This is a genomic window from Phascolarctobacterium sp. (assembly GCF_030531065.1).
Classification (GTDB): Bacteria; Bacillota; Negativicutes; order Acidaminococcales; family Acidaminococcaceae; genus Phascolarctobacterium_A.
This window is the reverse complement of sequence record NZ_JAUNOQ010000002.1, coordinates 121624-236767: the sequence shown is the minus strand read 5'-3', so window position 1 is coordinate 236767 and position 115144 is coordinate 121624. Positions and strand designations below refer to the sequence as shown.

Here is a 115144-nt window from a genome sequence, read left to right as displayed (position 1 = left end):
TTTTGAGATTAAAAACTTATGAAAATTTTACTTGACTTTTATTAGCAGGTCTTTTACCAATTCGTCATCTAGAACATAATGTCTTCTAATGTGAAGCGCCCAGTCATCAAGGATAGCATCATCTATGACATAAGATAGCTTGTAACAGTTTAATAGCTGTTGATCTTCGAAAACCACTCCGTCCTCTAGGACAATCCAATTTACATATTGAGGTCTATTCATACTAAGCATCCTCTCGTTATTTTCCTATTATATGATGGTACTCGTTTAAATACTTACATGTAAACGATATTAATATAAGTATATTAAGTGCATTCATTTCATCGGTTGTTCAATTGACTTTGAGGGTATGCGTTGCTGGTTTCTGACTAAATGTAATATTGTCCCTAGTAACTTACTTCAAGCATGTAAATTTGCTGCGCTCGCCATCTGTTTTTATTGCGTGAAAAAGATCTAGAAATCGTTATTGGAAAACGCGGTTTGGAAAAGTGCTCTACCATATGTGATTAAACCAAAAAACTGATGGACACATTAAGCTAATACTTTTGTCACTTCAAACACGGCATTATACTTTTAATTGCTGTCGATCTAGGGTTTGGAGGTTTAATTTACATAAAAACGTTATGTTCTGAATTTGCGTTAATACGTAATAATCATAACACGATATAGCTAATTTGTCTAACTAATAATCTTATTTTAAGATTTTTGATTTTGTTTCAAGAATAAAGATTTTGGTATAAAATTACTTCTAACAAACCAGCGCTAGCGTAAACACTCTATAACACTCACACGGTTATTTCTTTGTTTATGCTGTGCACTTTTTGGATTCAACCCATGATACCGATTTTGTTCTCATTTTAGTAAATGTCCGCATTATATTAGCAGTTATTTGATTTCTGGTATTTCAGCTAGCTTAAGCCATTCACATAAACCATATCCCCGAGTTGCAGGTTAGTGATCGTCTGTACCAGGGCTGGAGAGTAGGTTCTGGACAGCCCTTGGAAAGCATGGAAAGCTTTAAAACCAGCCTGACGCGGCTGTGGGGCAAAACCGGCGTGCGCGTTGAATGGAGTATGCCTCCGGGAATGGCGGAAAATTTATAAGTGAAAAATAAAACGGCTGTCGGCGCTTGAAGCTGACAGCCGTTTTTGCATATATAGATTTTTGTTGCTCCGCTTTATTCCAAATAAGCGGCGACAATGACGCCGGTGTAATACGTATGCCAATCGTTGTCGGCGTAAAAGCGCTGCGCCAGCTCCTTATCGAAGCGCGCGGGAGCCTGCGTGTTGCTGTCGATAACGCGGCATTCCAAATGCAGGCCGCAGCCTTTGATAACGGGAGCGTTTACGCTTTGCGCCGGGATTGGCGTCAAGCCGGCAACGGCAAATTTATCGATGTCGCGCCCGGATGTTGAACCGCAAATTCCCAACGCTTTACTAAAGTCGCCGTTGATGGGCAGGCTGATTGTAAAATAGGGATTAGCGTCCAAAAGCGTTTTGCTGTAACGGCTTTGGCGCACCAAAACGGTGAAGACGGGCTGACGGCACATATAGCCCAACTGCCCCCAAGCTATGGTCATAGAATTTTGCTTGCCGTCGGCGGCAGTGTTTAAGAACACGCCCTTCAGCAGTCTTTTGAAAATGGTTTCGCTATAATCAAATACGTTTATATTTTGCATTTTCCTACCTCCTGCGTTTCACGCTTGCGCGCAAAGCTTTTCTATCTTTAATTATAGTACGTTTTGGCAAAGACGTTTGTGAATTTTCTGCGTTTGCTGGGGGCTGCGGCAGGGGCGCTTGATGTAATACTTTTACACGCTTGACTTTCGTATGAAATAATACTATACTGGAGCTAAAACAATATATGATTTCGTACTAAAGGAGCGGAGAATAAATGGCGGATGTTTTTAACGATTATAATAGGCAGATTTGCTTAGTATTCGCAGAAATTGAAGCGGCGCAGCATGAAGTAGCGCTCAAGCTTGGCCTGACGGACAGCGCGATGTTGATTTTGTATAACGTATATTTGGGCGGAGGATCCTGTTTGTTAAGCGACATTACGCTGTGGGCCAGCAAGCAGACGATAAATTCCGCGCTGCGCAAGCTGGAAGCGGAGGGCGTGGTGCGGTTGGAAATTTTTTCGGGACGCAAGAAACAAGTCGTTTTGACGGAAAAAGGACGCGAGCTTACGCAAAGCACAGTGCGGCGCTGGATCCAAAAAGAAAACGAGATTGCGGACGAATTGACGCAGGAGGAAAGAGATTTGTATTTGGAATTAACGCGGCGATATCTGACTGGCGTTAAGGAAAAATTGCGGGAATTATAATCATGGAGATTAAGCTTTCGGATCATTTTTCTTATTTCAGATTGCTGCGCTTTGCCGTGCCGTCGATAATTATGTTGATTTTTACTTCTCTGTACACCGTTGTCGACGGCTTTTTCGTTTCTAATTTTGTGGGCAAGGATTCGTTTACGGCGGTTAATTTTTCTATGCCTTTGCTCTTAATGCTCGGCTCCCTCGGCATCGTTTTCGGTAGCGGCGGCGGAGCGTTGATTGCTAAAACTTTGGGCGAGGGACACGGAGAAAAAGCGCGGCGTTTATTCTCTCTCATTATTTATACCTCCGTGGGCTGCGGCGTTTTGCTGGCGGCGCTGGGATTATATTTCCTGCGGCCTTTGGCGACCGCTTTGGGCGCACAAGGACAGCTTTTGGAAAACAGCGTCGTTTACGGGCGCATTATTTTAGCGGCGCTTCCAGCTTACGTTTTGCAGTACGAATTTCAGTGCTTGTTTCCGGTTGCCGAAAAACCGACGCTGGGCTTATATGTGACTATCGCTGCGGGGCTGGCCAATATCCTTTTAGACGCCCTCTTTATTATCGGTTTTGACTGGGGCTTGGAAGGCGCAGCTTGGGCGACTGCTGCCAGTCAGACAGTCGGCGGCCTGCTGCCGCTGCTGTATTTTGCTTTGCCTAATAGTAGCCTTTTGCGCTTGGGCAGCGCTGCTTTTGACTTACGCGCTTTGTTGAAGGTATGCAGCAACGGCGTGTCCGAATTGATGAGCAATATCGCTATGTCCGTCGTGGGTATGCTGTATAATTGGCAGTTGCTGCGCTACGCCGGAGAAGACGGGGTCGCCGTTTACGGCGTGCTCATGTACGTCAGCTTCGTTTTTTCGTCGGCGTTTATTGGCTATTCCTTCGGCGTCGCGCCGCTCATTGGTTATAATTACGGCGCGCGGCGGCACGAGGAGCTTAAAAGCCTGCTGCGTAAAAGCTTAGTCGTTATAAGCTGCTTTGCCGTCGCCATGTTCACGGCGGCGTTTACGCTGTCGCGTCAGGTAGCGCAAATTTTTGTAGGCTACGACGCCGACCTTTTGCAGCTCGCCGTGCACGCCTTTGCAATTTTTGCCTTTTGCTTTTTGTTTTCCGGTTACGCTATTTTTGCGTCGTCGTTTTTTACCGCGCTAAACAACGGTTTTATTTCGGCGACGATTTCCTTCATGCGAACTTTAGTGTTCGAGGTCGCCGCAGTGCTAATTTTGCCGCTTTGGTTCGGATTGGACGGCATTTGGTTTTCCTGCGTGGCCGCCGAGGTAATGGCCGCGACGTTGACGGTATTTTTCCTGCGGCTCAAGCGCAGGCATTACCAATATTAAAAACTGTGGACTGGTTTTATTTTTGGCGTTTGTGAATTTTTTGCGCTTATTGTTGCCAGCGGTAAGCGCGCGAGCCTTCGCGCGTCCACTGCAGCTGCCCTGTGGCTACGGCTTGCTCGTAGACGCTGATTTTATAAGCCAGCAGCGCTAAAGTTTGCGTAGTTTTTTCCTGCTGGGCAAGCAGCTTGTCGCGCTGCTTCTGCAAAAGCTGCAGACGCGCGTCGATTGTGGAGCTGCCGACCTGACACAATTTTACGTATTCGATGATCGCTTCGATGGGCAGTCCCGCGTTGCGCATACAAACAACCAGCTCGATCCAGACGCATTCGGACTCGCCGTAATTGCGGATGCCGCTGACGGTGCGCGGAACGGGCGGTATCATGCCGACGCGTTCGTAATAGCGCAGGGTGTCTGCCGAAATGTGGTATTTTTCGCTTACTTCTTTAATCGTCATGGCGTTACCCTGTTATTTCAGCTTGCTGTAATCTGCGTCCGCTACGGGCTCGCACCACTCGTTGCGCCCGTTTTCAGCGGGAACTTCGATTGCTAGATGCGCGAACCAGCTGTCGGGCGCGGCGCCGTGCCAATGCTTAACTCCTGCGGGAATGTTTACCACGTCGCCGGGATGCAGCTCGCGGGCGGGCTTGCTCCATTCCTGGTAATAGCCGCGACCGCCGGTGACGAGCAGGATTTGCCCGCCGCCCTTGTCGGCGTGGTGGATGTGCCAGTTATTGCGGCAGCCGGGCTCGAAGGTCACGTTGCCGATAACTACCTGCTCTAGCGACAGCATATTCAAATAGCTTTGCCCGACGAAATATTGGGCGTAAGCGTCGTTTTTCGCGCCTGTGGGAAAGACTGTAGAAAATTTTTCGTTAGCCATTTTATATTTTCATCACCTATTATAATATATTTGGACAATGAAGCCTGCTCTTATAGCAAGCTTCCTTTCCATAGCATGTCTTACATGAAATCAATCTACTTCAATCAATTCGTATTTATCGTTGCCCATTTTCAATTCGCGCATCGCCGTCAGCTGATGCAGACCATGGCGGCTTTCCATGCGCTCCACTAAATCGTGGTTGCTCGTCTGGGCGTAAACCAAATCTACAGAGGCTTGGTCGATGGCCAGAATATCAGTGGAAGCCAAGATGCCGATATCGGGAATCGTCGGTTCGGCCGCGCTCGTGCCCGCGCAGTCACAGTCCACGGACATACGGCGCAGCACGTTGATGAAAACGATGTGCTTGCCGAAGAAATCGATAGTTGCTTTCGCGGATTCGGCCATGTTTTCCATCAGGCGCTCCTTGGACGGCCAGGCGTTCCAATCGTCCGGCAGCTTGTCGGGCTCGACGCCGTGAACCTGCGCTTTGCCGATGCGTCCGTCGGCGCAGCCGATGGCGATATTTTTCATGGAGCCGCCGAAGCCGCCCATCGCGTGGCCTTTGAAATGCGTCAGCACCAGCATGGAATCGTAATTCACGATATTCTTGCCCATGGACACTTCTTTAAAATGCTTGCCGCCGCGCACCGGCAGATTAACCGTGCCCTCGGCGTCCATGATGTCCACGGGACAGAAGGTCCAGCCGTTGACCTTTAAGGCTTCCAAATGCCCTTCGGTAGTATAGCGGTCGCCCTGGTACAGCGTGTTGGTTTCCACAATAGTGCTGTTGGGGATGCGCTGCTGCAACGCTTTAACCATATCGCGCGGCAAAATATTGGGGCCGTGCTTTTCGCCGGTATGCAGCTTAATGGCTACCTTGCCGTAAATGCTTTCGTTAATCATTTCGTACAGCTTAATCAAATGCTGCGCGTCGATTTTTTTCGTAAAATAAACTTTGGCGTGCGAACCTTCTCCCGGAGCCGTCTTCACTATTTTCGTACTGCCGATGACCGGCGCTTGCGCAAACGCTTTATCCAAATCCAGCAAGCCTCCTACCGCCGCGCCGGCTACGGCAAAGCCGGCCGTTTTTAAAAATTCGCGTCGTTTCATAATGCGTGCCTCCTTTATATTTTCTGTATTTTAATCATACAACTTAGAGCACGCTTTAAGTCAAGAGGTTGAAAGGAAAATTCTTCGCTTATAAACCCAGCTTGCGCAGCCATTGAGCAACGTCGCCGGACGCGCTGCGGGCGCTGTTGCCGGACAGGCACAAGTAGTCGGTAAAGTTGGCGTTAGGCGCAAGCTTCGCCAAATCGCTTTGGCAACGCTGCACGCCGCCGCCGCCGTGCGTAAAGAACGGCGCTATGGTTTTGCCCTGCAAATTTACTTTTTCGACGAAGGTCGCCACGGGCATCGGGAAGCTGCCCCACCAGTTGGGATAGCCCAAGCAGATTACGTCGTAGTCGGCTACGTTGGGCAGATTATTTTTAATTGCGGGACGCGCGCCTGCCTGCTGCTCCTGCTTAGCTTGGTCGGTAGTCGCTTTATAAACTGTCGGATAAGCCGTTGCCGGAACGATTTCGTACAAATCGCCGCCGGTTTGTTTTTGAATTTCCTGAGCCAAAGCTCTGGTGTTGCCGCTCCAGGAAAAATAAGCGACGAGGACTTTCTTAGCGTTAGTTTTATTCATGGTTGCATTTGCTCCTTTCGTAGTAATATTAGTCGTCGCGGCGTTCGCCGCAGGCGCGGCTGTGCTGGAACCGCAGCCCAGGCAAATTGCCGCCATGCCGAGTAAAGAAAAACCGGTAGTTTTTAAAAATTCGCGTCGTTTCATAAAAATATTCCCCCTCTTTAGACATGAATGAAGATTTTCGCCAGCAGGATGCTGCATTCATACAGTGCGATCATAGGCAAGGCCAGCAGGCTCTGCGTAATGATATCCGGCGTGGGCGTAATCACAGCAGCAAGAATGAAGGCCGCCAAAATAATATGCTTATGATATTTTTGTAAGGTTTGCACGCGGACGAGCTGCAAGTAACATAAAAGCAGGACGACGAGCGGCAGGGTAAAGACGAAGCCGAAGGGCACGACGAGCATGAGCAAAAAATCCAGATAGCTTTCCAAGGACAGAAGCGGGCTGACCTTGCCCGCTGCAAAGCCAAGGAAAAATTCCAGACCGCGCGGGAAAACGAAATTATAGGAAAAGAGCATGCCGACGATTATCAAAACTAAAGTCAGGGGCAAGCACATCAGCGTGAAGCGCCGTTCCCTAGCGGTCAGCGCCGGGCTGACGAAGCGATAGATTTGGTAGAGGATGAACGGCGCGGCTAAGAGCAGTCCGCCCAGCAGCGCCAGCTTCATATAAATCATGAAGGCCTCGGCGGGGCGCATGTAATACAAATTGCCTGCCGCCGCCGTCAATATATCGACGATGCTTTGCACGTGGTAAAAGCACAGCAGCGACGCGAGCGCCCACGCCGCCAGACTGCGCAGCAGACAGCTGCGCAAATCCTGCAAATGTTCCGTCAGGCTCATATCCCTGTCGTTGGTTTGCACCTCCCAGGGATATTCGGGTTGCCGGTTATTGGGCGGCGTTTTCATTTTTTTGCTCTTTTGCTTCGGCGGCAACGGCTTCGTCCTTAGCGCTTTCCTTTTTTGCTTCGGGTTCGTCGGTATTCAGCGCGGTTTTAAATTCGCGCATACTTTTGCCGATGGCCTTGCCCACGTCGGGCAGCTTGCCGGGACCGAAGAACACCAAGCCGATAACTAAAATGAGCAGTAATTCCGGTAAACCGAGTCCAAACATGATGTGTTCCTCCTTGATTCTTATAAATTTTGTATTACCAAATTTTTATTGAACTTCTACCAAGCGGTAATGCCTGCGGCCTACGCCGAGCTGTTCGGCGTACTACAAGGTTGCTATATAATAGGAAAATATTTTTACAGCGTTTCCCTCCTGCGCGTTATTTTAAATTCGTCTTGAAGAATTGCTCCAGCTTGTCGAAGGGAATCTTATCCGTCTGGTCGTACAGGTCGCAGTGGTTAGCGTTCTTCACGACGTAAAGCTCTTTGGGTTCCTGCGCTTTAGCGTAAGCGTCGTCGGAAAAATATTTGGAGTGCGCGTTCTCGCCGACAATCATCAGCAGCGGACGCGGAGAAATTAAATCGATTAAGGCGAAGGGGAAGAAATTCATCGTCGAAGCGTCGCTGGTGTAGCGCAAGCCCTTGTAATTCGGATGCTCGCCGCGCTCGGTGCGGTAGTAATCGTAAAATTCTTTCGTTACTTCAGAAGTGCGGTTGTAGGTGCTTTCGTCGATTTTCTTAGGCGTGCCGACGCTGATGCGCGGATCCGCGCCTTCATATTCAGCCCAGCGCTGCTCGGCGATGGCCGCTAAATTTTTCTTGAGCTGTTCCTTGGAAATAGCGTCGTTCAGTCCCTGGCGTTTGGCGCGTCCCATGTCGTACATGCTGACGGTGGCGACGGCCTTCATGCGCGGGTCGATGGAAGCGGCGCTCACTACGAAGCCGCCGCTACCGCAAATTCCCAGGACACCGATGCGGTCGCGGTCGACGAAGGGCCGTGTGCCCATGAAGTCCACCGCCGCGCTGTAATCGTCCACATAAGTTTCGGCGGAAACCGTCAGGCGGGGCGTGCCGCCGCTTTCGCCGCTGTACGCCAGGTCGAACGCCAGCGTAATGAAGCCGCGGCTGGCGAGCTCCTGCGCGTAAAGACCGGAGGATTGCTCCTTAACGCCGCCGTAGGGATGGCCGACAATAACAGCGGCGTGCTTTTCCTGCAAATTCATTTTGCTGGGGTAATACATATCGCCGACGAGCACATTGCCGTAACGGTCGTGGAACTGCACCTTCTGCGAAGTTACGGCTGGGTTAGCGGCGAAGGTTTTGTAATTTTCCTTCAATATATATGTTTCGCCGTCGCTGTGCGCTTCGGCGGCAAAAGCGCCGAAGCACAAGCAGGTTGCGACTAAGAAAACGGCTAAACTTTTCTTTTTAAATTTCATAGCGCGTCGCCTCCTTTACTTCAACGCCGCGAATACCGCATCGTCCACAGGCTCCAGCCATTCGGTGGAAACTTCGGGGCCGGACTGCATGACGGCAAGATGCTGCATATAAGTTCCGGGAGCCGCGCCGTGCCAATGCTTCACATTTTCTGGAATGGTGGCGACTACGCCGGGAACGAGCTGCTGCGGCTCTTCGCCCCAAATCTGGTAATAACCGCGGCCGGATTCGGTGACGAGAATCTGGCAGGAGCCGTGGTGTTTATGCCAGTAGGTATGCGCGCCGTCGACGAAGGTGACGTTGGAAACGCCGACGTTGGCTTTCGCTAAAGGCGCGATAAAGGTTCTTCCGGTAAACCATTTTTCATAAGCGGTGTTGGGGCCGCCAATCGGGAAAACGGTTCCCGGCAATTTTTCCAGCTCCGCCTGCACCTGCGCTACGGGCGGGTAATCGTTAGCGGCTTCGGCTGCCTGCGCCGTGCCGACGGAAGCGTTCAGAGCGGTAAACATAATAGCGGGGATTAAAGCTGCCTGGAAAAATTTCTTAATCATGCTGGATTTTTTCATGGTGAGTCCTCCTCAAATTTTTATTATGCGTTTAACTTTTTATTTTAGAATCTCAAAGGTGACGTCGGCGTCGCCCGTGGTTTTAAAAATTTCTACGCCGCTGTCGATACGTCCCAAATGCTGGCGCGTAAAGCGCTCGCCGTTTTGCGCGTACAGGATAACGAAGCTGCCGCGCGGCGGCCAATAAATTATATCGCCCGTTTGGTAACCGTCGGAACGCAGCTCGTCCGTCGGTAAAGAGCCTGCACCGTAATGGTAGCACATTTCGCGTCCGTATAAATCCTGCATACGCAATGTCATGGGCATTTTTGCCAGTAACGCTTTAGTTGTGGAATTGTCCTCCAACGTCGCCGTCAGCGTTTGCCCGTTGACGGTGATTTTTATTTTATGCCGCGCCGTTGAGGTTGTTTTTATCGGCGCGGAAGCGTTTTGCTTTTCGCTGGCGGCGTTGGAGCTGGCGCAACCCAGTATGCCCAAAGATAACAGACCGGTTAGTAGTAAAGCGGTTAGCTTTTTCATGGTGCGCTCCTCCTTGGTTTTTATTTAGCGTCCGCTTGCGGCGGCACGATAGCGTCGATGGCGGCCAGCGCGTTCAAGGTGCGCGGATAGCCGATGTACGGCAACGCGATGGTGATGGCGTCCAGTAATTGCTGGCGCGTATTGCCTACGGTAAGATTACCGGCGACGTGCGCCTTGGCCTGAGCTTCGCAGCCTCCCAGGGTAATGATGGAAACGAAGGTAATCAACTCGCGCTCTTTGACGTCCAGCGCTTCGCGCGTGTAATAATCGCCGAAGCAGTTGGCGGAAAGATAGTGGCGGAAGTGTTTGGAATCCGGGGGAGCGGCGGCGTTGCCTTTGTCGATGGCAGGGAAGATGGCGCGTTGTACGGCCAGCCCCGCGTCGTGACGGGTTGCATCGCTTACCGTGCCTGCGTCGTCAATTTTTTTCACGCCGCAATCTTTAAACGCTTTGGTCAACGCGCACAGAGCGGCTTTAGCGCGGGTCAGCCCCACGTAGGGAGTGCAGTGGAAAATCGTTTCGCGCACCTGCGCGGGAGTAGCTCCGGCGCTCAATGCGCCGCGCACGTGCAGAGGAATTTCCTCCGGCGCGTTATTTGCGGTGAGCACGGCCAGCGTCAGCAGCTCCTGCTGCATGGGCGACATTTGCACGTGCGTATTAACGTCCGCATAGATAAATTTTTGCATGATTGCGTTTAATTCTTTGTCCTGGGGAACGATTTCTTGTTTGCCATTGTCGTAAAGCTGCGTCATAGCGGCGGCAGCCATTTCAGTTCTTGTTTGCGCCATAACTTGTTGACCTCCAATCATCGTAGACGTAGTAAGCAGCGTCGTCATTAAAGCGCCTAATAAAATTTTGCTAAACTTTTTCTTCATCGTCGATTTCATTGCGTCACACCTCCGGGATATTTTATTTTTCGTTTTATAAATTGAAGCCCAAGTCGTAAGCCTGTTTAGGAAAAGCCGTGCGCGCTATTTGCTCCTTCGTCGCGCAGCCCGGCGCTAAAACCGTGCCGCGGCTTTGCCAGCGCATGTAGCGGCACAGTGTTGCGTAAAATACGCGCAGACTGCGCATCGTTAAATCGTTATCGGAACCCGCCGCCGCCAGCAGCACCGCCTGCTTGTCGCTGATGCGCCCCGTGCGGGCGTAAAAGCGGTCGACGACGGTTTTGAGCTGCGCCGTAATATGAAAGTAATAGACGGGCGAAACCAACGCTATTAAATCGGCGTCTACTAGGCGCATAATCAATTCGTTTTCGATATCGTCTTTGTGAACGCACGACCCGTTCATACCGCAGACGTCGCAGCCCAGACAGGGGTGCGTATTTTTAAACGCGGCGTCAAAGCGAAAAACGTCGTGGCCTTTGGCCTGCGCTCCCGCGGCGAATTGTTCCGCCAAAACCGACGTCGTGCCGTCGCGGTGCGGACTGCCTGTTAAGAGAACTATTTTCATAATCTTTACCTCGCTTTACACGCTGCGGCCTAATTTATAGGCCTGGTCGGGAAATTCGCTGCGTTCGATGGCGCTGCGGTAGCCGCAGCCGTAGCCCAGCACCGCGCCCAAATCCTGCCATTGCATATACGAAACTAAACTTTGGTAATGGTCGACTAAAGCTTCGAACGTCCAGCCCGCGCTGTTGTAAGCCGTGGCCATCAGCAAGGATTTTTTGCCGTCGAAGCTGCGGTGGTGCGAGTAAAAACGGTCGATAACGGTTTTGAGCTGCGTGGACATACCGTAATAATATAGCGGCGTAACCAAGGCGATGATGTCGGCCTGCAAAAGTTGCGGCATTAAAGTTTTTTCAATCGCGTCGTTCAAAACGCAGGGGCCGCTACGCTGACAGGCGTTGCAGCCGCGACAGGGATTGATATCTTCAAAAGCGGCGTTAAAACGGAAAACGCTGTGCCCGTTCGCCTGCGCGCCTTCGATAAATTTATCAGCCAGCAACGCAGACGTGCCGTTGCGATGCGGACTGCCGGTAATTACGACGATGTTGCTTTTGCCGTTCGCCGCTGCGGTTTGCGTTGGCGCAGTCGGCTGCGCTGCCTGCGCGTCGGCCTGCGCTTCGCCCGGACTTTTGATGAGCGAAAGGCCCAGGCCGCTGACGAGCAGCGTACCGAACCCGGCGCTGGCAACTTTGATAAAATCGCGTCTATTCATAATATTGCGTCTCCTTGTTCAAATAAGCGCAGCACCCCAGCCACAGCACGGCGCACGCGCCGGCGATGCAGCTGCCGCCGCAGGAACCGCATGCGCCCGTGCAGTAAGGCAGCGTCGCGGAAATTTTGGGAGCTGCGGCAGCTAAGAATTGCGGATGAAATTTTACGAGAGCCTGCGGCAGTACGACGCTGCCCGCCGCGCCGCCGACTAAAAAGAGATTGCTTAAATCACGCTTCATGGTTCGCTTCCTCCTTGCTCATATTGCTGCGGTAAACGACGGCTTGCATGGGGCAAACCTGCTTGCACTGGCCGCAGACGATGCAGCGCCGGATATCGATAGCTGCCTTGCGGTTCTTGACGTCGACGGCCTGCATGGGGCAGGCGTTGGCGCATTTGCCGCAACCGACGCATTTGCTTGCGGCAACCTGCATTTTAAAGGGGCCGGGCAAATTTTGTCCGACGACGTGGCATAGGGAATTGAAAGCGCCGACGGGGCACAGCAGGCTGCAGTAGCCGCGGCCTCCCTTGGTGAAAAGTCCCAGCAGCACGTTGGCCAGTAAAAACGTGGCTAAAAGCGACGCGGAAAAACTCGCTATCGCGCCGGTATGCAGGTAGCCGACGAAAAGCTCTAAAGCGTAGTAATTACAGTAAGCGCAGGGCACTCCCAGCCCCGCCCAAACGGAAAAGAGAAAGCCGAGGAAGAAGCCGCAGCGTAAGGGTAGAAGCGGCAGGAGCTTTTTTAAATCTAATTGATATTTTAATGGAAGCAGCTTGCTTAAAAATTCGCTGAAGCCGCCGGCCGGGCACAGCCTGCCGCAAAACACGGGGCCGAACCACAGCGACGTAATCGTTAAGAGTAAGCAGAAGAAGAGCGACGTAGGCCCGCTGTACTGCCACTGCCCGGTTACGATATTCGCTAACGGAATGCGGGCGCAGGGCACGTGGATGGACGTAAAGCTTGTTTCAATTAAAAAATCTCGCGTCAGCCTGCTAAAGAACATAAACGGTTCGTAAAAGAGGACGAAGCCCAGCACATAGCCCGCCGCACGCTGCAATAAAAATCTTGTCTGCGTCATAATTACCTCCTGCGTTACTAATAGCATACAGCTTAAAGCTTACTTTAAGTCAAGCGCATTTTTCTTTACCGGTAAAAGAAAAGGTATGCAAATCTCTTTGCATACCTAAATTATAAAAGCTTTCGGTTTTGATGTCTAATACTTAAAATGTGAGCTTACTTCATGCTTAAAAAGCATTGAGCGAACTCGATGAATTTTTGTACCGTCGGACTGAAGTTAGCGCCGCGCCGCCAGGCCAAATACATTTCGCTGACAAGCGGCGGGTCGAGCGGGCGGAAGCAGAGCTCATCGGTATTTAAAACCGAAGGCTCGATGGTAAAGGCGTAATAGCGGCTGCGCAATACGATGATGATGACGTTGCCCTTCAAATTGCAAGTTCCGACGAATTTCATATTGGCGACGTTGCCGCTGAGCCAGTTGAAAACTTTATTGCGCGCCGAAAGCCGCGTCGGCGGCATCACGGGCAGATGCGAAAGGTCTTCGGGCGTTATCGCTTCTTTGGCGCTTAACGGCGAATCGGAGTGCATGAGGATACCCCATTTTTCTTTATACGGCAGCAGTAAAAAATTATAATTGGTAATATCGACGGGAGCCAGTAAAAGAGAGATGTCGAGCAGGCCTTTTTCCATTTTTTCTTTGAGAACGTCGGCGGTGCTGGTAAAAATGTCGAAGGTAACGGCGGGGTATTTATCCTGAAAGGCTTTGATTATATCGGCTAATAATTCCACCGTTTTATATTCTCCCGCGCCGAAACTGATATTGCCGCTGAGATTCGTTTCCTGGTCCTTGATTTCCTGTTCCGTTTTTTCAATCAGGGCGACGATTTCTTTGCCGCGATGCACTAATAAATCGCCCGCCGGAGTAAGCGCCAGTTTTTTGGAACTGCGATCAAGCAGCGCGACGCCCAAGTCTTCCTCCAGCTGCGTCAGCTGGCGGCTCAGCGTGGGCTGGGTGATGTGCAGGATGTCGGCGGCGCGGGTAATATTTTGTTCCTGGGCGACGGTCAGAAAATAATTTAAAATGCGCAGGTTCATGGTCGTGTCCTCCGTTATGCTTGTTAAGAAAATTATAGCGCGCAGGCCGCGGCTTGTAAATCTTAAATAAGCGCTTGCTATCAGTTATCTGCAACTAATTCGCCGCGTACTGTTCACAATAGCGGTGAATTTGTGATATAATAATACAGGTTATTTTTGCAAATCAAATTATGTGCTTATAGGATGGTGACAAAATGAAAGTATCTGCTGAAGACGTTAAGTACATCGCACAGCTTTCCCGTTTAACCGTTCCCGCATCCGAGATGGAAAAGTTTACGGAACAGTTCAACCAGATTTTTAACTATGCCGATATTCTTGAAAAAATTGATACCACCGGTATCGAGCCGACTCCCTACGTGCTGCCCGTCAGCAACGTACTGCGCGAGGACACGGTTAAAGAGGGCGTTTCTCACGAAGAAGCTCTGCTTAACGCTCCTGCCGTTCATAACGACGGCTTTAAGGTACCGCGCGTAATCGAATAAGAAGGAGGCACTATTGTGGAACTGTATAAACTTACGGCGCACGAGCTGCACGATAAGCTCGTCAATAAAGAAGTCAGCTCCGTCGAACTGACCAACGCTCTTTATGAGCGCATCGACGCAGTTGAAGACCAGGTTAACGCTTATGTAACGCTGGATAAAGAAAACGCTTTGGCCCAGGCCGCCAAGGTGGACGCTAAAATTGCCGCAGGCGAAGCTATCGCTCCGCTGGCAGGCGTTCCCGGCGCAATTAAAGATAATATCTGCACCAAGGGACTTTTGACTACCTGCTCCTCTAAAATGCTGAGCAACGTAGTTCCTATTTATGACGCGCACGTTATTAAAAAGCTGCGCGCTGACGAAACCATCTTTTTGGGCAAAACCAATATGGACGAATTTGCCATGGGCTCGACCACGGAAACGTCCTTCTTTGGCCCCACTCATAATCCCTGGAATTTAGAGCGCGTTCCCGGCGGCTCCTCCGGCGGCAGCGCTGCCGCTATCGCCGCAGGCGAAGCGATTTGGACGCTGGGCTCCGATACCGGCGGCTCTATTCGCCAACCGGCTTCCTTCAACGGCTGCGTAGGCATTAAACCGACCTATGGCCGCGTATCTCGTTACGGCTGCGTAGCCTTCGCGTCCTCCTTGGACCAGATCGGGCCTATCACCAGGGACGTAACCGACGCCGCTTTAGTTCTGAATACCATCTGCGGCAAGGATGAAATGGACTCTACCTCTCTGGACGCTCAGGTGCCCGACTTCACCAAGGCTTTGCTTGCCGACGTTAAGGGCCTGCGCATCGGCCTGCCCAAGGAATATTTCGGCGAAGGCATCGACCCCAAGGTTAAAGAAGAAATCGCCAAGGCCGTGAAGAAATACGAGGAACTGGGCGCAGAAATCGTCGAGGTTTCCCTGCCCCATACCGAGTATGCCGTAATCACCTATTACATTATTGCTCCCGCCGAGGCCAGCGCTAACCTGGCGCGTTACGACGGCGTGCGCTATGGCTACCGCAATATGAACGCTACCTCCGCTCCGGAAATGACTACCATGAGCCGTACCGAGGGCTTCGGTCTGGAGGTGCGCCGCCGCATTATGCTGGGTACCTATGTGCTTTCCAGCGGCTATTACGACGCTTACTACAATAAGGCTATGCAGGTGCGTACGCTTATCCGCCGCGACTTTGACGCCGCCTTTGAAAAATGCGACGTGCTGCTGACGCCGACCTCTCCTGTTCCGGCTTATAAGATCGACGGCAAGATGGACCCGCTGACCATCTATATGCTGGACGTAACCACGATTCCTGTAAATATGGCTGGCCTGCCCGGTATTTCCATTCCCTGCGGCTTTGCCGACGACGGCATGCCCATCGGTATGCAGCTGATCGGCAAGGTGCTGGATGAGGAAACCATTCTGCGCGCCGCTTATACCTTTGAACAGGCAACCGAATATCATAAAGTATTCGCACCGCTGGGAGGTAAAAAATAATGACTAAATATATTACCGTCATCGGCCTGGAAGTACACGCCGAGCTGAAAACTAAAACTAAAGCCTTTTGCAGCTGCTCCACCGCCTTCGGCAGCACGCCGAACACCCATGTGTGCCCCGTTTGCCTGGGCATGCCCGGCGCTTTGCCCGTGCTGAACAAGCAGGTGGTAGACTTCGCTATTAAAGCAGGTCTGGCTTTGAACTGCGATATTCAGAAGTTCAATAAATTCGACCGTAAAAATTATTTCTATCCCGACTTGGCTAAGAACTATCAGATTTCCCAATTTGATAAACCCATCTGCTTGGGCGGCCATATCGATATTAAGCTGAGCAGCGGCGAAAGCAAACGTATCGGCATCACCCGTATCCACATGGAGGAGGACGCCGGTAAGCTGAACCACAGCGGCGCTACCATCAGCACCTCTGATTCCTCTGCCGTCGATTACAACCGCGCCGGCGTACCGCTGATCGAAATCGTATCCGAGCCTGATATGCGCAGCGCCGAGGAAGCCCGCGCGTACATGGAAAACCTGAAAGCCATTCTGGAATACACCGACGTCTGCGACTGCAAAATGCAGGAGGGCAGCCTGCGCTGCGACGCCAATATTTCCATTATGCCCGTAGGCGCTAAGGAATTCGGCACCCGCGCCGAAATTAAAAACCTGAACTCCTTCCGCGCTTTGGAGCGCGCCATCAACTACGAGGTTGAGCGCCAGAAAGAGGTGTTGGAGGACGGAGGCCATGTGGTACAAGAAACCCGTACCTGGGACGAGGCCAACGGCGTAACCCTGTCCATGCGCTCTAAAGAAGAAGCTCACGATTACCGTTATTTCCCCGAGCCCGACCTAGTGCCCGTACAATTGGACGACGCCTGGATCGAGCGTATCCGCGCTACGCTGCCGGAGCTGCCGGCACAGCGTCAGGCCCGCCTGATGAGCGAGCACGGCCTGCCGGAATACGATGCTTCCCAAATCGTTTCCAGCAAGGCTATGGCCGAATACTTCGACGCTGCCGTGAAGAACGCCAAGGACAGCAAGGCTGTATCCAACTGGCTGTTGGGCGACGTTTCCGCTTATATGAATAACGAAGGCATTACCATCGCCGACTTCAAGGTAAGCCCCGACCATCTGGCCGAGCTTGTTAATTTGATTAAGGACGGCGTGCTGTCCAGCAAGCTGGCTAAAAAGGTCTTTGCCGAAATGCTCAAAGACGACGAAGCGCCGAAAGCGCTGGTTAAGAAGCTGGGTCTGGAGCAGGTCAGCGACGAGGGCGCCATTTTGAAATTAGTAGAAGAAACTCTCGCCGAAAACCCGCAGTCCGTTGCCGACTACAAGGCCGGTAAGGATAAGGCTATCGGCTTCCTGGTAGGCCAGATTATGAAAAAATCCCGCGGTAAGGCTAATCCGGGGATGGTTACGAAGATGTTAAAAGAAAAAATGCAATAAAAAGCGTTATAAGCACCGTTATGCTTTGTCGCAGCTTGTTTACTTGCTCGACGTACTTCTAGTACGCCGTCGCTGCGTAAACTGCGCTGCTTCGCGCCTTCCGGCACTTCTAACGCTTTTCGGAGAGAATGAGCGTCGTCGCCCTTCCCCGTATCTGATACTTTCTATCCCGGCTAAATTTAGCGTAAGAAGAATGTGATCAGCTGCGTAAACCGCGCTGCTTCGCGCCTTCCGGCACTTCTAACGCTTTTGAAGGCGCGAGCTAAATAGTCGTATAAATAAAAGGCAGAAGTTGAATTTGCGTTCAGCTCCTGCCTTTTTGCGTAGTCGGGAAGCAGAACAAAGCTGCCCTGTAAAGGATGGGGAATTGCCGTCAAGCGGTGGAAGGATTATAGTAACAAAACGATACTCGAAAAAGATGTTCGCAAAAAGTAAAGCGCGGGATAAAAGAAAAATCAATAAAGGGCGGCGTTTGACGTTTTTATCTTCTGCGCAGAGCGCAATTTTATGGTATAATATTATAAAATCATTCTCAAATGACGCAGAGGTAATTCATGGAAAAAGATATTTTAGAATACGTGGGCAAAAGCCTGTATCATATGCATGTATTAAAGGAAGTGAAGCGCTATCTTGTTTTTCGCGCACGTTGCCGCCTGCACAGCGGCGCGGTGAACGATATGCTGGAATTTTTTGACGCTACGCCTGCACGCTGGAGCTGGCTTAAAGGCACGCCGTCTTTGTTAGAGCAGACTACCCGCGCGTTCTTTTACAAGGGCTCGACCTGGGACGAACGCGTGGCTTTGGTAAAAAATCATATTTTGTTTTTGGAGCAGTATTTTCAGCCGGAGCTGATGAACAAATTGTACGGCGAGCATAAGCGCGTGGAGCTGTGGCACGATTCTTACGAGGATAAGCCGCTGACACTGAATCTGTGGTTTCATGCGGGACAGCGCAAGGAGGGCTGCCTTTCTTTGGCGTTGTTTTATGAAAACGAAGCCTTGTATCAGATTATGTTCTGGCTGGGGAAGGATGCCGCCGACGGCAAGCCGGCAATTTTTATCGGCGCTTTGCAGGGGCCGCAGAACGGCAACGAGCTGATTAAGGGCCTGACGAAAGCTTTTTTTGGCTACCGGACGAAGAATTTGATTTTTTACGGTATGCGCAGCTTTGCGAAAGCGTTGGGCGTCGAGCAGATTTACGCTGTGGCTAACGAGGGTTATTACGCTATGAACCACATTCGTGCGGACCGCAAGCTGAAAACGGACTTCGGTGCGTTTTGGCAGGAATGCGAGGGCAGCCAATGCTCCGACCGTCGTTTTTATGTGATGCCGACGGCAGAATACCGCAAATCCATGGAGGAATTGAAGCCGTCTAAACGGGCGCAGCACCGTCGCCGTTTCGCCAAGATGGACGAAATAGAGGCGTCGGTGGCAGCCGCTGTGGCTAAATATAAAAAATAAATTGTTTTAGCTTACCTGTAACCTACGGGCAAGCTATTCTTTTATTGTGGAATATGCTATAATGAATACGATATAGCTTACTCTGACAGGAGGTATGTAAATTGAAAAGAAAGCTTGCAACTCTTTTGCTGACTTTTGTGTTCTGCTTTACCATGGTCGTGCCTGGTTTTGCCAACGATGTAAATCTGCCAGTGGCTGATAAAATCGACGCTATGGAAAAGCTGTTGTACGGTACGGAGCAGAGCGGTTCCTTGATTCAGCGCATGGATAGTTTGGAGGACGACGTATACGGCGCTATAACCACGGACGCTATTTTGGATCGCGTGGATAATATGTACGATTATCTGGAAGGCACGCCGGAAAACGGCGAGGCTTCCTTTGCCACCAAGCTGAATGTGGTGGAGTGGCGCATGAACGAGAGTATGTCTGGCGGGCCGGCGAAGAATCGCGTCGAAGCAACAGAAAAGCTGCTGTTCGGCCAGGTGCAGACGGGTTCCCTTTCCGGCCGTTTGGAGGAGCTGCTGAAGCTTGCTTCTTATTCCGATGGCAATGTGCCGGTGCAGCAGGTTACCCTGCCGAAGGATTCTGTTTTTAAAATCGCTTTTACGTCGGAAATGAGCACCAAGATGAGCCGTCAGGGAGATACGGTGAACTTTAAGGCTGCGGATAATTTGTACGTCAACGACGTGCTGGTGCTGCCGAAGGGCGCGACCGGCGTGGGCGTAGTGAAAAAAGTTGTGCAGCCCGGTATTTTCGGTAAGGACGGGCGCATCGACATTACCTTTACTTATATTTACGGCGTCGACGGGACAAAAATTCCGCTGACCGTAGGCGAGCTGGCCAAGCAAAAGGCTGAAAGCATCGCGGGGGCTGCTGGCGTAGCCATCGGCGGCATGATTATTTTAGGACCCGTAGGCGTTGTCGGCGGCGCTTTCGTTAAGGGCAATTCCGTAACGATTCCCGTAGGCTGCGAAACCTATGTGCAGACTTCGGAGGACGTATCTTTGCAGGGCGTTGTTTACAGCGAATGATGACAGCGTATAAGCTGCCGTCTACCTAAAATCTCACAAAAACATTAAAAAAGCTCACTCTAAAAAAGTGGGCTTTTTATTTTTTTGTGGTATAATATTAAGTGGATTATTATGCAAATTTTTCTTATCTTACAATGACAAAGGAGCATACTCATGAAGAAAACATTTTTTGCAGCCGCTTTAGCGCTTAGCTTGTGCGTACCGACTTACGCTGCTCAATATACGAATTCCGAAGAAGATCGATATGAAAGCCCGGCTTTTGCCGATGAACTGGAGGAAAGCAACACCAATAAGAGCGTCAAGCCAAAGAAATCCAAAGAGCTAGAGAAAAATAGCGAGCCCGTACCTATCAATATGTCTGCCGACCATGCGGAATACGATAGCACCAGCGGCGATTTCCATGTCAGCGGTAACGTAGTTATCATTCAAGGTAAGGAAAAACTACTGACTACCTATGCCGTAGGCAATATGAAAACTGGCGACGTATGGCTGGAGCAGGGCGGCACGTTGGTGGAGCCCAACAGCACCATGAACGGGCAATGGGCGCATTATAATTTTAATACTAAAACCGGTGAAATTAAGCAAATTACCGGCAAGAGCATGAAGGATATTTTTGACGCGCCGCACGCTACCGTTTATCCTGATAAAATCGTCATGGACGAGGGCGGACGTTCTTCCCGTTGCCCGGCGGTTAAGCATCCGCCGTGCTTGTCGATTACGGCGAAAACCTTCGAAATCTATCCGCAGGAAAAAATGGTCGCTCACGACGTTAAAGTTTTTGTGCGCGGCAAGCATGTCTATTCCCGCGATTTATGGGTGAATAATTTAAACGACGACGGACAAACGAAAATTATGCCGCGTTTTGGTTACGATGGCAGCGACAACGGTTTTTACGCTAAATTGGAAGTAAGTCAGCCTGTGTCGGAAAAAACCATGGTCAGCGTGGACTTGCCGCAATATTCAAAGGCCGGCTTTAAGCCGGTGTATAAAGTGAGCCACGACGAGCGCAATTTCCGCATAAGCTATATGCATGGTTGGGATGAGGACGATGGCGATTGGTATAAAAAACAGAATACCTGGCGCTTCGACTACAAAAATCACCACATTATCGACGGCCTGCCTTTGAGTTATTCCGCTTATTACGAATACGGCTTGTGGAACAGGTGGGATCAGGACACCAACAGAAGTTATCGTAAAAGTTGGCATAAGGAATACGCCGTTTATTTGAACCACGACCCGATTTATTTATTTGATTCTAAAGATACTGTTTTGAATTTGACGGTTGGCAAGAAATGGGTAAATGAAAGCGCGACCGGCGACACACGTTCCACGGATATGTATTACGCAACGCTGGGACAGAAAATGGGGTCGCAATGGCGCACCTGGGTAGGTTATTATCGCGAAAAGGAAACCAGCACACTGTTTGATTTAGGGCAGCCGGATATGGAACGCGAGCTGCGCAACGGCTTGCAGTGGACTCCGGATAGCCGTAATATAATCAGCGTTATTAATCGTTATGATTTGGGACAACATGAAAATTATGAGACGGATTACCGCTGGCTGCATAAATTCTGCTGCTGGGCCTTGGAATTTACTTACGAGAAATCCTTTAATGACGACGACGATAACTCTTTCAAAGTAATGTATTATTTCTATAATCTGTAATGACGAGGTTAGCGATTATGCAAAAACTTATTGAGCAACGATTTTTAGACCATCTGGAAGTAGCGCACGCCGTGATGCGCAGCGGCATTTTACAGCAAATTGAAATTATCGCCGCTGAAATAAAAAAGGCTTTGGCGAACGGCAATAAGGTGATGTTCTGCGGCAACGGCGGCAGCGCCGCCGACAGCCAGCATTTGGCGGCGGAATTTGTCGGGCGTTTCCAAAAGGAACGCCGCGGGCTGCCGGCCGTCGCCTTGACGGTGGATACTTCTATTTTGACCGCCGTGGGTAACGACTACGGCTATGACAAGGTTTTCGCGCGTCAGGTGGAAGCTTTGGCGCAGCCCGGCGACGTTTTGGTGGGGATTTCTACCAGCGGCAATAGCGCCAACGTGGTGAACGCCATCGAGTTAGCCAAAAGCATGGGCGTATATTGCGTAGGTATGACGGCTGCGGGCGGCGGCAAAATGGCGGCGCTGTGCGACCAGTGCATTGCCGTACCGGCCAAGGTAACGGCGCGGGCGCAGGAAATGCATATTTTAATCGGACATATTTTGTGCGAGCTGGTGGATGGTGAATAAAGTGGCAGGCTTGGCTGTAACAGCTTTTTTAGCGGAGCATATCCAAAAATTAAAAATCGCCGTGATTGGCGACGTGATGCTGGACCGTTATTTTCACGGCGAGGTCAAGCGCATTTCCCCCGAAGCGCCGGTGCCGGTAACAAAAATCAACCGCATTAAATCGGTGCTGGGCGGCGCGGCCAACGTAGCGGCCAATCTGGCGCATTTGGAGTGCCGGGTGTTTATGGGCGGCGTTACCGGCGACGATGAGAACAGAGTGCTGCTGGAATGCTTGATGGCCGACGCCGGTATCGATTACAGCGGCCTGGCGAAAAGCGAGCGCCGCAAAACCATTACTAAGCTGCGCGTATTGGGCGGCAATCAGCAGATGCTGCGTCTTGATTTTGAAGAGACGGGCGATTTATACCCGGAGGAAATCGTGGCGCTGCGGCATTGGTTGGCCGGATTGCTGGACGATGGGCTGGACGGCATTATTGTGTCCGACTATGCCAAGGGCGTTTGCTCCGACGATTTTTGCCATTGGGTGATTAACGAGGGCCACGCTTATAATATTCCCGTGCTCATCGACCCTAAGGGCTCCGATTGGACGAAGTACGACGGCTGCGATTTTATTACGCCTAATTTAAAAGAAATGTGCGAGGCAGCAGGCTGCCAGCGCGATAACGAGGATGCGGCAGTTGTGGAAATGGCGCGGGTCGCTAAGGACAAGTATCATATAAAAAATGTAGTAGTAACTCGCAGCGAGCGCGGTATGTCGCTGATTAACGATCACGAGGTGCTGCACAGCCCGGCGACAGCGATCGAGGTTTTCGACGTGTCGGGCGCGGGCGATACGGTAGCAGCGACGCTGTTGGCCGGGGCGGCAGGCAGGCTGCCTTTGGAGGATGCTATTTACATGGCTAATCGCGCGGCGGGTATCGTAGTGGCTAAGGTCGGTACTTACCCAGTGCATCGCGACGAGCTGCTCAAGGATTTGCTGACGGAGGAACGCAAGCAGGGGCGGGGCTACCGCACGCTGAGCTGGCAGGAAATCGCTTCGCTGGCCGCTACCTGGAAGGCCTGCGGCGAAAAGATTGTTTTCACCAACGGCTGCTTTGATATACTGCATGTTGGTCATGTGACTTATTTGGAAAAGGCGCGTAATTTGGGCAAGCACCTGATTGTGGGCCTGAATACGGACGCTTCCGTGCGCCGCTTGAAGGGAGAAACGCGGCCCCTGGTACACGAGCTGGACAGGGCGCGCGTGCTGGCGGCGTTGGCCTGTGTGGACGCGGTGGTGCTGTTCGACCAGGATACGCCGACAGAGCTTATTGAAAAAATCCGTCCGGATATTTTGGTTAAGGGCGGCGATTATAAGCCGGAGGAGGTCGCCGGACGCGAATATGCCGGCGAGGTGCGTATTATAGAATTTGAAGACGGTTACTCTACTACCGGAGTAGTAGAAAAGATTGCTAACATGGTTAAGGAGGGCAAATTATGATTATTGTAACTGGCGGCGCCGGTTTTATCGGCAGCAATATTGTAAAGGGATTAAACGACCGTGGTATCGACGATATTTTAGTAGTCGATAACCTGACCAATATGGTGAAGTTTAAAAATATCCAGGGCCTGAAGGTACACGATTACATGGATAAGTACGCTTTCATGGACGCGCTGCAGGCCGGTAAATTCAATCATGAAAAAATCGACGTTATTTTCCACGAGGGCGCTTGCTCCGATACGATGGAGTACAATGGCAAATATATGATGGAAAATAATTTTGAGTATACGAAGAACGTGCTGCATTTTTGCTTAGACCGCAAAATTCAGCTGATGTACGCCTCCTCCGCTTCCACCTATGGCAGCGGCGCGCACGGCTTTAAAGAGGAGCCTGCCTGCGAGGAGGCGCTGAATGTTTACGCTTTTTCCAAGCTTTTCTTTGATAATTATTTACGCCGTTTGCTGCCTTCCGCTCAAAGCCAGGTAGTGGGCCTGCGTTATTTCAATGTTTACGGACCGCAGGAAAACCATAAGGGCAAAATGGCGTCCATGATTTTCCAAATGTATAATCAATGGAAGGCGGAGCATAAGGTAAAGCTGTTCGGCGAGTACGACGGCTACGGCCCCGGCGAGCAGACCCGCGACTTTATTTACGTTAAGGACGTGGTGAAGGTAAACTTTTATTTCTGGGAGCATCCGGAAATCAGCGGCATTTTTAACTGCGGTACGGGTCACGCCCATCCCTTTAACACGCTGGCGAAGGCTGTGCTGAAGCATTTTGGCAGCGGCGAGCTGGAATACGTCCCCTTCCCGGAAATTTTGAAGGGGAAGTATCAAAGCTTTACGGAAGCGGACGCTACTAATTTATTGGCCGCAGGCTATGACGGCGGCTTTACGCCTATTGAAGAAGCGGCTGAGGAATACTGCCAGCTGCTTGATAAGACGGGCGGCTATTATGTCTATGAAGGATAAGGCCGTATTTTTCGACAGGGACGGCGTGCTGAATGTGGACGTCGATTATCTCTATAAAATAGAAGATTTATGTTGGCTGGACGGAGCTAAAGCAGCGGTCGCCTATTTGACGGCTTCAGGTTATAAAATTTTTATCGTGACGAATCAGAGCGGCATTGCCCGCGGTTATTATACTGTGGAGCAAATGCAGGAGCTGCACGAATATATGCGGCGGGAGCTTGCCGCGGCGGGCGGAAAGATAGAAAAAATTTATTATTGCCCGCACCACAAGGAGGGCGTCGTGCCGGAATACAGCTGCGACTGCAATTGCCGCAAGCCTAAGCCGGGGATGCTGCTGCAGGCTTTTGCCGAATATGATATCGATAAAGCGCAGAGCTTTTTGATCGGCGACGGTCAGCGCGATGTGGAGGCGGCGGCAGCTGCCGGTATTAAAGGCTATTTGTTTAAGGGCGGCAATCTGCTGGAGTTTGTTAAAGGTATCCTTAATTAATTTCCGGCAGGATTGGAAGATAGTATGGGAATGGAATATAAAAATATTTTACTTATCAAAATGAGTTCATTGGGCGACATTTTGCATACGCTGCCTTTTGCAGCCGCTTTGCGGCAACGTTTTCCCCGGGCGCGCATAACCTGGCTGGTGCATCCGCAATTTGCAGGGTTCGTGCCCGACCCGCCGGTTATCGACGAGGTGCTGTATTTTGATAAGGTAAAATTTAATAAAATGGGTTTTGCCGACAAGCTGAAATATTTTTGTCAGATGCGCGCTTTGCTGCACAGTAAGCGCTTTGATTTGGTAATCGATATGCAGGGCTTGTTTAAAAGCGCGGTACTGGCGGCGATCAGCGGCTGCGATAACCGCATTGGCTATTGCGAAATGCGCGAGGGCAGCGGACTTGTCAGCAAGGCGATTTGCGGCAGCCATAGTAAGGCTCATGTCATCGAACGCTATTTGGATGTAGCCCGTTATTTGGGGGCGCATATCGACGAGCTGGACGATGTGCAGTTCCCCATGCCCGATTTAAGCAAAGAAACCGTTAGCGTGCAGGCGAAATTGCGGGAACGCGGCTGGCAAGGGGGCGCTTATGTAGTAATTGTGCCCGGCGCAAGGTGGAGCACAAAGGAGTGGCCTGTGGAGCATTATGTGGCGTTGGCGCAAAAAATTACTGCGGACGGCGCTGGTATCGTTTTAGCCGGCGGGCCTGACGATGCGGCTAAAGGGAAAACAATTGCTGAGCAATGCGCTTCTCCGTTGTTAATCGACATGACCGGGCAAACTTCCTTGCGGGAACTGGCGGCTCTGATTAAGGGCTGCAGCTTTTATATCAGCGCGGATACAGGCCCGCTGCATTTTGCCGCGGCTTTGAAAAAGCCCCTGGTCGCTATGTACGGCCCGACGAAGGCCGACCGTACCGGACCTTACGGCAGTATAAATTCCACGGTGTTGCTGTCGCCTGCCAAATGCGCGGGCTGTTTAAAGAAGCATTGCGACGACTGGCACTGTATGTATGATATTACGCCGGCAATGGTATACGAAATCTATCGAAAAAAGGTGAACGCTGATGGCTAAAGCGGTTGAGTTAGACGGTAAGAAAATATTAGTTACATTTTTAATGCACTTGGGCGATTTGACGCTGACCACGCCCTTTATTCATGCGCTGCGCAAGGCTGCGCCTGCGGCGCATATTACTTTTCTGGCGGACGAAAAGCTCAAGGACGTGGTTTTGCATAATCCTTATCTGGACGAGGTAATTACCATAGATAAAAAAGGCCGCGATAACAGCTTGCTGGCTTTGGCTGCCTGCGCCCGCCGTTTGAGTAAAATGGATTTTGACGTGCTGATCAATCTGCATCCCAACGAGCGCTGCTCTTTTATTTGCGCGCTGACTAAAACCAAACTGCGCGCAGGCACTACGCATACGCTGTTTAAACCTTTTTGGGATGCCTTTACGCCTTTGAACCGTAAGATTCACGCTGCCGATATGTATTTGGACGTCTTGACTCAGTTAGGCGTGCCAAAGCTGGAGCATAATGGACTAGAGATTTTTCCCAGCGAGGAGCATCTGCAGCATGCCGAGGAATTTTGGCGCGAGCACGGTGTGTTCGGCAGCGACAAACTGGTAGGCTTCAATATTGGCAGCGCGGTGGTGACTAAGCGCTGGGCGCCGGAGCGCTTTGCCAGGGTAGCGGATATTTTGGCGGGTAAGGGCTATAAGCCGGTATTCTTTGGCGGCACGATGGACGAAGAAATGGTGCAGGAGGCCGTCAGTTATATGAAAACAAATCCCGTCGTAGCGACGGGCAACTTTACTATCGGCGGTTTGGCGGCGGCTATGCGCCGTTGCAGTTTGATTATTACCAACGACAGCGGACCGATGCACGTGGCCATCAGCCAGAAGGTGCCTATCGTTGCCATGTACGGGCCGTCCAGCCCTAGGCTGTACGGGCCTTATACCGAGGACGCTCTTATTGTGACGGCTGAACCGCCGTGCCTGGGCTGCGCGAGCGGCATGAAGCACAAGTGCGACGATATGCAGTGCATGACGCGCTTGACGGTGGAGCAGGTAGTAGCGGCGGCGGAAAAAATGCTGGAAAAGCATGGTGCTGCCGATGCCTAAGCAGCTTGCTATTCACAGTGAAGTTTTGCTGCTGTGCGAGCGCAGGGAAATCGCGCAGTTTGTGCAGGCCTATATGCAGCATTTGCAGAAACAAAAAGTAGCTTTGCCGCAAAGTCAGTTTTTGATTTTTCGCAGTATGGAGCAACTTTCTGTTTTGGCTCGGCGCTTGCCCTTGATACCTGGCAGTGAGCGTGTGCGCAGAATTATTGTTTTGGCCGACGCCGGAAATAATTTAGAGGAGCGCAGAGAGCTGCTGGATATGGTACGCGGCAGCGCGTATTTTTCTAAAATACCTTATTGCGCGCATTTTTTCTTCCCTGGCAGATTGCAAGGAAAAAGATGGCGCAGCGGTTATCTGGAAGACTTGCTTTTGGAAGCGCTGCGGCCTGAAACGGCGGAAAGCGGCGAGTTTATAAATTTATATAATGTGTGTCAGGAGTACGTGGACAGCGTAAATAATTGTCGCGGGCAGGGAAATGGATTAGGTAACCGCAGCCGTCACGTATTGTGCGCGTATTTGGCGGCTACCGAAAAATATGCGGGAGCAAGCCTGGACGAGGCGGTTGCAGCGGGCGCTTTTGCTTTGGAGGGCGAAAGGTTCGCGTGCTTGCGGAAGTGTTTGGAAAAATTAGGTGAGTAAGGGAAGGATAATGGTGCAAGTTTTTGCTAGATTTTTTGAAAATTTGCAACAGGATTTAAAGGCATTTATTTATTGGTGTCTTGTTTTGACTTTGTTTCGTATCGGCTTTATTGCCGTATACAGCGGCCAGTTAGGCGGGGAATATGCGGAAGTACCTGTGGCTTTATGGCTGGGCCTTCGCTTAAGCTTAAAAACTGCGGGAATAGTTTGCCTTTTAGGTTTTGTAGTGGCGACATTGCCCAAAATATTTTTGCCGTTTTGGCCTGCGGCTAAAGTAAGATTTAGCTGGCATACCGTTGCGTTAGTATTTTTTGCAATATTATTTATGGCGCGGATTCCGTATTATGGAATTTTTAACGCGGCGTTTAACCTTATGCTGATTAACGGTGCGCACGACGATATTTATGCGATTATTGTTACTGCTATCAAAGAGTATCAGCTTTTATGGCGTTTACCGGTAGCAATATTATTGGGAGCGGCGCTTGCGGCGCTTTTAAAATTTATGCTGCAAACTGCGGTATTGCGATTTACGTCTGTGCATTATAAGCTTCCTGCTGCAGTTCTTACGCTAGCGGCTTTACCTGTAATATGGATTTTCGTGCGATACGGGGGGGCAATGTCTTATGCGGCGTCAATAAATTGGGAAAGCGCCGCGCGGCTCAAGTCCAATTTACTTAACGAAGCCGTTTTAGACGATGGGCAAGCTTTGTATCGCGTTTATGCTATTAAAAAAATTTTAGGAAAAATAAATAATGTGGATGTAAGCGAAGCGCAACTGCGCGGCTTTATAGCTGAAGCCGGCGGCAATGAAAAAGCTTCGACTATAGACGGCGCGTTTTTACGTACTGTAAATAAACCGCGCTTGCAAAAGCAGCCGTCTAACGTGGTCTTGCTGGTAGGCGAAAGTTTTGGCGTGTGGCCGTTTCTGCCAAAATTTAAAGATTTAGGCTTGGTGGATAATATGCTCGGTTTGCAAAATTCTGCGCAGGCGGCGCATATTGCAACTATGCTGCCCCATAGCGGCGGCACTATAGGCGCGCTTAACGGCTTACTGACCGGTTTGGCCGATACTAATTTATATGAAAATTACCAGCCGCGAAGTTTTCAAGATAAGTATGCTTCCGGTATTGGTTATATCATGCGGAGTTTGGGCTATAAAACAGTTTTTTGGTACGGAGGCTTTCCCGGCTGGCAGAATATAAAAGATTTTGCGCTGGCGCAAAGCTTTGACGAATTCTATTGCGCTGACGAGATTGGCTATAAGGGCGGCAACGCATGGGGCTGTCCTGACGAGTTGCTGTTAAAAAGCGTTGCCGGATATATGGCGCAAGAAGCGCCGCAGCAAAAAGTTTTCCATCTCATACTAACGACGAGCAATCATCCGCCGTACACATTGGATGTGGACGCTATGGGGTTCCCGCGCGCGGCGGTGCGCAGCAAATTGCCTGCCGATATCTCCAACGACGAAAAAACTTTAACGGAGATGGGACATATTTGGTACGCCGATAAAACCATGGGCGATTTTGTGTACCAAGCGCAAAGTATGTGGCCGGACAGTTTGTTTGTCATTACGGGCGATCATTCGGAGCGTTTTGACTTCGCCATAGAGCAGGATATACGCACTCGCTCGGTTATACCTTGTATTTTTTATGGGCAAGGCGTACAGCCTGAATGGTTCGGCGATAAATCCGTGGGGTGCCATATGCAGTTGGCGGGGACGCTGGCTGAAATGCTTGCGCCAAGCGGGTTTGCTTATACCGCTATATTGCCGAGTATGTTTACAAGCGGCCAATTGGTATTTAATCATTGCTTGTATGCGCAGAATGGCGCTATTGATACGATTGACAGGAAGGACAAGAGCACATGGGAATATTTTGACGTTAGACGCAGGGTGGGCGCCTGGAGAGTTTTAAAAGGTAACGGGATAGAGTAAATTCATTTTGAAAAAGTAAAAGCAGCGTAATGCGACAAAAGTGTAGCGCATTACGCTGCTTTTTAGGTTCTTTAACAAAGCTTAGAAAGATTCTCCCTAAAAGCAATTTGGAAGTGCAAATAATGGCGGTATGAAAAATTTTGACACACCATGCGCCCTATGCTAGACTATAATAGTTAAAGCGGATAAAATATACTGCCGTATGCTTATAATGCCATAAGAAACGGTAATATTTAAATTTAGAGTAAATTAATGCGGAGCTACTATAGTATATAACGATACTGGCGTCAGATATTATAGAAATAGAGAGAGGACTAACGCTCTATTTGCGTAGAGCCGAAGGTAAGGAAATGTTTAACCAAGAGGACTTTGCCAAAAACAAATTTATACTGAAAACCATAGAAATCAGCGCGTTAATGCCCCACCGTAATGCGCTATTGTCCATGCAACCCATGCAACCCATGCATATAGCTTTTAATATTGACGATAATTTTTTTATGCAGGCAGGCGTGGCGATAACGTCCATCTTAGAAAATAATAAGCGCAAGCCTTTCTTCTTTCATATTTTTTGCGACGGCGTGAGCGATGCAAACCTTGCTAAAATGCGCCGGACTGCTGAAAAATATGGAACGCAGATGCGCATTTATATTATGGATATGCAGCCTTTTCAGTCTTTCCATATTAAAACCAAGCATTTTTCGCGCGTTACCTATTTACGTTCGGTAATGCCTAAAATCTTACAGCCGCTTACGGATAAGTACCTTTATATGGACGCCGATATGATTTGCGTCGGCGATATCAGCGAGATAGAAAAAATTGATTTGCAAGACTATCCTTTCGCCGCCGCCAGTGAAACGCCGGAGGCGGTGAAATACAAAACGGAATTTTTGCATCAGAAAAGCGGCAAGCATTTTAACGACGGCCTGATGTGGATAGATATCAACGAATGGGAAAAGGAACGGATTACGGAAAAAGTATTTTCTTATCAGGGAGCAGACCCCAGCCGCTTTTCCGGACAGAGCCAGGATATTATGAATTTAGTTTTGGACGGCGAGATATTATTTATCGACCGCAAATTTAACGGCGGTTCGGATAAAGGCGTTTTGATTTATCATTTTACCGGGCGCAATAAACCATGGCAAATGGTTATCGGCGAAGGGGCGCGTTTGTGGCGGCATTATTTGGATGTGTCGTGTTGGGACAGCATTAAAGACCCTAATCCGCCCAAAGACCCTGCGCATTATTTTAACCATAAGCTGATGATGCAGCATTATAAAAGGGAAGGGCAGTACGGCGAGATGCTGAAAAGTTGTTTTTGGTATTCCTGGTTAAAAATAAGATATAAATTGGGCATATGAGAGGTAATTATGGAAAATATATTTATTACAGGCACGGCGGGCTTTATCGGCTTTCATTTAGCCAAAAGGCTGCTGGCGAAGGGCGCTAGCGTTATCGGTTTGGATAATCTCAACGATTATTATGACATCGGGTTAAAGCGGCATCGTTTAAGCGTTTTGCAGGGCTTTGCTGAATTTACTTTTATCAAAGGCGATTTGGCGGATAAGGCGCTTATCGATAAAATTTTTGCTGATTACAGTCCTCGCGTTGTTGTGAATTTAGCGGCGCAGGCCGGCGTGCGTTACAGCATTATCAATCCCGACGCTTATATCAATTCCAATATCATCGGCTTCTATAATATCTTGGAAGCCTGTCGCCATTCCTACGATGGAGGCGCATCCGGCGTGGAGCATTTGGTGTACGCTTCTTCCTCGTCCGTTTATGGCTCAAACAAGAAAGTGCCGTACAGTACGGACGATAAAGTTGATAATCCTGTGAGCTTGTACGCTGCGACGAAAAAGAGCAACGAGCTTTTGGCGCACGCTTATTCTAAACTCTACAATATTCCGTCCACAGGGTTGCGTTTCTTTACCGTTTACGGACCCGCCGGGCGTCCCGATATGGCTTACTTTGGCTTTACTAATAAGCTGCGCGCCGGTGAAAAAATTCAAATTTTTAATTACGGCAACTGCAAGCGCGATTTTACTTATGTGGACGATATAGTTGAAGGCGTTATCCGCGTTATGGCTAAGCCGCCCGCCAGGAAAACGGGCGAGGATGGTCTGCCGCTGCCGCCTTACGCCGTGTATAACATCGGCAATAACAGCCCGGAAAATTTGCTGGACTTTGTCGATATTCTGCAGCAGGAGCTGATTCGCGCCGCCGTGTTGCCGGACGATTATGATTTTGCGGCGCATAAGGAGCTTGTGCCCATGCAGCCGGGCGACGTGCCCGTGACTTACGCCGACACTTCGGCTTTGGAAAGGGATTTTGGTTTTAAACCCCACACGAGCTTGCGCGAAGGTTTGCGCAAATTTGCCGAGTGGTATAAAGAATTTTATATGAATAGTGAAGGAAACAAATAGCATGAAAAAATTTGAGAATTTGAAAATTGCGGTAGCCGGAACAGGGTACGTCGGCTTGTCCATCGCGACGCTTTTAAGTCAGCATCATCAGGTAACCGCCGTGGATATCGTACCGGAAAAGGTGGAGCTGCTCAATAATAAAAAATCGCCCATTCAGGACGAGTATATTAAAAAATATTTGGCGGAAAAAGAGCTACGCCTGACGGCGACACTGGACGCCAAAGAAGCTTATGCGGACGCTGATTTTGTAGTCGTCGCCGCGCCGACTAATTACGACAGCAAGAAAAACTTTTTCGATACCAGCGCGGTCGAAGCGGTGATTAAGCTGGTCATGCAGTACAATCCCAATGCTGTGATGGTAATTAAGTCCACGATTCCCGTTGGCTACACAGCTTCTATCCGCGAAAAGCTGGGTAGCAAAAATATTATTTTCAGCCCGGAATTTTTGCGGGAAAGCAAAGCCCTGTACGATAATTTATATCCGTCCCGCATTATCGTCGGCACGGATATGCAGGACGAACGGCTGGTGCAGGCGGCGCAGACCTTTGCCGCCTTGCTGCAGGAGGGCGCGATTAAGGAGAACATCGACACCTTGATAATGGGCTTTACGGAGGCCGAAGCCGTGAAGCTGTTTGCCAATACTTATCTCGCTTTGCGCGTATCCTATTTCAACGAGCTGGACACTTACGCGGAGATGAAGGGCTTGGATACGCAGCAAATCATCGCTGGCGTCTGCCTGGACCCGCGCATTGGCAGCCATTATAATAATCCCAGCTTCGGTTATGGCGGCTACTGCCTGCCTAAGGATACCAAGCAGTTGCTGGCAAATTACAGCGACGTGCCGGAAAATTTAATCGGCGCTATTGTGGCCAGCAACCGCACGCGCAAGGATTTTATTGCCGAGCGCGTACTGGAAATTGCCGGAGCGTATGAGGCTAACGACGCATGGGATGCGGCGAAGGAAAAAGAAGTTGTTGTCGGCGTGTACCGTCTGACAATGAAGAGTAATTCCGACAATTTCCGCCAAAGCTCGATTCAGGGCGTGATGAAGCGCATTAAAGCGAAGGGAGCGAAAGTGATTATTTACGAACCCATGCTGCAGGACGGCGATACCTTCTTTGGCAGCGTCGTGGTCAACGATTTGGCAGAATTTAAACAGCGGAGCCGGGCGATTATCGCCAACAGGTACGACGCTTGCCTGGACGACGTGCAGGAGAAAGTTTATACCAGAGATATCTTTCGGAGAGATTGATAGCCGCTCTCGATTGGCAATAGATAATTTAAAAGCGCGCTGGTTTTGCAAAGCTCAGCGCTTCAATACACAACGGACGTCAGCATCTGTTGTGTATTTTTTATTGATGAAATGCGAGCGCTATGTTAAACTATTATTATAATTGGCTGGAATGAATTATAAATGAATTTTGCCGTAGAGAGATCAGAAAGATTATTTTGTGATTAATTAACCATTGCTATTATGATTATGTGGCTATGCATAGAGGTTATAATCTCAAAAATAGTTTAAGATCATAGAACAAAAACGAAAAAGCAAAATAGTAGTAATATTTGCTTTTACATGAGGATAAAAGGCAAATAGAATACAAATTCATAGGGAGAGGTTAATATGCTGAATTTATCGGAAGAATTATTTTTGGGAAAGGGAACGCATAAAAAATGCTATCTTCATCCGGAAGACAGCAGTAAGTGTATAAAGATGGCTTATACGTATGAAGGAGAAGATGATTTACAAAGAGAGTTGCGGTATTTAAAGGTTTTACGGCGCAAAGGGAAAAACTATAGCGTTTTGCCGCGCTATTATGGAGCCGTTGCAACTAATCTAGGAGAAGGGCATGTTTATGAGTATTTAGTAAATTTTGACGGCTCTAAATGTAGAACTTTAGAAGACTTTTTAGAAGATGAGCAGATGTTGTCAGAGCATTTCGAACTGTTAGTAGCTAAATTACGTCAATTAAAAACAGATTTGTTGAATAATGAAATAATTACCATGGGCTTATTTCCAGAAAATATTATTGTACAAGCGGGGGGGGACGAGCGATATATCGCTAAGAGTAATTAACGATATGGGAAGCGCCGCATTGATTCCATTAGAGTATTATTTTAGCTTTGTAGCCAGAATTAGGATACAAAAAAGATGGAGACGGTTTTTAAAAACTATTATTGGAAGATATGACACAGAGATAATCAACAAACTGGTTGAACAAATACGATGAGTAGTTGGTTATCACAATTAAACTAAATTTTAGGGACTCGTTTGGTTGCGTTTTAAGGTTTAGGGAAAAATAGCTGTTACAGCTGTTTGAACCTAAACCTTTTTACTTACTATAAGCCATAACTATCCAAACAATAAGTAAAAAATATGGCTATAATACAATTAGTTCATTTACATTTAACTTTCTCGTGGCAAAATAGAGATACAATAGATAGTATTGAAATATATTTTTGGCTTGGCCTGAGGAGTTCTTAATAAATGTACAATTCATATATTTTGTCGGCTATTATTTTTTACGTGTTATCTTACGGATATTATTTGAAGATTTCCCATGGACTTGGCAATAAAGCAACCTATTTGCAAATGCGCCGCTTTGTGCCCTGCGCTATCTTGGCGGTATTGCCGTCTGCTGTGACTCGATTACCTTTGATGTCTCCATTGCTTATTATACCCGTAATCATTTGGCTATTATGGATTTTTACTTATCCGACGCTTTATTATATCAGCAATCATAAGGTATCTTCGGATTTTGAATTTCATTTTGAAGCAGTTTTTGGCTTATATATTATTAGCTGGATATCCGCTTTAGGAATTTTGATTCAACAAATACCGGGATTGGCGCTGCCTGCCGCTGTGATAATTACCGTATTGGAAGTAATTCTCTTGTTGATTCCGTTAGCACAGTTGGGATATTTCGTTTTGTACAAAGCCTGTATCAACGAAAACGGTATGCAGATGCTGCAAGAAACGCATTATAATGAAATCATCGAGTATTTTAAATCGCTGCCTTTAGCGTACAATATTTTTTCGGCGCTGGGCGTTGTCTTAATGATGGGCGTGTGCGGCTGGGCCAATTACGGCGCGTTGACGCAAACGCAGCCGTTATCTTTATATTCCATGGCGGTTTTAGCGGCTATCGTCGCGTTCTTGACTTGCTATTTGTGGAAGAAAAAGCACGGCGTATTTATTCGTACCGCTATCGTGGAATTTTATTTGGACGTTAAAACTTATTTAGAAACGAATAAATTATATAAATCTAATATGCGGGAGCGCGTAAAAAATTTAACGGTGCAGCCATTAGCGGAAAAGTTTGACAAGCCGTCGACCATCATGCTGGTAATTGGCGAATCGGCGTCGCGCGATTATATGCAAGCTTTTAATATGCAATATCCGCACAACACGACGCCGTGGCTGAATAAGCTCAAAGAAACGCCGAATTGCATTATATTTCCTAACGCTTATTCTACTTGCGCCAATACTGTAGTAGCAGTATCGAACGCGTTGACGGAAATCAACCAATATAACGATAAAAAATTTTATGAGGCCTGCTCCATCATCGACGTAGTACGTGCGATGGGAGGGTACAGGATACACTGGTACAGCAATCAGGGCCATTTAGGTTGCGCCGATACGCCGGTAACTTTGATTGCCGATACTGCCGACGTGGCGAAGTGGACGAAGCAAAAATTGAATACTGTACAGTACGACGAATCCTTGCTTGATTTTCTGGACGAGGTAGACCCGCAGCGCAATAATTTTGTCGTTATCCATCTTAAAGGCAGTCATTTTAATTTCCTGAACCGCTATCCGGAAGATTTTACGAGATTCGGTACGCCCGGAAAATATGAATTGGAATTAAATTACGCCAATACAATAGCGTATACGGATTACGTTTTAAGCAAAATTTTCGCTTACGCTCAAGAAAAATTAAATTTACAGGCGATGGTGTATTTTTCTGACCATGCGGTAGTTCCTGACCGACGGCGCTCGCCTAATTTTGAAGGGCTTGGCTGTATGCGCATTCCGCTTGTTACATATTTTTCCGACGAATACATCGCTAAAAATAAAAACGTAGTGGAAACGCTGCGCCAACACCAAAATCTATATTGGACCAACGATTTAGCGTATGAATTATTGTGTAGCGTTTTTAACGTGCAGTCCAATAAATTTGACGAAACTAATTCGCTGGCTTCGCCGAAGTTTAAATACCGGAGGGAAGATTTGTTGACCAACGCCGGGCATACGCATATTTGATGAATAAGATAAAAGCAGGGCGCTATGTTGATTGTATTTTTAACATAGCGTCCTGCTTTTTATTATTCTTTATCGTCCGTCAGCTTCACCTTGCCTAAATCGGTACGCAGCGTTTCTCTTGTGTACTTATATTTGGGCGACGCGAAACTTTGCGTTTCGTCGTAACGGTTGGATTCAACGTTCAACAGGCCGCAGACCATTTCGTAAATCAAATCGTTAGTAAAATATTGCGCCTGATGCTTCTTTAACGCTGCTGTAGTAGCGGGATACTGCTGTTGGTATTCCGGCGACAGGTAGACGAACATCGGAATCCGCAGCGCCGCGAAAGGATTCATGTCAGGATTGCGGCGACCATTGGGCACTGTGCCGTGGTCGGAAAAGTACAGCATGGCCTGCAAATTTAAGTTATCCTTGGCATATTGATATATTTGCGATAGCACGTAATCAGAATAGTATAAGGAATTATCATAATTCAGCGGCGGTTCGTTTTTACTGGGGTCGCCCCATTTGGCAAATTCCGGCGGATAACGGTTTTGGTAATTATCGTGGCTGCCCATAAGATGCAAAACGATAAAATTATTTTTCTGCGGGTCGACTGCTTTTAAATAATTTAACAATGCGCCGTCGTATTGCACAGTGCTTAAATCCTGGTTAGTCCACTTGGCGACGTCGGCGGTTTTGCCTACGATGGTGATGGGCGTATCGGAAACGTCGGTCGTTCCTTGATTGCTGAACCAGCTGGTATAATAGCCCGCGCCTTTAGCGATATCGATAATCGTGGCGCTCTGCTTAAATTCTAAATCGTTGTATTGATTCTTTTCCGTGAGTGCGCGTTCCAGCGCCATCACCGTGTTGACGCGCGTGCTGTAAGCATTTTTGAAAACGATGAAGTCGGGATTTGCTTTTTGCCGGCGCAGCCAAGGCGTGGTGTCCGTCGGCGTAGCGGTATAAGCGCTCATGAAATTGCGCGACGCGCATTCGCCGATTACGACGATAACTGTACTTGGTTTAGCAAATGCTGGCTCGCTGGGACTTACGCGCAAATCCTTTAAGGTTTGCTTATGCAGGACGTTAAATTCGTTGACGGCGTAAAAGTAACGGCGCACGTCGCTGTTTAACGTCATAATGCCGGTTTGGGGAAAGGCGTTGCCAAAGGAATAAATGGTAGCGGCGAGCGCGGCGACGCTTAAAAAGATTAAAGATTTTTTAGCGGGCTGCGCGGCAGTAATTAAATGTAGGTGGTTTCCGTTGACGCGGTACAGCCCGGTAAAAATAACGTCGATACCCAGCGCGGCGGCTAACACGCCGCCATAACCTAAGGATTGCAAAATATATTCTTTCGCTTCCGCGGGATTAGTCTGATAGATGGAAAGCACGGCGGCTTCGGTGATGCAATTGCCGTAATAGAAGAAGTAAGCTACTTCTAAAAGGGGCAGGAGCAGTAAGGAAGTTTGCAGAACGGATAATATAAGCCGCGCAATCTTGCTTAGATTTTTTCGTAAGGCCAGAAACGTCAGCGCCGTTAAGCCGACGAAAGAGTAAATTGCGAAAACGATATCGAAGTGGTGGCTGAAAAACGGGACGGTTTTAGTAAAGGTTAATTTGTAAAGCACAGGGTACGCTAACATCCACGCGGCGGAGGTAATAGCGAAGGAGATAAAAAATTTTCTGCTTACCTGCGCTAAGAGCAAGCGGACGGTTATGACGCAGATAATGGACATGGGAATGAAGCGGCGCAGCTGCAAATAAAACGGCTTATTGCCCAACCCGTTGGAGGTCAGCACGTAGTAGCCGAACAGGAGGCAGAACAAAACTGCGCTATATATAACGATTCTAAAAAAGTCTTTTTTCATGCTTGAATAAGCCTCTTTTCCTTGATAATCAAAGCCATTTATATTATACTAAAGTCAAGTAAAGGTGTAAAGAACGACGCGCTGGCGCAAGCGGCGAAATGCATTTGAAGAACGGAGGTGTAGCAAATGGCGATCCCGACAAATATAAAAACTCTGTTGGCTGGCAATGTAGTCGAATGGGCTAGAATAGAGTTTAAGGAAACGTGGGATTCAGAGGCTTCTCTAAAAACAATTTGCGCTTTCGCCAACGATATCGACAACTGGGGCGGCGGCTACATTGTTATAGGCGTAAGGGAAGAGCAGGATAATTCTAAGCTTCTTGTCGGCATTGCTCCATCTAAGATAGATAGTATATTAAAGGATATGTTTAATAAATGCAAGTGTATCCGACCGGAATATATGCCGATTACGGAAGTTGCCGAATATCAGGGCAAAAAATTTATAGTTATCTGGGCTCCAGGCGGCAGTGTGCGTCCGTATTCTTCGCCGAAGCATATGGGCAGGGATTGTAAAGAATTTATTTATTATATCCGCAAAATGGCTAGCACCGTTGCGCCTACGGAAGAAGAAAAAAGAGACCTGTATGCGTTAGCTAACAATGTTCCTTTTGACGATCGTATCAACCATGAAGCGGATATAACGGATTTAAACGTTACGCTTATACAGAGTTATCTTAAAGAAGTTTCCAGCTCACTGTATGCGGAAATCGATAAAATGGAATTTATTGATTTATGCAAAAATATGAATATTGTCAATAGCTTGCCGGAATATACTAAGCCAAAAAATGTAGGGTTGATGTTTTTTAGTCTGAATCCGCAAAAATATTTCCCGTATGCGCAAATTGACATTGTGCAATTTCCCGAAGGGCTTGGCGGGGATAAAATTATAGAAAATACTTTTACGGGGCCGTTACATCAGCAGCTGCGAAGCGCATTGCAGTATATACAAAGCGCTATCATCCAAGAAAAGGTTATCAAATATCCTGACCGTGCGGAAGCCGACCGCTTTTATAATTATCCTTTCGCGGCGATAGAAGAAGCGTTGTCTAACGCGGTGTACCATAAGGGTTATGATGTGCGCGAGCCGATAGAGGTGCGCGTACTGCCGGACAGAATCGAGATAGTGAGCCATCCTGGAGCCGACCGCTCTATTACCAAAGAAGGCTTGCGGCGCTACCGTGTCTTTAACCGGCGTTACCGCAACCGTCGCATAGGCGAGTTTTTAAAAGAAATGCATTTGACGGAGGGACGCAATACCGGCTTTAGAAAAATTTTAAACGCTTTGGAAGCTAACGGTTCGCCTAAGCCGTTGTTTGAAACGGACGACGAACGGCTTTCGTTTGCGTCGACAATTTTTATTCATTCTGCATTTTTAGAATCAGATGAGACTGAAAATGAGACTGAAAATAATGCCTTGAATGGTGTGGAAAAAGTGGTTTGGCAATATTTTAAGCGGTATCCTCGTAATACCATTTTACAATTATGCGAGGAACTTAACCTCAGTCGTAGTCATGTTACAAGAGCTATACGCGCTTTAAAAGGACAAGACTTGTTGGAACGGCAGGGTTCCGACCGCAAGGGTGAATGGATAGTAAAAGCAAAGGCTTTGGGCGATTAACTGTGTTAAGTGTTATATAGAATAAAGGATGGCGGCATATGGTAGAAATAAGCGTTTTAATATTAGCAAAAAATGAAGAAAAAAATATTGGCGACTGCATTACTAGCTGCAATTTTGCCAAAGATGTTTTAGTTATTGACGACGGAAGTACTGATAAAACGCAAGAGATTGCCGGAAGCTTAGGCGCGCGCGTCATTCACCGCAGCATGAACGGTGATTGGGGCGGGCAGCAAACTTTTGCCATTCAGCAGGCTAAGTATCCTTGGATATTCTTTATCGATGCGGACGAACGCTGTACGCCGGAATTGGCCAAAGAAATAGAAGCGGCGGTAAAGAAGAACGAGCAGGTTGCGTATTGGATTCGGCGCAAAAATAAATTTCATTATGATAAGGCTGAGCACGGCGTTTTGCGTCCCGATTATGTGTGCCGCGTAATGCCTGCAAAGGATTCTTATGTTGAAGGTTACGTACACCCTGCTATTATTACGCCTTACCCCAATAAAAAAATGCAGGGGTTTATGTACCATTATACTTATGATAATTGGCAGCAGTATTTTAATAAATTCAACAATTATACTACATTGGCCGCGGAAAAGTATAAGAAGGGTGATAAAAAAGTAGGCTTTTTGAAGGACATCGTTTTACGTCCTTTGTGGGCGTTCATTAAAGTTTATTTGTTTAACGGCGGCTTTAAAGATGGTCGCTTGGGATGGATATTATCTGTAAATCATTATTTTTATACGATGACAAAGTATGTTAAACTATATTATTTGTATAAAAGTAATGGCAAACTGTAGGTGATGGCGCGATGAAAGTAGCTGTTTTAGAAAGTATTGTGATGCCCGCAGGCCATGAAGTAGAATTCGACAGAATATTAGTCGACGAGTTAAGTCGTCAAGGACATGAACCCGTTATGCTGGTACCGCAAAACTTTCCTTTTAAAATAAAATATCAGGCGAAAGTAGATTATTTATCCGGCGGCGAGGTAGTGACTTATGCCGGGGCTGATAAATTTCAAAAACTGTTGTTATCTGTTAAGCGCGAGTATCGCAGGAAAAAATGGTTCGATTCGGCATATGTTATGAGTGCGGCTAAAAACTACGACGCTTTGATCATTCCTACCGCGACCTATCGCTATTTGCGTACTTTGTTAAACAGCGATTTAAAGAATAGCAAAATACCAGTATATATAATTTTTCACGGAATAAATCCTAAGGAAAAGGCTAATTTTGTAAAACAAGCGCGTAAATGCTTGCCTTATAAAAATATTCATTTAAAGGTTATCACGCTGCGCAATGATTTTGTAAACGATAATTTGCCCAATGTTGATTTGATTGCTCCCCCCGTATTCAAACCTTTGGATTTGCCGGTAGATAAGAATTTGACTTATCGCGAGCCGCTGAAATTGGGCTTCTTTGGGCAGTATCGCAGGGAAAAAAACGTACGCTTCTTTTTGGATGCTTTTAAGCAGGCGCATTTTACGATACCGGTGAAATTGATTATGCAGGGCGCTACGGCGCGCACGGAAGATAGCGAAGAATTTGAAAAGATAATTGAAGAATATCGCGCTGTTCCGGGTATTGAATTTTGGCATAAAAATTTAATCGGCGAAGAATGGCAACGGGCGTTGTTGGGCGTGGACGTTATTATAGCGCCGTATGCCGCCGAGCGTTATCGCTATCATTGGAGCGCTATGTCGTTTACTGCTATCGGCTTTTATAAACCAATTTTGCAGTCGCCGGAGATGAACCCGGAGGTTTTGCAAAATTATAATGTGGGCGAAGCCGTAGCGTTAGACGCTCTAGCTGCTTTTACAAAACAACTGGAGAATTTTGTAAATACTTATCCGCAAAAGCATGAGCAATATAAGGAAGGGCTGGCTGAAGCCAATATAGCTTTTAGCCACGAAAATTTATTAAAGGCTATTTTAAGATAATTATCAAGTTAGGGGATATTGGTTATGAAAATTTTACTGGCGAATTTTACCAAAATGGTGAACGATAGTGGCGGTTTAGCTAAAGTGACCTGCGCTTTCGCCAACGAAATGATAGCTCGCGGGCATAACGTGAGCTTGCTATATAGTGATGAAAAAGAAGGAGAATTTTTTTACGCGACGGATAACAAGCTGCGTTGTTATAATTTAAAGGTTAATCCCGATAAATCAAAAATCAATTTTCCTTTGTATCTTAAAGCTGTCAGGGAAGCATTGCGTGCCGTGGGCAAAAGACCGGCCAGGACAGTGAATAGCTGGTTTGAAGAACATTATTTGTTGGATAATGTAAAATATTATCTTAACATTATCAAGCCGGATATTATCGTTTCTTATCAACCGGCGGCGAGCAAGCTGCTTTTGTGCGACGCTAAGACCGATATACCGGTAATAACGATGTCGCATGGCGATCCGGAGGATTATTTTCATATTTATCCGGTTAAGGAAATTCCGTCGTTGACCAAAAGCGCCGTTTGTCAGGTGTTGATGCCGTCGTTTGAACAGCATATTAAAAATCATTTGCCGGATGCGAAAACTATAACCATTGGCAACGCTATTCCGCAGTTTGATTTTAGTGCAGATTTGGCGGCTGAGAAAGAGTGTTTTAAAATTATCTTCGTAGGGCGGTTGACAAAAAATCACAAGCGCCCGCATTTGTTGTTGCAGGCATTTGCCAAATTAGCCGATAAATATCCTGATTGGGAAGTGGAATTGTGGGGCGCTAAGGATAGGGCGCCTTATTACAAAGAATTGGAAATGTTAATTAGCTCCAATAATTTAACGGGCAGAGCCTTTATAAAAGGGTCGACCAATGATGTGCCTAGTGCGTTGAAGCAAGCGGATATTTTCGCTTTTCCCAGCGCTTATGAAGGTTTCGGTATGGCGTTGGCGGAGGGTATGAGCGTAGGCTTGCCTGCCGTCGCTTACCAAAGCTGTCCTGCAGTTAACGAATTGATTGAAGACGGCAAAACAGGATTTTTATGCGCCGACGGTGTGGAACCTTTGGCGCAGGCGTTGGATAAGCTGATGGGCGACCAAGATTTGCGCGTGCAGATGGGCAAGGCGGCGAAAAAAGCCATGGCGGCTTATGCGCCGGAAAAAATTTGGGATCAATGGGAAAAATTAATGGAGAAGGTTGCGAAATGACTAATCTTAGGGATAGAAAAAGAGAAGCAATTCCTTCTGTAGTATTATTTCTTTATAGCTTGAGTTTGGCATGGCCGCAATATAATGCGTTTGTAAGCATTGCTGCTGCTTTGGCTATAGTTGTAATTATCTGTTTTTATAGGAAAGAGATATTGGTTAAATTAGCTGCTGTACCAAGATTGCTTTATTGGGCTTTTGGCGTGTTCGTATGCGCTGTGTTAGTAGCTTCTTTGGCCATACACGATTCGGCAAGTATAGCTAAAGCGCAGAATATCATATATTGGATGCTGCCATTTTTTCTGATGTATCTTTTAGCTTCTTTTGAAAAAAATAAATGGCTCGCAGCATATTATGGATTTCATTTAGCTTTGTTGATATCTAATATCATTGGACTTGCTGAGTTTATAAAAACGCACGGAAGAGTGACAGGTCCATATGGGCATCCTAATCATTTCGCTATGATGTTGGATATTTTATTGCCGTACTGCCTTTTTATGGCAGTAAATTACTATAGAAGCAAAAACAATAGATTGCTGGCTTGCGGAATGCTCGCAAACTCTATTTGGGGCGTTGCAACTTTATTTTTAACGGCTTCTAGGGGAGCTATATTGGGCATTTTATTGGGCGCGTATTTTTGCTTAATTTTGTATGGCTTTAGAAAAATACTTTGGCAAAAAATGGCGTTGATTATTGTATTATTAACGTGTTCATTGGGATATTTGGGCTATAATAATATGCAAAATTTTCATCGCAGCTATGATTACGAGCGCATTTTATTGATGGAGTCCAGTTACAATATGTGGAACGACCATAAAGTGTTTGGCGTTGGTTTGGCAAATTGGGAAAAAGAGTACCAGAAAAAATATATTTCTCCACAGGCTAAGGAAAAGGAATTGGATATGCCGCATAATATTATCGCATATTATTTTTCGACTACCGGATTAATTGGCGGAATTGGCTTTTGTATTTTAATGTTGGGCATCATGGCGTATTTAATAAAGAATAGTTTAGGTTTATCGTTAAATGTCGTATTTTGTTATGCTATGTTATTGGTTGCTATTGCAGTTACTATTCATGGATTGGTGGATGTGGGCATAACAATGAAAAGCGCTGCAAGGTTCTTTTATGGGTGTTTGGGGCTGACAGTAGGCGTTATAAGTTGCTTGGATGATAAAAAATAGGGGGAAATGGTATTTTTATGGGAAAGGAATATTTAGTTAGTATTGTTGTTCCAATGTATAATTCGGAACAATTTATTGTGAGATGCGTTGATAGTATTCTTAAACAAACTTATGAAAATATAGAACTCATCATAGTGAATGATGGTTCTGTAGATAACGGCGGCGCTATTTGTGAAGAATACGCGCTTCGCGACAACAGGGTAAAGTATTTTCAACAAGCGAATGCGGGAATAAGCTCGGCTAGGAATAAAGGTATAGAGAATGCAAGCGGCGATTATATTTTATTTGTAGATTCAGACGATTGGTTAGCTGATAATGCTGTAGATACTTTCTTGAACATTGCAGTAGATGAAAAAGCTGATATAGTTATTTTAGAATCTAAAGTAGCTATGGTTAACGGTTTGGAATATACTCCCAGAGAGAATTTACAAGCATTATCTAGCGAGCAATTGCGAGACGATTTATTAGTTGATAAATGGGGCAATCATGCTATTGTTAAACTTTTCGAAAAAGATTTATGGAAAAAAGTAAGATTTCCATATGGAATGATATATGAAGATTTATTTACTATGCCGCATTTAGCAAGCAGCGCTAAAAAAATAGTATATAGGTGCAAACCCGTCTATTTTTATAATCGTTGTAATGAAAATTCTTTAACATGGGGTAAAAACGATTTTAAACCTTTTCACCGATACAGCAAATTTATGGCTTATTGTGAACATGAAAAAGTAGGTAGAGAGCTAAATAAAAAAATTGTTGTTGAATGGAGTATAAAAAAAGCCTTGCATGAAAGTATTAAAGCTTTTGTAATAGACGCCGGATGGGGAGGATTGAATGATAAGCAGAGAGACGATATGTTAAAGTATATTTTTGGACATAAAGAGCAAGTTAAGCAGTTGGCTTTGAAAGATAGAGTATTGTTATCGTCCATAATGAGTGATGGATTTTTATATAAGGCGTATGGGAAGATAGAAGCGTTGGTGAAGTAAAGGAGGTAGCTTGTAAAATGAAAAATATTATGTTGGTAGAAGTATATAAAACAGTAAATTACCCAGGCGGGATAGAGAAAGTATTATGCAACTTTGCCAATGAATTCACAAAAAGAGGTTATGAGGTTACTTATATTTGTTTAGATACGGAAGAAGGAAAACCATATTATTTCTTAGATGATAAGGTAAATTTTGTTAACTTATGCTATATTGGAGAAAAATATAATAGCATGAGTTATAAATGGGCAAAAATAAAAAAAGAGATAAAACGTTTTTTTGTGGGCGGAATATGTGTTTGCTTGGAAAGAAAGTTTCAGATCCTAAAACAGAGTATTTTGAGAAAGAATTTATTAAACGCTTAAAAGCTGTAATTGCAGATAATACTCCAAATATCATTATTTGCGCCGATAGCCAAAGTTTATTTTTGGCGCAAACTGCTACTAATAATAGAATTCCGACAATAGCCATGTGCCATACCGATCCGCAAAGCATATTAGACAATGTTCCTCAGTCTGAAATGGCGGCTTGGAAAAATGCATACAAGGTACAAGTATTATTGGAAAGTTATAGAAAATCTTTCTTGGATATAGGGATACATAACATTATATGTATCCCTAATGTCGTCCCTCAATTTTCTGAAAGTGATATAAAAAATAAATATAATACAAATACGATAGTTTGGGTTGGCAGGTTAGAGAAAATTGTAAAAAGGCCGCATATTTTGATAGATGTATTTTCTCTTATAGCAGCTGATTTCCCACAATGGAATATTAAGTTTTACGGTTCTGATGATAATGCAAAATATTTAAATGATATAAAAGCTAAAATTAGCCAACACAATTTAAATAATATAATAGAATTTTGTGGGATTACTAAAGATATTTTTTCGGTAATGAAAGAAGCAGAGATATTTGTATCAACCAGTAAGTTTGAAGGCTTTCCTTTAGCTGTAACAGAAGCCATGAGCATAGGATTACCTGTGGTTGGATTTAGAAATTGCAACGCTTTAGCTGATATAATTATTGATGGTGAAACTGGAATTTTGGCGGATGATGTAAGCGACATGGCTAACAAGTTGAGTATGCTGATGGAAAATAAAATTTTGCGTAAAAATATAGGATATAAGGCTCATCTTGCCATGAGTAAATTTTCACCTGAAGTTGTTTGGGATAAGTGGAAAGAAATAGTGGAGGATGCTATTAGTGCAAAATAAGAATCAAGAGAAGATTGTTTTGCATTAAAAATATTCATACTGCAAAAATCAATAAACTCCCAAATCACTTATTGAGGTATAAAGTAATTTATATAAAAATATTATGTGATAAGGGAGTTTTGTATGAAACAGTATAATGAAATTATAATTAGTAGGCTAATGGGAATAGGGGACGCGATAATGCTTACTCCGCTGCTACAGGGGTTAAAAACTCTTATGCCTGATACGAAATTGATTCTAGTGACGGAAAAGCATACTTTGCCTATTACTAGCAGAATGCCATTTGTAGACGAAGCGTATGGGTTTACGAAAACACTCAAGGATGAAATCTTTTTTATAAAGCATTTTTGGCGGAAAGATTTGGCGTATTGCGTAGATAATTCTTATCGTATATCTCTTATATATGCTTTAGCGATGATAAAAGAAAGAATAGGATTTCCGCATAAAAGAGGAATATATCTGACAAAAAATTTAAAGTATGAACCTTGGATGGATAAAGAGTGGGAGCCATATGTTCATGCTATGTTGTTTAAGCAAGCGACAGGTCTTGACGTTACAACTGTAAATAATTGGAATAAATTTTATTATCCTGAAGCAACTAAAGCAGAAAAAGAAAACATAGAAAAGATTTTTATTGACTCAGGCGGGAATTTTGAAAAAGGTTATGTTGCAGTTAGCTTAGAGTCGGATACTTGGCAGAAAGACTGGCCTATTGAAAATTGGTTGAAGCTATTTAGTAAGTTGGGTGATAAACAGTTTGTCGTTTTGGGAGTTAAGTCAAAGAGGCTGGAAAATATAGAATTGCCTAGTAATGTTATAGATATGCGTGGAAAAACTACTCTTATTGAAATGGGTTATTTGGTAAAAAGAGCAGATTTATTAATAGCTGTGTGTAGTTTGTTCGTTCACGTTGCATATGCGTTTGACATTCCGGTTATAGGGATATATGGACCACAACCAGTTAGGCGTGGCGCCTCCCCCAAATATTTTTGCCGCCATTCGTTCGGAAGCTTATTGTGCTCCATGTGAATTTCTTATTACTGGTGGTGAACGCTGCGATCATCCTTGGTGTATGGACAGCATAACTGTTGACAAAGTAGAAACAGAAGTAAGGAGATTCTATGAAGATGGACATAAACCTTGTGAATAAATATAAAATTACTGATAGCGAAGCTTATTTGTGTTCGATAGTTAGATTTATTAGGGGAACAAGTAATTGCCCTAAGTATATTTATAAAAAATCTCATAATAACTATGGCTGGCAAGATAATTTAGCAAGGTATTGGTGGGAGAAGTATGATGGAGTAGAAGTTGGAAGATATACTTATGGTTATCAAAATTTAGGTACGCTATTTGTTAAGAAAATAGGCGCTTTTTGTTCAATTGCTCCGCATTCTATAACAGTTCCTAATGGACACAATATGGACTGGGTTACTACTAGTTCGATAGCTACATTAAAAGAGTATGGCTTTTGCTCTAAAGATAGACTAGATGAATTTTGTCCGAATATAGAACATTCTATAGAAATCGGGAATGATGTTTGGATAGGGGCGGGTAGTATTATATTTAATAATGTAAAAATTGGTGATGGAGCTGTGATTGCGGCTGGCAGTATTGTAAGAAAAGACGTTCCTCCATATGCAGTAATCGGGGGGTAGACCGCTTGCTTAAATATCGTTTTTCTGATGAAGTTATCGAGAAATTATTAAAAATAAAATGGTGGAATTGGGATGACGATAAAATTAAAGAGAGCTTCTCTTTATGGTATAGTCCAGAAAAATTTATCCGATATTATGGCGAACAAGAAAATATTTAATGAGAATTTTATTAGGAGAGTAATTTGAATATATTAAATGAAAATAATTTTGTAGAAGTGTTTTTAGTCATTACTTTTGAAAATCTAGAGAAGTGTTTGGAGCAATAAAATTAGGCAGTGTATTATAATACACTGCAGTGCAATTTAAGTTTAAATTGTGTGCGCATGATGTGAACAGGTGTAGCTGCTGCGGATAAAGCGGTTAACCGCGCGCAAGTTTTCGCTATTAACGCGGACGGAACACACAATGTTGCGGAAGTTTGTAAAAAGTTAAATTGTAAAAAGATGTATATCAGCACAGATTATGTTTTTGACGGGCAAGGTGCCGAACCGTGGCAGCCGGATTGCAAAAATTACGCGCCGCTGAATGTTTACGGCGAAAGTAAATTGCGGAGCGAACTGGCGGTAGCAAAGCTTTTGGAAAAATATTTTATTGTGCGCATCGCCTGGGTGTTTGGCGCTAACGGTAATAACTTTATTAAAACAATGTTGAACTTGGGGAAGAAGTATGATACTTTGCGCGTAGTAAGCGACCAAATTGGTACCCAGACATATACCTTTGATTTGGCAAGGTTGTTAGTAGAAAAAGTTTTTGAGCCGCTGCCGGATTGGCAGGACGCGGTAGAGAGATATATCATGAAATGCATTAGTAAATAAAAGCATAATATAACAGGAGAAGGTAGTAATATGCCTATTTATACATTGCTTATAATAAATTGTTTGTTCTACTATATTTTCTGTAAGTTTATTTTTGCAAAAGATAACTTTGTGTGTATATATAAAATTAGTGAAATGCTGAATAAACGATGTTTACGATTGAATATTGGCGTTAGCGTAGGAAGCATTTATACATTATTTGAGGCTATGTTATTGTTATTATTAGTTGTTGGATATACTGCATTGTTTATGTTTGTAACTCCAGCTATGATTAAAATTGTATATAATAATCAGTACAAGGAAATAATAATAGGAACATTCATACTTGCTGTATATCTTGTAAATATAATTATCTTTTTTAAGCAAAGAAATCACCATATTAGGTTGCTGGGAGCACTGGCGTATACTGTAATTGAATATATTATTGTAGTTTTTAATACTCTAGTTAGTTTGGGCATATTGTATCAAGAATGTGCTGATTTTAATAAAAATTACGAGGCTTTTTCTTCTTTTTGTGAAACCTTAAGAGTAGGATATTGCGTTATAAAGGGAGATTTGTTGGCCTATGACCCTAGAACTATTATTTTTATATTTATGTGGTGGCTAGGAGTACTAATTCTTTCGTTCTTAAGCGTATCAGTCATAAATGCTGCTTCTGATATTGAAAAAGATGCAGTGAAAAATAAAAAATATTATTGCGATCTTGAAACACAACCAATAGTTGAAACTGCAGTTAAATTTAATATAATAGATGCATCATTTAAGAATTTCAAGAAAATTATTCATCGAGATTTGAGCATTAATTTTGATGAGATAATGTTTGAATACCAAACTAAGGCAGTATCGTATCTAGAGAAAGAGAGAGCACTTATCGTAACTGAGCGTGATCACAAACAAAACTTAGTAAATTTTTATGGAACTATAGCTTTAGCAGGAGCTTTAGCTATAATTGGATTTTTATTTGGAGCTTTGCCAATTTTAAATGGGTGGAATGAAAAGCTTCTATCTTTGCCAAATGCTTTAGATAAAGCCATTAATTTGTATAGTATACTTTTTGTGTGTACTGCAGTTATAGTTTTTGTAGTTTGCTGGTTTTGTAGTTGTAAGTTGGGCGAGATTGCAACTAATAACTTAAGAATAAATGTTATTGATATCATACTAAATAGTAGGGATAGTAATAAATAAAAACATAAAAAGCAGTCATTAGGTATTATAAAAATAGATTTTACAGAGGAAATACGCAATTTATATGCATATAAATATTTAAAATTCACAATATAATATCGAGGATGAAGATATAATATTAAAATTTATTTGCAAAATTCAAACTATTGTTTTGCTGATAGAGCATAGTATAATGAAGCTGCGAGAGGTATATATTTTTTTGTAATCTAAGCATTTGTGCTATGCGAAGGAGAATGACGGTTATGTAAAATAAAATTATCGAGCAGATGAGGTTGCTTAAAGAAATATATGATTTAGTAAGAGAGTGTCAAACGACGGAACTATTGTTTAATCAAGGGCGTTAGCATGAACTTGCGTCGTATATAAATCATTTAAGCAGAAAGCCGTTTGGTAATTGATAATATGCGAGAAAATATAAGAACTATAAAATTCACAGCTATTTTAAGTATTGGACTTATGCTCCTTACTTATCTAATAACATTAAATATCGAAAACTATTTTTTTACACCTAATTGATGGTGGATGTCGAACAACTTTGCTTTAACAATTTGTGGCGGGTTATTTGTAAGCTTCATTACAATTTTATTGTGTGAGTTCCGAAAATATAGTTATAATAAAATGGATTGTGAAGCATTAATGTTTCAGCAAGCATTGGAATTATATAAGCATTTATATTTGATGCATAGAAATATTGAAGAATATTTAGATAAGCCGGATATAATTATACCGGATGACTTTTTAGGTTACCATCTTCCGATAGTGAGACAATATATTGCTGCAATTCAAAATATAGATTATATAAGAATTTTTCAAAAGAATTTATTAGTTGATAGACATCAATATTTTTGTAAAAAAATTAAGCAGTGGTTTGCTATTAGCCTAATGGAAGGTTGTTTAAATGTAGCAATATGTAAAGCTAAAATAAAGAATCCGCTAGGGAATAATATAGTAAAGTCGAAAGATATTGCTGAAGTTCTCGAAGCTAATTGTAGATATATAATCAAATTTTTAGAGCAAACGGATCGGTATCTAGAAACTTTAGATGAATGTTGTGACAAAAGATTTGGTTGGGAAGAAGAGAAAGATAATATGTAGAAGGAATATATTAGTATTTTTAATATAGAGGAGTATAATGATTTTTTGAGAAAATCTAAGGAATGAGGTAATGAGTTTATGTATACATTTTCTGATCTATGGAATACTCCACCGGACGATAGTTCGATAATACGTTATTGGTCTTATGAAAAGTTTTTGGATTTGCTAAGTAGAAAACAAATTTATTTTAGAGAAATCTCAAAATTTATTGAAACCGATCCAAAAGAGGGCATGATACCATATGCGAATAGAAATATTCTTGCTGGTGGATTTTTGCGAGTACAATTTCGGAATGAAATAATAGAAGCATATCATGATTATGCTAAACTTAATCAAATAGTAAAATTTTGTCAACATTTTACATGTATTAATTGCTGGAGTCTTTCTGATAAAGAAAATTATAGAATGTGGAAGGAGTATGCTGGGCGTGATAATATCGAAGGAGCTGTTGCTATCAAAACAACGATAGGAAATCTTAAAGATGCATTTTCTAGCACTAAGCAAGAAGTTTTTATAGGTAAAATTAAGTATGTTAGACATGAGAAATATCGTAATAAAAATTATGATCCATTTTCTTTTGCTTTTTTAAAGGATAAAGTTACTTATGATTGGGAAAAAGAGCTACGGTTAGCTGTTGTGAATTTTGATGAAACTAATAAAATCATTCAGGAGTTGAATGGCATTAATTCAATAGAAGATTTCTTTAGAATAAATTTGGATAAAAACAATGGCATAGAGTATACTATGGTAGATTGTAATTTGAATAAATTGATAGATGAGGTAATATTGTCTCCATGGGTGAATACTGAAATGGAGATGAAGATAGTAGAATTGTTGAAAGAAAAGGGCTTGGGAAATACGGTAATCAAGCAGTCTTATTATAAGCAAGCTGTGCAAAGGTAGTTGTTAATTCTAAAAGTTTTTGTACGATGTTTTGGAATTTGTAGCGGCGAAGCGGTGAGGGGAAATTAAATATCAATGATGAGTAAAGGAGGGCTTGGCATGTGTATTACAGATGATATAATTAACCGTATGATTACGTGTAATAAAATAATAATCCAAAATCCCAAAAGGCATATGGAAGAGCATGGTGTCAACCTGCGCAACGATATGGAGTTGAGTTCTAGTGACGGACAGGAACATTTTAGCGTATTTATAAGGCAAAACACACAACTTCCAGATAACTTTTCGCTAGGGCTTATTTGGAAAAATGCTGAGCTTAACAAGAATATCATATTATACAGATGTAACGGTCCACATGGCGGTAACATTAAAATAAAAGAACATTTTAAACCGCACATTCATAAAATAACTGCAAAGAACATTGAAAATGAAATTTATAAGCCTACAATTGAAGGAATCGAGATAACTGCGAAATATAACACATTTGACGAAGCATTGTCTTTTTTCTGCCTAAATTGTGGTATACAAGATGCTTGTAACTTTTTTCCTCAAATAAGAAGCCAATCTCTCTTTAGTGATATATAATATGTTTATATCCGCTTAGGAGGTTATATAATGGACAAAACAGGATTGATAAACATACTAAAAACAAATCTAAATAATAGCTTTACAATCACTGAAAGAAAAGAAGGCTTATATCAAATATTTGCGCCTTTTTATCATTCTGACGGTGATATGATTGACATATTTGTTAAGGTTAATCCAGAAAGTCCGCTGCTTACAGTGTGCGACTGCGGAATAACACTGATGCGCTTGTCTTATGATTACGATATAGATACAGAACGGAAAAAAAATATTTTAAAAAGTATTCTCAAAGAAAATAATGTATCTAGCTATGATGAAAATTTATCTATTAGCACTAAGCCGGAGTTTTTATTTCAAACAATTCTTTCGATGACGCAAACTATAAATAAAATAAGTGCAATGTCTTTTTACCAACGGGATGTGATAACATCGTTGTTTTTTGAGCAGGTAAATGATTTTGTTATAACTAACTTACATCGATTTGACCCTAAAAAAGATTTTGCTCCAATACCAGGACGCGATGAGTTAACTGTAGACTATTGCTTTCCTAATATGAATAAACCTATTTACTTATTCACCGTTAAGGGCTCTGACAGAGCTAAAACGGCGGTGATTTCTATGTTGTCTTTTCAAAATGCTGATATTCCTTTTACCGGTGCAGTAGTTTATGATAATTTTGGTAACTTGGGTAAAAAAGATCAAAAACTTCTAATGAGTGCTGCTGATAAACAATTTTACGATCTTTCAGATTTTAAAAAGAACATGGCAGCTTTTATCGGAAGAGTTGCAATGTAATTGAAGTTTTTGGGATAAACCATAATAATTTTGATCTAGGTTTTTCTTTTAAAAGCCTAAAAAGGAGCTCAGTATGCTTGAAAAAATTATTGCTGAAGCAACGGAATATGATTTTAAAATCGCTTTGGAAAAGAAGAAACCCAAAAGTTGGTTAAAAAGCGTTAGCGCGTACGCTAATGGTATAGGGGGAGTGTTATTATTTGGCGTCGCTAATGATGGGACTGTTACAGGTTTGAATAATGCTCAATCAGATGCGGAAATTATCAGTAGATTAATTAAAGAAAGAATTACGCCTTTGCCGCAGTTTGTTTTGTCAGCAATTAATGAAAATGGTAAATTTTTACTCGTTCTAACAGTTACTTCTGGTCGTTCAACTCCATATTATTATAAAGCAGACGGCGTTATGGAAGCATATGTTAGAGTGGGGAATGAGACTATAGTAGCGCCAGATTATCTACTTAACGAATTAATTTTAAAAGGGAATAATCAATCATATGATTCGTTGCGCTCTGATGCTAAAAAAGTTGATTATAGCTTTAATCAATTAGAAGCTACGTATAGGGAGCGTACAGGAATTACTTTGGAAGGCAAAGATTACTATTCGTTTGGGCTTGCTGATAATGGATATCTGACTAATGCAGGAAAACTATTGGCGGATCAGCATATAGTTTATAATTCACGTATTTTTTGTACCAGATGGAATGGCTTGGACAAAGGTTCTATTTTTGATGATGCTCTTGATGATAAGGAATATGAAGGTAATCTGATTTATTTATTGCAAAGTGCATATGATTTTATTAAGAATAACTCTAAAGTTCGTTTTGAAAAGAAAGATGAGTATAGAGTTGATAAGCCGGACTATTCTATGCGCGCTGTTACAGAAGCTTTGGTTAACGCGTTGATTCATCGTGATTATATAATAATGGGGAGCGAAATACATATTGATATGTACGACGATAGAGTTGAAATTCAATCTCCGGGAGGTATGTTTAGTGGGAAGCTGATACAAGAATATGATTTAGATAGCGTTGGTTCTATGCGTAGGAATCCAATTTTAGCTGATTTATTCCATAGGATGAAGTATATGGAACGCCGCGGTAGCGGTTTAAGAAAAATATTAAATGAAACTAAAAATTTACCCGGTTATGATGAAACGATGAAACCGGAATTTATTTCGACTGCATCGGACTTTAGAGTTATTTTGAAGAATGTAAACTATGACGGTGTACATGTCGGTGTAGTTGATGGTGTACATGACGGTGTACATGATGCAGATGAAAAAGTACTAGCTTTACTTGTTTTTTGCGAGCAGCCACGGTCACGGGCAGAGATGACAGCTTTCATGAATGTAGGTAGCAGAGCCTATTTTGTCAATAAATATTTAAGAGCATTGCTCGCTGATGGTAAGCTTGCTATGACAATACCGGATAAGCCTAAAAGCAAGAATCAGAAATATATCAGAGTTAAATAGATAGAGCATGTCAAGTTATAAATTTCAGCTTATATATGGATTGAGGTGTGTTGGTTATGGGGCTTAAGAAAGAAGCGGCATATTAAAAATCTTATTATAAAGCATGATAACAGCAGTGTCAGCGCGATGGGGAAGAAAGAATATCAGCCTCAAACCAGCGTGGATACCTGGTATAAGGAATTGATAATAAAGTTCAGAGAAAAGCACAGCCTGACGTTTAAAAAAGTAAGAGGGCATTCTTTGGAATATTTTAATGTTATGGCTGACTTGTTAGCTCGGAAAGCTTTGCGAGAGGAAGTCGCCAGAAGAAAAAGCGTTGGCTTTACTTTTACGCTGGCCGATAAGCTTAAAACAGCTATGGAAAACAGAGAATAACTATGGACGTAGGAATATTTTCTTAATCTGAAATATAGCAGATTGATGATAAAATAAAATTAAGCGTATAGGAAAAAGAAATTTCATAGGTACTGTAAAGAGTTTTTGTATCATGATTTTCATAATGGAGGATAGTTACCATGCCTAGCAAAATATTACCTAGACCGCTATCGCAGAAAAACTTGAATAAAAAGTATCAAATTCTTGCTCTGGAATCTAAAGGACGTCTTGATTTCACAAATGAAAGAGGAAAGGCTAACCTAGAGTTGCTACAAAAATACTATAGCGCCTTTTCAAATTTATATGGCGCTTTAATGCTTAAAGAGGCATGGGAGTTATTTAGTTTTGCCGAAAAAGAAATTACGGATAAAAAGCAAATCCTAAAAAAAGATTTTTTTGCTTTTTCAGAAGTGGCTAGATATGAATCTTATGACTATTATGTGCTTGAAATAGATGAATTATATGAAGATGAAAAGCGGGGCAATGCCGGAACTCGCTTCATTGTGAATAAAAAGCTTTATCGTAAAGGGTACGGCAGATTTTCAGATTATTATAGACTTGCTGAGGAACAAATGAAAAGAACTTTATGCGCACTTGAAAGAGAAGAAGTCCTTTCATGGGCAGAGCCGGGTAATTTGTGGCGTTCGTCGGAAGGGAGGGCATTAAAGCGGTTTATAAAATCTCTTACTGTACACCAAAACTCGGATAATATTGATACCAATGGTGTGAAAATCGCTGGAAAGCGCCTTACCGAGTTTGTATTCTGGCATAAGGATGAAATAATTAACTATGATTATACCAAGAGAGTGTGGGTAAAAGCTGAGCTTAAGGAATACTATGATGTAACAGAATTGGAAAAGACGCTTCGAGCAATAGAGTGGCGGTTAAACAGTTCAGTGTTATATGCTGATGTCAAAAGGCAAATTCAATATTTGTTTGACGATTTAGATGAAGTAGGAGTACGTCTTACCAAATCACAGCTAAAGACATTGCTTAAATTATATACTAATTTTTCAAACAATAGCCGTTGGTGGCCGTTATGCGGGTGGAAACCGGTAGAACTATATATGCAGTATAAAGGCAACGAGGGGCCGACAATTTCCTTTGGACAAGGGTTACAGAAAGCGTTTGCAGACGGCAGTATTCATAAAGAGGAACTTGTTGAAGAAATGAAAAAATTAGGTTTTCAAGTAATTGGTTAGAATCACAAAATTATTTATGAATAAACATCATAAATGTTTTTTGTTATTGCAATTTATGATTGTTATTGAAGAGTGCGTATTTTGAAAAGCTTTCTTTTAGCGGATTTTGGATTTACTACTATAGGGAAATGACCTTTTCTCGAAGAAAGGGGGCAGTAGGGTGGATGCAATGAAAATAAAAGGATGGAAAAAATTATTTCAAGAGCGGATATTAGAACGAGGTTGGATATACTGTCTGATGGATCATGTGCATGATATAAAGCCTACGCCTTTGGGATATGCCGCAATTGTTAGCGGTACGGAAGATTATACGGTTAGTATTGCATTACGCGACGGTAAAGCGGCTTATATGGAATGCGACTGCCCTTATGCTGAAGACGGCAACAATTGTAAGCATATGGCGGCCGTTTTGTATAAGCTGACGGGAGAACAAGGAGAACTTTCCCCGCAGAAGCGTAAAGAAGAATTGACCAAGGAACGACAGCAATTGAACAACATAATCACGCAGATATCGGAAGAAGAATTACGCGCTTTTTTATTAGGGTTGGCATTGAGCAACGGCGACGTTAAAAGGGATTTGCTGCTTAAATATGCCAATATTGCAGGCGGGGCGCGTATGCAGGAGCTTAAGGGGCAAATTTATGCGATAACTGGCGAATACGAGGATGGGCGCGGGTTTATTGATTGGGAACATGCTTATGATTATACTTGTGCGTTGAGCAATTACCTTAGCGATACAGTGGCAAAACTCTTAGAAAATAAATTTTGCATGCAGGCTTTTGAGCTGACGTATGAAGGTTTGAGCTATGCTTATGAGCAGGATATGGACGATGATGGCGGACTATCGGTTTTAGGAAGTACATGCGCTGACTTATGGCGGCAGATAGCGCGCCAATGCGATGACGCGCAAGCTAAGGAACTATTTGCTGCTGCGAAGAAAGCGCTTACTAGCCATGACGAGGATGATTTTATTAGGGAATATCTATACGCTTTCTTAATGGACGAATTTCATAGCAATGATTTTCTGAAAGAAAAATTGCAATTATTGGACGCCGATATTGCCGATGCTTTGGCAGAAAAAGATAATTATCTCCTTCGCTATCGGGTAGAAAAAATGCTTGTTAAGCGCATTCAATTTATGAAAGAATTGCAGCTGCCGCGCGAAGAAATTTTACGCTATCAAAGAAAGTATCGAGATTTTCCTGAAGTACGGCTTATGGAATCGTATATGTATTTGCAGGTTGGAGATGTGCAAGCTGCGGTGGGGCTTTTAAACGATGGTAAGAAAGTTGCGGCTAAATCTCCAGAAATTTTTGCAAAGTACAGTCGGCGTTTGCAGAAAATTTTTCAAACTAATAATTGGCGCAAGGATTACCTGCAAGAATTGGAGCAATATATTTTTACGTGTCGTCAAGATAGTTTAGAGTATATTTTATCGCTCAAAGAAAATTTGACCGTTGTCCAATGGCCGTCGTATCGCGCTAAAATTTTAGCGGCAGAAACTTGTGCTGATATTCGATATGAGTTGTTGGAAAAAGAAAGCATGTATGAGGAGCTTTTGCAGGCGATAGTAAAAGAAAAATCCATTTGGGCGCTGGATAAATATGAGCGTGTTTTGCGTAACAATTTTCCGGAGTCGGTGAGAGATATTTATATAAAATACATTCAACATGAGGCTGCTGTAATAGCTCAACGAGACGCTTATAAAAAATTGATGCGGTATTTGCGCAAGCTTAGAAAGTATCCTGATGGCGATAAAGCCGTCCAAGCGATTGCAGCTGATTGGCGTGTAGTTTATCGTCGCAGAACGGCTATGTTGGATGAGTTGGCAAAAGCTGGGTTTTAAATTAAGTAACTCTAAGGAAACGATGAATCTCTAAGTTTTGTCAATCCCAAATTTTTCCCTAAGCAGGCGAAGGATTCTTTGGCGTTTTGCATGATTACGGAAAAAGATATGAAAAAAGCCGTAGAGTTTCCGGAGATGGTCCAGAAGCTGGCGGAGATGTACGCGCCGGGAGAAACTTATTTTGTAGCTTGGGGCGACAGCGATTATAAGGTGCTCAATACCGCTTGCAAAAGGTATAAAATTGCTAATCCCATCAGGGAGGAAGATTATCTTGACTTTGCCGCGGCTTATAAATTTATGAAAGGCGATAATTATACTACCGGGCTAAAAGCTGCAACCGAAGAACAGGACGTGGATACTGCCGGGCTTTGGCATACTGCTTTTGACGACGCTAATAATACAGGCAAGCTTTTGCGGAAGCTTGTAGAAAAAGGCTGGACGCCGGAAAAATATTTGGCAAGTACAACGCCGGATACAGGAAGCACTGATAAATAAAAAGAGCTGCCGTGCTAAACTAGTGCGGCAGCTCTACTCTATTTTTTATTGAGTTTTATTGTTTGCTCTCACCACGTGAAGTACGTATAAATACTGAAAATCGTCAGGATAATAATTTCTCCCATGACCACGGGCTTGAGCGTTTTGAAGAAGTTAGCTTTGAAGTAGTCCACAGTAATGACCAGGCACATATGCGTGGGCGTCAGCATTTGGCCGGCTACGCCGAAGGCCATCGCTACTCCCGCCAGGTTCAGGTTACCCGTATCCATAGCGGCGACAATGGGCATTACTATCGCCACGTGGCCCTGGGACATACCCGTCAGCACGCCGATGATGAAGGTTACGCAGGCGATGATGACCGGCACGGGCAGCGGCGAATTTTGGAAAGCGACGACGATTTCGTTGAGGACGTTAGTGACGGTGAGAATTTGAATGAAGTAAAGTATGCACAGCACGTTGAGAAACATTTTAATATCCAGCGCGCCGACTATTACTTCTTTGAGGCTGACGAAGCGCTTGGTGAAACGTAGCACGAATAACAGGCCTGCGGTCACGACGCCCATGCCCAGCGAAGCGTTGAAATCGAAGAAGACTACCAAAATAAAGGTCAGCACTACCGGCGACAGGGCCAGCCACAGGTCCTGCATATTTTGCTCGTGTTCTGCGGGCGCGGCGGCAACGGTCTTGAGCGTGTCGTCGCCGATGGGGCGGATGAGTACGAGCCAGCCTGCGGCGAAGGCCAGAGCGGTGAGCCAGCAAAGGTGCATAATGAAATCGCTGTAGGCGACGCCTGCGATATTGCAGGCCATAATCATGCCGGGAATGATGGGGCTGGAAAATTCAAAAATGTGGCGGAACCAAAAGTTGATAGCGGCTTTGTGCTCCTGAGTGATATCTAAATCGCGGCTGGCTTCTTCAACGATGGGGGCGGAAAAACGCGCTCCGCCCAGCGAGGGCAACAGGCCGAGAAAGGCGGGCATGACGGCCAGCGTTACCTTGGTGCTGGAGAAGATGCGCTGCAGGGCGTGGACCATACCGGCCAGCGCGCCGCTGGTACGCAGCTCGATTTCCAGGCACATAACGAAGTACAGGGCCAGCAGAATATCGTAGGTGCGGCTCATGGTCATGGTTTCGACGCCAGCCTGCGTCAGATAGTGCAGGCTGGGAGCCTTAACGGCCCAAATCAGCAGACCGCCCGCCAGCATGCAGGGGCCGATGGGGATATGCTTGCGCAGCATAATTATAATCAACAGCATGGCGAGCGCCACTAATAAAAAAATATTCATAAAAGCTTCATCCTTTATTAAGCGAGTACTGTACTGCCGTATTAGCGGCCAGACGCGCATTATTGCGGCAGCTTGTTTATTATACATCGTTTTTACGCTTTTTTCTAATATTTGCTACAGAAAAATTTAGCAGGCGGCGCAAAATGGTGTATACTGTTAATATAGAAACAGAAGCGGAGGTTGTATTATGCGTATTGACAGATTAAAGCTGAAAAATTTCCGTTGCTATGATGAATTGGATATCGACTTTGAGCCCAAGCTGACGGTTATCGTGGGAGAAAACGGCAAGGGCAAGACGGCTATTTTCGACGCTTTGGTGATTGCTTTGGAGCCGTATTTGCGCGCCTTTAACGTGCCGGGACGTTCGATTATGGCTAAGGATGTGCGGCGCGTACCGATTTACGGCGGCGACGGCAGGCATATCGAGCGCATGGAAAACAAATATCCCGTGGAGGTGCGCTTGGAGGGCGAGGCGTTGGGGCGCAGCATGAGCAGCACTCGCGTCTTGGAAGCTGATGGGACGCTGCGCGAGAATGTGGACGATTTGCTCGATAACGGCGAGAGTATGCGTCAGGCGGCAGCCAGACGCGAATGGGCGTTGCTGCCGGTCTTTGCCTATTACGGTACGTCCCGCATTTGGATTGACAGCAGCTTGATGACGCATTACGACAGATCGATGGAAGCGCGCGAAGTGGGGTATGAGGAATGCCTGGAGCCTTCGTCCTCGTATAATACTTTCGGCCAATGGTTTGAACACGTCAGCCGCTGCGCCTTGGAGGAAAGGCAGCAGGGCAGTCAGGAACTGCAGCGCAATCTGCTGATAAAAAAAGCGATTCAGCAAGCGGTGGACGCCTGTATGGCCAGCATGGGGATGCACGATTTGTATTATAATTTCAAATTGAAAACCTTTGTGGTCAGCCATCCGGACGCCGGCGAGATGGTGGTGGACGATTTGAGCGACGGCTTCCGTAGCGTACTGAGCATGGTGGCCGACCTGGCGTACCGCATGGTGCGCCTTAACCCGCAGTTGGGCGAACGCGCCGTACTGGATACGCCGGGGCTGGTGCTGATAGACGAGGTTGATATGCACCTGCACCCCCTGTGGCAGCAGACGGTGCTTCTGGATTTGCAGAAAGCTTTTCCCAGCGTGCAGTTTGTGGTGACGACGCACAGCCCGCACGTTTTGGGCAGCGTGCCTGCGGAAAGTATCCGCGTGCTGATGTGGGGCAAGCAGTTTGAGGGCGTGCGCCGCGTAAGCTTTTCCATGGGCGCGACCAGCACACAGATTTTGCAGGACATCCAGAACGTAGCGCCGCGCTCGGAGCGGCTGCCCATTGTGCAGAGCTTGAAGCGTTATCTGGAACTGGTAAGCGAAGATAAATGGGATACGCCGGAGGCTCTGGCTTTGCGCGACCGTCTCGACCAATGGTCTAACGGGCAGGAGCCGGCGCTATTGCGCGCCGATATGGATATCAGGATGCGGCAGTTCAGGAGAAAACGGCCATGAAGCGGGTGTATAAGAGCAAGCAGGAGCCGGAGGCTTTAGCTCGCTACCGCAAGTCCTACCCGCGCGAAACCTGGGAGCATTTCCGCCGCCGCGCCCGCAACGGCTACCGCGAGGTGAAGCGGCAGATTTTGCAGGACCAGCACGGGCTGTGCGCTTATTGCGAAATTGGCATTAAGCTGGCGCAGGCTGAAACGGAAGTGGACGATTTCCGCGTGGAGCATTTCTATCCTAAGGGTGCGACGCAAGAGCGCGGGCATAATTATCATTTGGATTGGCGCAATCTGCTGGGCGTTTGCCACGGCGGCAGCCAGCCCTGCGTGCCGGACGCGGAGCGCCGTTATTCGGAGCTGAAGCGCGACCGCAGCTGCGACGTGCCCAAGGGCGGCAAAGAAATCAGCGGCTTGATTTTGAATCCTTTAAAGATTCCGGGACGGGTACGGATTTTTCGTTATGCGGAGCATTCGGGCAAAATGTTTGTGGACGAGGAGAGCTGCCCGCAGCATTTGCGGCGCAAAGCGAACAGTACGATCAGAGAGCTGAATTTGAACGCGCCGCGGCTGATGCGTATGCGCCTGGCCGTTATCGAAAAATTAGAAGATGAAATTTCACAGATGCTGGCGCAGGGACAACCGCTGGAGGAAGCTTTGGCGCTTCTGGCGGAAACCTGCCTGCTGCCTGATTACGAAGGCGTGTCCTTATCTTTCTTTTCCGTTATCCGCTGGTACCTGGGCGAGGCGGCGGAACAGGTGATTCGCGCCAGCGGCGACAGGTTATGATTTATAATTTAAACGGAAGGGAGGAAATAGGCCGTTTACTTTTGGTAAGGCGGCAGGATTTTCTCCCTTTATGCAGAATAGAAATAATGATTGATTGACTTTGCATATTATTATAAAAAATCAGCTAAAAGGAGTACGTAAGATGGAAATAACCAATAAGGCGTTTAAAGCGTACGATGTGCGCGGCGTTTATCCTGACGAGGTCAACGAGGAGCTGGCTTATCGCGTGGGACGTATTTTTTCCGCTATGTTTGCGGCGGAAACTGTGGTTGTGGGTCACGATATCCGCTTGAGCGGTCCGGCGCTGGTTGAGGCGCTGACGGAGGGCTTGCGTCACGGCGGCACGAAGGTAATCGATATAGGACAATGCGGCACGGAAATGATTTATTTCGCGACGGCGCATTTGCAGGCCGACGGCGGTATTATGATTACCGCCAGCCATAATCCTAAGGAATACAACGGCATGAAGCTGGTGCGCCGCGGTTCGCGTCCTATTTCCGCCGATACCGGGCTGAAGGAAATTGGCGAGATGGCGGCAGCGCGGAATTTTGCGCATCAGCTTGTCCCCGGCAAAACCTTGGGCGCAGTGGAAAAAATGGACATTATGCCCGCGTATATCAAGCATTTATTAAGCTATGTGGACGTTAAGGCGTTGAAGCCCATGAAGATTGTGGCTAACCCTGGCAACGGCGGCGCAGGCCCAGTGCTGAAAGAATTGGCTAAGCATTTACCCTTTGAATTTATTACGCTCAACGATACTCCGGACGGCAGCTTCCCTAACGGCGTACCCAATCCCTTGCTGTTGCCCAACCGCGAGGCTACGGCGAAGGTAGTGCGCGCAAGCGGCGCGGATCTGGGGATTGCCTGGGACGGCGACTTCGACCGCTGCTTCCTGTTCGACGAAAAGGCTGAATTTATCGAGGGCTACTATATCGTGGGTCTGCTGGCGGAGGCCTTCCTGCGCAAGGAGCCGGGCGCGAAGATTATGTTCGACCCGCGGCTTACCTGGAACACGGAAGAAATTTTGCGGCGCGACGGCGGCGTGCCGGTACGCTGCAAGAGCGGTCACGCCTTTATGAAGGAATGCATGCGCCAAAACGGCGTGCTTTACGGCGGCGAAATGTCGGCGCATCATTACTTCCGCGATTTTTCCTATTGCGACAGCGGCATGATTCCCTGGCTGCTGGTGACGGAGCTGCTGTGCCGCTCCGGCAAGAAGCTGTCCCAGCTGGTGGGCGAGCGTATGGCTATGTATCCCTGCAGCGGCGAGATCAACCGCAAGGTGGAGGATTCGGCTGCGGTTTTGGCCGAGCTGGCCAAGCGTTATGCCGACGGCGAGCAGGACCATCTGGACGGCTTGAGCGTGGCGTATGATAAGTGGCGCTTTAACGTGCGCGTATCCAATACGGAGCCCGTTATGCGTCTGAATGTGGAAACCAAGGGCGACAAAGAGCTTTTGACCGCTAAAACGCAGGAGCTGCTGGCAATTATCGGCGGCGAAGAGGCTTAAATCTATAAAATAAGGTAGCCTGCGGCAGCAGGCAGAAGAATTTGCGAAGGAGGAACGCACATGGAACGTAAGGTACGCAAGGCAGTTATTCCTGCGGCAGGGCTGGGCACGCGCTTTTTGCCCGCGACGAAGGCTACGCCGAAGGAAATGCTGCCCATTGTAGATAAACCGACTATCCAATATATTATTGAAGAAGCGCTGGCTTCCGGCATCGAGGACATTTTGATTATTACCGGCCGCAGCAAACGCGCGATCGAGGATCATTTTGACCGCAGCATCGAGCTGGAATTAAATCTGGAGGAGCACGGCAAAATTAAGGAGCTGGAAATGGTGCGCAAAATTTCCGAGGTGCGCATCCATTACATCCGCCAAAAGGAGCCGCGCGGTTTGGGTCACGCTATTTTATGCGCCAAGCATTTCGTCGAGGACGAGCCCTTCGCCGTTTTGCTGGGCGACGACGTAGTGGACGGGCGGGTTCCGGCCTTAAAGCAGCTGATTGACGTTTATGATAAGACGGGCGCCAGCGTTTTAGGCGTGCAGGAGGTGCCGCAGGAAAAGGTATCCGCGTATGGCATCGTCGCCGGACAGCCTACGGACGAGCCGCGCACCTTTACCGTGAGCGATATGGTGGAAAAGCCTGCGGTGCAGGAAGCTCCTTCCCGTTTGGCTGTTTTGGGCCGTTACGTTATCAATCCGGAAATTTTTGAAATCCTGGAGCATACCGAGCCGGGCCGCGGCGGCGAAATCCAGCTGACGGACGCTTTAAAGGTTTTGGCTAAACAGCAGGCGATGTACGCTTATAATTTTGAAGGGCGCCGTTATGACGTGGGCGACAAGCAGGGCTTTTTGGAGGCTACTGTGGAAATGGCGCTGAAGCGTCCGGAGCTGCACGACGGCTTTTTGGCGTATTTGCAGGGCATCGTAGCTAAGGAAGGCAAGTGAGGAGTAAAATGAATATTCTCGTTACCGGCGGCGCCGGTTATATTGGCTCCCATGTGGTTGAGGAGCTGCAAAAGAGCGGCTTTACGCCCATCGTTTACGATAATTTTTCTACCGGCCACGCGGCTGCCGTGCCTGAGGACGTGCAGCTGGTGGAGGGCGATATCCATGACGTGCGCTTTGCCAGACATATTATGGAGCAGTTCGAGATCGACGCGGTGATTCATTTTGCCGCCAGCAGCCTGGTGGGCGAATCCATGGTCGACCCGGCTAAATATTATTTTAATAATGTGGAAGGCAGCCTGCATTTGCTGGAGGCTATGCGCGGCGCGGGCGTGGATCGCATCGTCTTTTCTTCGACGGCGGCAGTGTACGGCGAGCCGGAGCAGGTGCCGATTACCGAGGATAGCAAGCTGCAGCCGACGAATGTGTACGGCCGCAGCAAGCTGATGATTGAAAAAATGCTGGCCGATTACGATATGGCTTACGATTTCCGCTATGTGGCGCTGCGTTATTTTAACGCGGCGGGCGCTTCGCCCACGCGGGATATCGGCGAGGACCACAGCCCGGAAAGCCATTTGATTCCGCTGATTTTGAAAACGGCGCAGGGCGTGCGCAAGCAGGTGGCTATCTTCGGCACGGATTATCCGACGGAGGACGGAACCTGCATCCGCGATTATATTCACGTCTGCGATTTGGCTAAGGCTCATGTGCTGGCGCTGCAGCATCTGCTCAAGGGCGGCGACAGCCGCGTCTACAATCTGGGCAGCGAAAACGGTTTCAGCGTGCGCCAGATGATCGACTGCGCCAAAAAGGTTACGGCCGTGGATTTTACGGTAGTGGAGGAAACGCGCCGCGCAGGCGACCCGGCGGTGTTAATCGCCTCCTCGGAAAAAATCCGCAGCGAGCTGGGCTGGGTTCCGCAGCACAGCAGCGTGGAGGAAGTTATCGGCACGGCCTGGAAGTGGCACAAGGGACATCCTCACGGGTACGAGGGGTAAGCGGCGAAAATATTTTACGTATTGAATAATTGAATATAAACAAGACAGGCACAACTGAATACTTCGCAGGAAGTATTTGGCTGTGCCTGTGTAATTATAGATATGCATTAGAAGAATTGGCAGAGCAGCTCATCGGCTGTCAGGAAAGGAGATAAAATGGCGCAAAAACTGCTTTGTTCGTGCATTACTTTGCAAAAAGAGTTGGAAAAGACGATTGCTAAAACAGGCTTCGACGGCAGGGTTAGGTATTTAGACGTCGCGTTGCACAGCGACCCGCAGAAAATGCACCGGACGCTGCAAAAAATTATCGACGATAATACCGAAGCGGAGGAAATAATAATTTGCGTTTCGGGCTGCGGCAAGGCGACCTGCGGCTTGCAGGCCAGCACCTGTAACCTAGCGCTCCCGCGGACGATGGACTGCATCGACGTGCTTTTGACGGGCTCGGGCGTTAAAAGGCCGGACGGGGCGATATTTATAACCAAAAGCTGGATGAACTTTATGAAAAATTCTTCCATAGATTATATGAAGCTGGTGCGGGAGCAGGGCAAGGACGCGGCGGAGGAATATCTCAAGAAGCTGTATAAGGGCTTTACCGATTTTTATATTATCGATACGGGTACTTATGATTTGCAAGAAGTTGAAGAATACATTATGCCGCTGGTAAAGCTTTTGGACGGCCAGCTTACTCGTTTGCCGGGGCCGTATAAAGTTCTGGAAAAATTGGCGTCCGGCAATTATGACGGCAGCGTGATTTTTATACCGAAGGGCGGCACGCTCAGCATTCACGAATTCGACGGGCTGAGGCCGTGTACGATTAAAAAGTAGGCGCGTCGTTTAAATTTTACATAGCGACGTCGATATGAAACTGGACAAGGCGTAGAGAACTTCAGATTGTAAAAATAATATTGTACTATAAAAGTAAAAGCGCAGCCTTCACGCGAGGGCTGCGCTTTAATGTTATAAGCTTTAGTGTAGGTTCTTAGCGGCGGAGAATTGAAAGAACAACAACCATCAGTTATGTTGGCGATATTAAAGAAAAAATCCTTTCATGATAAGATAATGTAATTTATCAGCTATATTGTTAAAATAATTAGAAGTTTTTTGTGAATAGTAAAGAAAACTTAGCATGTCTATCTTGAAATTGCAAATTTCATCTAGTATTTACAATAATATTTTTAACTAGAAATCATTGTGTCAATACCGTCATGAAAACTTACTTTTCATCTAACATTGCTATTTGAAGAAAAGCCAAATATTGATCAGTCAGGAAAATATTTGCGTTATTATTGACTGCGAAATAATTTTACTGCCAAATGTCTTGCTGAATAGGTGGAATTTATTCTAATACCATATGATATTGCTGTAAAAATTTAAAAGTAGTTGAGAGTTAATGCGAAGTTTATCTGTGACTTATTTGTTTTGAAAACCAGTTGCTATTATCGTATGTAAAAGGAAGTCACAGACCTTACGGAAAAGACTATCAGTAAATTATGGATGCCGTAAATGCAAAGTAATCAACAAACTTCGCATAAGGATATATATAAGATACAATAGCTTCAGAAATAAAAGTTTATATATTATCAATGTGATCATTATTTTATTCCTGCATTCAGTTAAGTCTATACGAACACAAAATGTTTAGTAAATATGGAATAATGAGGAGAATATATCTGCAAACGAAAATGGTTTATGCTGAATAATATGATTTCCAGCGAGCAGCTCTGCATCTGTGGGAGATTGATGAAATAGCACATTGTAGAGTGGAGAAATTGATGATTGATCTATTGGAGAAGTATCTGGCATCATATAAAGTTACTCAACAAATGGCAATAGGACGCTATATGAATAATCTGAAAGTATAGATAGAAGAAATAGTTATTATTGAGTTACTTTATTGTTGAGAAAAAGTGTTACTTTGATTAACAGCCAATTTTTGTGACAAGACGGTTCTTGAATTGTGAAATAGATACTATCTAAATTATTTTTTGTAATTCAGGAGTTGTCAAAAGCATAAGATAATAATACTGAGTATGGGAATATTATCATAGCTTATTAGGAGGTTTGGTATATATTGGTTGACATGGTTAAGAAAGCAGTATAAAATAAATATGTAAGCTAACTAACTAATTTATAATAGAGGTGATAAAAGTGAATGATTTGAATTTCAAAACAGAAAATACAGAATTCGGTCAATATTTACGTTTAGTTCGACAAGCGAAAAAAATATCAATTCGTCAACTTGCAAAAGAGGTGAGTAAAACACCTACATATATCAGTGATATTGAAAACGGTAATAATAAACCACCAGAAATAGAGTTATTGAATAAAATACTTGCAGCATTACAATTGGCCGATTTTCCAGACGTAAGAAATAAGTTGTATGATTCGGCAGCAAAAGAGAGAAAAGACGTTCCAGCAGATATCAAAGAATATATTATAAAAAACAAATCAATATTAAAAATTATTAGAATAATAAAAGAAAATCCAAATGAAAAGAAAATCTGGGCAAAAATATCGCAGATTATTTAATGATGGAGAAATAAAAATGGCTGAATTAAGAAAAGAAGATTTGTGGATAATGGCGGATAAACTTCGTAATAATATGGATTCTGCAGAGTATAAGCATATATGTCTTGGCCTTATATTCTTGAAATATATTTCTGATAGTTTTGAAAGAGCTTATCAAGAAATTTCTCAAGATGAGTATGCCGATCCAGAAGATAGAGATGAATACCTTGCAAAAAATGTGTTTTGGGTGCCGCAGGAAGCACGTTGGGAAACAATTAAAAACAGTGCTAAAGATCCGATAATTGGCCAGGTTATCGATAATGCTATGTATGTGATTGAAAAGGAAAACTCTTCTCTTCGTGGTGTGCTTCCTAAAGATTTTGCAAGAGCATCTTTAGATAAACGTTCTTTGGGTGAATTGGTTGATTTATTATCTGAGCTTGAGATTGGAAACGATAAGAACAAAGACACTTTAGGCTCTGCATATGAATATTTTCTTGGGAAGTTTGCACGTGCTGAAGGAAAACTTGGTGGGGAGTTCTATACTCCACGTAGTGTAGTTGATTTAATTGTAGCTATGATTGAACCTCACGATGGTCGAGTTTATGACCCTTGCTGTGGTTCTGGTGGTATGTTTGTCCAGAGTGAGCGCTTTGTAGAAGACAGAGAGGGAAGAATTGACGGTCAATTAGCCATTTATGGGCAGGAATCGAATTATAATACTTGGAAACTTTGTAAAATGAATCTTGCTATCCGTGGAATCGAAGCAAACCTCGGTCAGCAAAATGCGGATTCTTTTCATAACGATCAACACAAGAGTTTAAAGGCAGATTATATTATGGCAAACCCACCGTTTAATATTAGTGACTGGGGCGGTGAGCGTTTGATAGATGATCCAAGATGGAGTAAATACGGTATTCCGCCTACAGGTAATGCTAACTATGCTTGGATTTTGCACATGCTTTATCACTTAGCGCCAAGCGGAACGGCAGGTTTTGTATTGGCTAATGGTTCACTTTCATCTTCTACAATTAGTGAATACAATATTCGTAAAAACTTGATTGAAGATGACAAAATCGATTGTATTGTTACATTGCCGGGTGGACTGTTTTCAACAACATCAATTCCTGTTTGTCTGTGGTTTATGGCTCGCAATAAGCTGAAAAATGGACACCGTGATCGTCATGGAGAGATTCTGTTTATCGATGCCAGAAATATGGAAACAGAACCTTATGAGGACAGCCGTACGCAGAGACAGCTGACTGCAAAAACTATTGATGAAATCACCTCCGCATACCATGCTTTTCGTAACCATGAAAAGAAGGCAACAAAGGCAGATGGTACAGAGATTGAATATGCTGATAAACAGGGATTTTGGAAGATAGCAACATTGGAAGAAATTCGTGAAAAAGACTATAATTTAACCCCTTCAAGCTATGTTGGAATTATTCCTTTGGAAAAAGATACGGAACCATTTTATGACAAAATAGATAGATTAACATCAAAACTTCTTCAAATCCATCAAGATATTGAAAGTCTTGATCGAGAAATTAAATTTCAATTAGAAAAAATAGATGAACGGAGGATGGGTGAATGAATACTATTTTAAAACCATTAACTCAACTATCCGAGATATTATCAGGAGGTACGCCATCAAAAAAAATCCTAGAATATTGGGATGGAGATATTCCTTGGATAAGTGCTAAAATGATGAAAACATCAAGGGTTTCGACATCAAACCTTCACATTTCCAAGACGGGTTTAGAAAAAGGAAGTAAAATTGCACCTAAAGGAAGTATCTTAATATTGACGAGAGGCAGTGAACTATTTAATCGAGTTCCGATATGTTTTGTTGAAAAAGATGTTGCCTTTAACCAAGATGTAAAATGTATAATACCTCACAAAAATTTAGATGGAGAATTTTTATATTATTTTCTAACAAGCATACATGACCATTTGCTAAAAAGTATAGGAGTCACAGGGATTGGCGCCGGTAAACTTGAAACAAATGTCATTGAAAATATACTGGTACCTTGTTTCCCAATTAAAATGCAAAAAGAGCTAGTAAAGTTCATTAGTATATATGATAAAAAAATTATAAAAAATCAAAATGAATCTGCTATTATGCAAGAAATTTTAAATGCTCTTTTTGAACATTGGTTTTTAAATCATAACTATAGCGTGTCAAATGTATTAGATAATATTTTAGACGTAAAAATTAAGAATAAAAACGAGGAGAATTATCCAGTTCTTTCAGTTGTAAAAGAAGGTGAATTTAAAGCATCGGAAGATGTATTTACAAAACAAGTTTATAGTAAGAGTACCAAAAACTATAAAATTGTTCGCCGCAATCAAGTAGCATACAATCCGGCAAGAGCCAATATCGGTTCTATTGCCATGCTCAAGGAGTATGATATTGGACTCGTTAGTCCGATCTACACTGTTTTTGAGATGAAGGATACTATTACTCCTACTTTCTTTTATTACTATATGAAACAGCCGATATTTCAGGAAATGATCAAACACTATGCCATTGGCACAACAAGGCAGAACTTCCCTTTCGAAGCATTTAAAATGTTTCCTATGGTTGTACCGCCGATGGAACTTCAATTAAAGTTTGAAGAAATAGCAAAACCTATTGAGCAGAAAATTGCAAAATTGAAAGAAGAAAATGAGGTTTTGGCAGAGATTAGAGATACCCTACTCCCTAAATTGATGAGTGGAGAACTGCCAGTGGAAGTGGGTGAAAATTAATGGATGAACGTGAACGATACGAAGAATATCTACAAGATGAATCAGAAGAACAGCTTTCAATTTATAGTGTTTCTCACTTGCTGTCAAAACTTTCTGACTATAGTCGTATTATTTCTGAAAATGGAATACCTGGTACATTGCTTTTTCGTGGACAATCTGACATTAAATTCGGCATCAATGGAAGCATTTTTAGAAATGGACTATTGGCAAAAGAAACTACTATCGTTAATGAACTGATATTGCAAGAGCCACTGGAATTTGGAAATCATATGACGGATTTTGAACAGTTGGTCAAAATGCAACATTACGGCTTGCCGACTCGATTGCTGGATATTACAACTAATCCTTTAATCGCTCTCTATTTTGCTTGTTCTGAACATGAGGACAAAGACGGTGAACTGATTTTGTTTATCGAATCGCTACAGCGTCCTACACAAAAAGAAGTGAAATTATTTTCTGCACTTGCAGAATATGATGGAAAAAGCGAAGGTAATTTTTTGGATTATTTTTCAAGAAAAGGACTTGGAGATGATATTTTATCGAACTTTGAAGAGAAAGTGGAGCGACTGAAGACGCAGTTTCAAAATAAATATGTCCCGGTGGTAGCTCCTAAGAACAATGAACGTATAAGACGCCAAAATGGTGCGTTTTTAATCTTGGGAATAGACATATCTGCTCCTGATTATTATCTAAAAAACAGTTTCAATTTAAAAGATAGTCTCAGTGAATATGTAGATGAAGGGATTCCAAGATATTTACGTATCCCAGCAGAACAGAAATCTTCTATACTGCATGAACTTGATATGATTGGAATAAATGAAGCATTTGTCTACCCTGAATTAGAGCATCAGACATCGTATATCAAAAAAAGGCATTTGGTAAAGGCAGGTGAATAGAATGTCCAATTTTATAGAAAATGATCTTGAACAAGCTGTATTGGAGTGGTTTCAAGATTTAGGCTACCAAACTCAATATGGACCAGATATTTCGCCGGGAGGAAGCTTTTCAGAGAGAGAAAGTTTTGGAGATGTTGTTCTGTACGACAGGTTACATAGTGCATTAAAACGCATTAATAAACAATATTCCAATGATACGATTTCAGAGCTGGTTAAGAAGATTACTCGTCAGCAAAGCTTATCTATTGTCCAAAATAATGTTGCGTTTCAAAAATTATTAACCGATGGTATTGATGTAGAGGTTAAGCAGAAGGACGGAAGCATAAAAACCGAAAAAGCTTATATTTTTGATGCCAAAGATATTGAAAATAATGAGTTCTTGGCAATCAATCAATATACTGTAATTGAAAGCGGAAAAGAACGCAGACCTGATATTGTCGCTTTCTTAAATGGTATTCCTGTTGTTGTAATAGAACTGAAAAATGCAACAAACGAAGAAGTGGATATTGTTGATGGATTTAATCAGCTTCAGACTTATAAAAGAGATATTCCTTCTTTGTTTTATTACAATGCCTTTATGATCATAAGTGATGGTATCAATGCAAAAGTTGGTACAATTACTTCTGATCTGGATCGCTTTATGTTTTGGAGAACAATTGACGGAGAAAAAGAATCAGGACTTTCTTTTCCGCAATTGCAAGTTATGCTGTATGGAATGATGAATAAAAAGAGATTTTTGGACATTATTTCAAAGTATAGCTTCTTTGTTCATGAGGAAGATAAGTCTTTCAAAATTTTACCTGGTTATCATCAATTTTTTGCTGTAAATAAAGCTTTGTATACCACTCACTTGGCAGCTTCTGAAAATGGAAGCAGAAAAGCGGGTGTAATTTGGCATACACAGGGTAGCGGAAAAAGTTATTCTATGCTCATGTATACTCGTCAATTGGTTTTAGAACTGAATAACCCGACCATTGTTGTTATTACTGATAGAAATGACTTGGACGATCAGCTATTTACCACTTTTTCAAAAAGTGCCGATTATTTGCGTCAAACACCCAAACAGGCAGACACAAGAAAGAAACTACGAGAACTATTAAGCGTTCAAGCTGGCGGCATTGTATTTACGACTATCCAAAAGTTTTCGCCAGACCAGAGTGACCAATCAATGGAAGCACTGACTACCAGACGAAATGTGGTTGTTATAGCAGATGAAGCACATCGCAGTCAGTACGGGTTAGAAGCAAAAGAAAAAGACGGAAAAGTTTCTTTTGGTTTTGCAAAACATATGCGAGACGCATTGCCGAATGCTTCTTTTATCGGATTTACTGGAACTCCTGTTGAGTTGAGCGATAAGAACACACCCGCCTTGTTTGGTGACTATATTGATATTTACGATTTGACTCAAGCGGTTAAAGATAAAACTACTGTTCCGATTTATTATGAAAGCAGAATTGCAAAGTTAGATCTTCCTCAGGAATTAAAGCCAAAGATTGATGATGAGTATGACAGCATTGTTGAGGGACAGGAAGAAACTTACGCCGAAAGCCAAAAGCGAAAATGGGCAAGGTTAGAAGCCATTGTTGGAACAGATAGTCGTATTGATGTAGTGGTGAAAGATTTCATTACTCATTACGACCTTAGACAACAAGCGATTAATGGAAAAGTTATGTTTGTAGCTATGTCTAGAAAGATTGCAGTAAAACTTTACTCAAAGATTATAGAGTATCGTCCGGAATGGCATAGTGATGACATTGATAAAGGTGTAATTAAGGTTATTATGACTTCTACAGAATCTGATCCGCCTGAATTTCAGCTGCATTCAACTACTGCATCTCAGAAAAAGCTACTTGCAAAGAGAATGAAAGATGTTGAAGATGAATTAAGAATTGTTATTGTTTGCGATATGTGGTTGACGGGATTTGATGTACCTTGCCTTCACACAATGTATGTCGATAAACCAATGAGTGATCATAATCTTATGCAAGCCATAGCACGAGTTAATCGTGTGTTTAAAGACAAGCCCGGTGGTTTAATTGTAGACTATATTGGTATTGCAGATAACTTAAGAAGTGCATTAGCACAATATACACCGTCTGACCGAAAGACAACAGGTATTGATCCGCAAATAGCAATTGATCTCATGCTTGAGAAGTATGAGCAAATTCAAGGAATATTGCATGGGTTGGATTACTCTTCTTACATAAGCGGCTCCGCAAGTGAACGAATGGCGTGTATCGTTTCTGGTGTGGATTTTGTTTTGGGTAAATCGGAAGATGAGAAAAAAAAATTTCTTAATTTGGTTGTAGAAATTGGTAAGGCATACGCATTATGTTCGACTTCTGAGCAAGCTCAAGCAATCAATGTAGCGATTAGTTATTTTAAAGCCATCAAATCAGGTATTATAAAAATATTACCAAAGGACAAACAGAAGAAAACGAAAGATCAAATAGAATATGAAATAGGTCAATTGGTTTCCAAATCAGTTATTTCCGAAGCAGTCGTTGACATATTTGCTTCAGTTGGATTGAATAAACCGGATATTTCAATTTTATCTGATGAGTTTCTTGAAGAGGTAAAAGGACTGCCACAAAAAAATTTAGCTCTGGAACTTTTACGACGTTTGCTTGATGGTAAGATTAAGGAGATAGCTAAAAAGAATATTGTACAAGCAAAGAAATTTTCTGAAATGCTTGAAGCCTCAGTAATTCAATATGAAAAACGTTCTTTAGAGACCGTAGAGATTATAAAGGCTCTGGTTGATATGGCAAAAGATATGAATGAACTTCATAAAAGAGGAGAACAGCTGGGATTATCAAACGATGAACTGGCATTTTATGATGCAATTTCGTCCAATGAATCTGCCAGAGATTTCTATGAAAATGATGTCCTAAAACAAATTGCTAAAGAATTAACAATTAGCATTAAAAATAATATTAAGGTTGATTGGGATGTGCGAGAAAGTGTTAGGGCGCAGATGAGAATTACTGTAAAAAGGTTGCTCAGAAAATATAAATATCCACCGGATAAACAGGTAACTACGGTAGATTTGATAATAGAGCAAGCCGAAAAAATGTGTGAGTTCGAATTAGATAAATAGTATTATCTTTATATTTATTCTATATCAGCAACTTTGGTGAAAATTGTACAAGAGTTATGACGATAGCTTTTATTATCAATTCCTAGCAGGTTTGTTGTGGATGGATTTTATATAAAGAATTTTCTAACAATTTGCTAGATGTACAGACCTAAAAAAGTTAGACTTAAAAATCTAATGATTTTAGGTCGGTATTTTTATGGTTAAGTGTGGTTTGGAATTTAAGAAAAAGTAGTTATGGCATACCTTAATAGTGAAGGAAGTTTTAAGTATATTGCTAAGGAATTTGGTTAACGGCTTTCGTGATGTTGGAGTTGAAGCTTTGAGACTACAGAAGAAAGGTCGAAATAAAGTATTGGATATGGTAAATAAATGTATTAAAGTGCAATCAGAAAATGAGCCTTCTACCGATGTAAATACTGAATATATAAAGCAGCTAAAGGATGAACTTCTTAAATTAAGTATAGAGAATGCCTTTAAAAAAACCTGAGGAGATTGCGTTTAGGGGACGAAGCCCAAATAAGAGAACGGCACGAGTCATCAACAGCCCCCGAAGACAGTTCAAACTAAAAGACCTTCTCTCATATATAGGTATGTTTAAAGCGACATATATGTATTGACAAAAGCGATTCGAAAAAAGAAATCCTGACAAAGAACTTGAAGACAAGATCGTTGAGATTAAAAAACTAAATAAAGATTATGGATATCGTCGAATACTTGGAGAATTTTGTAACTAGAGATATATTGTTAATAAAAATGATTGGAGATTGACACAAAAGTTTGACTTGCAGGTTACTTCATTCCTGCGTAAAAGCAGGAAATACAGTTCATAATAAAGGAAAAGTAGAAGCCATTGCACCAAATAGAATTAAAAGGCGTTTTAATACTCATATACCTCATCAGAAAATAACAACTGATACAACGGAGTTTAAATACTATGAAGTAGATGTAAATGGACATATAACGATGCATAAATTATACCTTGATCCATTCATGGATATGTGTAATGGAGAAATAGTTAGTTTTGGCATAGACAACGACTATTCGCCAAAAATGTAATGGCTGCGTCAGAACAAGCAATAGAAATCATTTCTGACTGCTCATATCGCAGAGCATTTCATTCATACTGAGATTAAATTTATCAAATGAGATTATATATTAAATATTATAAAAAGAAATGAATGTTCCAAAGTATGTCTAGAAAAGGAAAATGCTTTGACAATTCTGTCATGGAAAAATTCTTTGGATGGCTCAAGCAGGAAATCTATTACGGTGTTGTGTATTATAGCTATGAAGAGCTGCGTTCGAAAATTGAAAGATATATAAAATACTATAATGAAAAACAAATTAGAGAGAAACTAGGATAGCGTAGTTTTGTACAATTAGGCGTAGTCTTTTAGAGGCGTAAAAATATACATAGGAAACTCTTGATTGCTATGTATATTTAAAGTATAATTTTTGGAGTTCACATTGATATAGTGTATAATATTGTCTAACAAATAAGGGTTCCACAATATTGTAGTTTATTTAGATAATACAAGACATCGTTTGCAACAACGATGTCTAAAAACAGTCTCTAAGAAAAAATTCGCTTTGTCAATATAATAGACATTAAAATAAAATTTGCCTCTGAAACATCCTTTGGTTTGTAAAGTAAGCAACAGTGTGTCTTATGAGGTAATTTAAAGACTTTATTTATTGCTTCGTTCACATAAAAACGTACTGCACCAGCAGCATATAGGCTATCGTGCCGACGGCGATGGTGGCCAAAAGATTTTTCAGCGTCAGCTGCAGCAGAACGGTCAGCGCTACGGCGACGGTTTCCGGCAGGCCGTGAGCGGGGGCTGTGAAATCGATATCCTTGAGAGAATATACTACCAGCATACCCATGACTGCGGCGGGCAGCACCTTGCCGAGAAAGGCGACCAGGGGCGGCGTGGGTTTGTCGGCGGGGAAGAGCAAAAAGGGAATGAAGCGCGTCAGCATAGTCCCGGCTACGACGACGGCGATAGTAATCAGTTGTTCGGCGAAGGTCATGGCTGGCGTACTCCTTTATAGTAAGCAAAAATAAAAACGCTGATGATGAGCAGCATGGACGGCGGGATAAAGCTACGCGGGCCTAAAAGCAGCAGGCAGGCCAAGGGGATGGCGACGCCGGTAACGGCGGGAGCGTGATGCTCCGCGCTTTGCCACTGGCTGACGAAAATGGCGACGAAGAGCGCCGTCAGAGCGAAATCCAGACCCTTGGTGTTGATTTGCAGGCTGCTGCCCAGCAGTCCGCCCAACGTAGCGCCCGCAACCCAGTAAATTTGGTTGAGCAAGGTGACGAAGGTCATGAACCAGCCCTTGTCGACGCCGGGCGGCGGGTTGGTAGAGCAGTTGATGGCGAAGGATTCGTCGCACATGCCGAAGATAAGATAGAATTTTTTCCAGCCCAGCCCTTTGAATTTTTCCAGCATGGACAGGCCGTAAAAAAGATGGCGGGAGTTGACCATGAGCGTCATCAGGAAGCAATACAGCGGGTCGAAGGCGCCGAGCAGCATGGTTACGAGCACGAACTCCATGGAGCCGGCGAAAACCAACGCGCTGGTGAAAAACGGATACCAGGGCGAGAAGCCCTTGCTGCAAATATAAAAGCCGTAGGAAAGCCCTAAAAAAAGAAACGCCGCGCAGATGGGCAGCGTTAACGGGAACGCGGCTTGGAAGGCCGCTCGATATTTGTTCATTTAAAGTTACCTGCGCAATCGTAAAACATATAATTCAGATAGAAAATATTATACAGGAAAAGCCTCGGCGCGTCAACCGCGCGGCGCAGGGCCGCTGCTGGCGCGGGCCACTAAACGGCATTTATATTCTACGTGAGTGATGCTGGTAAATTTTCCCTGACTGTGATAGCCGGCGATTTCCTCCTGCAAAAGCTGAAAGGCGCTTTGACCGCAGTCGGTCAGGGAATTATCCACGCTGGTCAGGCTGATTCCGCGCAGGCGCGAGGGAAAGATATTGTCGAAGCCGCACAGGCTGATATCCTGTGGGATGCGCAGGCCCTTATCGCAAACGGCGTTATAGACGCCGTAGGCCACCATGTCGTTGACGGCGACGAGGGCAGTCGTTTCCGGCTTTTGCGCCAGGCAGGACAAAGCCAGCTCGTAGCCCGTGGCGTATTCTACGTCCACATGCGAAAGCTCAAAATCGGGCGTGATTTCTTTGGCGAAAACGCTCAGCTGCGCTCCTTCGCAGTCCTGACAGGCGGCCTGCAGCCCTTCGCAACGGCGCACGCGGGAGGTGTGCTGCTCGTTGAGAGTGGTGGACAGGTAAGCGATACGCCGGTGGCCTAAGTCCAAAAGATGCTTGCCCACCAGCTGCCCGGCGGTGAAATTATTCATATCCACCGTGGCCAGCTCCAGGTCGCCGCGGCGGTCGCCGATGGCTACTACGGGCAGACGTCGGCTCAGCTCGTAGGCCAGCTGGGGCTGCTGCGGTATCATGGCGAAGATGACGCCCGCCACATGCAGCCGTCGCGCCTGCTCCATGATTTCCTTTTCCGTTGTCGTGTCCCAATAGGTGGTACGCACGGAGGTTACGAAGCCCTGCCTGCGGGCGGCGATTTCAATTCCCTGGATAATAGTTGTATAAAAGGGATTAAAAACGGAGGGGCAAATGATAAAAATCAGCGTATCCGCAGGCGCTATAAGGCTGTAGGACTGCTTCTTGCCGTTTTGATAGCCCATGCTTTCGGCCAGCGCGAAAACCTGCCGCACTGTTTCGTCGTTAAAGCGGTTGATGCTGCGGCGGTTGAGAATCATGGAGACACTGGCAGGCGAAAGCCCCGCCGCGGCGGCGACGTCCTTGAGGGTGACCTTCTTGGGCATGTCGCCCTCCTTTCTTGTTTACCGGCCGATGACCTTGGCGGCGACGTCGGGGAAATTGGTAATAAGCGTATCCACGCCGGCCTTGACTAGCTTGGCCATCAGCTCCGCGTCGTTAGGCGTCCAGGCCTGCAGGCCCACGCCGTGCTGATGCAAATCGTCCGCAACGCCTTCCTTCAGGCAGAAAGGGCTGCAGGCGTTGACGGTAGCAGCGCCCTGACTGGCGGCATAAGCGCCGACGTTCATAATCCAGGTTTCGGTCAGCAGGCCGCATTTGGCGTCAGGCTGCAATTCCTTGATGCGCGCGATGGAATAATGATTGAAGGAAGAATACCAGATTTGTTTTTCCAAACCGAATTCGTGAACCATAGCCACCAGCTTTTCCGCCATACCCTCGTATTCAAACACGCTGGTTTTCAGCTCGATATTGGTAATGAGCTTCGTGGTCTTGAGCCAGGAAAAATATTCGCGCAGCGTGGGAATAGTTTGGCGGGGGAAGAAGCCCTTGACGTTGACGCCTACGGACAAGGTTTTCAGCTGCTCCAGCGTATAGTCCTTTAAAAAGCCGCTGCCGTTGGTGGTGCGGTCCAGCGCTTCGTCGTGCATAATGACGATTTCGCCGTCCTTCGTCAGCTGGATATCGAGCTCGATGCCGTCGGCAGGAGATTCCTCCGCCGTTTTTTGGAAAGCCAGCATAGTGTTTTCGGGATAATAGCCGGAAAAGCCGCGATGGGCAAAAATCATAGTCATCAAAAAGTCTCCTTTGCTTGTCTTGGACAATAGAATTTAAAATAAGTTCAACAATTTTCAACACCATCTTAGCACAAGATAAGCCAAAAAACAAGCGGGACTATTTCTGTCCGCGAGGGACAAAAAACAGCCAAAAGCTAGACGGAGACTGGATTGTCAAATTATCGTAAAATTATTGACAATTATGTGAAGCTCTGATAATATGATAAGAGACATTGTGAACGGGAAAATATTCCGTAAAAATTTCAACAAATTTTAACAAGCAGTAGAGGAGGATTTACATGAAAAAAATAATCGCTCTGTTAATGATGGCAGTAATGATGCTGGCGCTGACAGGCTGCGGCGGCGACAAAAAAGCTGAGGACAAGGCTGCCGGCTCTGACAAAAAGGTTGTGCTGAAGCTGAGCCACGTATTCTCTCCCGACGAGCAGCTGTATAAATCTATGGAGCTGGTTGCCGGGCGCATCAATAAAAAAACCAACGGCCGCGTAGAAATTCAATGCTACGGTCAAAACCAGCTGGCTTGCTACAAGGACGGCCTGGAGCAGGTAGCTAACGGCGCTAATTTTATTTCCGTAGAGGATCCGTCTTATTTGGGCGATTATGTGCCGGACTTTAAGCCTCTGGTCGGCCCGATGCTGTACCAAACCTACGACGAGTACGCTAAGATGATTGAAACTCCGCTGGTTAAGGATATGATCGCTAAGGCAGAGCAAAAGGGCATTAAGGTTCTGGCTCTGGACTATGTATTCGGTTTCCGTAACCTGATTACCAATAAGGTTATTACCAAGCCGGAAGATTTGAAGGGCATGAAGCTGCGTACTCCCGGCAGCAAGCTGTTCATCGACACCATTAACGCTATGGGCGCAACCGCTACCAGCCTGCCCTTCTCCGAGACCTTGTCCGGCGTTTCCCAGGGCGTAGTCGACGGCCTGGAAGGCTCCGAGTTCACCAACATCGGCACCAAATGCTATGAATATACCAAGAACGTAGCTACTACGAAACATTTCCTGGGTACCTGCGGCGTTTACATTTCCACCAAGGTTTGGGACAAGCTGTCTCCGGAGGATCAAAAAATCGTAGCCGAAGAATTTGCTTACGGCGGCAAGGAAATGACCAAGATTTCCACCGAGTCCTATAATCAGGTTTACAAAGAGCTGGAAGCCAAGGGCGTAAAATTCAACGACGTTGACCATGTAGCCTTTGAAAAAGCAACCGAGCCCGTATTCCAACAGATGGAAGAAAAAGAAGGCGCAACTCCTGGCATTTACAAAAAACTGAAAGAGGAAATTGCTAAGATTCGCAGCTCTAAATAATCTTTCGTTGTTCTAAAATCGAAGCGTTTCGTTTAAAGTTTTTTAAACGGAACGCTTTCTTTTGCACACGCGGTATATTTTTTTTGTGGAGGCGTCTGTTAATGAATTTAAAATTTATTCTGCAAAATCTTGAGGATATCGTCGCTTCAATCTTCATATCCATTACGACGGTTCTCGTTATTATCAATATTATTTTGCGTTATATTTTTAATTCCGGCCTGGTGTGGTCCGAGGAGGTGGCTACGGGCTGCTTCGTCTGGTCCGTGTTCATCGGGGCGGTAGCCGTATTCAAGCATCGCGGCCATGTGGGCGTGGACCTGATAGTTAAGCGCCTGCCCCGGGCCATGCAGTGGGGCGTCAGACTGGTAACCGATTTGATTCTGGTGGCGCTTAACGGCTATATGGCTTATCTTTCCGTGCTCTATATTCAAACGTCCTATACGAAAATGACGCCGGTGCTGGGCGTTTCGTCCGCCTACATCAGCTCGTCCGTGCTCATTGCCTTCGTATTGATGACGGCTTATTCCGTGAAATTTGTCGTTGAAGATTTATTTGGTAAAAAGGAGGTTGAAGCGTGATGGCTTACTTGCCCGTGATAATTGTTTTTATCCTCTATTTTTCCAGCATCCCCATCGCTTACGCCCTGTTCGGCGCGACGGTATCCTATTTTACCTTTATCGACAGCGCGTCGCCGACGCATTTGATGTTCCAGAGAATTATCACCAGCACCCAGTCCTTCCCGCTGCTGGCGATACCCTTCTTCATTATGGCGGGCTCCATTATGAATTATGCCGGTATCAGCGATAAGCTGATGAAATTTACCGACGTTTTAATGGGGCATATGACGGGCGGACTGGCGCAGGTCAACGTGCTGCTGAGCCTGCTGATGGGCGGCGTGTCGGGCAGCGCTAACGCCGACGCCGCGATGCAGAGCAAAATGCTGGTGCCGGAAATGGAAAAACGCGGCTATGGGCGCGCCTTTTCGGCGGCGGTTACGGCGGCTTCTTCCGCCAGCACGCCGGTTATCCCGCCCGGCATCAACCTGATTATTTACGCTTTGATTGCCAGCGTATCCGTTACCAAAATGTTTATGGCCGGTTATGTGCCGGGTATTTTGATGGCGGTTTCGATGATGATCGTCGTCGCCATCGTTTCGCGCAAGCGCGGCTACAAGCCGTCGCGCGAGAAGGCCGCGACTTTCGGCGAAATTATGGAGCAGCTCAAGGAATCGATTTGGGCGTTGCTGTTCCCCTTCGGCATTATCGCCGGCCTGCGCATGGGCATGTTCACTCCCTCCGAGGCGGGCGCCGTAGCCGTAGTGTACTGCGTTTTTGTCGGCGCGTTTATTTATAAGGAATTGAAATGGGAATACGCCTGGCCGATTATGAAGGAAACAATTTACGGCACCAGCTCCGTGTGCCTGATTATCGTAGCGGCTTCCTTCTTTGGCTATTACATGAACTGGGAGCGCATTCCCCAGCAGATTACCTCCGCCATGCTGGATATGACCAGGAACCCTTATGTGATGCTGATGCTGGTCAACGTATTGCTGTTGGTGCTGGGTATGTTCCTGGAAGGCGGCGCGGCGCTGATTATTCTGGCCCCGCTGCTGGTGCCGGTAGTGAAGCAGCTGGGCGTCGACCCCGTGCATTTCGGCATTATCTGCATCGTGAATATTATGATTGGCGGCCTGACGCCGCCCTTCGGCTCCATGATGTTTACGGTCTGCGCGATAACGGAAACGCCGCTGGGCGAATTTTTCAAAGAGGTATGGCCGTTCATCCTCGCTTTGGTTATTACGCTTTTAATCGTTACCTACGTGCCGGGGCTGGTAATGTTCCTGCCGAACTTATAATTTGATATTTTGTAGGACGGGGAAGCGGTCGCGCTTCTCCGTTTTTTGAAAGAAGGTATTCTGATGACGAAGGAAAAATATATTATGGCGCTCGATTTGGGTACTACCAGCTGCCGCTGCATTTTGTTTAATAAGCAGGGCGAAATCTGCAGCGTGGCGCAGAAGGAATTTACCCAGTATTATCCGCAGGCGGGCTGGGTGGAGCACGACGCCGAAGAAATCTGGGCGACGCAGCTGGGCCTGATGTACGAAGCCATGGGCAAGCTGGACGTTTCCCCCGCGGATATTGCGGGCATCGGCATCACCAACCAGCGCGAAACGACCGTCGTCTGGGATAAGGTTACAGGGCGGCCCGTGTGCAAGGCCATCGTGTGGCAGTGCCGCCGCACCGCGGAATACTGCGACCTGCTGAAAATTAAAGGCTACGCCAATATGTTCCGCGAAAAAACTGGCCTCGTGCTGGACGCTTATTTTTCGGGAACCAAGCTGCATTGGATTTTGGAAAATGTTCCGGGAGCAAGGGAAAAGGCCGACGCTGGGCGTTTGCTTTTCGGCACTGTCGACAGCTGGATAATTTGGAAGCTGACGGGCGGCAAGGTGCACGTAACCGATTATTCCAACGCTTCCCGCACCCTGATGTTCAATATCCATACGCTGGAATGGGACGACGAAATTTTAACGGTGTTGGGCGTGCCTAAGGCCATGCTGCCGGAGGTTAAGCCCTCCAGCTGCGTTTACGGCATGACCGACGCCAAGCTGTTCGACGAAAATATTCCCATCGCCGGCGCGGCGGGCGACCAGCAGTGCGCGCTGTTCGGCCAGACCTGCTTTGCGCCGGGCGAGGCGAAAAATACCTACGGCACGGGCGGCTTTATGCTGATGAACACGGGCGCGACGCCCGTAACCTCCAAGAACGGCCTGGTTACGACCATCGCCTGGGGCGTGGACGGCAAGGTGGAATACGCGCTGGAGGGTTCCATTTTCGTAGCGGGCGCGGCTGTGCAATGGCTGCGCGACGAGCTGGGGTTAATCCGCAACGCCGCTGAATCCGAAGAGCTGGCCAAGGCCGTGCCCGACGCCAACGGCTGTTACGTTGTGCCCGCGTTCGTCGGCCTGGGCGCGCCGTACTGGAACCAATATGCCCGCGGCGCTATCGTGGGCCTGACCCGCGGCGTCAACCGCAACCATATCGTGCGCGCGACGCTGGAGGCTATCACCTATCAGGTGTACGACGTGCTGAAGGCCATGGAAGAGGACAGCGGCATCAAGCTGAGCTCTTTGCAAGTGGACGGCGGCGCCTGCGCCAATAATTTGCTGATGCAGATGCAGGCCGATATCATCAACGCCAACGTCGCGCGCCCCGCGTGCATCGAAACCACGGCCATGGGCGCGGCCTATCTGGCAGGCCTGGCGGTGGGCTATTGGCAGGACAAAGACGAAATCAAAAAGAACCACGTCGTCGCCAAAACCTTTACGCCCGCCATGGACTGCGCCAAACGCGAAAAAATTCTGCACGGCTGGCACAGGGCGGTCAAGGCCGCCTGCGTAAGATTGCAGCCGGAAGAATAAAAGGCTTTGCCGGACAAAGAAAAAATAAATTGTAAAAAAGGCTATCGTGTCGGCGAAAACGCTGTAAAACGATAGCCTTTTTCCTTTTTCTGCGCCGCGCCGCCGGGAAAGTCTTTGCCAGTGTTAAAAAGTTCACGTTTTATTTGACGATGCTCGCGGCTGTTGATATAATGATAGTAACTATACTAGCGTGTATTGTAGCCTGAGAAAACATTTTGCTTGGGTTTTGTTTTTTTTAGTAAGCAAATTTTGGGAGGTAGATGTTGATGAAAGTAGCAATCATTATGGGCAGCAATTCCGACTGGCCCATACTGGAGACGGCTGAAAAAACTCTGAAGGATTTTGGCGTCGAGGTAGAAGTTGTCGTAGCTTCCGCCCACCGCACTCCTGACGTAGTGCACGAATTTGCTGCGGGCGCGCGCGAGCGCGGCGTGGAAGTCATTATTGCGGCGGCGGGCGCAGCCGCGCATTTGGGCGGCGTTATCGCGGCTTACACTACTGTGCCTGTTATCGGCATTCCCATCAACGCTACTCCCTTGGGCGGGATGGACGCGCTGCTGAGCTTTGTGCAGATGCCTTCCGGTATTCCCGTGGCGACGATGGCGATTAACGGCGCGAAAAATGCGGCGCTGTTCGCCGTGCAGATTCTGGCCGTCAAATACCCCGAGCTGGCGGATAAGCTGGCCGCCAACCGCCTGCAAATGCGGGAGGAGGTTAAGGCCAAGGGCGAAAAGCTGGCTAAGTTGAGAGCGGAAAGCAAGTAAGACCATACCAAGCGCTTGCGCGAAGCGAATAATTGGCAAGGAGAATTGATTGTGGAAAACTTATTTCAGGATGATAAGCTGCATGAGGAATGCGGCGTCTTTGGTATTTTCAGTCACAGCGAGGACGTAGCGCTCAATACCTATTGGGGCTTGTACGCTTTGCAGCACCGCGGCCAGGAAAGTACCGGTATTGTCGTTACCGACGGCAAGACGATGAAGGTGAAAAAGGGCATGGGCCTGGTTCCCGACGTTTACAAGGACGGCGTCGGCGATTTGCAGGGCTTCGCCGCCATCGGGCACGTGCGTTATTCCACTACCGGCGCCAGCATGGCTTATAATATTCAGCCGCTGAAGGTTTATTTCGACGGCGGCAATCTGGCGCTGAGCCATAACGGCAATCTGACCAACGCCGGGCAGCTGCGGGCTAATCTGGCCAAGGAGGGCGCTGTTTTCACTACTACCGTGGATACGGAGGTGGTGCTGACGCTGATCGCCTACAGCGCGCGCCCGACCATCGAGGAGCGCGTGGCCGAGGCCGTGAAGCAGATTCGCGGCGCTTACGCTATTTTGTTTATGACGGATAATAAGATTATCGCCGTGCGCGACCCTTACGGCTTCCGCCCGCTGGTTTTGGGCAAGCTGGAAAACGGCTGGTGCGTGGCGTCAGAGTCCTGCGCTTTCGATTTGGTGGGTGCGGAGCTGGTGCGCGACGTCAAGCCCGGCGAAATGGTGATTATCGACAGCGATAACGCCGAGCCCCGCAGCGTTATGTGGGCCGACAAGCTGCCGGAAAAAACTGCGCACTGCGTTTTTGAATATGTATATTTTGCCCGCAACGACAGCGTTATCGATAAGCAGCCTGTTTACGACGCCCGCATTCAGATGGGGCGCGAGCTGGCTAAGGAAACGAAGGAAATTAAGCCGGACATCGTTATTTCCGCGCCGGACAGCGGCACTCCCGCCGCCATCGGCTATGCGCTGGAGTCCGGTATCCCCTTTATGGAGGGCCTGACGAAAAACCGCTACGTAGGCCGCACCTTTATCCAGCCCACGCAAAAGCAACGCGCCAACGCCGTGCGCTTGAAGCTGAACCCGGTGCGCAGCGTGGTAGAGGGCAAGTCCGTGGTGATGGTGGACGATTCCATCGTGCGCGGCACTACCAGCGGCAAGGTGGTCAAGCTGCTCAAGGAGGCGGGGGCCCGCGAGGTGCACGTCTGCATTTCTTCGCCGCCGGTTGTGGACAGCTGCTATTACGGCATCGATACTTCCGAGCGCAAGCAGCTGATTGCCGCCCGTTGTACTAATGAAGAAATCTGCCGCTTTATCGGCGCCGACAGCCTGCATTATATTTCTATGGACGGCATGAAGCGCGCCATCGGCAAAATCGACCCGGACGGCCTGTGCTGCGCTTGCTTCAGTTCCGACTATCCCGACAAGGCGGACGAGGTTATAGGGCAGGAGCCTGAGGGAATTTTTGAGTAGACTGGCGATAACTGCTTTAAAGTATGCGCGTAATACGGAGCAATTCTCCCTCCGCCTCGCATTAGCTCGGCACCTCCCTCAAAGAGGGAGGAAAAGAGAATTTTCTGAGCTAAAGTGAATTGCCCCCTCTAAGAGGGGGCTGTCGCCGACGGCGACTGGGGGAGTTATTACTTTTACGATATTTACATAATTCTATAAATTTGGGAGGCCAATCATGAGCGAAGAAAAGAAACAACTTACCTATGCCGACGCCGGGGTGGATATCGACGCGGGCAATAAAGCGGTGGAGCTGATGAAGGACAGCGTGCGCGCTACCTATCGCAGCGAGGTCATCGGCGATTTAGGCGGCTTCGGCGGCTTGTTCGCTTTGAACTGCGGCAAGTACAAGGAGCCGGTTTTGGTAAGCGGCACCGACGGCGTAGGCACGAAGCTGAAGCTGGCGTTTATGGCCGACAAGCACGATACCATCGGCCAGGACGCGGTGGCTATGTGCGTCAACGATATTCTGGTACAGGGCGCGGAGCCTTTGTTCTTCCTGGATTATATTGCCGTGGATAAGGTCGATTCCCAAAAGGTGGCCAATATCGTGAAGGGCGTGGCCAACGCCTGCAAGGAAAGCGGCTGCGCGCTGATCGGCGGCGAAACTGCGGAGATGGCGGGCTTTTACGCCAAGGGCGAATACGATATCGCCGGCTTTTGCGTGGGCGTTGTGGATAAAGCCAAGATGATTACCGGCGAGAAGGTTAAGGTCGGCGACGTGCTGCTGGGCCTGCCGTCCAGCGGCGTGCATTCCAACGGCTTCTCTTTGGTGCGCAAAATCTGCTTCGAGGCCATGGGCTACGACATGGATACGCCGATTGCGGAATTTGGCTGCACTCTGGGCGAAAAGCTGCTGACGCCGACGCGCCTGTATCCCAAGACCTGTCTGCCGCTGATTGAAAAATTTGATTTGCACGCTATGGTGCATATTACCGGCGGCGGCTTCTATGACAATATTCCCCGCATTCTGCCGGAGGGCTGCGACGCCGAGGTGAACGCCGAGGCCTGGGAGGTTCCCGTGGTGTTTAAAAAATTGCAGGAATGGGGCAACGTGCCCTGGACGGAAATGTACCGCACCTTTAATATGGGCGTGGGCATGGCGCTGGTAGTGGACCCGGCGGAGGCCGACGCCGTGCGCGCGCATCTGGCGGAAGCGGGCGAGGTATTCTACGAGCTGGGCAGAATTGTGCCCGGCAGCAAAAAGACTGTGATGAAGGGCGGCGTTTTCGGTGCGTAAGATCGGCGTATTAGTCAGCGGCCGCGGCAGTAATTTGCAGGCCATTATGGACCGCATTGCCGATGGCTATCTGCCTTTGGAAATCGCGGTGGTTATCAGCGATAAGGCGGACGCCTTCGCTTTGGAGCGCGCGGCGCGGGCCGGCATTAAAACCGTGGTTGCGGAGCGTAAGGGCTGCGCTTCCAAAGAGGAATTTGAAGCGAAAATCAACGACGCTTTGACGGCGGCAGGCTGCGAGCTGGTGGTGCTGGCAGGCTTTATGCGCATTTTAAGCGGCGCTTTTGTCAATCAATGGCATCATAAAATTATCAATATCCATCCCGCGCTGCTGCCCAGCTTTCCCGGACTGCACGGCCAGGGACAGGCGGTGGCTTACGGCGTGAAATTTTCCGGCTGCACCGTGCATTTCGTGGACGAGGGCACGGACAGCGGCCCGATAATTTTGCAGAAGGTTGTCCCCGTGCTGGACGACGATACGGAGGATACGCTGGCCGACCGCATTTTAGTGCAGGAGCATATCGCGATGCCGGAGGCGCTGAAACTGTGGGCCGAGGGCAAGCTGCAGATCGACGGGCGCAAGGTTAAGGTTTTGGCATAAAGAACAGAGGTGCAAGCATGAAGATTAAAAGAGCATTATTAAGCGTTTCCGATAAGACCGGCATTGTGGAGCTGGCAAAATTTTTAAGCGACAACGGCGTGGAAATTATTTCCACCGGCGGCACGATGAAGGCGATTAAGGACGCGGGCGTTCCCGTAACCTATGTCAGCGACGTGACCGGCTTCCCGGAAATTATGGACGGCCGCGTGAAAACGCTGAACCCCAAAATTCACGGCGCGATTCTGGCTGTCCGCAGCAATCCGGAGCACATGAAGGCTTTAGCCGAGCACGATATTACGCCCATCGATTTGGTGGTCGTAAATCTGTATCCGTTCCGTGAAACCGTGGCCAAACCCGGCGTGACCGAGGCGGAGGCTATTGAAAATATCGATATCGGCGGCCCGGCGATGGTGCGCGCTTCCGCAAAAAACTTTAAGGACGTGGTCGTCGTGACCTATCCCAGCCGTTATGCCGGGCTGATGGAAATGCTGCGCAAGGACGGCGACGTGGACGAGCGCACCCGCAAGGAGCTGGCGCTGGAGGCGTTTTCCCATACTGCCGAATACGACGCGATGATTAGCGAATATTTAAAGAAGCGGCTGGCTGAGTGAGGGGATAGCGAGGTAAGGATATGCGTATTTTATTGATCGGCGGCGGCGGCCGCGAGCATGCGCTGGCGTGGAAGCTGGCCCAAAGCCCCAAGGTAGAAAAGCTGTATGCGGCTCCGGGCAACCCCGGCATTGCGCAGCTCAAAAAGTGCGAATGTATCAACATCAATATTGACGATTTGGAAAGCGTAGCGGATTACGCCGAGGAAAAGAGCATCGATTTGACCGTCGTTGGCCCGGAGGCGCCGCTGGTAGCGGGGTTGGCGGACGTGTTCAAACGCCGCGGCCTGCCGGTGTTCGGCCCTTCCAAAGCTGCGGCGCAGCTGGAGGGCTCCAAGGCCTTTTCCAAGGAGCTGATGGCTAAGTATAATATTCCCACGGCTTTCTTTAAAATTTGCGAGGATATCGCTACGGCTAAGGCTTACGTTGAAGAAAAGGGCGCGCCCATCGTGGTTAAGGCCGACGGCCTGGCTGCCGGCAAGGGCGTCGTGGTAGCCATGACCAAGGAAGAAGCTTTGGCCGCTATCGACGAGATGATGGCGGACCATAAATTCGGCAACGCCGGCGCGCGTCTGGTGCTGGAGGAATATATGGAGGGCGAGGAAGCGTCGCTGCTGGCGTTCACCGACGGCAAAACCGTAGTGCCCATGATCGCCGCGCAGGACCATAAGCGCGTTTTTGACGGCGACGAGGGCCCCAACACCGGCGGCATGGGAACTTATGCGCCCGCTCCGGTGATGACGGACATTCTGCGGTTGAAGGCTACGGAGCGCATTTTAAAGCCCGTGGTCGAAGCTATGGCTGCGGAGGGTATGCCGTACCAGGGCTGCTTGTACGCCGGGCTGATGATTAAGGGCGACAGCGTGAAGGTAGTGGAGTTCAACTGCCGCTTCGGCGACCCGGAAACTCAGGTGGTGCTGCCGCTTTTGGACGGCGATTTGGCCGACATTATGCTGGCCTGCGCTACCGGCACGCTGGACAAGGCCGAGGTAGGCTGGTACGACAAGGCCGCGGTGTGCGTGGTGATGGCCAGCGGCGGTTATCCCGAAAGCTACGAAAAGGGCAAGGATATTATCGGTCTGGAGGCTGCGGCCAGCGATAAAAACGTAGTTGTGTTCCACGCCGGAACGAAGTACGAAAACGACAGCATCGTTACGGCGGGCGGCCGCGTTTTGGGCGTCACCGCCGTGGACGCTTCGATTAAGGCGGCTCGCGACCGCGCTTACAACGCCGTGGAAAAAATTAAATTTGATAAAGCTTTTTGCCGGAAAGATATTGCGTGGAGAGCGTTAAAGAGGTAAAATAGATAAAATAAATTTTTAGCAAAGGATGATGAAAGAATGGCTTTTTATTACGATGAACCTGCCCATACTTTTAGTGAGTATCTGTTAGTTCCCGGTTATTCCTCTGAAAAATGCATTCCGACTAATGTTGACCTGCGCACGCCGCTGGTTAAATTCAAAAAAGGCGAAGAGTCCGCTATTACTATGAACATCCCCATGGTATCCGCAATTATGCAGGCCGTATCCGGCGAAAAGCTGGCTATCGCTCTGTCCAAGGAGGGCGGCATTTCCTTTATTTACGGCTCCCAGTCCATCGAAGACGAGGCCGCTATGGTAGCGCGCGTTAAGGCTCACCGCGCAGGCTTTGTCAGCAGCGATTCCAACATTCGTCCCGACAGCACGCTGGCGGATATCTTAGCTTTGAAGGAGCGCACCGGCCATTCCACCGTAGCCGTTACCAGCGACGGAACTGTTAACGGTAAGCTGGAGGGCATTGTTACCAGCCGCGATTATCGCCCCAGCCGCATGGACCGCGCTACCAAGGTGCGCGATTTTATGACGCCTATCGACCAAATGATTTTCGCCGGCAAGGATACCACTCTGCAGCAGGCTAACGACATCATTTGGGAAAAGAAATTGAACACGCTGCCCATCGTCGACGACGAGGGCCGCTTGTTATACATGGTTTTCCGCAAGGACTACGCTACGCACAAGGAATATCCCTTGGAGCTGCTGGACAGCAAGAAGCGCCATATCGTCGGCGCAGGCATTAACACCCGCGATTACGCCGAGCGCGTACCGGCTTTGGTGGACGCGGGCGTGGACGTACTGTGCATCGACTCGTCCGAAGGCTACAGCGCCTGGCAGAAGCTGACGCTGGACTGGATTCGCGCACATTACGGCGACAGCGTGAAGGTTGGCGCAGGCAACGTAGTCGATGCCGACGGTTTCCGCTTCCTGGCGGAAGCAGGCGCTGACTTTGTTAAGGTCGGCATCGGCGGCGGTTCCATCTGCATTACCCGCGAGCAAAAGGGTATCGGCCGCGGCCAGGCTACGGCTTTGATTGAGGTTTGCAAGGCCCGCGACGAATATTATAAGGAAACCGGCGTTTACGTTCCCGTCTGCTCCGACGGCGGTATCGTTTACGATTACCATATGACCCTGGCTTTGGCTATGGGCGCCGACTTTATGATGTTGGGCCGTTATTTCGCCCGCTTCGACGAAAGCCCGACCAACAAGGTAAATATCAACGGCACTTATATGAAGGAATACTGGGGCGAAGGTTCTGCCCGCGCCCGCAACTGGCAGCGCTACGATATGGGCGGTGCGGCCAAGCTGTCCTTTGAAGAGGGCGTTGATTCCTACGTTCCCTATGCAGGCAGCCTCAAGGATAACGTCAACCTGACCTTGTCCAAGATCCGCTCCACCATGTGCAACTGCGGCGCGCTGAACATTGCGGAATTGCAGGCCAAGGCCAAGCTGACTCTGGTATCGGCAACCTCTCTGGTCGAGGGCGGCGCTCACGACGTGCTGCTGAAAGAAAACTCCAACAGCAGCTATCCTAAATAATAAATAACTTTTTAGCGCAGGCGAGACGTTGCAGCCTGCGCTTTGTTTCAATATTAACAGTTGCGCGGCAGGGCAAAAATATCCGCGCACGTTAGTTGACAAGCGTCTCGTTTAATTAGTATAATATTTTTCAACAACTATATATCGCCCCTAAAAGACGAGGAAGGGAAGAAGATATAATGAAGGGCCTCAGAGAGCCGCTGTTGGGTGCAAAGCGGCGCCGGTAATTATATGTATACTGATCCCGGAGTTGCCTTCCTGATATGTAGGGAAGGACGTGCGGCCACGTTACAGGCAAAGGCCTTGTTGGAGGCTAAAGGGCTGCTGCGGCGGCTGAAATAGGGTGGTACAGCGTGGATTTTCCCCGCCCCTAGTTATTAAAAAACTATGGGGCGGGTTATTTTATTGGAGGAATACAGTATGCAGCAAGAAAAAAAATACGTGCCCTTTCAACGAGTTTCCTTACCCGACCGTCAGTGGCCGGAAAAAATAATCGAAAAAGCGCCGATCTGGTGCAGCGTGGATTTGCGCGACGGCAATCAGGCTTTAGTAACGCCCATGGGCATTGACGAAAAGCTGAAATTTTTCCACACGCTGGTGGACGTAGGCTTTAAGGAAATAGAAGTAGGCTTTCCTTCGGCTTCCGAAACGGAATACGAAATCCTGCGCACTCTTATCGAAGGCCGCCACATTCCCGACGACGTAACGGTGCAGGTGCTGGTGCAGGCCCGCGAGGAGCTGATCCGCAAAACTTTTGAGGCCGTGCGCGGCGCGAAAAACGTCATCATCCATTTTTACAATTCCACTTCGATCTTGCAGCGCAAGGTAGTGTTCGGCAAGGACATGGACGGCATTACGGAAATCGCCGTGCAGGGGGCGCGTTTGATTCGCCAGCTGACGGAGGAAGAGGTAGCCCGCAGCGGCATGAATATCCGCTACGAATATTCTCCCGAAAGCTTCACCGGGACGGAAATCGATTTTTCCATTGCCATCTGCGAAGCGGTTATGCGGGAAATGGGCGCGACTAAGGAAAATCCCATCATTCTCAATCTGCCGTCGACGGTGGAAATGTGTACGCCCAATACTTATGCCGACCAAATCGAATACTTCTGCCGCCATATGCATAATCGCGAGGCGGCCGTCATCAGCATCCATCCGCATAACGACCGCGGCACCGGCGTCGCTTCCGCCGAGCTGGCGCTGATGGCGGGCGCGGACCGCATCGAGGGCACGCTGTTCGGCAACGGCGAGCGCACAGGCAATCTGGATATCGTGACGGTGGCTTTGAATATGTTCACCCAGGGCGTGGACCCCAAGCTGGATTTTTCGCATATTCTGGATATCAAAAAGATTTATGAAGAGTGTACGAAAATGCACGTGCCCGAACGCCAGCCCTACGCCGGCGAGCTGGCCTTCACCGCTTTTTCCGGCTCGCATCAGGACGCTATCCGCAAGGGCTACGAGTTTATGAAAAACAGCGGCACGGAATATTGGGAGGTGCCTTACCTGCCCATCAATCCCGCCGATTTGAACCGCGAATATGAGCCCGTTATCCGCATTAACAGCCAGTCCGGCAAGGGCGGCGCGGCCTTCGTGCTGCAGCACGCCGTGGGCTATAATCTGCCGAAGGAAATGCATCCCGAATTCGGCAATATCGTTAAGGCGGCGGCCGACGCTTACGGCGACGAGCTGAGCAGCCAGCAAATCGTCGACTTGTTCCAAAAGGAATATCTCGACCGCGTCGGCAAATATATGCTGCTGCGTCACCGTTTCACCGAATTGCACGAGCCCGACGGCAGCGTCCACAGCCGTTTTGAAGGCGCGATAAGCATTAACGGGCAGGAACGCCATATTGTCGGCGTGGGCAACGGCCCCATCGACTCCTTCTTCCAGGCGTTGGCGGGAGTGGGCGTTACGGGCTACGGCTTCGTCAATTACCACGAGCACGCTATTTCCCGTGGCAGCGACGCGCTGGGCATCTGCTATATCGAGCTCAGGAAGCCGAACAGCGAGCATATCTTCGGCGCGGGCATCCATTCCAATATCAACGTGGCGGCGCTTTTGGGCATCATCTGCGCCATCAACAGAGCGGAAGAATAAAAAATATACGCAATGCCGAATGCAGGCAAATTAAAGCTCAAAAAACTCAAGGGACGGTCGCAGCCGTCCCTTTTTGATCTAATATAGGCGCAAATTTCCTCCGCGCGCAGCATCTCCGCAAAATTTCCCTTCGCTCCACTGTGCGCAGGCCGAGCGGTTAGATAATATTTTTAATTCATATGCCAAACTCCCTGGCTAAAATAGCGTCGACTTCTGCGGCAGAATACGCTCCTTGTTTTAGCGATTCCCATCCTTTTGTTAATTCAGCGTCCAGCTCTTCGCGGCTCAAGCCGCCGACAGCCGTAGGCTTTTTCGCCGGGAGTTTTAATTCTAACGGCAATCCCCTGGTCAAAACAATTTGGCTGTAAAACATTTGGATAGCGCTGGCAGGGGTAATGCCTAACTGTTGCAGGATTTGTTCCGCGTTTTCTTTTAAATTAGTATCAATGCGAGCGTAAAGAGCAGTAGTGCTTGCCATAAGTTATCACTCCTTTTAGCTAAAGTTTAGCAGATTTCATCTGTGCTTGCAAGCAATTGCAAGCAAGATAAATCTTCCGGCTTAAATTTTTCCAACCGCGCAGCATCTCCGCAAAATTTCCCAATGGAATTCTTCTTTTTGTCAATTATGAGAACTATTTTACGGCGGCAGGAAAAAACAGGTATGTTCACGAATATAATTACCGTTATACTTTGTATGTCGACGACGAAAGGAGCAACGCAATGAAAAAATTTGTCAAACAATATTTGGCGGACCATTACGAGGACTACGTTAAGGATTTGGCAACGCTGACCAATATCGATTCGGGCAACGGCGACCGCGAGGGCACGGAGCGCGCCAATAAATTTGTGGCGCAAAAAATGGAGGCTCTCGGCGCGGCGACGGAGTTTCGTTATAACGACCGCGCCTGCCATCTGATTTCCCGCTTGCGGGGCAAGGGCAAGTACACGATTCTGCTGGTAGCCCACGTGGATACGGTTTTCAAGAAGGGCGAGGCTGCCCGCCGCCCCTTCCGCGTCGATGAAAACAATTTTGCCTGGGGCCCCGGCGTGGGCGACGACAAGGCTACGGTGGTAGAGGTTATCTACGGCCTGGCGGCGCTGAAGGCGGCAGGCTTCGATAATTTTAAAGAGATTATTTATTACACGAACGGCGAGGAGGAGGGCGGCTCCAAAACTGCGGAGGCCATCGTAGCCGAGCTGAGCCAACAGTCCGATTTCGCCATTATCATGGACGTGGCGCGTCCTAATTGGGGCATTGTTACCCAGCGCAAGGGCAACGCTAAGTACCGCGTAGAGGTAACGGGCATAGGCGGGCATCACGGCAACGCTTCCCAGGAGTGCGCCAACGCTATTCATCAGCTGGCTTATACCATTACCGAGCTGCACAAGCTGGCCAGCCCCATGCCCGGCAATCCGGCGGATTTTACGGCGGAGGCGCTCAAGATGCGCGGCATTGTGGACGCAGGCCAGTTCATCCCGCAGAATACGGTCAACGTGGGCGTTATCGGCTCCACGAACGATAAGATCAGCGTGATTCCCGGCGACGCCTTCTGCGAGGTCAATATCCGCTGCTTCACCATCGAGGAGCAGCAGCGCATCGACGCCGCGGTGAAGGCTTTGGCGAATAAAATCGTCATTCCCGGCACTACGGTAAAAATTAGCGGCGGCATCGTGACCGGCCCCATGCAGAAAACTGCCCGGGCGCAGAAAATGGTGGACGTTTACAAGCGCATCGTGAAGGAAGAATTCGGCGGCGAAGTCAGCGAATGGGTGGCGGGCGGCCTGACGGACGGCAACCGCACCGCTAAATTTGTGCCGACGCTGGACGCTTTGGGCGTAGAAAATTACGACGAGCATACGGACCACGAATCCGTGGATTTGAACACGGCCGTTCCCAGAACGGCGGCCTTCGCTTTAACGCTGGCCGAGCTGGCGGAGGTTTTTTAAACGGCGACAGATTTATAAATTGCTAATGTCGAGCAGGCTCCCGGCTTACGGTCGGGAGCTTTGCTTATCAACTTTTCGCTTCGGGTAACGAATCGTTACTCGAAACAAATGTTTGAATTGATTTCAAGGTAAAATTTTATGACGGCAGAGACTTTTCATGGTATAATGTAATAGTTAAATTTTTTGTGATAAGGTGTGATCTGATGTCGAAAAAAAGTAATAAATACGCCGGCTATAATCCCGGCGAGGTGTACGACCCCACAGGCATGAATCAATATTTGGGCCTGGGCCGTCCGATTGATTTTGCCAATAAGGTGACTAAGGCCGCCATGATGTGCGCCGTTTTTATTTCCGTTGCCGTTACGCTGTGGAAATCTGCGGAGGGCATGGAGTCCGGCGCTGCCGTCTTGACGGCGGTGGGCGCGGCTTTGGGCTTTCTGCTGTGCTATATGATCGCGCAGGAGTTGGACCCCGACCGCCAGCTGGGCGGTATTATCGGCGGCGGCCTGACGCTGGCAGGCTATCACTTTTTGGGCGAGGGCAATATTTTAGTTTTGCTGTGGCTGCTGTTCGTGCTGCGCATGCTCAACCGCAGCTCCGGCGACCGTCACCGTCTGGCGGATAACGTCATCATCATCGGCTCGGCCGTGTGGCTGGGCAAGCAGGGCTTTTGGGTTTACCCGCTGCTGACGGGCGCGGCCTATGTGCTGGAAAGCCAGATTCAGGGCGGCTATTTCCGCAGCCTGTACCTGGCGGGCGTGTCCCTGGCCGGTTTGATTATCGCCGAATACAGCAAGCAGCCCAATATTTTATCCATGCCGTATATTTATATTATGTGCGCCGCGTTTATTTTGTATCTGCCGGAAATCCGCGTAGCGGTATTTACTCAGGCCAAGGGCGATAAGAACGGCAGGCGTTTGCTGCCGCGCCGCTTGCAGACCATGATGGGATATTTCCTTATGGTGCTGTTCAGCCTGACCTTCCTGCACGGCGACGGCGCGGGCCAGCAGCTTTTGCCTGCGGCTATGGCGGCCATCGGCTGCGGCGCGTACCTGTTAGTGGCTTTGCTGCGCCATCAGGTAGCTTTCAAAAAATATTGATTGGGAGGATATGACCATGAGTGAAAACAGAAAAATTAAATTTACGACTAACAAAGGCGTTTTTGTAGCGGAAATGTTTGAGGACAAAGCGCCGCTGACTACGAAAAATTTTATCGATTTGACAGAAAAGGGCTTTTATGACGGCGTTATTTTCCACCGCGTCATCGACGGCTTTATGATTCAGGGCGGCGACCCCACCGGTACGGGCATGGGCGGCCCCGGCTATCACATTAAGGACGAGTTCGGCGAGGGCTTGAAGCATGACGACGAGGGCGTTCTGTCCATGGCTAACGCGGGCCCCAACACCGGCGGCAGCCAATTCTTTATTACCCTGGCTCCCACTCCCTGGCTGAATGGTCACCACGCTATTTTCGGCAAAATCGTCGAGGGTATGGACGTTGTGCGTTTAATCGGCGTAGTGCCGACGGATTTCCGCGATCGTCCGCGCGAAGCGGTAATTATGGAAAAGGTTGAGGTTGTAAAATAAATGGCGGCTTACGTATATATGCTGCGCTGCAAGGACGGCAGCCTATATACCGGCTGGACTAACGACGTGGCCCGTCGCCTGGCAATGCACGAGTGCGGTAAGGGCGCAAAATATACCCGCGGACGCGGGCCGCTGACTTTGGCCTACGTGGAGGAGCTGCCGGATAAGGAAAGCGCCATGAAGCGCGAATGCGCGGTGAAGGGCTTGCCCCGCGCCGGCAAGCTGGCCTTGTGCGCGGCCTGGGCGGAGCGGCGGACGAGCTGAATTTTTCAAGCGAAGCCGGCTGTGTTTTTTACAGCCGCAGCTTGAAAACGAAAATTTCAGCGTTAAGTTGCGCTTGCTTTTTTTAACGCGGCTGACAATTGGCAATTTATTACGAAGGGGCTGTCGCATTGACGAAAATAAATCGTCTAATGCGACGGCCCCTTCTTTTACTTTCATTTTACATACTCTTGTTTCGGATTTAACATTCTTCCTTTACAATAAAGATAGTTCAAAATTTATTGTATTAATGGAGGCATGAAAAGTATGAAATTGAAAAAGATTTTGGCCGTGGGCATGATTTCTTTGCTGGCGGCAGCGGCTTTAACCGGCTGCGGCGGCGAAAAGAAAAACGCCGACAGCGGCAAGAAAGTACAGATTGAATATTGGCACGTAGCTGCCGAAAGCTTTGGCGGCGCTACGGTAAAAGAACTGGTAGCCGATTTTAATAAAACGCATCCGAACATTGAAGTTGTAGAAAAATATAATCCCGATATGTACAAGGGCCTGACGCAGAATTTGCAGGCAGCGATGGCTTCCGGCAAAAATCCCGACGTGGTGCAAATGGGCTACTCCTTCCTGAACTACGCTGCGGAAAATTTGAAGTACACCGATTTGAACGTGGCCTTTAAGGAAGCGGGCGACGCTAATTTTATGCAGGACAACTTCCTGCCCAACGTCTTGAAGCTGGCGCAGACCGAGGACGGCAAACAGATTGGCCTGCCCTATTCCGTCAGCGTGCCGGTACTGTTTTATAATCCGGAAATTTTTCAAAAAGCAGGCTTAGACGCCAATAAACCGCCGCAAACCTGGGACGAGGTTATGGCGGCCGCTAAGCAGATTAAAGAAAAAACCGGTAATATGGGCTTCTTTATGCAGGAATACGCCGATAACTGGACGCAGCAGGGCTTGATCGAGTCCAACGGCGGCCAGATGCTGAAAAAAGTAAACGGCAAAACCGTAGCCGGTTTCGATACGCCGGAAGCGGCGCAGGCTTACCAGATGCTGGCCGATATGGTGAAGGACGGCAGCGGGCTGCACGCTACCAATGAAGAAGGCTTTCAGGCTTATCTGAGCGGCAAGCTGGGCATGGTCTGCACTACTATCGGTAAGCGCGCCAATTTTGAAAAGGCCGCTAAGTTTAACGTAAAGGCCGCTCCTTTCCCGGCGTTTAACGGCAAAGAGGTTAAGATTCCCGCAGGCGGCAATTTCCTAATGGTTTTCTCCAAGGACGCCGCAAAGCAAAAAGCTGCCGTAGAATTTATTAAATATCTGGAATCTCCTGCAGCCTTGGCTAAGTGGAGCACGGGCACGGGCTATCTGCCGCCGCGCAAGGGCGTAGCCGACGATCCGCAGGGCTTCAAGAAGCTGGCGGATGAAAACCCCAATATTAAAATGGCTTTGGAGCAGATGGCTAAGGTGACGAAATGGGCCAGCTTCCCCGGTGCCAACGGCTTGCAGGCCGAGCAGCTTTTGATTGACGCCCGCGATATTATCCTCAGCGGCAAAATGACTGCTGCCGACGCGCTGCACCAAACCGCTGAAAAAATCAATAAGCTGCTGTAAAAGATTGCTGCTTTCCCCTCGCAGTTGTTTTCAATAAGCGTTTTGTTTAGGAATGCCGCCTCGCGCGGCGTTCTTTTTATAACCGTTTAGCCCGTAAAAGGAGATATCATGAATAAGAATAACCGCGAAGCCGCGTTATATCTGCTGCCGGCGGCGCTGCTGTTTGTAATATTTTATTACTGGCCCCTGCTGCAGAATATTTATTTAAGCTTTTTTTCCTGGAATATGGTCAGCCCGCAGATGACTTTTGTGGGACTGGAAAATTTTACCGCGATTTTATTTTCTGCCGAGCTGCTGAAAATTTTGCTGAATACGGCGCTGTTTGTGGCGATTATGCTGGCGCTGAATTTTGTGCTGCCCTATGTTTATTCCTATATTTTAGGTCATGTGGTGCGGCGCTTTACCGCTTTCTACCGTTCGGCGCTGTTTTTACCGTCCACTTTGTCCTTGGCGGTGGCCAGCATTCTTTTTCTGTGGATTTATAATCCGCTGGCCGGGCCGCTGCATATTGTGCTGAGCTGGTTTTCTTTAGGCTCGCCGCGCTGGTTCAAAGAGGATTATCTGGTAATTTTCGCTATCTGTACGATTATCGGCTGGAAAGTTTTCGGCTACAATTTAATCGTCATGCTGGCGGCTATGGTGGCGGTTCCTAAAGAGATGATTGAAGCGGCCAGATTGGAAAACGCTTCTAACTGGGTAATTTTCAAAAAAATTATTTTACCCATGACTTCGTCCACGGCGATTTACGTTTTTACTATCACCGTGGTTTTTGGCCTGCAATATGTGCTGGTGCCTGTGAATATGCTGACGCAGGGCGGCCCCGACCAAGGCAGCTCTAATCTGGTGTATATCATTTATCAGTACGCCTTTACTTTTTTCCAGACGGGGCGCAGCGCCGCTTACGCTGTGATTACGATGGTCTGCTACCTGCTGTTCCTGTTATTCAAGAGCAAGTATTTGGAAAAGAAGGTGTACTATGAAAACTAAACTGCAAGGCTGGCGTGAAGAAATTCTTTGGCACGGGCTGCTGCTTATCGCGGTTTTTCTAATGCTGTGGCCCATCGTTTTTATGCTGTCCACTTCACTGAAGGATTTGAACCAGGTTTTTGAATCGACGCTGAACCCTTTGCCGTGGCCGCCGACATTGAGCAATTATCTGAACGTGCTGGAGGGCTTTCCGCTGCTGACATATATTTGGAACACTTTCTTCATTGCGGCCGTCGTTACGGCGAGCAAGGCGCTGACCAGCGTGCTGGCGGCTTTCGCCTTTGTCTATTACGATTTTAAATATAAAGAAACGATTTTCAACGGCATGCTGCTGACATTTTTTATTCCCGTTACCGTGCTGGTGATGCCCAATTATCTGCTGATGGCGAAGCTGGGACTTTTGGATACGCCTTACGGCGTTATGCTGCCGGGGTTGGCCGACGGCATGGGTATTTTTTTGATGCGGCAGACCATGCGCAGCATTCCCAAACCGTTGCTGGAGGCCGCGATTTTAGACGGCGCCAAGCCGTGGCAGGTGCTGACGAAAATTGTCGCGCCGCTGATTAAGCCGTCGGTACTGGCGATTGCGATTCTCTTTTTTATTAACAGCTGGAACGAATATTTCTGGCCGCTGCTGATTTTGCAGGACAAGGCTAACCTGACGCTGCCGTTAGCGCTGCAAATGTTTATCAGCGCGGAGGGCGGCAGCGAGTGGGGCGTGGCGATGGCGGTGGCGACGCTGACCAGCTTGCCGCCGCTGGCGCTGTATATTTTCTGCCAGAAATTTATTATCAATACGTTTATGCAGGCGGGCGTGAAAGGATAAAGCTATGGATAATGCAGTCAAAGACAACGAATACAGTATAATTTTTTCCCATGTTAATAAATCTTACGGCAAGACGGAAGTCATTAAAGATTTAAATTTAGAAATTAAGCGGGGCGAGCGCCTGATACTTTTGGGGCCGTCCGGCTGCGGCAAAACGACGACTCTGCGCATGATCGCCGGCTTTGAAGAAATTTCCGGCGGGCAATTATTTATGGGCGGCCGGGTGGTCAACGACGTAGCGCCCGGCGAGCGCAATATCGCGATGGTTTTCCAAAGCTACGCTTTGTTCCCGCACATGACGGTATGGGAAAATATTACCTTCGGCCTGCAGCTGCAAAAGCTGCCGCCGAGGGAAATTGAGTCCCGCGCCCGTCAGGCTATGGAAATTTTGCACCTTGCAGGCTACGAAAATAAAAAGACCCACGAGTTGAGCGGCGGCCAAAAGCAGCGCGTTGCTCTGTGCCGCGCTTTAGTGAAGCAGTCGCCCTACTTTTTGCTGGACGAGCCTTTATCAAATCTGGACGCCAAGCTGCGGCAGAGAGCGCGGACGGAACTGGTGAAGCTGCACGAAATGTTTAAGCCGACTATGGTCTACGTTACTCACGACCAAATCGAAGCTATGACTGTGGCGCACCGTATTGCGGTTATGCATCAGGGATGCATTCAGCAAATCGATACGCCGTATAATATTTATCATCACCCGGCTAATACCTTTGTCGCCGGGTTTATCGGCTCGCCGGCTATGAATATTCTGCCTGCCGACGTTTTGAACGGCATGCTGATTGCAGGGCAATGCGCTGTGCGGCTGCCTCAGGATAAGCTGGAGCTTATCGGCCCGCGCAATAAGGTTTTGTTCGGCCTGCGTCCGGAGGCTTGCCAGGCGCGCTTTGATAGTGGTATGATAAACGGTAAGGCGGATTTCGTTGAAAACACCGGTAATTTGAAAACAGCCGCGCTGCATTTGGCGGACGGTTCTGTTTTTTATCTGCAATGCAGCGACCCCGGCGTCGATTTACAAGCTGTGCGCGGCTTTGATTTTGCCTGGGAGAACGTGTGCCTGTTTGATGCGGATACGGGAATCAATTTGGAGCTGGGAGGTAAGTAAATGCGCTTTGAGGTCAGCGACCTGCTGTTTGCAGGCTTTACAAAAAATGCTTTGCGTTCTTTGCCGCCGGAATACGGCATTGAATTTTTTTACGAATTTGGCAAGGACTATTACTGGGATGAAGAGACGGCCGCCTGGGGGCGGCGGGAGCTGTCCATCCACGGCCCCTGCGTGGCCGTTAATCTGGCCGACGCCGACGATAAGCATTATTTGACGGCTTTTAAAGCGACGCTGGCTTATGCGGCCAAAATTAACGCGGGCTTTGTGGTGGCGCATACTAACGAAGGCTGGCGGGGCGCTAAGCTTCAGACGCAGCTGCTGGTACAGCGCCGTTTAGGCGAACTGCTGGAGCTGGCCGCTGAATGTAATGTGCGGCTGCTCATTGAAAACGTGGGCCTGCGGACGAAGGGCAACGTGCTGTTTGACTTTGAAGAATATCTGGCGCTGTTTAAAACTTTTCCACAAGCGGGCGCGCTGCTGGATACAGGTCACGCCCATGTCAACGGCTGGGATTTGGCGCAGACGGTGCGGGCTTTGGGCACGCGGCTGGAGGCCTGCCATATTCACGATAACAGCGGCGCGGGGGACGAGCATTTGCCGGTAGGACGGGGAACTATCGACTGGCAGGCTTACTTTGCCGCCGTAAAAGAGTATGCGCCCCAGGCGGCGCAGGTGCTGGAATACAGCTGCGGCTTTGACGGAACGGAAGCGCTGGCGCGGCACATCGCCGAACTGAAGGAAGCGTACAAATTATAAATATATAATAATGAAGAAAAGGAGCTGGCGCAGCGCGTCGGCTCTTGTTTTTTGTCGTTAGAAACTTCTTCGAAGCAAAAGTTTATGGTATTGATTCTATAAACTTGAAATTTTTGAGAGTTTATGTTATTGTTTTAAGTGAAGGGGGGTCTCCTTTATGAAAAAAACTGCTTTGCGTAAACGAGATCTATATTTGAAGCGTCTTATAGCGTTTCAGGATACTGAAATGATTAAAGTCGTCACCGGTATACGCCGTTGTGGTAAGTCCAGCTTGATGAAGCTGATGGCAGAGCATTTGCGGGATACCGGAGTGACGGAGGAACAAATTATCGAAATCAATTTTGAGTCTATGACTATTCCCGATATGGATGCGAGAGGCTTTTATGAATATATTAAAGCGCGCGTTTGTCCGAAGAAACGCACTTACCTTTTTTTTGATGAGGTGCAGCAGGTGTCCGGCTGGGAAAAGGCGGTCAATGCATTTCGGGTTGATTTTGATTGCGATATATATATTACAGGTTCCAATGCTTATTTGCTTTCTTCCGAGCTTTCCACTTACCTTTCCGGACGCTATGTGGAGATCAAGATGCTGCCCTTATCATTTAAGGAATTTTTGGAATTTCATGGATATATCCTGACAGAACGAAGGTCGCCGGCCGGAGGCGTCAAAAAGAGAATAACGGATATGAACGGCGAAACCTATGAGGTCAAAGAGCTGTTTGACGCTTATGTGAAATTTGGCGGCATGCCGATGCTGGCGGACGTAGGCTTGGAAATCGATAAGGTAGCAGCGGCTTTAGACGGCGTGTATTCTGCGGCTGTGGTCAACGATATCTTGGAACGGGAAAAGAGAAAAGGGCAGAGAAATATTACTAACCCGGTACTGTTGAGAAAAATTATTTTATTTTTGGCCTACAATATTGGCAATAATACTTCCGCTACGTCTATTGGCAATACTTTAGTCAACGAGGGGCTTTTGGCGAACGGAGCTCGCAAGACGAAGCCTGCCGTACAAACGATTCAGGCGTATATTGAAGCGCTGACAGAAGCCTATATTTTTTATGAAATCAAGCGCTTTGATATTAAGGGTAAGGAATACCTGCGTACGCTTGGCAAATATTATATTGTGGATATTGGCTTGCGAAATTATCTTTTGGGGTATCGTGATGGCGACAGCGGACATATTTTGGAGAATATCATTTATTTTGAATTGCTGCGCCGTGGTTATGATGTGGCTATAGGGAAAATAGACAATCAGGAGGTTGACTTTATCGCTACCAAAGCGGACGAGAAAAAATATATCCAGGTCACTGAATCGATGAACGCTCCGGAAACGCGGGAACGGGAGCTAAGCCCGTTGCGTAAAATTCGAGACAGCTACGAAAAAATTGTTATTGCTTTGGATTGCGAATTTATTCAGACACAGGACGGAATAAAAATAATCAGAGCGTTGGATTTTTGTTTGGACTAAACGCAGCGCGTCGGCTCTTGTTTTTTAGTCAAAGTGGATTATAATAAAAGTAAGTATGAGCAGCGTTTGACAGTATGGGAGGTGCGCTATGCGAAAGTCAGGCAGAATATGTTTGCTGTTATTATCTTTATTACTGTGGGTTGCTTCGGCGGCTGCTGCTGTGCCGAACGTCAGTCGGGAGTATATCGATAAATATTTTACGACTGTCGCGGCGGCGTCGTGCTTGGGCGTATATTTGCCGGACAGCTCTACGGAATTCAGCTATCTGCGCAGCTACGGCTGGGAGCTGGCGCCGCAAACTTATGCGGAAGACAAAGTGGAAACTAATTTCATTATCGCCCGCAATTATTTTCCTGAGCTGCAGAAGCGCGTTTTTTTAGTCACATTTCGCGGCAGCGCCAGCAAAAAGGATTGGGGCGTCAACCTGCAAACGCAGAAGGTAAATTTTGGCGGCGCGGATTTGGCTGCGATGGAGGCCCTGGCCGCGAAGCCTTTGCGGGAAAAGGCGCCGGCCGTACACGAGGGCTTCAACAGCTATGTGAACGCGGTGCTGCGCAGTTCCGTGCTGGATGAAGCCGGTAAGCTCAAAGGCGTGTTTAAAGCGGCGGCGGAGGACGGCGACGCTTACCTTGTTTTGTCGGGGCACAGCTTGGGCGGCGCGGCGGCGACGCTGCTGGGCGAGCGTCTGGTGAGCCTGGGCTTGCCCAAGGATAAATTTACCATCGTTACCTTTGGCGCTCCTGCCGTGGGCAACGAGGAATTTGTGCAGGAATACGGCGCGGCTGTTAATTTGCTGCGCATTACCAATACTGCCGACCCGGTGCCAGGCAGCCTGCAAACTTTTTTCGGCGGCTATAAGCAGTTCGGGCGGCATATTAAATACAGATTGTCGCCTAAATTGAGCAGCATGCAGCACGATATGGCGATGTATTTTGATTACAGCGTCAGCGAATTGTATGAGGCGTTTGATAAAGAGGTGGCGCAGGGACATCTGTATCCTGCGCCGGATACGAAAATAACCAGGGACGAACCGGTGGTGGCGCTGTGGATCAACGAAGCCGCGCGCTTGCATAAGGTGGCGACGGTTGTGGATTTGAAACGCTTCCTGACCGACGAGTATAAGCGGATGCTGCCGTCCTATGTAGTGATGGACAAAGCGCTGGGACAGGAGGCCTATGCGGAGCAGGATCTTGTGCAGCTGAGCCGTTATGCGGGCGCGGATTACGTTTTGATTTGCGGCATCGACGGCAGCCGTCAGCGCAACGACAGCGGCTGGTATTTAACCTTGGAGCAGGCGCTGTTCGATAAGCAGGGGCGGATGCTGTCTATGAGCAGCTTGGGGCGTAAGGTAGCGCCGGGCGCGGGCAATATTCAGGCGGCCGGTGAAAATCTGGTGGACGCCGGGCGGGAGCTGCATAAGCAGCTGCCTTTCGTACTTTTGCAGCACGAAGCGCGTTTGTCGCAGGAATAAATGGGGGAAGTACGCTATGGATTTACAAGCATTGGAACAGGAATTGAAAAGCTGCCAAAGCTGCCCGCTGCGCGGGGATGCTATTGCGCCGGTGGGCTGGTACGGCGATCCTCATAGCCCCATCGTTTTTGTGGGCGAGGGGCCCGGCGGTGTGGAGGATGATTACGGCTGCCCGTTGATTGGCCCTTCAGGACAGCTGTTGGATAAAGCGCTGTGGGCTGTAAAGATGACACGGGATAGAGTGCTGACGACTAATGTTATTAAATGCCGTCCCCAAAATAACCGCACGCCTGATATTGCCGAGGCGGATTTTTGCGCCAAAATGTGGCTGGAGCGGGAGCTGGAAATTATTCAGCCCAAAGTAGTGGTGGCTTTGGGCAGCGTGGCGCTACACTTTTTAGGCAATCCCAATATGCGCATTACCCGCGACCGCGGCCAATGGTTCCGTACGCGGCAGGGCTTTGATTGCATTGCAACCTATCATCCGGCTTATCTGCTGCGGCTGACGGGCAGACAGCTCGTGGCGGCTAAATGGGACGTTTTCCATGATTTGGAGGCCGCGCGGGCAAGAACGCTGCAGCTGGCGCCGGATTGTAAGCTGATGTCCGAGGAAAAGACGGATTTATTTAAGCTTTTCAAAAAGCGGGTCAACGATTATTTGTGAAAATATTGTTCGGAAGGTGGCTGAATTTTTTCGGGTAACGAAACGATACGCAAAAAAATATCGACGGAAAGAAACCGCTCCGGCATACCGTAAAGCAGTATGCAGGAGCGGTGTTTGTTTTTACAGGCAGCAAGCGATTTGTTTTTAATTTACAGGATTTCGTTTTTTAGCAATGCGTCCAAGTCGCACACCTGCTGGCTGCCGCGGGTGCGGGCATAGAAGCGCAGAAAATGCTGCGCCGCTACGGACAGCGGGCGGTCCTTGACCTTGACTACGGTTTTATAGACGTCGGCGTTCAGGTCGGCTATCTTTTTGATAACGAAGCCTTCGCCCAAATCTTCGCCCGGCTCTACTGGGACAATGGAAATAGCCGCCTTAACCTGCGTCCAGGCCAGCGCCGTGCTGCGCGTGGTGCTGACGCAGGTGACGCGGGGCATAACTCCCGCCTGCTCGCAGCCCTTGAGGAAGATATCGGCAGACCCGGCGGAAAGGCTGATGGGAACATTATGCAGTTCCTTGAGCCCGACGCAGGGCTTATCGTCCTCTAAAAAAACAGACTCGTGATGAAAAACGGCGGCTAGTTCCTCGTCGCGGCGGAACAGTACTTCAAAATTGTCCTGGTGATTGACGGGAACGCTGAAAATGCCAAGCTCCGTAATGCCGTTGAGCAGCTGCTGGCTTTGCTCGTTGATGCTTGCTTCGTACAGCTCGCATTTTATATTGGGATACAGCTGGCAGAAGCCCTTGAGGGAGGATTCGATGAAAACGGGCGAGCGGGAATTGGCGATGCTGAAGCGCAGCGTGCCGATAACGCCGCCCATGATATTTTCAATTTCATTGCGGGCCAGGTCCTCAAGCGAGCACATATATTTTGCTTTCTGATAAAGGGCGCGTCCCGCTTCGGTCAACAGAATCTGACGACTGCCGCGCTGGGTGAGGATCAGCTTGGCGCCAAAGTAGTTTTCCAGATTGCGCAGCTGTTTGCTCAGCGCCGGCTGAGCGATATGCACATAATCGGAGGCTCCGGTAAAGCTGCCTGCTTCAACTATGGCAAGAAAGTTACGGTAGGTATCTAATTCCAAACGCTTCACCTCCAAAGTAATATATAAAAATAAATAGGATGATTTATTAATTTACTAAATCAGTTTAGCATATTGCTAAAAATAAAGCAACCTGCAAATGCAAATTCATTTGCAGTGAGAATTTACTGCTAAAGAACATATTACTTGGTTATAATTTTAATTCCTATTAGATATTTTTATTATTAAGATTTTTGTTGTATACTGTTACCAACAAAGGCAAAGAGCCTTGTGAATACAAATTGCAAGAATTTAGCAAAGGAGTAGATCGTCATGGAAGCAAAGCAAAACATTCAACAAAAAACCGGTGTGTACGCTTATCTGCAAAGAAAACGCAATGCGGCAGCTCAAGTATTTCCTCATCGTGGCCAGGATGCGGCAGACTTTATTAAACGCATTCAAGGCGCAAGGTTGTCCGATTCTTCCGTTAGAGCGCTGAAAAGGGGCTGATGGAAATGCAGCTGCAGGTATTGTTCAGTCGCTGGCTGAAAATCATGGATAGGGATTTTTACTGGAAGTATCTGAAGACAGTTCTGTTATAACGAATGCTACGATTAAATCGATATAGACCGGCTTGAGAAAGGTATTGTATCTCCCACCTCCTTGTATATCTTTCTCCAGCCGGTTTTTGCTTGCCTGTATTTATAAGTAACATATACTGATTTAAGAATAACTTTAATGCCAATCAGATATTTTTCTTATTTCGGAATATATTGTATAATCTATTTCAGTCAAGGGAAACTCTCTAATAACAGAAAGAAAGGAGTTGAATTTGGTGGATATAACTCTCATTATGGATAATGAAAATGAAAAGGAAGAATCAAAAATTCGGGAGTACCTGAGACAGGTGGATAAAAAGTTTTATTATCGCGCGATTGAAAACCGTAAGAAGGAAGGGCTGGTCTTTCCCCATCGCGGCGAAGATGGTAAGCTGTTCGCCAACACGTTCCAATACGTAAATCTTTTTAAAGACAAAAATAAACTGGAGGGATAGTATGAGTCCGGCAATTAAATGCTTAATTCTTTTGGCAGTAGTCGCTCTGCTCTTTGTCACTGAAATGGTTCCGTTGGCAATGACGGCAGTAATGGCGGCTGTAGCCTGCAGCGCTTTGGGTCTGGTACCAGAAAATCAAATTTTTCTGGGGTTGGCCGATTCTACCGTAGTTTTGTTCGGCGGTATGTTCGTGGTTGGCGCTGCCATGTTTTACACCGGTTTGGCACAGAAGATCGGCGGCGCTGTCGTTAAGCTGTTTGGCAAAGGCGAAAACAGCTTGATGTTCGGTATTATGGTTATTGCGGCTTTGATGTCCGCTTTTCTTTCCAACACCGGTACTACGGCTTGCTTGATTCCGGTAGTTCTGGGCATTTGCGCTAACGCCAAGCTGTCCAGCTCCCGCGAGCTGATGCCTTTGGCTTTCGCCGCAGGCTTGGGCGGCACTATTACCCTGATCGGCACGCCGCCTAACATTCTGGCTAACGTAGCCTTGAAAGCTGCCGGTATGGAAAACCTGCAATTCGGCTTCTTTGAATATGCTTACATCGGCATTCCCATTACGGTTGCCGGTATCCTTTATATGATGTTTGTTGGCAAATACTTCCTGCCCAACGATGTAGTCGAGGTTGAGGCTGATGTGGAGCAGGAGTTTGAAGCCAACGCTACCAGCACCAAAAAGCAGATCATCTGCGGCGTGATTATGGCAGGCGTTATCCTGTGCATGGCTACCAGCCTAGTACCCCTGGAGCTGGCTGCTGTTGTGGGAGCGGTACTGTGCGTACTGACAGGCTGCATCACCGAAAAGCAAGCCTATAATTCCATCGACTGGGTAACAATCTTCCTGTTTGCAGGCATGATTCCCGTAGCTAACGCTATGAATTCCAGCGGCGCAGGCAAGCTGATCGCTGAAGCTACCGTCAATATGATGGGCGGCGATCCTTCTCCCTACACTGTTACCGCCGTACTGTTCTGCTTGGCTGTGGTGCTGACTCAGTTCATGTCCAACACCGCGTCTAAAGCTCTGCTGTGCCCGGTTGGCATTGCGCTTTCCGCACAAATGGGCGCTTCTCCGAAGGCCGTGCTGATGGCTATCCTGATTGCTTCCAGCTGCGCTTTCGCTTCTCCTGTAGGCACTCCGCCGAATACCTTGGTACTGGGCCCCGGCAAATATAAATTCATGGACTATGTAAAATGCGGTTCCGGCTTGGTCGCCGTGTGCCTGGTAGTATCCATTCTGGTTATTCCGGTAGTATGGCCCTTCTTCCCAGCCGCTGGCGCAGCAGCCGCTGCCGCTTAAAGCGTATAAAACTTTTTCACAACAACATTTTTCTCCTTAAAAAATTTTCTTGAGATACAAATTTTACACTTGCTTGGATCAGACAAATCGATAGACGAATGCACAATACCTTCTTCTTGATATACTTGCTTAGGGGACATTGGCAAATATGTTAGGAGCTTTTTGCAAGACAGCCTTCTACTGCGTTGGACAGAGCGCGGCAGAAGGCTGTTTTATATTTTGCCGTTAGTAATTTGGTACTTGCGCATTGACGTGTTTCAGTCTTAATGATATACTAAAATTAACTTTAGCGATGAGTGAGCCTTGACTAACAAAGAAAAGGTTGCTGGAATTTGTTTGAGGACGCCGGGCAGAAAATGCTGGGCGCGATGAAAAATTTAAAGTAAAGTCAATTATATCATGGGCTTGACTAAGCCGATTACACAAATATGTTAATTTAACGGAAGCTGCTTTTGGCTTCTGAATATATTATACGAGGAGTACGAAGATGCAGGATATTTTAATTGTTTACGACAGCAAAACAGGCAATACGGAAAAGGTGGCTAAGGCTTTGGCCGAGGCCGCAGGCGCAAGAGCGCTGCTCTGCCGCTGTGACGAGGCTCCCGCCGCTGACGCTTTCAGCGTAGTTTTTGCCGGCTATTGGGTGGATCGCGGTATGCCCAACGCTAATATGCAGAAATATTTGCCGACGCTGAAGAATAAGAAGGTAGTTTTATTCCAAACCTTAGGCGCGGAGCCTAAGAGCGAGCATGCTATGGCCTCCGTTGCCAACGCGGGCAAGCTGTTGGACGAAAGCAACAGCGTACTGGGCGTTTTATCCTTCCGCGGCGCTATCGACCCGCAGCTTATCGCTATGATGCGCAAGATGCCCGCAGGCAGCCCGCATGCGCCCAATCCGGAAACGGAAGCTCGCTGGGCCGCTGCTGCCAGCCATCCCGACGCTCAGGATTTGCAGGAAGCGCGCGATTATATGACAAACTTCTTGGATATGTTCGAGCGTTTTTATAAGAATATGTAAAAGCTGCTGCGAAAGATATTTTATTATAATGATGTTAACGGCGCTCGTCTTAGGACGGGCGCTGTTTTTGCTTATAGCCATGGTTGCAGTTTCGCCGTATTGATGATATGATAAAAAATACGATAGAAATTTATAGTAGAATTTGAGCGGCGTGTATGCTTTTGCAGGCGGCATGGCAGGCTTTACAGGGAGAAAATTATGCAGCTAGTGGTAGATAAAATTGCCAAGGCCTTTGGCATTCATGAAATATTTAAAGACGTAAGCTTTATGATAGAAAAGGGCGAGCATGTGGGTCTGGTGGGCGTCAATGGCAGCGGTAAGACGACGCTGCTGCGCTGTTTGCTGCAGCCCGATTGGGTGGACGCCGGCAGTATAAAGTTTGAGCCGGGCATCAGCGTGGGCTATGTGCAGCAGGGCTTTGCCGAAATTCACGGCACAATATGGCAGTTTATGCTGGAGGCTTGTCCGGAAATTACGGAGCTGCGGCAGAAGCTGGCGCAGCTGGAAGCCGACTCTGCCGGGCTGCAGGGCGAGGCGCTGGACGCTTGCCTGGAGGAATACGGGCGGGTAACGAAGCGCTATGAATTTATCGACGGTTATAATTTTGAAAGCCGCATCAAGCGCGTGCTTATCGGCTTGGGTTATACGGAGGAGTGGTGGCAGCAGCAGGCCCTGACGCTGAGCGGCGGACAAAAGACCCGCTTAATGCTGGCGGCCGCTTTGGTACGCAATCCCGATTTTATGATTTTGGACGAGCCCACCAACCATTTGGATATTGTGATGACCCAATGGCTGGAAAAATATTTGCAGGAATTTAAAGGCGGACTGCTGGTAGTCAGCCATGACCGCGCCTTTCTGGATAATGTGGCGGTGCGCATTTTGGAGATGGAAGGCGGCAAGTTACAATCCTTTAAGGGCAATTACAGCCGCTATTTGCAGCAGAAGGCTGTTCAGACGGCGACGCTGGAGGCGGCGTATAGCGCGCAGCAGGATTATATCGCGCGCACGGAGGCCTATATTCGCCGTTTTAAGGCGGGCATTAAAAGTAAAATGGCGCGGGGGCGGCAGTCACAGCTGGACCGCATGGAACGCATGGACGCGCCGGTGCGGCACGAGGAATTTGAGCTGCGTTTGCCGCCTGCGGCTGAATGCGCCGAGCGCGTTTTAATTATGGAGGATTTGACCATTGGCTACGGCGAAAAAGTTTTAGCCAAGGGTATTAACCTGACGCTGCGGCGCGGAGAAAAAACGGCGCTGCTGGGCGCTAACGGCACGGGCAAGACAACTCTGCTGCGCACTATTTTAGGCGAGATTGCGCCGCTCAAGGGCAGGGCGAAAATTGGCAACCGGGTGCAGGTGGGCTATTTTTCTCAAAGCTATGAGCGGCTGGACTCCAGGCAAACGCTGCTGGAAAATTTTGTTATTGAATACGGCTTTACGGAGGAGCATACGCGCTCGATGCTGGGCGGCATGCTTTTTCACGGGGACGATGTGTTTAAGCGTATCGGCGAACTGAGCGGTGGGCAGAAGGCGCGGCTGGTTTTGCTCAAGCTGGTATTGGACGGCGCTAACTGTTTAGTGCTGGACGAGCCTACTAACCATTTGGATATTATGGCGCGGGAAACGGTGGAGGCGGCGCTGGCGGCCTTTGACGGCACGGTTTTGCTGGTCAGCCACGACCGTTATTTTGTCAACGAGGTGGCAGACCGCATTTGGGAAATCGAGGACGGGCAGGTCAAGGATTATAAAGGAAATTACGAATTTTATTTGGAAGAAAAGCAGCGGCTGGCGCAGACCGAGGCCGAAGCGGCTGCGGAATTGGCCAAAGCGCAGGAGGCGGCGCAGCGGGCTGGTAAAGCACCAGCTGCTGTACAGACTGCGGTAAAAAAAGCGGAGGCTAAACCCAAGCGTTACAGCGCTGAGGAGGCGGCTAAGCTGCTGCCCAAGGTGGAGCTGCAGATTCGCGAGCAGGAGGCCATGATGGGGCTTTTGGAAAAGCAAATGGCCGACCCGGCTAATCACGCCGACCCGGAGCATAGCGCGGCAATGGCGGCGGAGCATACGGCTTACGAAAATAAAATCGCGGAGCTGATGGAAAAATGGGAAGCGCTGATGGAAGCGGCGGAGGAGTGAGCATGAACCACGAGCATTATATGCAGCTGGCCTTGGCGGAAGCGCGTAAGGCCGCGGAGCTGGGCGAAATTCCTATCGGTGCGGTGCTGGTGCATGACGGGCAGGTGATCGCGGCGGCGCATAATATGCGCGAGACCTGGCAGGACGGTACCGCTCATGCCGAGATGCTCGTCATTCGTGAGGGCTGCAAGCGGTTGGGCCGCTGGCGCCTGAGCGGCTGCACGCTGTACGTTACGGTGGAGCCGTGCCCCATGTGCAGCGGCGCAATTGTCAACAGCCGCGTCGATACGGTGGTTTACGGCTGCCCGGACGTGAAGGCAGGCGGCGCGGAATCCATCTTCAATATTATTACGAATCCTAATCTTAATCATTGCGCCGAGGTTATCGCCGGGGTGTGCGAGGAGGAATGCGCCCAGGTGATGAAGGATTTTTTTAAGCGGCGGCGGCAGGAAAATAAAGAGCGCAAAGCTGGCTCTTGCCAAAAGCAGTAATTTCAGCTATAATATTATTTCAATGGAGATGTAGCGAAGTGGTCATAACGCGGCTGACTCGAAATCAGTTTGCCGTTTACGCGGCACGTGGGTTCGAATCCCACCGTCTCCGCCAAAGAAAAAGCAATCCTGCGACGTGTGCCGCAGGATTTTTTGTATGACGATATAAATTGTAACCTTTTTAGCACTCCTTTTCCTGAAAGCCTAGCAATTTGGTAAAATATATCGTTACGTTTGCAAAATAAGAGCTTAACTGCTACAATAGCTATCAAATATGTAAAAATAAGGGAGAGGCGCGTAATGGGTTCTATAAAATTAACTGACATTTTTAACAGCGATAAGGTTTGTATTTCCTGCGAAGTTTTTCCGCCTAAGCAGGGCACGGAGCTGCAGAACAGCTTGGGCATTGTAAAAAGAATTACGGAGGCGCGGCCCTCCTACATCAGCGTTACCTACGGCGCAGGCGGCAGTACCGTGGGCTATTCCGCAGCGTTGGCTAAAGAGGTGCAGAGCTATGGCCTTCCGGCCTTGGCGCATTTGACCTGCGTACAGGCTGACGAAGCTAAAATAACCCGGGTGCTGGGCGAAATGAAAAATAACGGCATTCAAAATATTTTGGCGCTGCGGGGCGATATTCCGTCAGGCGCACAGGGAACCGGCGGCTGCTTTGCCCATGCCAGCGATTTGATGCGCTTTATTAAAAAGCAGGGCGATTTCTGCGTCGGCGGTGCCGCTTATCCCGAAGGTCATCCTGAATCGGGCAGCATGGCGCGGGATATCGATAACACTAAATATAAAGTCGAAGCCGGCGTGGACTTTTTGGTAACGCAGATGTTTTTTGATAATACCATCCTTTATAATTATATGTTCCGGCTGCTTTCGGCAGGCATTAACGTGCCCGTAGTGCCGGGCATTATGCCTGTGACCAACGCTAATCAGATTAACCGTATCTGCCAGCTGAGCGGGACGAAGCTGCCGCCGCAATTCCGCGCGATGGTGGAAAAATTTGCCGACAAACCGGTGGCTCTGCAGCAGGCGGGCATTGCTTACGCTACGGGTCAGATTATCGATTTGGTGGCCAACGGCTTTAATCATGTACATATTTACACTATGAACCGCCCGGAAATTATCGGCGGTATTATGCGTAATCTGTCGGAAATTGTAAAATAAGGTGATGTACTGTGGACTTTAATAGAAGAGAGGCGCTGCGGTATCTGCGGGCGGATATGCGCGACGAAGCGTCCGGCGTGCTGGTGGATACGGTGTATCTGAAGCTGCGCAACGAGGTGCAGGCGCGCCATGTTCTGCAAAAGCACAGGGTGCAGGTGGACGCGGAGGGCGTAACTCTGGACTGCGGTGTGCGTTTGACCTCCCGCGACCT

General features: G+C 47.0%; 111 protein-coding genes, 1 tRNA gene, 2 pseudogenes and 1 other annotated feature (1 of these 115 cut by a window edge). Of the genes and pseudogenes, 90 read left to right on the top strand and 24 right to left on the bottom strand.

Features of this window, described 5'->3' with window-relative positions:
* Positions 1–944 precede the first annotated feature (944 nt).
* Entirely contained in the window at positions 945–1103 is a 159-nt protein-coding gene (locus Q4E64_RS02355; RefSeq protein WP_303166053.1) for a hypothetical protein, read from the top strand.
* Positions 1104–1177: 74 nt separating this feature from the next.
* Here the strand turns inward: Q4E64_RS02355 and Q4E64_RS02350 are convergent, their stop codons facing one another.
* Positions 1178–1678 (bottom strand): flavin reductase family protein, encoded by a 501-nt coding sequence (locus Q4E64_RS02350; RefSeq protein ID WP_303166052.1) that lies wholly within the window; start codon positions 1676–1678, stop codon positions 1178–1180.
* A gap of 215 nt (positions 1679–1893) precedes the next feature.
* Between Q4E64_RS02350 and Q4E64_RS02345 the strand changes: the two genes are divergently transcribed.
* Both Q4E64_RS02345 and Q4E64_RS02340 read left to right on the top strand, forming a co-directional pair.
* On the top strand, positions 1894–2325 hold the full coding sequence (locus tag Q4E64_RS02345; protein WP_303166051.1) for a MarR family winged helix-turn-helix transcriptional regulator: 432 nt from the start codon (positions 1894–1896) through the stop codon (positions 2323–2325).
* Positions 2326–2327: 2 nt separating this feature from the next.
* Positions 2328–3656 carry an MATE family efflux transporter gene (locus Q4E64_RS02340; protein ID WP_303166050.1) on the top strand — a complete coding sequence of 443 codons (1329 nt, stop codon included), beginning with the start codon at positions 2328–2330 and terminating at the stop codon, positions 3654–3656.
* A 46-nt stretch (positions 3657–3702) separates the two neighbouring features.
* Here the strand turns inward: Q4E64_RS02340 and Q4E64_RS02335 are convergent, their stop codons facing one another.
* The 15 genes from Q4E64_RS02335 to Q4E64_RS02265 form a co-directional block, all read right to left on the bottom strand.
* Positions 3703–4110, bottom strand: a complete 408-nt coding sequence (locus Q4E64_RS02335) for a MerR family transcriptional regulator (RefSeq protein ID WP_303166049.1) — start codon at positions 4108–4110, stop codon at positions 3703–3705.
* 12 nt (positions 4111–4122) lie between these two features.
* Positions 4123–4536 carry a cupin domain-containing protein gene (locus Q4E64_RS02330; RefSeq protein ID WP_303166048.1) on the bottom strand — a complete coding sequence of 138 codons (414 nt, stop codon included), beginning with the start codon at positions 4534–4536 and terminating at the stop codon, positions 4123–4125.
* Positions 4537–4626: 90 nt separating this feature from the next.
* Entirely contained in the window at positions 4627–5646 is a 1020-nt protein-coding gene (locus tag Q4E64_RS02325; protein ID WP_303166047.1) for a DUF362 domain-containing protein, read from the bottom strand.
* 88 nt (positions 5647–5734) lie between these two features.
* Positions 5735–6370, bottom strand: coding sequence for a flavodoxin (locus Q4E64_RS02320; RefSeq protein ID WP_303166045.1), 636 nt, complete (start codon positions 6368–6370; stop codon positions 5735–5737).
* Positions 6371–6387: 17 nt separating this feature from the next.
* Positions 6388–7137 carry a twin-arginine translocase subunit TatC gene (tatC, locus tag Q4E64_RS02315; RefSeq protein ID WP_303166044.1) on the bottom strand — a complete coding sequence of 250 codons (750 nt, stop codon included), beginning with the start codon at positions 7135–7137 and terminating at the stop codon, positions 6388–6390.
* Positions 7118–7342: a twin-arginine translocase TatA/TatE family subunit gene (locus Q4E64_RS02310; RefSeq protein ID WP_303166043.1), complete on the bottom strand. Its 225-nt coding sequence runs from the start codon at positions 7340–7342 to the stop codon at positions 7118–7120. The genes tatC and Q4E64_RS02310 overlap by 20 nt, the downstream gene beginning before the upstream one ends.
* Positions 7343–7499: 157 nt before the next feature.
* Positions 7500–8558, bottom strand: a complete 1059-nt coding sequence (locus Q4E64_RS02305; RefSeq protein ID WP_303166042.1) for an alpha/beta hydrolase — start codon at positions 8556–8558, stop codon at positions 7500–7502.
* 15 nt (positions 8559–8573) lie between these two features.
* Positions 8574–9122, bottom strand: a complete 549-nt coding sequence (locus Q4E64_RS02300) for a cupin domain-containing protein (protein WP_303166041.1) — start codon at positions 9120–9122, stop codon at positions 8574–8576.
* A 39-nt stretch (positions 9123–9161) separates the two neighbouring features.
* A complete protein-coding gene (locus tag Q4E64_RS02295; RefSeq protein WP_303166040.1) occupies positions 9162–9641 on the bottom strand; it encodes a cyclophilin-like fold protein in 480 nt (159 codons plus the stop codon).
* Positions 9642–9661: 20 nt separating this feature from the next.
* On the bottom strand, positions 9662–10528 hold the full coding sequence (locus Q4E64_RS02290) for a carboxymuconolactone decarboxylase family protein (RefSeq protein ID WP_303166039.1): 867 nt from the start codon (positions 10526–10528) through the stop codon (positions 9662–9664).
* A gap of 34 nt (positions 10529–10562) precedes the next feature.
* Positions 10563–11093, bottom strand: a complete 531-nt coding sequence (locus Q4E64_RS02285; protein WP_303166038.1) for a flavodoxin family protein — start codon at positions 11091–11093, stop codon at positions 10563–10565.
* A gap of 15 nt (positions 11094–11108) precedes the next feature.
* Positions 11109–11801 carry a flavodoxin family protein gene (locus Q4E64_RS02280; protein WP_303166037.1) on the bottom strand — a complete coding sequence of 231 codons (693 nt, stop codon included), beginning with the start codon at positions 11799–11801 and terminating at the stop codon, positions 11109–11111.
* Positions 11794–12039 (bottom strand): hypothetical protein, encoded by a 246-nt coding sequence (locus Q4E64_RS02275; RefSeq protein ID WP_303166036.1) that lies wholly within the window; start codon positions 12037–12039, stop codon positions 11794–11796. The genes Q4E64_RS02280 and Q4E64_RS02275 overlap by 8 nt, the downstream gene beginning before the upstream one ends.
* Entirely contained in the window at positions 12029–12877 is an 849-nt protein-coding gene (locus Q4E64_RS02270) for a 4Fe-4S dicluster domain-containing protein (protein ID WP_303166035.1), read from the bottom strand. The genes Q4E64_RS02275 and Q4E64_RS02270 overlap by 11 nt, the downstream gene beginning before the upstream one ends.
* A 155-nt stretch (positions 12878–13032) precedes the next feature.
* Complete coding sequence (locus tag Q4E64_RS02265) at positions 13033–13911, bottom strand: LysR family transcriptional regulator (RefSeq protein WP_303166034.1); 879 nt, start codon at positions 13909–13911, stop codon at positions 13033–13035.
* 194 nt (positions 13912–14105) lie between these two features.
* Between Q4E64_RS02265 and gatC the strand changes: the two genes are divergently transcribed.
* The 19 genes from gatC to Q4E64_RS02170 all read left to right on the top strand — a co-directional run bounded on the left by gatC (position 14106) and on the right by Q4E64_RS02170 (position 36383).
* On the top strand, positions 14106–14393 hold the full coding sequence (gatC, locus tag Q4E64_RS02260) for an Asp-tRNA(Asn)/Glu-tRNA(Gln) amidotransferase subunit GatC (protein ID WP_303166033.1): 288 nt from the start codon (positions 14106–14108) through the stop codon (positions 14391–14393).
* 15 nt (positions 14394–14408) lie between these two features.
* Positions 14409–15878: an Asp-tRNA(Asn)/Glu-tRNA(Gln) amidotransferase subunit GatA gene (gene gatA / locus Q4E64_RS02255; RefSeq protein WP_303166032.1), complete on the top strand. Its 1470-nt coding sequence runs from the start codon at positions 14409–14411 to the stop codon at positions 15876–15878.
* Positions 15878–17323 carry an Asp-tRNA(Asn)/Glu-tRNA(Gln) amidotransferase subunit GatB gene (gene gatB, locus Q4E64_RS02250; RefSeq protein WP_303166031.1) on the top strand — a complete coding sequence of 482 codons (1446 nt, stop codon included), beginning with the start codon at positions 15878–15880 and terminating at the stop codon, positions 17321–17323. The genes gatA and gatB overlap by 1 nt, the downstream gene beginning before the upstream one ends.
* Before the next feature lie 554 nt (positions 17324–17877).
* Positions 17878–18783 (top strand): VirK/YbjX family protein, encoded by a 906-nt coding sequence (locus tag Q4E64_RS02245; RefSeq protein WP_303166030.1) that lies wholly within the window; start codon positions 17878–17880, stop codon positions 18781–18783.
* A 101-nt stretch (positions 18784–18884) separates the two neighbouring features.
* Positions 18885–19814, top strand: a complete 930-nt coding sequence (locus Q4E64_RS02240; protein WP_303166029.1) for a hypothetical protein — start codon at positions 18885–18887, stop codon at positions 19812–19814.
* A 153-nt stretch (positions 19815–19967) separates the two neighbouring features.
* Positions 19968–21479, top strand: a complete 1512-nt coding sequence (gene lptC / locus Q4E64_RS02235; protein ID WP_303166028.1) for an LPS export ABC transporter periplasmic protein LptC — start codon at positions 19968–19970, stop codon at positions 21477–21479.
* Positions 21480–21496: 17 nt separating this feature from the next.
* A complete protein-coding gene (gmhA, locus tag Q4E64_RS02230; protein WP_303166027.1) occupies positions 21497–22060 on the top strand; it encodes a D-sedoheptulose 7-phosphate isomerase in 564 nt (187 codons plus the stop codon).
* Positions 22050–23540 (top strand): D-glycero-beta-D-manno-heptose 1-phosphate adenylyltransferase, encoded by a 1491-nt coding sequence (rfaE2, locus tag Q4E64_RS02225; protein WP_303166026.1) that lies wholly within the window; start codon positions 22050–22052, stop codon positions 23538–23540. The genes gmhA and rfaE2 overlap by 11 nt, the downstream gene beginning before the upstream one ends.
* Complete coding sequence (gene rfaD / locus Q4E64_RS02220) at positions 23537–24511, top strand: ADP-glyceromanno-heptose 6-epimerase (RefSeq protein ID WP_303166025.1); 975 nt, start codon at positions 23537–23539, stop codon at positions 24509–24511. The genes rfaE2 and rfaD overlap by 4 nt, the downstream gene beginning before the upstream one ends.
* Entirely contained in the window at positions 24501–25001 is a 501-nt protein-coding gene (gmhB, locus tag Q4E64_RS02215; RefSeq protein WP_368501485.1) for a D-glycero-beta-D-manno-heptose 1,7-bisphosphate 7-phosphatase, read from the top strand. The genes rfaD and gmhB overlap by 11 nt, the downstream gene beginning before the upstream one ends.
* Before the next feature lie 24 nt (positions 25002–25025).
* Entirely contained in the window at positions 25026–26078 is a 1053-nt protein-coding gene (locus Q4E64_RS02210; RefSeq protein WP_303166023.1) for a glycosyltransferase family 9 protein, read from the top strand.
* The gene (locus tag Q4E64_RS02205; protein ID WP_303166022.1) at positions 26071–27126 is read left to right on the top strand and encodes a glycosyltransferase family 9 protein; all 1056 of its coding nucleotides are present in this window, start codon (positions 26071–26073) and stop codon (positions 27124–27126) included. Before Q4E64_RS02210 ends, Q4E64_RS02205 begins: the two co-directional genes overlap by 8 nt.
* Complete coding sequence (locus tag Q4E64_RS02200) at positions 27119–27766, top strand: hypothetical protein (protein WP_303166021.1); 648 nt, start codon at positions 27119–27121, stop codon at positions 27764–27766. The genes Q4E64_RS02205 and Q4E64_RS02200 overlap by 8 nt, the downstream gene beginning before the upstream one ends.
* Before the next feature lie 373 nt (positions 27767–28139).
* Positions 28140–29699, top strand: coding sequence for an LTA synthase family protein (locus Q4E64_RS02195; protein ID WP_303166020.1), 1560 nt, complete (start codon positions 28140–28142; stop codon positions 29697–29699).
* A 350-nt stretch (positions 29700–30049) separates the two neighbouring features.
* Positions 30050–31057, top strand: a complete 1008-nt coding sequence (locus tag Q4E64_RS02190) for a glycosyltransferase family 8 protein (protein ID WP_303166019.1) — start codon at positions 30050–30052, stop codon at positions 31055–31057.
* 9 nt (positions 31058–31066) lie between these two features.
* Positions 31067–32122: an NAD-dependent epimerase/dehydratase family protein gene (locus Q4E64_RS02185; RefSeq protein WP_303166018.1), complete on the top strand. Its 1056-nt coding sequence runs from the start codon at positions 31067–31069 to the stop codon at positions 32120–32122.
* 1 nt (position 32123) lies between these two features.
* Positions 32124–33374, top strand: coding sequence for a nucleotide sugar dehydrogenase (locus tag Q4E64_RS02180; RefSeq protein WP_368501475.1), 1251 nt, complete (start codon positions 32124–32126; stop codon positions 33372–33374).
* A gap of 369 nt (positions 33375–33743) precedes the next feature.
* Entirely contained in the window at positions 33744–34196 is a 453-nt protein-coding gene (locus tag Q4E64_RS02175; RefSeq protein ID WP_303166017.1) for a YrbL family protein, read from the top strand.
* Between the two features lie 411 nt (positions 34197–34607).
* Positions 34608–36383: a phosphoethanolamine transferase gene (locus Q4E64_RS02170; protein ID WP_303166016.1), complete on the top strand. Its 1776-nt coding sequence runs from the start codon at positions 34608–34610 to the stop codon at positions 36381–36383.
* Between the two features lie 62 nt (positions 36384–36445).
* Here Q4E64_RS02170 and Q4E64_RS02165 read toward each other — a convergent pair whose 3' ends face one another.
* A complete protein-coding gene (locus tag Q4E64_RS02165; RefSeq protein WP_303166015.1) occupies positions 36446–38236 on the bottom strand; it encodes a phosphoethanolamine transferase in 1791 nt (596 codons plus the stop codon).
* A gap of 126 nt (positions 38237–38362) precedes the next feature.
* Between Q4E64_RS02165 and Q4E64_RS02160 the strand changes: the two genes are divergently transcribed.
* The 22 genes and pseudogenes from Q4E64_RS02160 to Q4E64_RS02055 all read left to right on the top strand — a co-directional run.
* Positions 38363–39853, top strand: coding sequence for an ATP-binding protein (locus tag Q4E64_RS02160; protein ID WP_303166014.1), 1491 nt, complete (start codon positions 38363–38365; stop codon positions 39851–39853).
* A 38-nt stretch (positions 39854–39891) separates the two neighbouring features.
* Entirely contained in the window at positions 39892–40650 is a 759-nt protein-coding gene (locus Q4E64_RS02155; protein WP_303166013.1) for a glycosyltransferase family 2 protein, read from the top strand.
* 11 nt (positions 40651–40661) lie between these two features.
* On the top strand, positions 40662–41789 hold the full coding sequence (locus Q4E64_RS02150) for a glycosyltransferase family 1 protein (protein WP_303166012.1): 1128 nt from the start codon (positions 40662–40664) through the stop codon (positions 41787–41789).
* Between the two features lie 24 nt (positions 41790–41813).
* A complete protein-coding gene (locus Q4E64_RS02145; RefSeq protein ID WP_303166011.1) occupies positions 41814–42989 on the top strand; it encodes a glycosyltransferase in 1176 nt (391 codons plus the stop codon).
* Positions 42956–44170, top strand: coding sequence for an O-antigen ligase (locus Q4E64_RS02140; protein WP_303166010.1), 1215 nt, complete (start codon positions 42956–42958; stop codon positions 44168–44170). The genes Q4E64_RS02145 and Q4E64_RS02140 overlap by 34 nt, the downstream gene beginning before the upstream one ends.
* 17 nt (positions 44171–44187) lie before the next feature.
* A complete protein-coding gene (locus Q4E64_RS02135; RefSeq protein ID WP_303166009.1) occupies positions 44188–45159 on the top strand; it encodes a glycosyltransferase family 2 protein in 972 nt (323 codons plus the stop codon).
* Between the two features lie 17 nt (positions 45160–45176).
* Complete coding sequence (locus tag Q4E64_RS02130; protein WP_303166008.1) at positions 45177–45521, top strand: hypothetical protein; 345 nt, start codon at positions 45177–45179, stop codon at positions 45519–45521.
* A complete protein-coding gene (locus Q4E64_RS02125; protein WP_303166007.1) occupies positions 45455–46372 on the top strand; it encodes a glycosyltransferase in 918 nt (305 codons plus the stop codon). The genes Q4E64_RS02130 and Q4E64_RS02125 overlap by 67 nt, the downstream gene beginning before the upstream one ends.
* 123 nt (positions 46373–46495) lie before the next feature.
* Positions 46496–47401: a glycosyltransferase family 9 protein gene (locus Q4E64_RS02120; RefSeq protein WP_303166006.1), complete on the top strand. Its 906-nt coding sequence runs from the start codon at positions 46496–46498 to the stop codon at positions 47399–47401.
* 92 nt (positions 47402–47493) lie between these two features.
* Positions 47494–48030, top strand: a complete 537-nt coding sequence (locus Q4E64_RS02115) for a CatB-related O-acetyltransferase (RefSeq protein ID WP_303166005.1) — start codon at positions 47494–47496, stop codon at positions 48028–48030.
* A 5-nt stretch (positions 48031–48035) separates the two neighbouring features.
* Positions 48036–48188 (top strand): hypothetical protein, encoded by a 153-nt coding sequence (locus Q4E64_RS02110; protein WP_303166004.1) that lies wholly within the window; start codon positions 48036–48038, stop codon positions 48186–48188.
* Positions 48189–48398: 210 nt separating this feature from the next.
* A pseudogene (locus Q4E64_RS02105) lies at positions 48399–48845 on the top strand (NAD(P)-dependent oxidoreductase); the annotation flags it as partial.
* A gap of 159 nt (positions 48846–49004) precedes the next feature.
* A complete protein-coding gene (locus tag Q4E64_RS02100) occupies positions 49005–50030 on the top strand; it encodes a hypothetical protein (protein WP_303166003.1) in 1026 nt (341 codons plus the stop codon).
* Between the two features lie 618 nt (positions 50031–50648).
* On the top strand, positions 50649–51125 hold the full coding sequence (locus Q4E64_RS02095; RefSeq protein ID WP_303166002.1) for a hypothetical protein: 477 nt from the start codon (positions 50649–50651) through the stop codon (positions 51123–51125).
* A gap of 78 nt (positions 51126–51203) precedes the next feature.
* On the top strand, positions 51204–52028 hold the full coding sequence (locus Q4E64_RS02090; protein ID WP_303166001.1) for a hypothetical protein: 825 nt from the start codon (positions 51204–51206) through the stop codon (positions 52026–52028).
* A gap of 99 nt (positions 52029–52127) precedes the next feature.
* Positions 52128–52613 carry a hypothetical protein gene (locus Q4E64_RS02085; protein ID WP_303166000.1) on the top strand — a complete coding sequence of 162 codons (486 nt, stop codon included), beginning with the start codon at positions 52128–52130 and terminating at the stop codon, positions 52611–52613.
* Between the two features lie 30 nt (positions 52614–52643).
* Entirely contained in the window at positions 52644–53408 is a 765-nt protein-coding gene (locus Q4E64_RS02080; RefSeq protein ID WP_303165999.1) for a DUF1828 domain-containing protein, read from the top strand.
* 73 nt (positions 53409–53481) lie between these two features.
* Positions 53482–54879, top strand: coding sequence for an ATP-binding protein (locus tag Q4E64_RS02075; RefSeq protein ID WP_303165998.1), 1398 nt, complete (start codon positions 53482–53484; stop codon positions 54877–54879).
* Positions 54880–55005: 126 nt separating this feature from the next.
* Positions 55006–55254 (top strand): hypothetical protein, encoded by a 249-nt coding sequence (locus tag Q4E64_RS02070; protein WP_303165997.1) that lies wholly within the window; start codon positions 55006–55008, stop codon positions 55252–55254.
* Positions 55255–55394: 140 nt separating this feature from the next.
* On the top strand, positions 55395–56456 hold the full coding sequence (locus Q4E64_RS02065) for a hypothetical protein (RefSeq protein ID WP_303165996.1): 1062 nt from the start codon (positions 55395–55397) through the stop codon (positions 56454–56456).
* 169 nt (positions 56457–56625) lie between these two features.
* Complete coding sequence (locus tag Q4E64_RS02060; RefSeq protein ID WP_303166059.1) at positions 56626–58302, top strand: SWIM zinc finger domain-containing protein; 1677 nt, start codon at positions 56626–56628, stop codon at positions 58300–58302.
* 45 nt (positions 58303–58347) lie between these two features.
* A pseudogene (locus Q4E64_RS02055) lies at positions 58348–58797 on the top strand (exonuclease domain-containing protein); the annotation flags it as partial.
* 68 nt (positions 58798–58865) lie between these two features.
* On the opposite strand, the gene Q4E64_RS02050 reads toward Q4E64_RS02055, so the two are convergent.
* Positions 58866–60083, bottom strand: a complete 1218-nt coding sequence (locus Q4E64_RS02050; protein WP_303165995.1) for a DUF401 family protein — start codon at positions 60081–60083, stop codon at positions 58866–58868.
* Between the two features lie 187 nt (positions 60084–60270).
* On the opposite strand from Q4E64_RS02050, the gene Q4E64_RS02045 reads away from it, so the two are divergent.
* From Q4E64_RS02045 to Q4E64_RS11430, 13 genes are all read left to right on the top strand, one after another.
* Positions 60271–61590 carry an AAA family ATPase gene (locus tag Q4E64_RS02045; RefSeq protein ID WP_303165994.1) on the top strand — a complete coding sequence of 440 codons (1320 nt, stop codon included), beginning with the start codon at positions 60271–60273 and terminating at the stop codon, positions 61588–61590.
* Positions 61587–62366 (top strand): retron system putative HNH endonuclease, encoded by a 780-nt coding sequence (locus Q4E64_RS02040; protein ID WP_303165993.1) that lies wholly within the window; start codon positions 61587–61589, stop codon positions 62364–62366. Before Q4E64_RS02045 ends, Q4E64_RS02040 begins: the two co-directional genes overlap by 4 nt.
* Positions 62367–62508: 142 nt before the next feature.
* Entirely contained in the window at positions 62509–63876 is a 1368-nt protein-coding gene (locus tag Q4E64_RS02035) for a phosphomannomutase (protein WP_303165992.1), read from the top strand.
* Between the two features lie 60 nt (positions 63877–63936).
* The gene (gene galU, locus Q4E64_RS02030) at positions 63937–64818 is read left to right on the top strand and encodes a UTP--glucose-1-phosphate uridylyltransferase GalU (protein ID WP_303165991.1); all 882 of its coding nucleotides are present in this window, start codon (positions 63937–63939) and stop codon (positions 64816–64818) included.
* A gap of 8 nt (positions 64819–64826) precedes the next feature.
* Positions 64827–65816 (top strand): UDP-glucose 4-epimerase GalE, encoded by a 990-nt coding sequence (gene galE / locus Q4E64_RS02025; RefSeq protein ID WP_303165990.1) that lies wholly within the window; start codon positions 64827–64829, stop codon positions 65814–65816.
* Between the two features lie 156 nt (positions 65817–65972).
* The gene (locus Q4E64_RS02020; protein WP_303165989.1) at positions 65973–66644 is read left to right on the top strand and encodes a DUF1638 domain-containing protein; all 672 of its coding nucleotides are present in this window, start codon (positions 65973–65975) and stop codon (positions 66642–66644) included.
* A 1323-nt stretch (positions 66645–67967) separates the two neighbouring features.
* On the top strand, positions 67968–68348 hold the full coding sequence (locus Q4E64_RS02015) for a helix-turn-helix domain-containing protein (protein WP_303165988.1): 381 nt from the start codon (positions 67968–67970) through the stop codon (positions 68346–68348).
* A gap of 16 nt (positions 68349–68364) precedes the next feature.
* A complete protein-coding gene (locus Q4E64_RS02010) occupies positions 68365–69924 on the top strand; it encodes an N-6 DNA methylase (protein WP_368501484.1) in 1560 nt (519 codons plus the stop codon).
* The gene (locus Q4E64_RS02005; RefSeq protein ID WP_303165986.1) at positions 69921–71081 is read left to right on the top strand and encodes a restriction endonuclease subunit S; all 1161 of its coding nucleotides are present in this window, start codon (positions 69921–69923) and stop codon (positions 71079–71081) included. The genes Q4E64_RS02010 and Q4E64_RS02005 overlap by 4 nt, the downstream gene beginning before the upstream one ends.
* Positions 71081–71977: an FRG domain-containing protein gene (locus Q4E64_RS02000; protein WP_303165985.1), complete on the top strand. Its 897-nt coding sequence runs from the start codon at positions 71081–71083 to the stop codon at positions 71975–71977. The genes Q4E64_RS02005 and Q4E64_RS02000 overlap by 1 nt, the downstream gene beginning before the upstream one ends.
* Before the next feature lies 1 nt (position 71978).
* On the top strand, positions 71979–75077 hold the full coding sequence (locus tag Q4E64_RS01995) for a type I restriction endonuclease subunit R (RefSeq protein ID WP_303165984.1): 3099 nt from the start codon (positions 71979–71981) through the stop codon (positions 75075–75077).
* A 250-nt stretch (positions 75078–75327) separates the two neighbouring features.
* Positions 75328–75564 carry a hypothetical protein gene (locus Q4E64_RS01990; protein ID WP_303165983.1) on the top strand — a complete coding sequence of 79 codons (237 nt, stop codon included), beginning with the start codon at positions 75328–75330 and terminating at the stop codon, positions 75562–75564.
* 691 nt (positions 75565–76255) lie between these two features.
* Complete coding sequence (locus Q4E64_RS11430) at positions 76256–76441, top strand: IS3 family transposase (protein WP_368501474.1); 186 nt, start codon at positions 76256–76258, stop codon at positions 76439–76441.
* Positions 76442–76781: 340 nt separating this feature from the next.
* Here the strand turns inward: Q4E64_RS11430 and Q4E64_RS01985 are convergent, their stop codons facing one another.
* From Q4E64_RS01985 to Q4E64_RS01970, 4 genes are all read right to left on the bottom strand, one after another.
* Positions 76782–77111 carry a branched-chain amino acid transporter permease gene (locus Q4E64_RS01985; RefSeq protein WP_303165982.1) on the bottom strand — a complete coding sequence of 110 codons (330 nt, stop codon included), beginning with the start codon at positions 77109–77111 and terminating at the stop codon, positions 76782–76784.
* Positions 77108–77800, bottom strand: a complete 693-nt coding sequence (locus Q4E64_RS01980; protein WP_303165981.1) for an AzlC family ABC transporter permease — start codon at positions 77798–77800, stop codon at positions 77108–77110. The genes Q4E64_RS01985 and Q4E64_RS01980 overlap by 4 nt, the downstream gene beginning before the upstream one ends.
* A 72-nt stretch (positions 77801–77872) precedes the next feature.
* Complete coding sequence (locus Q4E64_RS01975) at positions 77873–78943, bottom strand: LacI family DNA-binding transcriptional regulator (protein WP_303165980.1); 1071 nt, start codon at positions 78941–78943, stop codon at positions 77873–77875.
* Between the two features lie 18 nt (positions 78944–78961).
* A complete protein-coding gene (locus Q4E64_RS01970; RefSeq protein ID WP_303165979.1) occupies positions 78962–79690 on the bottom strand; it encodes a glycerophosphodiester phosphodiesterase in 729 nt (242 codons plus the stop codon).
* A gap of 281 nt (positions 79691–79971) precedes the next feature.
* Between Q4E64_RS01970 and dctP the strand changes: the two genes are divergently transcribed.
* The 12 genes from dctP (at position 79972) to leuA (ending at position 94110) form a co-directional block, all read left to right on the top strand.
* Positions 79972–81006, top strand: a complete 1035-nt coding sequence (gene dctP, locus Q4E64_RS01965) for a C4-dicarboxylate TRAP transporter substrate-binding protein (protein WP_303165978.1) — start codon at positions 79972–79974, stop codon at positions 81004–81006.
* Between the two features lie 101 nt (positions 81007–81107).
* Positions 81108–81584 (top strand): TRAP transporter small permease, encoded by a 477-nt coding sequence (locus Q4E64_RS01960; protein WP_303165977.1) that lies wholly within the window; start codon positions 81108–81110, stop codon positions 81582–81584.
* The gene (locus tag Q4E64_RS01955) at positions 81584–82861 is read left to right on the top strand and encodes a TRAP transporter large permease (RefSeq protein WP_303166058.1); all 1278 of its coding nucleotides are present in this window, start codon (positions 81584–81586) and stop codon (positions 82859–82861) included. Before Q4E64_RS01960 ends, Q4E64_RS01955 begins: the two co-directional genes overlap by 1 nt.
* A 63-nt stretch (positions 82862–82924) precedes the next feature.
* Entirely contained in the window at positions 82925–84430 is a 1506-nt protein-coding gene (gene glpK / locus Q4E64_RS01950; protein ID WP_368501483.1) for a glycerol kinase GlpK, read from the top strand.
* A 266-nt stretch (positions 84431–84696) separates the two neighbouring features.
* The gene (purE, locus tag Q4E64_RS01945) at positions 84697–85194 is read left to right on the top strand and encodes a 5-(carboxyamino)imidazole ribonucleotide mutase (protein WP_303165975.1); all 498 of its coding nucleotides are present in this window, start codon (positions 84697–84699) and stop codon (positions 85192–85194) included.
* A 51-nt stretch (positions 85195–85245) separates the two neighbouring features.
* Positions 85246–86676 carry an amidophosphoribosyltransferase gene (gene purF / locus Q4E64_RS01940; RefSeq protein ID WP_303165974.1) on the top strand — a complete coding sequence of 477 codons (1431 nt, stop codon included), beginning with the start codon at positions 85246–85248 and terminating at the stop codon, positions 86674–86676.
* A gap of 214 nt (positions 86677–86890) precedes the next feature.
* On the top strand, positions 86891–87952 hold the full coding sequence (gene purM / locus Q4E64_RS01935) for a phosphoribosylformylglycinamidine cyclo-ligase (protein WP_303165973.1): 1062 nt from the start codon (positions 86891–86893) through the stop codon (positions 87950–87952).
* Positions 87945–88550, top strand: a complete 606-nt coding sequence (gene purN, locus Q4E64_RS01930) for a phosphoribosylglycinamide formyltransferase (protein WP_303165972.1) — start codon at positions 87945–87947, stop codon at positions 88548–88550. Before purM ends, purN begins: the two co-directional genes overlap by 8 nt.
* Before the next feature lie 17 nt (positions 88551–88567).
* Entirely contained in the window at positions 88568–89161 is a 594-nt protein-coding gene (locus Q4E64_RS01925) for an IMP cyclohydrolase (RefSeq protein ID WP_303165971.1), read from the top strand.
* Positions 89162–89181: 20 nt separating this feature from the next.
* Complete coding sequence (gene purD / locus Q4E64_RS01920; RefSeq protein WP_303165970.1) at positions 89182–90459, top strand: phosphoribosylamine--glycine ligase; 1278 nt, start codon at positions 89182–89184, stop codon at positions 90457–90459.
* A 39-nt stretch (positions 90460–90498) separates the two neighbouring features.
* Positions 90499–92010 (top strand): IMP dehydrogenase, encoded by a 1512-nt coding sequence (locus Q4E64_RS01915; protein ID WP_303165969.1) that lies wholly within the window; start codon positions 90499–90501, stop codon positions 92008–92010.
* A 151-nt stretch (positions 92011–92161) separates the two neighbouring features.
* Positions 92162–92385 (top strand) — a binding site (T-box leader).
* Positions 92386–92430: 45 nt separating this feature from the next.
* Positions 92431–94110 (top strand): 2-isopropylmalate synthase, encoded by a 1680-nt coding sequence (gene leuA / locus Q4E64_RS01910; RefSeq protein WP_303165968.1) that lies wholly within the window; start codon positions 92431–92433, stop codon positions 94108–94110.
* A 175-nt stretch (positions 94111–94285) separates the two neighbouring features.
* Here the strand turns inward: leuA and Q4E64_RS01905 are convergent, their stop codons facing one another.
* Positions 94286–94588 (bottom strand): type II toxin-antitoxin system RelB/DinJ family antitoxin, encoded by a 303-nt coding sequence (locus Q4E64_RS01905; protein WP_303165967.1) that lies wholly within the window; start codon positions 94586–94588, stop codon positions 94286–94288.
* Positions 94589–94830: 242 nt separating this feature from the next.
* Between Q4E64_RS01905 and Q4E64_RS01900 the strand changes: the two genes are divergently transcribed.
* From Q4E64_RS01900 to Q4E64_RS01845, 12 genes are all read left to right on the top strand, one after another.
* Positions 94831–96057 carry a M20/M25/M40 family metallo-hydrolase gene (locus tag Q4E64_RS01900; protein ID WP_303165966.1) on the top strand — a complete coding sequence of 409 codons (1227 nt, stop codon included), beginning with the start codon at positions 94831–94833 and terminating at the stop codon, positions 96055–96057.
* A 203-nt stretch (positions 96058–96260) separates the two neighbouring features.
* Positions 96261–97157, top strand: coding sequence for a hypothetical protein (locus Q4E64_RS01895; RefSeq protein ID WP_303165965.1), 897 nt, complete (start codon positions 96261–96263; stop codon positions 97155–97157).
* Between the two features lie 16 nt (positions 97158–97173).
* On the top strand, positions 97174–97644 hold the full coding sequence (locus tag Q4E64_RS01890) for a peptidylprolyl isomerase (RefSeq protein ID WP_293729612.1): 471 nt from the start codon (positions 97174–97176) through the stop codon (positions 97642–97644).
* On the top strand, positions 97645–97908 hold the full coding sequence (locus Q4E64_RS01885) for a GIY-YIG nuclease family protein (protein ID WP_303165964.1): 264 nt from the start codon (positions 97645–97647) through the stop codon (positions 97906–97908). It begins immediately after the preceding gene.
* A 264-nt stretch (positions 97909–98172) separates the two neighbouring features.
* Positions 98173–99471, top strand: a complete 1299-nt coding sequence (locus tag Q4E64_RS01880; protein ID WP_303165963.1) for an ABC transporter substrate-binding protein — start codon at positions 98173–98175, stop codon at positions 99469–99471.
* Between the two features lie 108 nt (positions 99472–99579).
* Positions 99580–100458, top strand: a complete 879-nt coding sequence (locus tag Q4E64_RS01875) for a carbohydrate ABC transporter permease (protein WP_303165962.1) — start codon at positions 99580–99582, stop codon at positions 100456–100458.
* Positions 100448–101284: a carbohydrate ABC transporter permease gene (locus Q4E64_RS01870; RefSeq protein ID WP_303165961.1), complete on the top strand. Its 837-nt coding sequence runs from the start codon at positions 100448–100450 to the stop codon at positions 101282–101284. Before Q4E64_RS01875 ends, Q4E64_RS01870 begins: the two co-directional genes overlap by 11 nt.
* Positions 101285–101288: 4 nt before the next feature.
* Complete coding sequence (locus Q4E64_RS01865; RefSeq protein ID WP_303165960.1) at positions 101289–102389, top strand: ABC transporter ATP-binding protein; 1101 nt, start codon at positions 101289–101291, stop codon at positions 102387–102389.
* On the top strand, positions 102390–103145 hold the full coding sequence (locus Q4E64_RS01860) for a sugar phosphate isomerase/epimerase (protein ID WP_303165959.1): 756 nt from the start codon (positions 102390–102392) through the stop codon (positions 103143–103145).
* Positions 103146–103302: 157 nt separating this feature from the next.
* Complete coding sequence (locus Q4E64_RS01855) at positions 103303–104616, top strand: ATP-binding protein (RefSeq protein ID WP_303165958.1); 1314 nt, start codon at positions 103303–103305, stop codon at positions 104614–104616.
* An 88-nt stretch (positions 104617–104704) separates the two neighbouring features.
* On the top strand, positions 104705–106087 hold the full coding sequence (locus Q4E64_RS01850) for a lipase family protein (RefSeq protein ID WP_303165957.1): 1383 nt from the start codon (positions 104705–104707) through the stop codon (positions 106085–106087).
* Positions 106088–106103: 16 nt separating this feature from the next.
* Entirely contained in the window at positions 106104–106751 is a 648-nt protein-coding gene (locus Q4E64_RS01845) for a uracil-DNA glycosylase family protein (protein WP_303165956.1), read from the top strand.
* 149 nt (positions 106752–106900) lie between these two features.
* Here the strand turns inward: Q4E64_RS01845 and Q4E64_RS01840 are convergent, their stop codons facing one another.
* A complete protein-coding gene (locus Q4E64_RS01840) occupies positions 106901–107842 on the bottom strand; it encodes a LysR family transcriptional regulator (RefSeq protein ID WP_303165955.1) in 942 nt (313 codons plus the stop codon).
* A gap of 261 nt (positions 107843–108103) precedes the next feature.
* Here Q4E64_RS01840 and Q4E64_RS01835 point away from each other — a divergent pair, with 261 nt between their 5' ends.
* From Q4E64_RS01835 to Q4E64_RS01795, 9 genes are all read left to right on the top strand, one after another.
* The gene (locus Q4E64_RS01835; RefSeq protein WP_303165954.1) at positions 108104–108280 is read left to right on the top strand and encodes a hypothetical protein; all 177 of its coding nucleotides are present in this window, start codon (positions 108104–108106) and stop codon (positions 108278–108280) included.
* Positions 108281–108623: 343 nt separating this feature from the next.
* The gene (locus tag Q4E64_RS01830; protein WP_303165953.1) at positions 108624–108824 is read left to right on the top strand and encodes a hypothetical protein; all 201 of its coding nucleotides are present in this window, start codon (positions 108624–108626) and stop codon (positions 108822–108824) included.
* Position 108825: 1 nt separating this feature from the next.
* Positions 108826–110121: an SLC13 family permease gene (locus Q4E64_RS01825; protein ID WP_303165952.1), complete on the top strand. Its 1296-nt coding sequence runs from the start codon at positions 108826–108828 to the stop codon at positions 110119–110121.
* Positions 110122–110608: 487 nt separating this feature from the next.
* A complete protein-coding gene (locus Q4E64_RS01820) occupies positions 110609–111139 on the top strand; it encodes a flavodoxin family protein (protein ID WP_303165951.1) in 531 nt (176 codons plus the stop codon).
* A 198-nt stretch (positions 111140–111337) separates the two neighbouring features.
* A complete protein-coding gene (locus Q4E64_RS01815) occupies positions 111338–113272 on the top strand; it encodes an ABC-F family ATP-binding cassette domain-containing protein (RefSeq protein ID WP_303165950.1) in 1935 nt (644 codons plus the stop codon).
* A 2-nt stretch (positions 113273–113274) separates the two neighbouring features.
* Entirely contained in the window at positions 113275–113763 is a 489-nt protein-coding gene (gene tadA / locus Q4E64_RS01810) for a tRNA adenosine(34) deaminase TadA (protein WP_303165949.1), read from the top strand.
* Between the two features lie 24 nt (positions 113764–113787).
* Positions 113788–113878: transfer RNA gene (locus Q4E64_RS01805), tRNA-Ser, on the top strand.
* A gap of 194 nt (positions 113879–114072) precedes the next feature.
* On the top strand, positions 114073–114933 hold the full coding sequence (locus Q4E64_RS01800; RefSeq protein WP_368501482.1) for a methylenetetrahydrofolate reductase: 861 nt from the start codon (positions 114073–114075) through the stop codon (positions 114931–114933).
* An 11-nt stretch (positions 114934–114944) separates the two neighbouring features.
* Positions 114945–115144, top strand: partial view of a vitamin B12 dependent-methionine synthase activation domain-containing protein gene (locus Q4E64_RS01795; protein ID WP_303165947.1) — the beginning only. The gene runs 430 nt beyond the window's last position; only the first 200 of its 630 coding nucleotides appear in the window; it begins with the start codon at positions 114945–114947; its stop codon lies beyond the right edge, outside the window.

What these genes read in the sequence shown, in the direction of transcription:
- Q4E64_RS02290 (WP_303166039.1), bottom strand. Translation starts at nt 10,528, where the DNA reads ATGAAATCGACGATGAAGAAAAAGTTTAGCAAAATTTTATTAGGCGCT.
- Q4E64_RS01985 (WP_303165982.1), bottom strand. Translation starts at nt 77,111, where the DNA reads ATGACCTTCGCCGAACAACTGATTACTATCGCCGTCGTCGTAGCCGGG.
- Q4E64_RS02285 (WP_303166038.1), bottom strand. Translation starts at nt 11,093, where the DNA reads ATGAAAATAGTTCTCTTAACAGGCAGTCCGCACCGCGACGGCACGACG.
- Q4E64_RS02350 (WP_303166052.1), bottom strand. Translation starts at nt 1,678, where the DNA reads ATGCAAAATATAAACGTATTTGATTATAGCGAAACCATTTTCAAAAGA.
- Q4E64_RS02035 (WP_303165992.1), top strand. Translation starts at nt 62,509, where the DNA reads ATGGAAATAACCAATAAGGCGTTTAAAGCGTACGATGTGCGCGGCGTT.
- purM (WP_303165973.1), top strand. Translation starts at nt 86,891, where the DNA reads ATGAGCGAAGAAAAGAAACAACTTACCTATGCCGACGCCGGGGTGGAT.
- galU (WP_303165991.1), top strand. Translation starts at nt 63,937, where the DNA reads ATGGAACGTAAGGTACGCAAGGCAGTTATTCCTGCGGCAGGGCTGGGC.
- Q4E64_RS02305 (WP_303166042.1), bottom strand. Translation starts at nt 8,558, where the DNA reads ATGAAATTTAAAAAGAAAAGTTTAGCCGTTTTCTTAGTCGCAACCTGC.
- Q4E64_RS01975 (WP_303165980.1), bottom strand. Translation starts at nt 78,943, where the DNA reads ATGCCCAAGAAGGTCACCCTCAAGGACGTCGCCGCCGCGGCGGGGCTT.
- Q4E64_RS02000 (WP_303165985.1), top strand. Translation starts at nt 71,081, where the DNA reads ATGGATGAACGTGAACGATACGAAGAATATCTACAAGATGAATCAGAA.
- Q4E64_RS02310 (WP_303166043.1), bottom strand. Translation starts at nt 7,342, where the DNA reads ATGTTTGGACTCGGTTTACCGGAATTACTGCTCATTTTAGTTATCGGC.
- Q4E64_RS02075 (WP_303165998.1), top strand. Translation starts at nt 53,482, where the DNA reads ATGCTTGAAAAAATTATTGCTGAAGCAACGGAATATGATTTTAAAATC.
- gmhB (WP_368501485.1), top strand. Translation starts at nt 24,501, where the DNA reads ATGAAGGATAAGGCCGTATTTTTCGACAGGGACGGCGTGCTGAATGTG.
- Q4E64_RS01980 (WP_303165981.1), bottom strand. Translation starts at nt 77,800, where the DNA reads ATGAACAAATATCGAGCGGCCTTCCAAGCCGCGTTCCCGTTAACGCTG.
- Q4E64_RS02155 (WP_303166013.1), top strand. Translation starts at nt 39,892, where the DNA reads ATGGTAGAAATAAGCGTTTTAATATTAGCAAAAAATGAAGAAAAAAAT.
- dctP (WP_303165978.1), top strand. Translation starts at nt 79,972, where the DNA reads ATGAAAAAAATAATCGCTCTGTTAATGATGGCAGTAATGATGCTGGCG.
- Q4E64_RS02180 (WP_368501475.1), top strand. Translation starts at nt 32,124, where the DNA reads ATGAAAAAATTTGAGAATTTGAAAATTGCGGTAGCCGGAACAGGGTAC.
- Q4E64_RS02005 (WP_303165986.1), top strand. Translation starts at nt 69,921, where the DNA reads ATGAATACTATTTTAAAACCATTAACTCAACTATCCGAGATATTATCA.
- purD (WP_303165970.1), top strand. Translation starts at nt 89,182, where the DNA reads ATGCGTATTTTATTGATCGGCGGCGGCGGCCGCGAGCATGCGCTGGCG.
- Q4E64_RS02145 (WP_303166011.1), top strand. Translation starts at nt 41,814, where the DNA reads ATGAAAATTTTACTGGCGAATTTTACCAAAATGGTGAACGATAGTGGC.
- Q4E64_RS02090 (WP_303166001.1), top strand. Translation starts at nt 51,204, where the DNA reads ATGTATACATTTTCTGATCTATGGAATACTCCACCGGACGATAGTTCG.
- Q4E64_RS02095 (WP_303166002.1), top strand. Translation starts at nt 50,649, where the DNA reads ATGGATTGTGAAGCATTAATGTTTCAGCAAGCATTGGAATTATATAAG.
- Q4E64_RS01960 (WP_303165977.1), top strand. Translation starts at nt 81,108, where the DNA reads ATGAATTTAAAATTTATTCTGCAAAATCTTGAGGATATCGTCGCTTCA.
- Q4E64_RS02040 (WP_303165993.1), top strand. Translation starts at nt 61,587, where the DNA reads ATGAAGCGGGTGTATAAGAGCAAGCAGGAGCCGGAGGCTTTAGCTCGC.
- rfaE2 (WP_303166026.1), top strand. Translation starts at nt 22,050, where the DNA reads ATGGTGAATAAAGTGGCAGGCTTGGCTGTAACAGCTTTTTTAGCGGAG.
- lptC (WP_303166028.1), top strand. Translation starts at nt 19,968, where the DNA reads ATGAAGAAAACATTTTTTGCAGCCGCTTTAGCGCTTAGCTTGTGCGTA.
- Q4E64_RS02080 (WP_303165999.1), top strand. Translation starts at nt 52,644, where the DNA reads ATGGACAAAACAGGATTGATAAACATACTAAAAACAAATCTAAATAAT.
- Q4E64_RS02195 (WP_303166020.1), top strand. Translation starts at nt 28,140, where the DNA reads ATGCTGATTAACGGTGCGCACGACGATATTTATGCGATTATTGTTACT.
- Q4E64_RS01970 (WP_303165979.1), bottom strand. Translation starts at nt 79,690, where the DNA reads ATGACTATGATTTTTGCCCATCGCGGCTTTTCCGGCTATTATCCCGAA.
- purE (WP_303165975.1), top strand. Translation starts at nt 84,697, where the DNA reads ATGAAAGTAGCAATCATTATGGGCAGCAATTCCGACTGGCCCATACTG.
- Q4E64_RS02295 (WP_303166040.1), bottom strand. Translation starts at nt 9,641, where the DNA reads ATGAAAAAGCTAACCGCTTTACTACTAACCGGTCTGTTATCTTTGGGC.
- Q4E64_RS02210 (WP_303166023.1), top strand. Translation starts at nt 25,026, where the DNA reads ATGGGAATGGAATATAAAAATATTTTACTTATCAAAATGAGTTCATTG.
- Q4E64_RS02020 (WP_303165989.1), top strand. Translation starts at nt 65,973, where the DNA reads ATGGCGCAAAAACTGCTTTGTTCGTGCATTACTTTGCAAAAAGAGTTG.
- Q4E64_RS01855 (WP_303165958.1), top strand. Translation starts at nt 103,303, where the DNA reads ATGAAAAAAACTGCTTTGCGTAAACGAGATCTATATTTGAAGCGTCTT.
- Q4E64_RS02265 (WP_303166034.1), bottom strand. Translation starts at nt 13,911, where the DNA reads ATGAACCTGCGCATTTTAAATTATTTTCTGACCGTCGCCCAGGAACAA.
- Q4E64_RS02300 (WP_303166041.1), bottom strand. Translation starts at nt 9,122, where the DNA reads ATGAAAAAATCCAGCATGATTAAGAAATTTTTCCAGGCAGCTTTAATC.
- Q4E64_RS02205 (WP_303166022.1), top strand. Translation starts at nt 26,071, where the DNA reads ATGGCTAAAGCGGTTGAGTTAGACGGTAAGAAAATATTAGTTACATTT.
- Q4E64_RS02150 (WP_303166012.1), top strand. Translation starts at nt 40,662, where the DNA reads ATGAAAGTAGCTGTTTTAGAAAGTATTGTGATGCCCGCAGGCCATGAA.
- Q4E64_RS01825 (WP_303165952.1), top strand. Translation starts at nt 108,826, where the DNA reads ATGAGTCCGGCAATTAAATGCTTAATTCTTTTGGCAGTAGTCGCTCTG.
- gmhA (WP_303166027.1), top strand. Translation starts at nt 21,497, where the DNA reads ATGCAAAAACTTATTGAGCAACGATTTTTAGACCATCTGGAAGTAGCG.
- Q4E64_RS02245 (WP_303166030.1), top strand. Translation starts at nt 17,878, where the DNA reads ATGGAAAAAGATATTTTAGAATACGTGGGCAAAAGCCTGTATCATATG.
- Q4E64_RS02070 (WP_303165997.1), top strand. Translation starts at nt 55,006, where the DNA reads ATGGGGAAGAAAGAATATCAGCCTCAAACCAGCGTGGATACCTGGTAT.
- Q4E64_RS01915 (WP_303165969.1), top strand. Translation starts at nt 90,499, where the DNA reads ATGGCTTTTTATTACGATGAACCTGCCCATACTTTTAGTGAGTATCTG.
- Q4E64_RS02135 (WP_303166009.1), top strand. Translation starts at nt 44,188, where the DNA reads ATGGGAAAGGAATATTTAGTTAGTATTGTTGTTCCAATGTATAATTCG.
- leuA (WP_303165968.1), top strand. Translation starts at nt 92,431, where the DNA reads ATGCAGCAAGAAAAAAAATACGTGCCCTTTCAACGAGTTTCCTTACCC.
- Q4E64_RS02140 (WP_303166010.1), top strand. Translation starts at nt 42,956, where the DNA reads ATGGGAAAAATTAATGGAGAAGGTTGCGAAATGACTAATCTTAGGGAT.
- Q4E64_RS02185 (WP_303166018.1), top strand. Translation starts at nt 31,067, where the DNA reads ATGGAAAATATATTTATTACAGGCACGGCGGGCTTTATCGGCTTTCAT.
- Q4E64_RS01845 (WP_303165956.1), top strand. Translation starts at nt 106,104, where the DNA reads ATGGATTTACAAGCATTGGAACAGGAATTGAAAAGCTGCCAAAGCTGC.
- Q4E64_RS01860 (WP_303165959.1), top strand. Translation starts at nt 102,390, where the DNA reads ATGCGCTTTGAGGTCAGCGACCTGCTGTTTGCAGGCTTTACAAAAAAT.
- tatC (WP_303166044.1), bottom strand. Translation starts at nt 7,137, where the DNA reads ATGAAAACGCCGCCCAATAACCGGCAACCCGAATATCCCTGGGAGGTG.
- Q4E64_RS02060 (WP_303166059.1), top strand. Translation starts at nt 56,626, where the DNA reads ATGAAAATAAAAGGATGGAAAAAATTATTTCAAGAGCGGATATTAGAA.
- Q4E64_RS02045 (WP_303165994.1), top strand. Translation starts at nt 60,271, where the DNA reads ATGCGTATTGACAGATTAAAGCTGAAAAATTTCCGTTGCTATGATGAA.
- Q4E64_RS02130 (WP_303166008.1), top strand. Translation starts at nt 45,177, where the DNA reads ATGAAAAATATTATGTTGGTAGAAGTATATAAAACAGTAAATTACCCA.
- Q4E64_RS02320 (WP_303166045.1), bottom strand. Translation starts at nt 6,370, where the DNA reads ATGAAACGACGCGAATTTTTAAAAACTACCGGTTTTTCTTTACTCGGC.
- Q4E64_RS02050 (WP_303165995.1), bottom strand. Translation starts at nt 60,083, where the DNA reads ATGAATATTTTTTTATTAGTGGCGCTCGCCATGCTGTTGATTATAATT.
- Q4E64_RS01815 (WP_303165950.1), top strand. Translation starts at nt 111,338, where the DNA reads ATGCAGCTAGTGGTAGATAAAATTGCCAAGGCCTTTGGCATTCATGAA.
- Q4E64_RS02280 (WP_303166037.1), bottom strand. Translation starts at nt 11,801, where the DNA reads ATGAATAGACGCGATTTTATCAAAGTTGCCAGCGCCGGGTTCGGTACG.
- gatC (WP_303166033.1), top strand. Translation starts at nt 14,106, where the DNA reads ATGAAAGTATCTGCTGAAGACGTTAAGTACATCGCACAGCTTTCCCGT.
- rfaD (WP_303166025.1), top strand. Translation starts at nt 23,537, where the DNA reads ATGATTATTGTAACTGGCGGCGCCGGTTTTATCGGCAGCAATATTGTA.
- Q4E64_RS02330 (WP_303166048.1), bottom strand. Translation starts at nt 4,536, where the DNA reads ATGGCTAACGAAAAATTTTCTACAGTCTTTCCCACAGGCGCGAAAAAC.
- Q4E64_RS02175 (WP_303166017.1), top strand. Translation starts at nt 33,744, where the DNA reads ATGCTGAATTTATCGGAAGAATTATTTTTGGGAAAGGGAACGCATAAA.
- Q4E64_RS02165 (WP_303166015.1), bottom strand. Translation starts at nt 38,236, where the DNA reads ATGAAAAAAGACTTTTTTAGAATCGTTATATATAGCGCAGTTTTGTTC.
- Q4E64_RS01870 (WP_303165961.1), top strand. Translation starts at nt 100,448, where the DNA reads ATGAAAACTAAACTGCAAGGCTGGCGTGAAGAAATTCTTTGGCACGGG.
- Q4E64_RS02115 (WP_303166005.1), top strand. Translation starts at nt 47,494, where the DNA reads ATGAAGATGGACATAAACCTTGTGAATAAATATAAAATTACTGATAGC.
- Q4E64_RS01995 (WP_303165984.1), top strand. Translation starts at nt 71,979, where the DNA reads ATGTCCAATTTTATAGAAAATGATCTTGAACAAGCTGTATTGGAGTGG.
- tadA (WP_303165949.1), top strand. Translation starts at nt 113,275, where the DNA reads ATGAACCACGAGCATTATATGCAGCTGGCCTTGGCGGAAGCGCGTAAG.
- Q4E64_RS01890 (WP_293729612.1), top strand. Translation starts at nt 97,174, where the DNA reads ATGAGTGAAAACAGAAAAATTAAATTTACGACTAACAAAGGCGTTTTT.
- Q4E64_RS02160 (WP_303166014.1), top strand. Translation starts at nt 38,363, where the DNA reads ATGGCGATCCCGACAAATATAAAAACTCTGTTGGCTGGCAATGTAGTC.
- Q4E64_RS11430 (WP_368501474.1), top strand. Translation starts at nt 76,256, where the DNA reads ATGTTCCAAAGTATGTCTAGAAAAGGAAAATGCTTTGACAATTCTGTC.
- Q4E64_RS02170 (WP_303166016.1), top strand. Translation starts at nt 34,608, where the DNA reads ATGTACAATTCATATATTTTGTCGGCTATTATTTTTTACGTGTTATCT.
- Q4E64_RS02190 (WP_303166019.1), top strand. Translation starts at nt 30,050, where the DNA reads ATGTTTAACCAAGAGGACTTTGCCAAAAACAAATTTATACTGAAAACC.
- Q4E64_RS02270 (WP_303166035.1), bottom strand. Translation starts at nt 12,877, where the DNA reads ATGACGCAGACAAGATTTTTATTGCAGCGTGCGGCGGGCTATGTGCTG.
- Q4E64_RS02325 (WP_303166047.1), bottom strand. Translation starts at nt 5,646, where the DNA reads ATGAAACGACGCGAATTTTTAAAAACGGCCGGCTTTGCCGTAGCCGGC.
- Q4E64_RS02340 (WP_303166050.1), top strand. Translation starts at nt 2,328, where the DNA reads ATGGAGATTAAGCTTTCGGATCATTTTTCTTATTTCAGATTGCTGCGC.
- Q4E64_RS01895 (WP_303165965.1), top strand. Translation starts at nt 96,261, where the DNA reads ATGTCGAAAAAAAGTAATAAATACGCCGGCTATAATCCCGGCGAGGTG.
- Q4E64_RS01830 (WP_303165953.1), top strand. Translation starts at nt 108,624, where the DNA reads ATGGATAATGAAAATGAAAAGGAAGAATCAAAAATTCGGGAGTACCTG.
- Q4E64_RS01885 (WP_303165964.1), top strand. Translation starts at nt 97,645, where the DNA reads ATGGCGGCTTACGTATATATGCTGCGCTGCAAGGACGGCAGCCTATAT.
- Q4E64_RS01850 (WP_303165957.1), top strand. Translation starts at nt 104,705, where the DNA reads ATGCGAAAGTCAGGCAGAATATGTTTGCTGTTATTATCTTTATTACTG.
- Q4E64_RS01820 (WP_303165951.1), top strand. Translation starts at nt 110,609, where the DNA reads ATGCAGGATATTTTAATTGTTTACGACAGCAAAACAGGCAATACGGAA.
- Q4E64_RS02065 (WP_303165996.1), top strand. Translation starts at nt 55,395, where the DNA reads ATGCCTAGCAAAATATTACCTAGACCGCTATCGCAGAAAAACTTGAAT.
- Q4E64_RS02200 (WP_303166021.1), top strand. Translation starts at nt 27,119, where the DNA reads ATGCCTAAGCAGCTTGCTATTCACAGTGAAGTTTTGCTGCTGTGCGAG.
- Q4E64_RS01875 (WP_303165962.1), top strand. Translation starts at nt 99,580, where the DNA reads ATGAATAAGAATAACCGCGAAGCCGCGTTATATCTGCTGCCGGCGGCG.
- Q4E64_RS02345 (WP_303166051.1), top strand. Translation starts at nt 1,894, where the DNA reads ATGGCGGATGTTTTTAACGATTATAATAGGCAGATTTGCTTAGTATTC.
- Q4E64_RS01880 (WP_303165963.1), top strand. Translation starts at nt 98,173, where the DNA reads ATGAAATTGAAAAAGATTTTGGCCGTGGGCATGATTTCTTTGCTGGCG.
- Q4E64_RS02275 (WP_303166036.1), bottom strand. Translation starts at nt 12,039, where the DNA reads ATGAAGCGTGATTTAAGCAATCTCTTTTTAGTCGGCGGCGCGGCGGGC.
- Q4E64_RS01900 (WP_303165966.1), top strand. Translation starts at nt 94,831, where the DNA reads ATGAAAAAATTTGTCAAACAATATTTGGCGGACCATTACGAGGACTAC.
- Q4E64_RS02120 (WP_303166006.1), top strand. Translation starts at nt 46,496, where the DNA reads ATGAAACAGTATAATGAAATTATAATTAGTAGGCTAATGGGAATAGGG.
- Q4E64_RS02010 (WP_368501484.1), top strand. Translation starts at nt 68,365, where the DNA reads ATGGCTGAATTAAGAAAAGAAGATTTGTGGATAATGGCGGATAAACTT.
- gatB (WP_303166031.1), top strand. Translation starts at nt 15,878, where the DNA reads ATGACTAAATATATTACCGTCATCGGCCTGGAAGTACACGCCGAGCTG.
- galE (WP_303165990.1), top strand. Translation starts at nt 64,827, where the DNA reads ATGAATATTCTCGTTACCGGCGGCGCCGGTTATATTGGCTCCCATGTG.
- Q4E64_RS01955 (WP_303166058.1), top strand. Translation starts at nt 81,584, where the DNA reads ATGGCTTACTTGCCCGTGATAATTGTTTTTATCCTCTATTTTTCCAGC.
- Q4E64_RS02335 (WP_303166049.1), bottom strand. Translation starts at nt 4,110, where the DNA reads ATGACGATTAAAGAAGTAAGCGAAAAATACCACATTTCGGCAGACACC.
- Q4E64_RS01865 (WP_303165960.1), top strand. Translation starts at nt 101,289, where the DNA reads ATGGATAATGCAGTCAAAGACAACGAATACAGTATAATTTTTTCCCAT.
- Q4E64_RS01905 (WP_303165967.1), bottom strand. Translation starts at nt 94,588, where the DNA reads ATGGCAAGCACTACTGCTCTTTACGCTCGCATTGATACTAATTTAAAA.
- glpK (WP_368501483.1), top strand. Translation starts at nt 82,925, where the DNA reads ATGACGAAGGAAAAATATATTATGGCGCTCGATTTGGGTACTACCAGC.
- Q4E64_RS01835 (WP_303165954.1), top strand. Translation starts at nt 108,104, where the DNA reads ATGGAAGCAAAGCAAAACATTCAACAAAAAACCGGTGTGTACGCTTAT.
- Q4E64_RS01925 (WP_303165971.1), top strand. Translation starts at nt 88,568, where the DNA reads ATGAAGATTAAAAGAGCATTATTAAGCGTTTCCGATAAGACCGGCATT.
- Q4E64_RS02085 (WP_303166000.1), top strand. Translation starts at nt 52,128, where the DNA reads ATGTGTATTACAGATGATATAATTAACCGTATGATTACGTGTAATAAA.